Source organism: Paenibacillus sp. NPDC057967 (assembly GCF_042887015.1).
GTDB lineage: Bacteria > Bacillota > Bacilli > Paenibacillales > Paenibacillaceae > Pristimantibacillus.
Map to the genome: position 1 here is coordinate 331511 of NZ_JBHVQB010000002.1, position 115343 is coordinate 446853.

At 51.1% G+C, this 115343-nt stretch carries 100 protein-coding genes, 1 tRNA gene, 1 pseudogene and 2 riboswitches (2 of these 104 running past the window's edge); of the genes and pseudogenes, 83 read left to right on the forward strand and 19 right to left on the reverse strand.

What is annotated here, in order from left to right; translation table 11 throughout:
• Positions 1–111, reverse strand: partial view of a toxin Cry1Ac domain D-VI-related protein gene (locus ACFVSO_RS05980; protein ID WP_387471105.1) — the 5' end (the start) only. The gene continues 840 nt to the left of window position 1, outside the view; only the first 111 of its 951 coding nucleotides appear in the window; its start codon is at positions 109–111; the stop codon falls past the left edge of the window.
• A gap of 315 nt (positions 112–426) precedes the next feature.
• On the opposite strand from ACFVSO_RS05980, the gene ACFVSO_RS05985 reads away from it, so the two are divergent.
• The 11 genes from ACFVSO_RS05985 to ACFVSO_RS06035 all read left to right on the forward strand — a co-directional run bounded on the left by ACFVSO_RS05985 (position 427) and on the right by ACFVSO_RS06035 (position 13239).
• Positions 427–930, forward strand: a complete 504-nt coding sequence (locus ACFVSO_RS05985; RefSeq protein WP_387471107.1) for an RNA polymerase sigma factor — start codon at positions 427–429, stop codon at positions 928–930.
• On the forward strand, positions 927–2789 hold the full coding sequence (locus ACFVSO_RS05990) for a TolB family protein (protein ID WP_387471109.1): 1863 nt from the start codon (positions 927–929) through the stop codon (positions 2787–2789). The genes ACFVSO_RS05985 and ACFVSO_RS05990 overlap by 4 nt, the downstream gene beginning before the upstream one ends.
• Positions 2790–3210: 421 nt before the next feature.
• On the forward strand, positions 3211–3831 hold the full coding sequence (locus ACFVSO_RS05995) for a histidine phosphatase family protein (protein WP_387471111.1): 621 nt from the start codon (positions 3211–3213) through the stop codon (positions 3829–3831).
• A gap of 10 nt (positions 3832–3841) precedes the next feature.
• Positions 3842–4717 (forward strand): phosphotransferase family protein, encoded by an 876-nt coding sequence (locus ACFVSO_RS06000; RefSeq protein WP_387471113.1) that lies wholly within the window; start codon positions 3842–3844, stop codon positions 4715–4717.
• A 221-nt stretch (positions 4718–4938) separates the two neighbouring features.
• The gene (locus ACFVSO_RS06005; protein ID WP_387471115.1) at positions 4939–6543 is read left to right on the forward strand and encodes a glycosyl hydrolase family 18 protein; all 1605 of its coding nucleotides are present in this window, start codon (positions 4939–4941) and stop codon (positions 6541–6543) included.
• Between the two features lie 394 nt (positions 6544–6937).
• Complete coding sequence (locus ACFVSO_RS06010; RefSeq protein WP_387471117.1) at positions 6938–7753, forward strand: ribose-phosphate pyrophosphokinase; 816 nt, start codon at positions 6938–6940, stop codon at positions 7751–7753.
• On the forward strand, positions 7750–9237 hold the full coding sequence (locus tag ACFVSO_RS06015; RefSeq protein ID WP_387471119.1) for a nicotinate phosphoribosyltransferase: 1488 nt from the start codon (positions 7750–7752) through the stop codon (positions 9235–9237). The genes ACFVSO_RS06010 and ACFVSO_RS06015 overlap by 4 nt, the downstream gene beginning before the upstream one ends.
• Before the next feature lie 33 nt (positions 9238–9270).
• Positions 9271–10035, forward strand: a complete 765-nt coding sequence (locus ACFVSO_RS06020) for an NUDIX hydrolase (RefSeq protein WP_387471121.1) — start codon at positions 9271–9273, stop codon at positions 10033–10035.
• Positions 10036–10296: 261 nt separating this feature from the next.
• Positions 10297–10977, forward strand: a complete 681-nt coding sequence (locus ACFVSO_RS06025) for a response regulator transcription factor (protein ID WP_387471123.1) — start codon at positions 10297–10299, stop codon at positions 10975–10977.
• The gene (locus tag ACFVSO_RS06030) at positions 10974–12731 is read left to right on the forward strand and encodes a sensor histidine kinase (protein WP_387471125.1); all 1758 of its coding nucleotides are present in this window, start codon (positions 10974–10976) and stop codon (positions 12729–12731) included. Before ACFVSO_RS06025 ends, ACFVSO_RS06030 begins: the two co-directional genes overlap by 4 nt.
• Entirely contained in the window at positions 12724–13239 is a 516-nt protein-coding gene (locus ACFVSO_RS06035) for a hypothetical protein (RefSeq protein ID WP_387471127.1), read from the forward strand. Before ACFVSO_RS06030 ends, ACFVSO_RS06035 begins: the two co-directional genes overlap by 8 nt.
• 111 nt (positions 13240–13350) lie before the next feature.
• Here ACFVSO_RS06035 and ACFVSO_RS06040 read toward each other — a convergent pair whose 3' ends face one another.
• Both ACFVSO_RS06040 and ACFVSO_RS06045 read right to left on the reverse strand, forming a co-directional pair.
• Positions 13351–19368, reverse strand: a complete 6018-nt coding sequence (locus ACFVSO_RS06040; protein WP_387471129.1) for a SpaA isopeptide-forming pilin-related protein — start codon at positions 19366–19368, stop codon at positions 13351–13353.
• Between the two features lie 256 nt (positions 19369–19624).
• Complete coding sequence (locus ACFVSO_RS06045) at positions 19625–20767, reverse strand: response regulator (RefSeq protein ID WP_387471131.1); 1143 nt, start codon at positions 20765–20767, stop codon at positions 19625–19627.
• 200 nt (positions 20768–20967) lie between these two features.
• Here ACFVSO_RS06045 and ACFVSO_RS06050 point away from each other — a divergent pair, with 200 nt between their 5' ends.
• A complete protein-coding gene (locus ACFVSO_RS06050) occupies positions 20968–22101 on the forward strand; it encodes a response regulator (protein WP_387471133.1) in 1134 nt (377 codons plus the stop codon).
• Between the two features lie 13 nt (positions 22102–22114).
• Here the strand turns inward: ACFVSO_RS06050 and ACFVSO_RS06055 are convergent, their stop codons facing one another.
• Positions 22115–25183 (reverse strand): sensor histidine kinase, encoded by a 3069-nt coding sequence (locus tag ACFVSO_RS06055; RefSeq protein WP_387471135.1) that lies wholly within the window; start codon positions 25181–25183, stop codon positions 22115–22117.
• A gap of 230 nt (positions 25184–25413) precedes the next feature.
• Between ACFVSO_RS06055 and ACFVSO_RS06060 the strand changes: the two genes are divergently transcribed.
• The 8 genes from ACFVSO_RS06060 (at position 25414) to ACFVSO_RS06095 (ending at position 37843) form a co-directional block, all read left to right on the forward strand.
• Complete coding sequence (locus ACFVSO_RS06060; protein WP_387471137.1) at positions 25414–26748, forward strand: putative bifunctional diguanylate cyclase/phosphodiesterase; 1335 nt, start codon at positions 25414–25416, stop codon at positions 26746–26748.
• Positions 26749–26766: 18 nt separating this feature from the next.
• Complete coding sequence (locus tag ACFVSO_RS06065; RefSeq protein WP_387471139.1) at positions 26767–28095, forward strand: nucleotide sugar dehydrogenase; 1329 nt, start codon at positions 26767–26769, stop codon at positions 28093–28095.
• Between the two features lie 100 nt (positions 28096–28195).
• A riboswitch (cobalamin riboswitch) is annotated at positions 28196–28392 on the forward strand.
• A gap of 164 nt (positions 28393–28556) precedes the next feature.
• Positions 28557–33218: an S-layer homology domain-containing protein gene (locus ACFVSO_RS06070; protein ID WP_387471141.1), complete on the forward strand. Its 4662-nt coding sequence runs from the start codon at positions 28557–28559 to the stop codon at positions 33216–33218.
• An 8-nt stretch (positions 33219–33226) separates the two neighbouring features.
• Positions 33227–34192: a DUF4430 domain-containing protein gene (locus tag ACFVSO_RS06075; protein WP_387471143.1), complete on the forward strand. Its 966-nt coding sequence runs from the start codon at positions 33227–33229 to the stop codon at positions 34190–34192.
• Positions 34189–35079: an energy-coupling factor transporter transmembrane component T gene (locus ACFVSO_RS06080; RefSeq protein ID WP_387471145.1), complete on the forward strand. Its 891-nt coding sequence runs from the start codon at positions 34189–34191 to the stop codon at positions 35077–35079. The genes ACFVSO_RS06075 and ACFVSO_RS06080 overlap by 4 nt, the downstream gene beginning before the upstream one ends.
• Positions 35052–36728, forward strand: coding sequence for an ABC transporter ATP-binding protein (locus ACFVSO_RS06085; RefSeq protein WP_387471147.1), 1677 nt, complete (start codon positions 35052–35054; stop codon positions 36726–36728). Before ACFVSO_RS06080 ends, ACFVSO_RS06085 begins: the two co-directional genes overlap by 28 nt.
• A complete protein-coding gene (locus tag ACFVSO_RS06090) occupies positions 36710–37453 on the forward strand; it encodes an ECF transporter S component (RefSeq protein WP_387471149.1) in 744 nt (247 codons plus the stop codon). The genes ACFVSO_RS06085 and ACFVSO_RS06090 overlap by 19 nt, the downstream gene beginning before the upstream one ends.
• Before the next feature lie 135 nt (positions 37454–37588).
• On the forward strand, positions 37589–37843 hold the full coding sequence (locus ACFVSO_RS06095; RefSeq protein WP_387471663.1) for a DUF6953 family protein: 255 nt from the start codon (positions 37589–37591) through the stop codon (positions 37841–37843).
• On the opposite strand, the gene ACFVSO_RS06100 is transcribed toward ACFVSO_RS06095, so the two are convergent.
• Entirely contained in the window at positions 37830–38399 is a 570-nt protein-coding gene (locus ACFVSO_RS06100; protein ID WP_387471151.1) for a hypothetical protein, read from the reverse strand. The two genes, ACFVSO_RS06095 and ACFVSO_RS06100, sit on opposite strands and share 14 nt — an antisense overlap.
• A gap of 477 nt (positions 38400–38876) precedes the next feature.
• Here ACFVSO_RS06100 and ACFVSO_RS06105 point away from each other — a divergent pair, with 477 nt between their 5' ends.
• Together ACFVSO_RS06105 and mgtE are read left to right on the forward strand one after the other, a co-directional pair.
• On the forward strand, positions 38877–39725 hold the full coding sequence (locus tag ACFVSO_RS06105; protein WP_387471153.1) for a DMT family transporter: 849 nt from the start codon (positions 38877–38879) through the stop codon (positions 39723–39725).
• 93 nt (positions 39726–39818) lie between these two features.
• Positions 39819–41177 carry a magnesium transporter gene (gene mgtE / locus ACFVSO_RS06110; protein ID WP_387471155.1) on the forward strand — a complete coding sequence of 453 codons (1359 nt, stop codon included), beginning with the start codon at positions 39819–39821 and terminating at the stop codon, positions 41175–41177.
• Between the two features lie 103 nt (positions 41178–41280).
• Here mgtE and ACFVSO_RS06115 read toward each other — a convergent pair whose 3' ends face one another.
• Together ACFVSO_RS06115 and ACFVSO_RS06120 are read right to left on the reverse strand one after the other, a co-directional pair.
• Entirely contained in the window at positions 41281–41910 is a 630-nt protein-coding gene (locus ACFVSO_RS06115) for a cyclodeaminase/cyclohydrolase family protein (RefSeq protein ID WP_387471157.1), read from the reverse strand.
• Complete coding sequence (locus ACFVSO_RS06120) at positions 41907–42767, reverse strand: bifunctional 5,10-methylenetetrahydrofolate dehydrogenase/5,10-methenyltetrahydrofolate cyclohydrolase (RefSeq protein ID WP_387471159.1); 861 nt, start codon at positions 42765–42767, stop codon at positions 41907–41909. Before ACFVSO_RS06120 ends, ACFVSO_RS06115 begins: the two co-directional genes overlap by 4 nt.
• Before the next feature lie 80 nt (positions 42768–42847).
• A riboswitch (ZMP/ZTP riboswitch) is annotated at positions 42848–42933 on the reverse strand.
• Between the two features lie 165 nt (positions 42934–43098).
• Between ACFVSO_RS06120 and ACFVSO_RS06125 the strand changes: the two genes are divergently transcribed.
• The 16 genes from ACFVSO_RS06125 to ACFVSO_RS06200 all read left to right on the forward strand — a co-directional run bounded on the left by ACFVSO_RS06125 (position 43099) and on the right by ACFVSO_RS06200 (position 55578).
• Positions 43099–43239: a hypothetical protein gene (locus ACFVSO_RS06125; RefSeq protein ID WP_387471161.1), complete on the forward strand. Its 141-nt coding sequence runs from the start codon at positions 43099–43101 to the stop codon at positions 43237–43239.
• Between the two features lie 382 nt (positions 43240–43621).
• On the forward strand, positions 43622–44020 hold the full coding sequence (locus ACFVSO_RS06130; protein ID WP_387471163.1) for an OsmC family protein: 399 nt from the start codon (positions 43622–43624) through the stop codon (positions 44018–44020).
• Positions 44021–44280: 260 nt separating this feature from the next.
• A complete protein-coding gene (locus tag ACFVSO_RS06135; protein WP_387471165.1) occupies positions 44281–45570 on the forward strand; it encodes a histidine--tRNA ligase in 1290 nt (429 codons plus the stop codon).
• A gap of 88 nt (positions 45571–45658) precedes the next feature.
• Positions 45659–45916 carry a DUF2164 domain-containing protein gene (locus ACFVSO_RS06140; protein WP_387471167.1) on the forward strand — a complete coding sequence of 86 codons (258 nt, stop codon included), beginning with the start codon at positions 45659–45661 and terminating at the stop codon, positions 45914–45916.
• Positions 45917–46001: 85 nt separating this feature from the next.
• Complete coding sequence (locus ACFVSO_RS06145; protein WP_387471169.1) at positions 46002–46769, forward strand: class I SAM-dependent methyltransferase; 768 nt, start codon at positions 46002–46004, stop codon at positions 46767–46769.
• A gap of 131 nt (positions 46770–46900) precedes the next feature.
• Positions 46901–47599, forward strand: coding sequence for a YjjG family noncanonical pyrimidine nucleotidase (locus ACFVSO_RS06150; RefSeq protein WP_387471171.1), 699 nt, complete (start codon positions 46901–46903; stop codon positions 47597–47599).
• 93 nt (positions 47600–47692) lie between these two features.
• Positions 47693–48037: a YojF family protein gene (locus tag ACFVSO_RS06155; RefSeq protein WP_387471173.1), complete on the forward strand. Its 345-nt coding sequence runs from the start codon at positions 47693–47695 to the stop codon at positions 48035–48037.
• A gap of 22 nt (positions 48038–48059) precedes the next feature.
• On the forward strand, positions 48060–48719 hold the full coding sequence (gene bshB2, locus ACFVSO_RS06160) for a bacillithiol biosynthesis deacetylase BshB2 (RefSeq protein WP_387471175.1): 660 nt from the start codon (positions 48060–48062) through the stop codon (positions 48717–48719).
• Between the two features lie 18 nt (positions 48720–48737).
• Complete coding sequence (locus ACFVSO_RS06165; RefSeq protein ID WP_387471177.1) at positions 48738–49400, forward strand: phosphatase PAP2 family protein; 663 nt, start codon at positions 48738–48740, stop codon at positions 49398–49400.
• A gap of 135 nt (positions 49401–49535) precedes the next feature.
• A complete protein-coding gene (locus tag ACFVSO_RS06170) occupies positions 49536–50354 on the forward strand; it encodes an ABC transporter permease (protein ID WP_387471179.1) in 819 nt (272 codons plus the stop codon).
• Positions 50351–51133, forward strand: coding sequence for an ABC transporter permease (locus ACFVSO_RS06175; RefSeq protein WP_387471181.1), 783 nt, complete (start codon positions 50351–50353; stop codon positions 51131–51133). Before ACFVSO_RS06170 ends, ACFVSO_RS06175 begins: the two co-directional genes overlap by 4 nt.
• Before the next feature lie 16 nt (positions 51134–51149).
• Entirely contained in the window at positions 51150–52142 is a 993-nt protein-coding gene (locus tag ACFVSO_RS06180) for an ABC transporter ATP-binding protein (RefSeq protein ID WP_387471183.1), read from the forward strand.
• Positions 52143–52193: 51 nt separating this feature from the next.
• Positions 52194–53120: a sugar phosphate isomerase/epimerase gene (locus tag ACFVSO_RS06185; protein ID WP_387471185.1), complete on the forward strand. Its 927-nt coding sequence runs from the start codon at positions 52194–52196 to the stop codon at positions 53118–53120.
• Between the two features lie 453 nt (positions 53121–53573).
• Entirely contained in the window at positions 53574–54611 is a 1038-nt protein-coding gene (locus ACFVSO_RS06190; protein WP_387471187.1) for an ornithine carbamoyltransferase, read from the forward strand.
• Between the two features lie 157 nt (positions 54612–54768).
• Positions 54769–55209 carry a GNAT family N-acetyltransferase gene (locus ACFVSO_RS06195; RefSeq protein WP_387471189.1) on the forward strand — a complete coding sequence of 147 codons (441 nt, stop codon included), beginning with the start codon at positions 54769–54771 and terminating at the stop codon, positions 55207–55209.
• 3 nt (positions 55210–55212) lie between these two features.
• On the forward strand, positions 55213–55578 hold the full coding sequence (locus tag ACFVSO_RS06200) for a DUF4180 domain-containing protein (RefSeq protein WP_387471191.1): 366 nt from the start codon (positions 55213–55215) through the stop codon (positions 55576–55578).
• Positions 55579–55644: 66 nt separating this feature from the next.
• Here ACFVSO_RS06200 and isdG read toward each other — a convergent pair whose 3' ends face one another.
• From isdG to ACFVSO_RS06215, 3 genes are read right to left on the reverse strand one after another with little or no spacing between them, the layout of a single operon-like run.
• Complete coding sequence (gene isdG / locus ACFVSO_RS06205) at positions 55645–56775, reverse strand: heme oxygenase (protein WP_387471193.1); 1131 nt, start codon at positions 56773–56775, stop codon at positions 55645–55647.
• The gene (locus tag ACFVSO_RS06210; protein ID WP_387471195.1) at positions 56772–57770 is read right to left on the reverse strand and encodes a FecCD family ABC transporter permease; all 999 of its coding nucleotides are present in this window, start codon (positions 57768–57770) and stop codon (positions 56772–56774) included. Before ACFVSO_RS06210 ends, isdG begins: the two co-directional genes overlap by 4 nt.
• A gap of 19 nt (positions 57771–57789) precedes the next feature.
• Entirely contained in the window at positions 57790–58683 is an 894-nt protein-coding gene (locus ACFVSO_RS06215; RefSeq protein ID WP_387471197.1) for an ABC transporter substrate-binding protein, read from the reverse strand.
• Between the two features lie 455 nt (positions 58684–59138).
• Here ACFVSO_RS06215 and isdC point away from each other — a divergent pair, with 455 nt between their 5' ends.
• The 6 genes from isdC to ACFVSO_RS06245 all read left to right on the forward strand — a co-directional run bounded on the left by isdC (position 59139) and on the right by ACFVSO_RS06245 (position 67208).
• The gene (gene isdC, locus ACFVSO_RS06220) at positions 59139–60113 is read left to right on the forward strand and encodes a heme uptake protein IsdC (protein ID WP_387471199.1); all 975 of its coding nucleotides are present in this window, start codon (positions 59139–59141) and stop codon (positions 60111–60113) included.
• A gap of 15 nt (positions 60114–60128) precedes the next feature.
• A complete protein-coding gene (locus ACFVSO_RS06225; RefSeq protein ID WP_387471201.1) occupies positions 60129–60554 on the forward strand; it encodes a hypothetical protein in 426 nt (141 codons plus the stop codon).
• A gap of 114 nt (positions 60555–60668) precedes the next feature.
• A complete protein-coding gene (locus ACFVSO_RS06230; RefSeq protein ID WP_387471203.1) occupies positions 60669–64373 on the forward strand; it encodes an NEAT domain-containing protein in 3705 nt (1234 codons plus the stop codon).
• Positions 64374–64507: 134 nt separating this feature from the next.
• On the forward strand, positions 64508–65452 hold the full coding sequence (gene isdE / locus ACFVSO_RS06235) for a heme ABC transporter substrate-binding protein IsdE (protein WP_387471205.1): 945 nt from the start codon (positions 64508–64510) through the stop codon (positions 65450–65452).
• 12 nt (positions 65453–65464) lie between these two features.
• Positions 65465–66448, forward strand: a complete 984-nt coding sequence (locus tag ACFVSO_RS06240) for a FecCD family ABC transporter permease (protein WP_387471207.1) — start codon at positions 65465–65467, stop codon at positions 66446–66448.
• Positions 66438–67208, forward strand: coding sequence for an ABC transporter ATP-binding protein (locus ACFVSO_RS06245; protein ID WP_387471209.1), 771 nt, complete (start codon positions 66438–66440; stop codon positions 67206–67208). Before ACFVSO_RS06240 ends, ACFVSO_RS06245 begins: the two co-directional genes overlap by 11 nt.
• 130 nt (positions 67209–67338) lie before the next feature.
• On the opposite strand, the gene ACFVSO_RS06250 is transcribed toward ACFVSO_RS06245, so the two are convergent.
• Positions 67339–69054 carry a methyl-accepting chemotaxis protein gene (locus ACFVSO_RS06250; protein ID WP_387471211.1) on the reverse strand — a complete coding sequence of 572 codons (1716 nt, stop codon included), beginning with the start codon at positions 69052–69054 and terminating at the stop codon, positions 67339–67341.
• 288 nt (positions 69055–69342) lie between these two features.
• Between ACFVSO_RS06250 and ACFVSO_RS06255 the strand changes: the two genes are divergently transcribed.
• From ACFVSO_RS06255 to ACFVSO_RS06275, 5 genes and pseudogenes are all read left to right on the forward strand, one after another.
• The gene (locus ACFVSO_RS06255; protein ID WP_387471213.1) at positions 69343–69804 is read left to right on the forward strand and encodes a GNAT family N-acetyltransferase; all 462 of its coding nucleotides are present in this window, start codon (positions 69343–69345) and stop codon (positions 69802–69804) included.
• A gap of 237 nt (positions 69805–70041) precedes the next feature.
• Positions 70042–71283 (forward strand): annotated as a pseudogene (locus tag ACFVSO_RS06260) (family 8 glycosyl hydrolase); the annotation flags it as partial.
• A 21-nt stretch (positions 71284–71304) separates the two neighbouring features.
• Complete coding sequence (locus ACFVSO_RS06265; RefSeq protein ID WP_387471665.1) at positions 71305–72375, forward strand: discoidin domain-containing protein; 1071 nt, start codon at positions 71305–71307, stop codon at positions 72373–72375.
• A gap of 190 nt (positions 72376–72565) precedes the next feature.
• On the forward strand, positions 72566–72763 hold the full coding sequence (locus ACFVSO_RS06270) for a DUF3934 family protein (protein ID WP_387471215.1): 198 nt from the start codon (positions 72566–72568) through the stop codon (positions 72761–72763).
• 36 nt (positions 72764–72799) lie between these two features.
• On the forward strand, positions 72800–73105 hold the full coding sequence (locus ACFVSO_RS06275) for a hypothetical protein (protein WP_387471217.1): 306 nt from the start codon (positions 72800–72802) through the stop codon (positions 73103–73105).
• Between the two features lie 181 nt (positions 73106–73286).
• On the opposite strand, the gene ACFVSO_RS06280 is transcribed toward ACFVSO_RS06275, so the two are convergent.
• Entirely contained in the window at positions 73287–73817 is a 531-nt protein-coding gene (locus ACFVSO_RS06280) for a hypothetical protein (RefSeq protein WP_387471219.1), read from the reverse strand.
• Positions 73818–73972: 155 nt separating this feature from the next.
• Here ACFVSO_RS06280 and ACFVSO_RS06285 point away from each other — a divergent pair, with 155 nt between their 5' ends.
• Both ACFVSO_RS06285 and ACFVSO_RS06290 read left to right on the forward strand, forming a co-directional pair.
• Entirely contained in the window at positions 73973–74572 is a 600-nt protein-coding gene (locus ACFVSO_RS06285; RefSeq protein WP_387471221.1) for a DUF2087 domain-containing protein, read from the forward strand.
• Entirely contained in the window at positions 74569–74973 is a 405-nt protein-coding gene (locus tag ACFVSO_RS06290) for a secondary thiamine-phosphate synthase enzyme YjbQ (RefSeq protein WP_387471223.1), read from the forward strand. Before ACFVSO_RS06285 ends, ACFVSO_RS06290 begins: the two co-directional genes overlap by 4 nt.
• A gap of 66 nt (positions 74974–75039) precedes the next feature.
• On the opposite strand, the gene gluQRS is transcribed toward ACFVSO_RS06290, so the two are convergent.
• The 3 genes from gluQRS to ACFVSO_RS06305 all read right to left on the reverse strand — a co-directional run bounded on the left by gluQRS (position 75040) and on the right by ACFVSO_RS06305 (position 76607).
• Positions 75040–76002: a tRNA glutamyl-Q(34) synthetase GluQRS gene (gene gluQRS, locus ACFVSO_RS06295; RefSeq protein ID WP_387471224.1), complete on the reverse strand. Its 963-nt coding sequence runs from the start codon at positions 76000–76002 to the stop codon at positions 75040–75042.
• A gap of 98 nt (positions 76003–76100) precedes the next feature.
• A tRNA-Asp gene (locus tag ACFVSO_RS06300) sits at positions 76101–76177 on the reverse strand.
• A gap of 112 nt (positions 76178–76289) precedes the next feature.
• Complete coding sequence (locus ACFVSO_RS06305; protein ID WP_387471225.1) at positions 76290–76607, reverse strand: YnfA family protein; 318 nt, start codon at positions 76605–76607, stop codon at positions 76290–76292.
• A 164-nt stretch (positions 76608–76771) separates the two neighbouring features.
• On the opposite strand from ACFVSO_RS06305, the gene ACFVSO_RS06310 reads away from it, so the two are divergent.
• The gene (locus ACFVSO_RS06310; protein ID WP_387471227.1) at positions 76772–77356 is read left to right on the forward strand and encodes a hypothetical protein; all 585 of its coding nucleotides are present in this window, start codon (positions 76772–76774) and stop codon (positions 77354–77356) included.
• A gap of 161 nt (positions 77357–77517) precedes the next feature.
• On the opposite strand, the gene ACFVSO_RS06315 is transcribed toward ACFVSO_RS06310, so the two are convergent.
• The gene (locus ACFVSO_RS06315) at positions 77518–78237 is read right to left on the reverse strand and encodes a hypothetical protein (protein ID WP_387471229.1); all 720 of its coding nucleotides are present in this window, start codon (positions 78235–78237) and stop codon (positions 77518–77520) included.
• A gap of 132 nt (positions 78238–78369) precedes the next feature.
• Here ACFVSO_RS06315 and ACFVSO_RS06320 point away from each other — a divergent pair, with 132 nt between their 5' ends.
• A complete protein-coding gene (locus ACFVSO_RS06320; protein WP_387471231.1) occupies positions 78370–79242 on the forward strand; it encodes a gluconate 2-dehydrogenase subunit 3 family protein in 873 nt (290 codons plus the stop codon).
• Between the two features lie 26 nt (positions 79243–79268).
• Positions 79269–80984 (forward strand): GMC family oxidoreductase, encoded by a 1716-nt coding sequence (locus ACFVSO_RS06325; RefSeq protein ID WP_387471233.1) that lies wholly within the window; start codon positions 79269–79271, stop codon positions 80982–80984.
• Between the two features lie 119 nt (positions 80985–81103).
• On the opposite strand, the gene tatA is transcribed toward ACFVSO_RS06325, so the two are convergent.
• Positions 81104–81307, reverse strand: coding sequence for a twin-arginine translocase TatA/TatE family subunit (tatA, locus tag ACFVSO_RS06330; protein ID WP_387471235.1), 204 nt, complete (start codon positions 81305–81307; stop codon positions 81104–81106).
• 31 nt (positions 81308–81338) lie between these two features.
• A complete protein-coding gene (tatC, locus tag ACFVSO_RS06335) occupies positions 81339–82115 on the reverse strand; it encodes a twin-arginine translocase subunit TatC (RefSeq protein WP_387471237.1) in 777 nt (258 codons plus the stop codon).
• 159 nt (positions 82116–82274) lie between these two features.
• Between tatC and ACFVSO_RS06340 the strand changes: the two genes are divergently transcribed.
• From ACFVSO_RS06340 to ACFVSO_RS06460, 25 genes are all read left to right on the forward strand, one after another.
• A complete protein-coding gene (locus tag ACFVSO_RS06340; protein WP_387471239.1) occupies positions 82275–82673 on the forward strand; it encodes a c-type cytochrome in 399 nt (132 codons plus the stop codon).
• 172 nt (positions 82674–82845) lie between these two features.
• On the forward strand, positions 82846–84705 hold the full coding sequence (locus ACFVSO_RS06345; protein ID WP_387471241.1) for an IucA/IucC family protein: 1860 nt from the start codon (positions 82846–82848) through the stop codon (positions 84703–84705).
• Between the two features lie 18 nt (positions 84706–84723).
• The gene (locus ACFVSO_RS06350) at positions 84724–86577 is read left to right on the forward strand and encodes an IucA/IucC family protein (protein WP_387471243.1); all 1854 of its coding nucleotides are present in this window, start codon (positions 84724–84726) and stop codon (positions 86575–86577) included.
• On the forward strand, positions 86565–87815 hold the full coding sequence (locus ACFVSO_RS06355; protein ID WP_387471245.1) for an AMP-binding protein: 1251 nt from the start codon (positions 86565–86567) through the stop codon (positions 87813–87815). The genes ACFVSO_RS06350 and ACFVSO_RS06355 overlap by 13 nt, the downstream gene beginning before the upstream one ends.
• A gap of 5 nt (positions 87816–87820) precedes the next feature.
• Positions 87821–88135, forward strand: a complete 315-nt coding sequence (locus ACFVSO_RS06360; RefSeq protein WP_387471247.1) for a phosphopantetheine-binding protein — start codon at positions 87821–87823, stop codon at positions 88133–88135.
• A complete protein-coding gene (locus tag ACFVSO_RS06365) occupies positions 88129–89100 on the forward strand; it encodes a DUF6005 family protein (protein WP_387471249.1) in 972 nt (323 codons plus the stop codon). The genes ACFVSO_RS06360 and ACFVSO_RS06365 overlap by 7 nt, the downstream gene beginning before the upstream one ends.
• On the forward strand, positions 89097–89954 hold the full coding sequence (locus ACFVSO_RS06370) for a sugar phosphate isomerase/epimerase family protein (RefSeq protein ID WP_387471251.1): 858 nt from the start codon (positions 89097–89099) through the stop codon (positions 89952–89954). The genes ACFVSO_RS06365 and ACFVSO_RS06370 overlap by 4 nt, the downstream gene beginning before the upstream one ends.
• Positions 89955–90210: 256 nt before the next feature.
• Positions 90211–90459: a DUF6875 domain-containing protein gene (locus ACFVSO_RS06375; protein ID WP_387471668.1), complete on the forward strand. Its 249-nt coding sequence runs from the start codon at positions 90211–90213 to the stop codon at positions 90457–90459.
• 424 nt (positions 90460–90883) lie between these two features.
• Positions 90884–91891: a cysteine peptidase family C39 domain-containing protein gene (locus ACFVSO_RS06380; RefSeq protein WP_387471253.1), complete on the forward strand. Its 1008-nt coding sequence runs from the start codon at positions 90884–90886 to the stop codon at positions 91889–91891.
• The gene (locus ACFVSO_RS06385) at positions 91888–92133 is read left to right on the forward strand and encodes an acyl carrier protein (protein ID WP_387471255.1); all 246 of its coding nucleotides are present in this window, start codon (positions 91888–91890) and stop codon (positions 92131–92133) included. The genes ACFVSO_RS06380 and ACFVSO_RS06385 overlap by 4 nt, the downstream gene beginning before the upstream one ends.
• 37 nt (positions 92134–92170) lie before the next feature.
• Positions 92171–93067: a glycosyltransferase gene (locus ACFVSO_RS06390; RefSeq protein ID WP_387471257.1), complete on the forward strand. Its 897-nt coding sequence runs from the start codon at positions 92171–92173 to the stop codon at positions 93065–93067.
• 33 nt (positions 93068–93100) lie between these two features.
• Entirely contained in the window at positions 93101–94723 is a 1623-nt protein-coding gene (locus ACFVSO_RS06395; protein ID WP_387471259.1) for a discoidin domain-containing protein, read from the forward strand.
• 24 nt (positions 94724–94747) lie between these two features.
• Positions 94748–95443 (forward strand): polysaccharide deacetylase family protein, encoded by a 696-nt coding sequence (locus tag ACFVSO_RS06400; RefSeq protein WP_387471261.1) that lies wholly within the window; start codon positions 94748–94750, stop codon positions 95441–95443.
• A gap of 1023 nt (positions 95444–96466) precedes the next feature.
• Positions 96467–98338 (forward strand): assimilatory sulfite reductase (NADPH) flavoprotein subunit, encoded by a 1872-nt coding sequence (locus ACFVSO_RS06405; RefSeq protein WP_387471671.1) that lies wholly within the window; start codon positions 96467–96469, stop codon positions 98336–98338.
• A 59-nt stretch (positions 98339–98397) separates the two neighbouring features.
• A complete protein-coding gene (cysI, locus tag ACFVSO_RS06410; protein ID WP_387471263.1) occupies positions 98398–100137 on the forward strand; it encodes an assimilatory sulfite reductase (NADPH) hemoprotein subunit in 1740 nt (579 codons plus the stop codon).
• 138 nt (positions 100138–100275) lie between these two features.
• The gene (locus ACFVSO_RS06415; protein ID WP_387471265.1) at positions 100276–100833 is read left to right on the forward strand and encodes a GNAT family N-acetyltransferase; all 558 of its coding nucleotides are present in this window, start codon (positions 100276–100278) and stop codon (positions 100831–100833) included.
• Positions 100834–101008: 175 nt separating this feature from the next.
• Positions 101009–101695 (forward strand): DsbA family protein, encoded by a 687-nt coding sequence (locus tag ACFVSO_RS06420; protein ID WP_387471267.1) that lies wholly within the window; start codon positions 101009–101011, stop codon positions 101693–101695.
• 10 nt (positions 101696–101705) lie between these two features.
• Positions 101706–102116, forward strand: coding sequence for a disulfide oxidoreductase (locus ACFVSO_RS06425; protein WP_387471269.1), 411 nt, complete (start codon positions 101706–101708; stop codon positions 102114–102116).
• A gap of 16 nt (positions 102117–102132) precedes the next feature.
• On the forward strand, positions 102133–102849 hold the full coding sequence (locus tag ACFVSO_RS06430) for a response regulator transcription factor (protein ID WP_387471271.1): 717 nt from the start codon (positions 102133–102135) through the stop codon (positions 102847–102849).
• Complete coding sequence (locus tag ACFVSO_RS06435) at positions 102850–103821, forward strand: sensor histidine kinase (protein ID WP_387471273.1); 972 nt, start codon at positions 102850–102852, stop codon at positions 103819–103821. It begins immediately after the preceding gene.
• A 78-nt stretch (positions 103822–103899) separates the two neighbouring features.
• Positions 103900–104832, forward strand: a complete 933-nt coding sequence (locus ACFVSO_RS06440; RefSeq protein ID WP_387471275.1) for an ATP-binding cassette domain-containing protein — start codon at positions 103900–103902, stop codon at positions 104830–104832.
• On the forward strand, positions 104816–105511 hold the full coding sequence (locus ACFVSO_RS06445; protein ID WP_387471277.1) for an ABC transporter permease: 696 nt from the start codon (positions 104816–104818) through the stop codon (positions 105509–105511). Before ACFVSO_RS06440 ends, ACFVSO_RS06445 begins: the two co-directional genes overlap by 17 nt.
• Positions 105512–105800: 289 nt before the next feature.
• Positions 105801–106001 carry a twin-arginine translocase TatA/TatE family subunit gene (locus tag ACFVSO_RS06450; RefSeq protein WP_387471279.1) on the forward strand — a complete coding sequence of 67 codons (201 nt, stop codon included), beginning with the start codon at positions 105801–105803 and terminating at the stop codon, positions 105999–106001.
• A 44-nt stretch (positions 106002–106045) separates the two neighbouring features.
• Positions 106046–108400, forward strand: a complete 2355-nt coding sequence (locus ACFVSO_RS06455; RefSeq protein WP_387471281.1) for a hypothetical protein — start codon at positions 106046–106048, stop codon at positions 108398–108400.
• Between the two features lie 260 nt (positions 108401–108660).
• Positions 108661–109569, forward strand: a complete 909-nt coding sequence (locus ACFVSO_RS06460; protein WP_387471283.1) for a DNA-3-methyladenine glycosylase family protein — start codon at positions 108661–108663, stop codon at positions 109567–109569.
• A 251-nt stretch (positions 109570–109820) separates the two neighbouring features.
• Here ACFVSO_RS06460 and ACFVSO_RS06465 read toward each other — a convergent pair whose 3' ends face one another.
• Positions 109821–110702, reverse strand: coding sequence for a helix-turn-helix domain-containing protein (locus ACFVSO_RS06465; RefSeq protein ID WP_387471285.1), 882 nt, complete (start codon positions 110700–110702; stop codon positions 109821–109823).
• A 131-nt stretch (positions 110703–110833) separates the two neighbouring features.
• On the opposite strand from ACFVSO_RS06465, the gene ACFVSO_RS06470 reads away from it, so the two are divergent.
• The 4 genes from ACFVSO_RS06470 to ACFVSO_RS06485 form a co-directional block, all read left to right on the forward strand.
• Positions 110834–111910, forward strand: a complete 1077-nt coding sequence (locus ACFVSO_RS06470) for a Gfo/Idh/MocA family protein (RefSeq protein WP_387471287.1) — start codon at positions 110834–110836, stop codon at positions 111908–111910.
• A 60-nt stretch (positions 111911–111970) separates the two neighbouring features.
• Positions 111971–112711 carry a ThuA domain-containing protein gene (locus ACFVSO_RS06475; protein WP_387471673.1) on the forward strand — a complete coding sequence of 247 codons (741 nt, stop codon included), beginning with the start codon at positions 111971–111973 and terminating at the stop codon, positions 112709–112711.
• A gap of 475 nt (positions 112712–113186) precedes the next feature.
• Positions 113187–114869, forward strand: coding sequence for a glycoside hydrolase family 13 protein (locus ACFVSO_RS06480; RefSeq protein WP_387471676.1), 1683 nt, complete (start codon positions 113187–113189; stop codon positions 114867–114869).
• A 327-nt stretch (positions 114870–115196) separates the two neighbouring features.
• Positions 115197–115343, forward strand: partial view of an extracellular solute-binding protein gene (locus ACFVSO_RS06485; protein WP_387471289.1) — the 5' end (the start) only. 1176 nt of this gene lie beyond the right edge of the window; the window shows 147 of its 1323 coding nt (coding positions 1–147); its start codon is at positions 115197–115199; the stop codon falls past the right edge of the window.

The following is a 115343-nucleotide window of genomic DNA, read 5'->3' on the forward strand; positions in this document are numbered from 1 at the left end:
AACAGCAAGCTCTTTTTTCTTTTTGTCATCGTTGACTTTCCAAATCGTGAAGCCTGCTGCGCAGGCTATCAATACAATAGCCGCTAGCGAAATGATGGTTACCTTTTTCATGTCCAGTCTCCTTAATTATAGTAGATCTCACTGAAACCAGCAGTAGCTAGAAGGAGAGGTTCGACCCTGGACTATCGTGCAACGATAATGGAGAAAGACCTATCAATCTGAGGCGAAAGTCTTGTTTCTAATGATATCGATATCCTATTATATAATCATTTTTCCTGCTTTGGTAGATCTATCTAGTGAAATAGTTGTAGAGGCAGCTATGTCCCCGCAGACCCTTAGCGGGGTCTTTTTTTATTATGTTTGGATAGTCATTGATACTTTTTTGAGTCGGTGCCGTTAATACTTATGGAAGGGGAGTGCAGGCAAGTGAATGATCCATTCGTTGCTGTTTACGATGAGTATTTTGATGATGTTTATCGATTCGTGCTATATAAAACCGGAAACAGATGGGACACGGATGATCTCGTGAGCGAAATATTTCGAAAAGCGTTTCAGCATTATCGAAATCGACCGGTCGATGAGGGGCGAGTGAAGCCATGGCTGTTCACTATAGCCCGCAACACGGTAATCGATCATTACCGCAAGAAACAAGAATGGGTATACGGACATGATCCTGAAGTACTTGGGTACACCCACATAAGCGAGCTTATGGAGACCATCGATCTTCAGCATGATTGCTTGAAGCAATCCTTGCTCGCACTCGCACCGGATGAACGCGAAATGATCAACCTTAAATATATTGCCGGAATGAAATATTCCGAGATAAGCCAAGTGATCGGCAAAGCGGAGCTGTGGCTTAAAACAAAGGTTCAACGGATTAGACAAAAGATGGCATTGTCGATCAACAAGTGCATGGAGGTGTTGAAATGAACGACAAGGAGCTGGATGTGCTCATGGAGGACTTCAAGAGCAAGCTTCCCGTAAATGAGCAATTAAAAGCGGAACTCCGCCGTACATTTATTCAACGGCCTGTAAGGCGGCGACGTTCTCGCCGTATATGGGCGGGTGGCGCGGTCGCTTTAATTCTTGGTTTAGTTATTGCAGGGAACATGTGGTTTAACAACAGCTCTGTTCCACGGGCAGAAGCGGCAACGCTGCATTTTAGCCATTCCTTTTCACTATTAGAGCAATTAGGAGAGGAGAACAGCTCGGGAATGGCGGAATATGGCGGCATCGTCTACCTTCCACTTAAGGATAGAGGGCTATACGCTTATGATAAAAAGGGGCTTTATCCATTAATTCACGGCAATATTGAATTTGTTCGGGTATCCCCGAGCGGCAATGAACTGGTTTATGTAGAGGATGGAAGCTTAAGATTATATGAAATCGATAGCAAAAGCAGTCGCAATCTTCTTATGAGAGCTTCGTCTCAGGAGAGATTGGAGACTCCTGCATGGTCGCCGGACGGCTCCAGGATATTGTTCGTGCAGAAGGAATCGGGGGGGCATGAGGCGAAAAGCCGAATCATGGAGCTTGAGCTTAAAGATAACGCAGTGAAGGAAATTGCGGTTGGCGCATACCCGTCATATATGGCTGATCAGAAGTCGATTCTGTTCGAGAACGAAGACAAAATTATGAGCAAGAATTTGGACAATGGGCAAGAAGTGGTGCTGGATTCAGGGCGGTATCCGGCTATCTCCAATGATGGTGCCTACATAGCATACATTAAAACATCCCAAGGAGAACCTGCGCTTGAGGACATTTGGGTAGCGGACTCTGATTTCAGAACGAGCAAGCAAGTGAGCCATAATAGCTTAGCTGATGCATGGGATCCTAATACCGGACAGCTAATTGAAGGCAAGCAGCAGCCGCGCTATACCTTTGAAGAACCTGTGTGGAGCAACGACAGCCGGCAATTATTTGTCTACAAAGTGTTTCATACTAATGTCGTCTGGAAAAAGCTGATGCAATTCGAGGTTTCCGACAAGATGGCGAGGCCAGAAGAGGTGGTAGCCGGATCCATTCAAGCGCTAATCTACCGGGATGAAGATTTTGCCCATAGCTTTTTTAGCTACGATCCGGGTTATCTGAAAGGAACAAGCCCTCGCCAGGTTGGATACAGGATTATAAATAGTGGCCAAGAGAACGGTAAGACATATGTAGATGCGAACACGTATTTATCTTACTCCGATCCTTATTATGAGATCCAATCCACTCGCTATTGGCTGTCCAAAGGCGACAGGGGATATTTGATTGATGCTATGGAGGAATTAAACAATCAAGTCATCACTGTCTCCAATGGAGGGGTTACACGAACGGCCGATAATGACGCTTCTCAGCTCATATTTCCGCTGAAGGACCTGCCAGTTGAAGGGGGCTGGGCCAATCGAGATATTTACAGCTTGGTGTATGAGGAAACAACAGGGGATGTATACTTTACACTTAGCCGGCAAAAGCAGAACCAGAGTCGAATGGACCTATTAAAATATGAGTCAGGCACCAGGAAGTTTGTGAAGATTGCATCGCTCGGAGAGGCAGATACGACACATCTCTTGATCATGGACTCGGAGCAGAGATTTGTGGCCGTAGAGATGTTGATTAATGGGAATGAAGACATCGTTGTTTATGATCTGAAGCGTCAAAAGAAACAGGTGCTCTCCGAAGTTGTGCTAGGTGCACATATTGAATCGGTGCATACCCGATTCTGGAAGGACGGACAATTAATATACTTCTCGCATATGGAAGGCAGGGATGTATTCCTCCAATATAATCCGGAATCAACTGAATAAACATGATTAAGCACTTTTGTGCAGTCCTCTCTTATTGGAGAGGGCTTTTTAATGCAAAAGGAATGATGTGGGAGGTAATTTAGCTTTATGGTATGGTAGGTATAGTGTTGTTTATCTTATTCTTTTATATATCCTCGAGATAAGGAGGACCTCGCTTATCAGGCCGAGCATGATGCTCCAGTTAATGATCATGGGCATAAGCCTGTATATATTTCTATGTACTCAAAACATTCTATGGAATGGGACATGCAAGAAATTGAAAAAAGTATAACGATTCTTAATGAAGATTTTTTGAATTTGGAAATCGGCAAAATTGAGTTCATAGACATTCCAACCTACGAAGAGACAAAAAAGTCGTTCGAACAAGATTACGCTCCTTATATTTGAAAAAGTCACCCTATCTATAGAAAGAAGGCATCCCATGAAAACGACTCTATATTTGACCAGGCATGGCCAGACACAATGGAATATAGAACAGAGGCTGCAAGGCCATCAGGATTCGCCATTAACCGAGCTGGGCCTTCAGCATGCCGCTTGGCTGAGTGAATCAATGAGCAGCATAGAGCTTGATGCAATTTACGCAAGTTCCAGCCCAAGGACGCTTAAGACGGCTGAGATATTGCTCCGTGATCGAACAATTGATATTGTGCCGGAAGATGATTTGAAAGAAATACATATGGGCAGCTGGGAGGGGCAGCGGAATACTGATATTGAAAACCATTCCCCGGATGACCATTTCGACTTTTGGAACAATCCCCATCAGTATGTGCCAACCAATGGCGGGGAGTCCTACCATGATTTGCAACGGCGTGTGTTTCCCAAGATTCAAGAAATCATCGCCCGCAATGAAGGGAAGAGCATTCTGATTGTCACCCATGCCGCTACGCTGAAAGTCATAATGGCCTTCTTCGAAGGCCGGGAGCTGGCTAATTTGTGGCTGCCTCCCATTGTTCATTCCACGGCCTTGTGCAAGGTCGTATGCGAAGGTGATCAGATAGCAGTGGAGTTATACGGAGATACGTCCCACTACAGGGGGAACTAGGAGGTTTCAAATGGCAGATGTCTTAGCGGCTATGGACTGGGTAGAGAAGACAGAACAATTGGAGCACTTACTTAGACAAAACAACGCCTTTATAACATCTCCTATGAAACAAGGCTTCGAGGCTGAGGTTGTAAGGCTTCATTCCGATGCATGCGGCAGTTATATCCTGAAAATATGGAATAAGCATTCCAGGCCTGATGTGTCGTTTCAATATCGGCTGCTAAGCGTATTGTTTGGACGCGGCATATCTGTATCCCGGCCGCTCGGTTGGGGCATAGCCTCTGAAGGAGCGCGCGCGCTGCTCACCACTTATGATGGCATATCTGTTGACCCGCTGAATCCAGAGAAGATGACGGTGATTGCCGGAATTTTGGGAGAGCTGCATCTTCTTAATCCACATAACATAAAAGGGCTGAATCTGCCCCGCTATGATTTTGTCGGTTACCACTTCCAAGGCTTAGACGGTCATGACGATATTGCCATTGCACTACAATCTATTCTTCCGAAGGTTCAAATGAAACAGGACCGAATTATTCACGGGGATTTTCATCCGGAAAATATTGTGGAGGACGGTGAACGCTATACAGTAATAGATTGGACAAACGCTCAGCTGGGAGACCCCAGATATGATTTTGCCTGGTCGTATTTTTTGCTTCGGCTCTATCTGTCAGAGCAGCACGCCCTTCATTTTCGTTCAGCTTATACCACAGCAGCGCATGAATTGCAGCAGCAGGAGCTTGACCTTTATGAAGCGCTGGGCATTCTCCGGTGGATGTTATTGAATCGCAACGGTCACGTATTAGCCAAGCCCGAAGTGTTACAGCATCTAAGCAGGATCATAGCCAGCCATGCGGTCTTGAAGGATTTTGAGTTTCGTAAAAGCTAAGGCCATCTTCCAATTATGAGTCGTTTACCAATATTGCTATTTTCATTAATCCACAAAGATGAGGGCGTAACACTGCAGAGTGTTGCGCCCTTGCTCTATGATAAGTCTATTATTCTATTCATTTTTCCAATCCTGTAACTACTTAGGATAGACTTGCGTCTATTACATGACAGTGATTAGGGTTCAATAGATTTTAGAATGATAGGGAGGAACGGGATTATATGTTCAAGAAAACAGCGTTATGGACTATGGCGCTTGTGCTGTTGTGGGCTAACAGCGTATTCGCGTACAATGTTCAGCTGCTGCCATTTAAGGATGAAGAAAACGATTATTCCAGGGAGCCAATCTATACGTTGTCGGCGCTGGGCATTATTAATGGATATGAGGATCGTACCTATCGTCCGAATGTGGATCTATCCAGAGAGGCTTTTGTAAAGCTGTTGGTCATGGCTAGTCAGCTGGAGACGGCTGCTCCTGCGGGGGGACTGCCAACGGATGTTGCCAAAGATCGCTGGTCCGCAACCTACATCTCGGCAGCGCTTGAGCATGAATGGCTGGGTGGTCTGTTGGATCAGAAGGGGGCTTTCCTTCCGGCGCAGACGATTACGAGACAAGAAGTGGCGATGTTGGTTGGCCAGTCGCTGCTGGATGCCGAGAAGCCGGAGACGCGCGAGAAGTGGCTGTCCGCGGATTGGAAGAAGGAGCGGGATACCCGCGGCTTTAAGGATCGGGAGGCTATAAGCGAAGCCATGCAGCCTTATGTCTATTATGCGGCCCATCGTGGCATTATGGAGGGGGACGCTGCGGGCTTTAAGCCTGGGGAGCCTCTGATCCGCAAGCAAGCTGCTGCGGTGATTTACCGCTTAATCGACAAGCGTGTATCGGGGCAAAAGATTGATTTTACAGGCTATTATGCACTTCTATCTTATCCAGCCATTCAGCATATGGATAAGCTTGCAGATGTCATTCTTGGCTGGTCAAATCTGGAATATAACGGTTCGGGAGCTGCCAAGTTGAATACCGGAACAACAGAGTACCGCATACCGAAAGGGTATGAAGAAGTATTGAACAAGGCCGATCAGATTGGCAAGGAGCTGATGGTATTTTACAATCATGCGAATTTGAAAGAATTCTTGAAGGATAAGCCTGCGCAGACCGCTTTTATTGAGTCTCTGGTCGCGACGCTTAACAATCCAGCTTACTCGTTCACTGGAGTGAGCATTGATTTTGAAGGATTGAAGGAAGTGGACAGCGCTGCGGATTTCGTTGCCTTTCTGCAGGATGTGAAGAAGCAGATGGGATCGTCGTACACCTTGTCCGTTGCGGTTCCGCCGATTCATTACTACAAGGGTTATGATCTGGCCGCAATCGGCAAGGTTGCCGATTCCGTTATCCTGATGGCTTATGATTTCACGCATAGCGAGAGCAAGCTTCCTTCGGCGCCGTTACAGCTTGTGAATGATACGGTTCAGACTGCCCTGCAATCCATCCCGAAGGAGAAGCTGGTTATGGGGATTTCGAAGCAGGCCAATCAGTGGATGACAGCGGACGGCGTAACTTCCAAGGTATTCAGGCCGTCCATAGAGAACGTGGAGAAGCGTCTGGCGATGCCTGGTGTGAAGAGCCAATGGATGATGCCGCATTTATTGAACCAGATTACGTTTGCAGATGAGCGGGGAACTCATTTGATCTACTATGAGGACACGCAAAGCATTGCCAAAAAAGTATGGCTAGCCAAATTCTATGGTCTGAAGGGAGTCTCCTTATGGCATATGGGCCATTATACGGCTTCTGACTGGAAGCTGGTGGGCGAGCAGGCTCGCTGATAAGGCTGGAAAGTCTTGCTCATTTAGTCTTTAGTTGATCAAGGCATCCCTTCAACAAGACAGTGGAGACTAAGTCATAATTGTCCAAATAGGTTTATTGGTTTTTAATGTAATGTACGTGGCTGAGACAAACGGAGCAAGACCTATCTTGGAGAAGCGATAGCGTTCGCCTTTGTGCCCGGATTCCCCCTTATAACATTGTTCAAGGAATCTGGGCACAACAGCGATCGGAAGGATAGGTCTTGCGCAGTTTGTATTCCAGCCATGTAAGTTGAACGAATCTTGGGCATTGCCCTGAAAAAAACCTATTGACAACTTTTAATAATGTCATTATGATAATATCAAGATGAGGTTATTAAAAGAGGTCAAAACTAACCGCAGGAGCGTGATCAACATGATCGCATTAAATGGAGAGCAGCTGACGTTCATGACTTACCCGAACGGTGAAACCCGGGTGGATGGGGAGCAAATATTGAAGCTTGTGGAGTCTGAGAATCGAGTCAGCTTCAAATACGAGACCGACGGCGATTTGCTGAAGCTGTTGTTCATCAAGAGCTTTCTGGATGATCATCGTCATAAGGCATCACTCATAATCAGCTACATGCCATACAGCCGGATGGACCGGGTCGAAGGCAGCTCCGTTTTCACCTTGAAATATACAGCTCATATGATTAATGCCATGAACTTTGAGCGCGTCACCATTATAGAGCCGCATTCGGATGTGTCCACGGCGCTCATTCATCGCAGCGAGGCTATCTATCCTACAGGTGATTTGCTGCAGCAAGTGATGGAGGAGACGGGTTTTCAAACAAATAAGGATTATCTGTTCTTCCCGGATGCGGGAGCGCAGAAGCGGTACGGCAAGCTTGGCGGCTATAGGCAGCTCGTTGGTTTCAAGAAAAGAAATTTTCAGACGGGACTTATCGAGCAACTGGATGTTGTCGGAACAGTCGGAGAAACAGGATTCAAGGCTATTATTATAGATGATTTATGCTCTTATGGAGGCACGTTTGTATTAAGCGCAGAACGGCTGCGCGAGCTCGGCGCTTCGGAAGTGTATCTATTAGTCAGCCATTGCGAGGAATCGATCTACGAGGGCAAGCTTCTCGCATCCGGCTTAATCGACCGGGTGTATACGACAGATACGATATTAAGCCAGGCCAGCACGGATCTAATCAAAATGTTCCCAATCGGAGGTATGTACAAATGAACAACACTTACGTATACCCAGCCACACTGCTTTGCGATTTCTATAAAGTAAGTCATAAAAATCAATATCCGAGGGGCACGGAGCTCGTCTATTCGACCTGGACGGCGAGAACAAGCCGCTTAGCCGGTATTGATCATGTCGTCGCTTTCGGCTTCCAAGCCTTTATCAAAGATTATCTGATCAATTATTTTAATCTTCATTTCTTCAACCGGACCCAAGATGAGGTAGTGGGCGAATACAAGCGGATCATTCAGTTTACGCTAGGTGTTGCGGATCCGGATGCCGCTCATATCGCACAGCTTCATGAACTGGGATACTTGCCGATTCGCATCAAAGCGGTCAAGGAAGGCAGCCTGGTGCCGATCAAAGTGCCGATGCTGACCATTGAGAATACAAAGCCGGAATTCTTCTGGCTGACGAACTATCTGGAAACCTTAATGTCGTGCCAGCTCTGGCTGCCGACGAACAGCGCTACACTTGCATTCGAATACCGCCAAATTCTCCAGGACTATGCGCTGCGTACGAATGGAGATACTGCGGGAGTCCCGTTCCAGGGACATGACTTCTCGATGCGCGGCATGGGCTCGCTGGAAGCGGCGAAGGGCAGCGGCGCCGGACATCTCTTGTCGTTCACCGGTACGGATACGATCCCGGCCATTCTGTATCTTGAAGACCACTATCATGCTAATATGGAGACAGAGCTGGTCGGCACGTCGATCCCGGCTACAGAGCATAGCGTCATGTGTGCGCATGGGCGCGATGAGATGGCCTCGTACCGCTACTTGATCAAGGAAGTCTATCCAAGCGGGTTCGTATCGATCGTATCGGATACATGGGATTTGTGGAGCGTGCTGGATGTCGTCATTCGCGGGCTTAAGGAAGATATCCTGAGCCGGGATGGCAGAGTTGTCATCCGTCCTGACAGCGGTGATCCCGTCCTCATTCTGTGCGGCGATCCTGACTCGGAGCATCCGTTTGCGCGCAAAGGAGTCATTGAGATTCTGTGGGACATCTTTGGCGGAACGATTACCGAGCGCGGCTACAAGCAGTTGGATAGCCACATCGGAGCGATCTATGGCGATGCGATCACGCTGGATCGCTGCCGGGAGATTTGTGAGAAGCTGGCCGAGAAGGGCTTTGCTTCGACGAACATGGTGTACGGTATCGGTTCGTTTACGTACCAATACAATACGCGAGATACGTTCGGATTTGCGCTAAAGTCGACGTTTACGGTAGTGGACGGCGAAGAACGCAAAATATACAAGGACCCGGCAACCGACACAAACAAGATGAAGAAATCGCAAACCGGCTTGGTCCGAGTCATCGAGCAGGACGGGACAATGACCTTCGTCGATAACCTTAGCATGGAGCAATATAATCAATATGAAGGAACGGATTTGCTGGAGGATGTATTTGTAGACGGGAAGCTGGTTCGTGTGCATACGTTAGCCGATATACGCGCCCGATTGCTAGCGAATTTGTAATCCCAAACCTTATATATATCAGGAGACTGAATCATGAACGAACATTCTATTCCGTATTCGCCCAAAGAATACCGCACGCCGGATGGCGCGCCGACTGATATTGTCGTCTTTACTATTACGTCGACCGAGAAGGCAGGGGCCAAGAAGTCCCTGCCGATTCGCGCGCTGGAAGTGATGCTGATTAAGCGGAAGAAATGGCCGTTCGAGGGCCAATGGGCATTGCCGGGCGGCTTCACGAAGGAGACGGAGACGGTGCAGCAATGCGCTGAGCGGGAGCTCATGGAGGAGACGGGTGTATCCGGTGTTCATCTGGAATACTTCAATACATACAGCATGCCGGGACGCGATCCTCGCGGCTGGATGATCTCCCATGCGTTTTTTGCGCTGGTGCACGAGGCGTATGTCGCAAGCAGAAGAACTTCAGATGAGGCGGCGGATGTCCGGTTAATACCGGTAGAGGATGCTTTAGCGATGGAGCTTGCCTTTGATCACCGTACCATTCTTGCGGATGCGCTGGACAAGATTCGGCTGCACATGATGACGACCACCATTGCCAAGGAATTTCTTCCGGAGCGCTTCACAATGAGCGAGCTGTATCAGGTCATCCAGACCGTCGTGCCATCGTTTCAGGAACGCAACTTCATCCGCAAGATTACGTCGACTCAAAGCCGAAAGGGGATAATTGAGGAGGTTCGGGATGCAGAGGGACAATCGCTTATGTCCAACCAATATTCCCAGCGTCCGGCACAGCTGTACCGGTTCACGGACTACGCCCCTGAACTGTCGATATACGGTTAAGCGAGAATTGAATCATGCCCGTAATCGTTCCATCATTGGCGGCTGGCAGCCGCCCTTGCTTTAATACTCTCATTCGAGAGTATTTTTTATTTCCGGCCTAAGACACACGTTGTACACAGAACTTCATTATAGTACGTCTTAGGGAAACGGAGGTGCAGGTTCATGGCCTAGCACCGGAGCCGAAGCAAGGTTTATATCAAGGTTTCAATAGGGCAACAATGAGTATATACAAATAGAAAAGGTTAGATTTGGAGTCTTGGTATGAATCGAACAATATTGCTGGTGGAAGACGATGCGCTCATGCGTGAATTTATTACCGATTATTTCAAAAAGGAACAGTGGGATGTCCTGGAAGCAGAGAACGGCAAAGTGGCTATGGAGCTGTTCGAGACGAGCACGGTTGATCTGATCGTGCTTGATATTATGATGCCGGAGATGGACGGCTGGAGCGTATGCAGGCGAATACGCGAACAGTCCGATGTGCCGATTATGATCATGACGGCAAGAACGGATGATGACGATCAATTGCTTGGCTTCGAGCTGGGCGCTGATGAATACGTCATGAAGCCGCTAAGCCCGCGTGTCTTGGTAGCCCGTGCCACCGCATTGATGAAGCGGACGGAAGGGACAGTCGGCCGCGACGGCGACACGCTGGTCTTCGGAGGGATAGCCGTGAACAGAAAGTCACGAACGGTAACCATAGAGGGAGAGCTTGTGAACCTGGCTCCCAAGGAGTATGAGCTGCTTCTATTTCTGATGAAGCATGCGGGGAAGGTGCTGTCCCGTGATTATATTCTGAATGCGGTATGGGGCTACGACTACTTGGGAGACTTGCGTACGGTGGATACCCATGTGAAGAAGCTGAGGGCCAAGCTAGGCAAGGAAAGCCGTTATATCGGCACGGTTGTCCGGTCGGGTTATAAGTTTGGAGTCGAAGGATGAGGAACCGCAGCGTCGCGTTTAAACTATTTGTTGTGACTTCGATATTGGTTTTATTTGTTTTTTTGGTCGTTATGGTCGCGGAAGGTCTGTTTTTCGAACGTTTTTACCGGTCTACCAAAATTCACAAGCTAGAGCAAAGCATGGAGCAGTTCGCGGACCGGTACACCGCTGAGCAGCCTAAAGGCAGAGAGCTGGCCAAACTTCTTGGCATCTTTATGAATGATCAGGATGCGAGCTTCTCAATTCTGAACGGACGGCTGGAGCGATTAAATCTGAATCCGTATTTTCTGGAAATGCTGACGGATGGCGGGCAGACGGTCACCATTGTTATTCCAAGGGAGGGATTGACCCGCGAGAGCATTCCGCAGGGGCTGCAGGCTGGAGACCGCTTAACGATTGACGGCATCTTTATGGATGAGCAAGATTCAGTGATGCAGCCTTACACCATTCTTCCGGAGGGGAGCTCCCCCGAGACGGGGCTTGTGAGGGTCAGCGGGGCTATTACAGAATTTCTGCTGCCTGAACAGCGATCGTACAATCCCTATTACCAAGATGCCTTGACCGATGAAGTGCTGAGAGAGTGGAGCGGGATGCATGATTTATTCCTGTTAAGCCTGCGGACTAAAGGCAAGCTCCGAACGGAATGGGTGGACAGTTGGAGCGGAATTCCTTATGTCATTCTAGTGCATAGCTTGTCGGTAGAGCAGGGCGAACGCTATGTCATGGTCATGACCTCGCTTCAGCCAGTGGGGGAAGCGGTCGGCATTCTGAAGCAATATTCCGTCTTTGTAGCACCGATTATCATTTTGCTCGTGCTCATACTGTCGCTGGTTTATTCCCGGATGGTTTCCCGCCCGCTTATCCAGCTCAGCCGTTCGGCGAAGCGGCTGGCGAACTTGGATTTCTCCGAACAGCCGGATATTCGGTCAAAGGATGAATTTGGGGAGCTGTCGCGAGATATGATCGCGATGTCCACCAATCTGGATGCTGCCCTCAAGGAGCTGACCGCTGCCAATGCCATGTTGTATAGGGACATGCAGGAGAAGGAGAGGACCGAGCAGCTCCGCAAAGAGCTGATCGCGAATATATCCCATGAGCTGAAGACGCCGCTCAGCAATGTGAAAGGTTTCGCTGAAGGCCTGCAAGACGGAGTAGCAGAGGATAAGCAGGAGCGTTACCTTGCTCTAATCGCAAGCGAGGCCGATCGCATGAATACGCTTATTGCAGACATGCTGGAATTATCCAAATTCGAATTAAAGGCCGTTCGTTTGAACCTGAGAAGCTGCTCTCTTCGGGATATGATTCAGCATGCGCTTGATTCCTTCTCTCACCAGATGGAGAGCAAGGGGCTGACATATAAGCTGAGCCTTGAGGATCAGGGAGAGCAGCTGGTACAAGCTGATACGGCCAAGCTGGAGCAAGTCGTATTGAATTTATTAAGCAACGCGATTCGCCATGCCACGGCGCATAGCGTGATCGACATCACGGTGGAGCAGCGGCTTGACAGCCGACTTCGCGTAACGATCGAGAATGCCGGATTGCCTATCGTCGAAGAGCATCTGGACCGGATTTGGGAGCACTTCTACCGGGTGGAACGGTCACGGGACCGCAGGTCTGGCGGAACGGGCCTTGGACTGGCCATTGTGAAACACATTTTGGAGCTGCACGGAAGCGAGTATGGCGTAAGAAATACGTCCCGCGGTGTCGCGTTTTATTTCACATTATTAGAGAGCAGAGGGAACAATCATGAATAAAAAAATAGCTGTTTATGTAGTTGCTGCACTAGCTGCGATGACACTGGCGCTGAGCGCTTGCGGAGCCGCCACGAACAACGAAGGCGGAAGCCCTTCGAGCCCTGCGTCTGGAGGCGCCACGTCGCAGCCGGACCAGCCGGCCAACACGGATAATGGAGATGATAAGGCGGAGGAGAACTCGGATCAGGAAATTTTGATTGTCATTGACCAGACCGACAAGCCGATTGAAGGTAATATGTTTGATTTTGCGGTCAACAAAGTGCCTGAAGGCTTTCAATTGAAGACGATGGAGTGGAAATCGGATAAGAGCCATATTAAAAATACGGTAGCGGAAGCAGCCGAGCATGGCGGGAACGGTGAGGACGGCTTCTATATTAGCGGCAACGGACAGTTTTCCGGCTTCATCTATCCGGATTCCATAAAAGGTGAAACAGGACAAGTGATCTTCACCTTTGCTAATGAGAAGGGCCAGGAGCTGACATGGAAGAAGGAGATTACGCTGAAGTAATGTGCGGCTGCCAGTGATACAAACGGCAGCTGGATAAAGAAAGACCTTGCGCATAAATCTCCGGTTACCCGGAGACCTGCTGCAAGGTCTTTTTTTAAAGCCTTATTTCCATTACGACTGGCTTACGCTGCTGCGCTTCTTGCGGTAGAGCAGCATTGCAGCGCCAAGCAGAACAAGCGCCATGCCGGATAGCGTGTATGGAAGCGTACTGTCTTCGCCCGTTTTCGGGAGGACTTCAACGCCTTTTACGCCTTCGTTTCCGTCATTTTCGCCTGCAACTTGACCATTGCCGCTGCCTGCGGAATTGCCGTCGTCCTCATTGCCGACTTCTCCATTGCCATTGCCTGTCTCGCCGTTATGGCCTGGCTCTGTTTCGTCGGTCGGACCGCCATCAGGCTGGTCAGGATTACCCGTAGATCCCGGATCAGGTGTGGAGCCGTTACCGCCTTCGGAGTTGCCAGGCTCACCAGAGCTGCCCGGTTCACCGGACCCTGGCTCTTCTGTGCCTCCAGGCTCACCGCCGGATGGAGATTCTTCATCAGGAATGTCGACCGCACGATTATTGTAACAGGCTGTCGCTTCTGCTTCCTTGCCGCCAACGACCTCGAATGGAAGCATATCCTTGATCAAAGCATAGCCATTCGGAGCCTTAACTTGCTTTATATAGTAGTTGCCAGGAAGAAGCTCAGACACTCTGACGGTTCCATCCTTGCCGGTCGTCACTACGATTTCCTTGCCGTTGTTGTCCTTGACTGGTTGCTTATTCTCGTCTAGCACGACGAACTCCGCATCCTTCAGCGGACGATCCGTACTGCAACCTGCGATCGCAATGACTTTGACCGAACCATGTGTCTTTTTGTTAGTGAATTTGAATGCCAATTGCGGCTCATCTACCAGCTCGAATTCGAGCGGAGCGGTTGCCAGGTCATAGCCCTCTGGCGCTGCCGTCTCGATGAAGCGGTAGCTGCCTGCTGTCAAATTCTCCACTTTAATCTTGCCGTTGGCGTCGGTGATTAACCCTGTTTTCACCGGTGCGCCAGCTGCTGTCACCAGATTGAATGTCGCCCCGGCAAGCGGCGTGTTGTCATGCACGTCCAACTTGGTCAGCTCGACATCGCCGCGGTTGATTTCATTCGTTGCCGTTACTTTCACAGCGGCTGCTTGGTAAGCATCAATCGTGAATGGAATCGGCGTCTTGTCCAGCTTGTAGCCGCGCGGCGCTTTCGTCTCAATCAATTGGTAATCGCCATGCGGCAAGTCAGCCAGATAGATCTTGCCTTGGCTGTCCGTTGTCAGCTCGCCCATACCGCCTACATCCTCGAATGTTGCGCCATTCTTGAATTGAAGGGTGAAGGTGGCATTGCTCAGCGATTTGGATGGATTGTCCTGGTCCACCTTAAGGAATTCAAGATCCCAAATGCCTTTTTGGTTGGCGATCTTAATCTCCTTGACCGCAGCACCCAGCGTCACTGTCTGTCCGTTCATATAATCGCTTGGAATCAGGTAGCCCGATGGTGCAACAAGCTCTTTCAGCACGTAATCGCCATATTTGTAGTTCTCGAATACGGCTGTGCCATCGGTGCCCGTTACCAGCTCCTTCAGGAGAATGGTTCCGCTGGCATCGTATAATCCGAATTTTGCTCCCTCCAGCAGTTTGCTGGCATCGTCTACGTCAACCTTGATGACTTTCAGGTTGCCTCTGTACGCATTGTTCGTGAGTGTGAATTCAAGCAATTCCTCGTCCACAAGCTCGAATTCAAGCGGATCAGTCCGAAGATAATAGCCTGCTGGAGCAACTTTCTCGATGAATCGGTAGTTGTCTGCTGCCAAATCCTCTACTTTAATTTTGCCGTCGGCATCGGTGACGAGTCCTGATCTCACCGGCGCCCCGGATGCTGTCACCAGATCGAATATTGCGCCTGCAAGCGGCGTGTTATCATAACCGTCTACCTTAGTCAGCACGACATCGCCGCGGTTGATTTCATTCGTTGCCGTTACTTTCACAGCGGCTGCCTGGTAAGCAAGAATTGTGAATGGAATCGGCGTCTTGTCCAGCTTGTAGCCGCGCGGCGCTTTCGTTTCGATTAATTGGTAATCGCCATGAGGCAAATCAGCCAAGTAGATGATGCCTTGACTATTCGTCGTCAATTCGCCCTTGCCGGCCACATCCTCGAATGTAGCGCCATTCTTGAATTGAAGGGCGAATGTGGCGTTGCTCAGTACTTTGGAAGAATTGTCTTGGTCTACCTTAAGCAATTCCAGATCCCAGATGCCCTTCTGGTTGGCGATTTTAATTTCCTTCACCGCCGCACCGAGCGTCACGATTTGACCGTTCATATAATCGGTTGGAATCAAGTAGCCCGATGGTGCAACAAGTTCTTTCAGCATATAATCGCCATATTTGAAGTTCTCGAATACGGCTGTGCCATCGTTGCCGGTTACCAGCTCCTTCAGGAGAGTGGTTCCGCTGGCATCGTATAATCCGAATTTCGCTCCTTCCAGCACTTTGCTGGAATCGTCAGCGTCAACCTTTACTACTTTCAAGTTGCCTCTATACGCATTGTTGGCAATTGTGAATTCAAGCAAATCCTCGTCCACAAGCTCGAATTCAAGCGGATCAGTCCGAAGATAATAGCCTGCTGGCGCCGCCGTTTCAATGAAGCGGTAGTTGCCTGCTGCCAAATCCTCTACTTTAATCTTGCCGTCGGCATCGGTGACGAGTCCTGTGCTCAACGGCGTACCGGCTGCCGTCACCAGATCGAATACCGCGCCCGCAAGCGGCGTGTTATCATACGCGTCTATCTTGGTCAGCACGACATCGCCACGGTTGGTTTCATTCGTTGCCGTTACCTTCGCAGCGGCTGCCTGTTCCGCATAAATCGTGAATGGAATCGGCGTCTTGTCCAGCTTGTACCCGCGAGGCGCTTTCGTCTCGATCAATTGGTAGTCGCCAAGAGGCAAGTCAGTCAAGTAGATAATGCCTTGATTATTCGTCGTCAGTTCGCCCATGCCGGCCACATCCTCGAATGTTCCGCCATTCTTGAATTGAAGAGCGAATGTGGCATTTCTTAGCGTTTTGGAAGGATTGTCCCTGTCGACCTTAAGCAATTCCAGATCCCAGATGCCCTTCTGGTTGGAGATTTCGATCTCCTTCACTGCAGCATTCAGCGTCACTTTCTGTCCGTCTTTATACTCGCTTGAAAGCAGGTACCCCGTTGGGGCTGCCAGTTCTTTCAGCACATAATCTCTATATTTGTAGCTCTTAAATTCGGCAATACCATCGTTGTCCGTTACCAATTCCTTCAGGAGATTGGTTCCGCTGGCGTCATACAGTCCGAATTTTGCTCCGGCAAGCGGTTTGCTAGAATCGTCTGCATCAACTTTTACAACTTTCAGATTGCCCTTGGAAGCAGAAGCACCGCCGCCTGCTCCGGAGAAGCTGGCCTGGAACGAGCTGGATTCCTTTTCATTAATCGATCCGGAGGATTGTCCGGCGAAGGAAGCGTCATTGCCGATCGTTTCTCCATCGCCTGCGTTAATGAAGGATTTGTACTCCAGCACATATGCGGCATCGAACGATTGCTTGAAGGTTAAGCTGAACGTATTGCCAGCAGCTTGCAGCTCATAAGCCGCTTCCGGCAAGAGTGCTCCCTTTGTCAGGTTGCCTTGCTTGTCCGCTATTGTCGTATACAGCTTGAAGGAATCGGTGACCAGCACCTGATTCGCCGACAGCGTATCCGTCAACACAGCACCGGCTTCTACATGGGATTGGCTGCGGTCAATCCAGATCGTCCAGAAGGCGAAGTCCTGATCCGCGCCTGTGCCCTGGCTGCCGATCTTCAAGACGTATTCATCGCCATGCAGTGGACGGACCGTATCCGATTGGCTGAATAGCAGCACGGAAGGTGCCGCCGCGTCGAACAGTACCGCTTCATTGGCGTATTGGGACGTTACCGGATGGTTCATCAGGCTTGTCTTATACGTGATGCGGTAAGCGGAGTCGATCGGCTGCGCGAAGATCAGCTCGAAGCCGTCCTTATTGCCCGCCTTTTTAGGCGTAACCGTATAGTCCGTTCCAGCCGTTAAGGCGCCGCCCGGCGTTACGTTATCGCTTCCGCCATTCAAGGTAAGCCGCTGCACGGTAATGGAGTTAACATTCAGTGTCTGCTCTCCCGTATAGAAGTCGCGGACAACCGGCTGGTTGATCGTATGAAGGTTGTAGTTCACATCGATCGTCCAGGTGATCTCCTTGGTCCGGGCATCATATTCGCCCCACTTGCGGCCATTATTTTTGGTATAGTTGTCCGGATCAACGCTTGCGCCTTTCACAATGGCTGTCTGCTTGACGCCGGACTCTTCCCACTCAAGCGAAGCGTTATTGTGGTAATTGGCGCTTTTAATTTGCGCCGGCGTATAGTACGTTGGATCGAACGCCGTCTTGTACGTAATGACATGTTTGCCTGTTAGGCTGTTCGTAAAATCAATAACAATGCCTTCAGCATCCGATGGATCCGGGGATACCGTGTAATCCGTTCCTTTCGTCAATCCGCTGATTGCAATGCTGTTCGCCAGGAACGTCAATCCTTGGTTGGCGAATTTGTCCTTGATCACTACAGCATCCATGGTTTTCAAGTCTTCGTTCAGCGTCAGCTGCCATTCGATCGTTTTGTTTTTGTAGTCGACAGCTTTAACGCCTTTGGAGAAGATCACTTGTTTGAACGATACAGATTCCGAGTCTGTTTTGCCGCCGATCATCTCGACATCATTAGTCATCGATTTCGTATCGTCGTAGATCCGGTTGATCGACTTGGTCGTATAGCTGATCTCATAGGCCGAATCAATGCCATTGGCGAAGCTCAGCGTAAAGCCGCCGGCATCCGGTGTTACCGTATAATCAGTGCCTTCAGTAAGCGCAGCGCCTGTGCGCGATGCGCTGCCGTTATCGGCGATGGTCATTTTGTACACGGTGAACGATCCCGTATCGAGCGTATGATTGGCCGTATCGAACGTATCCTTAATCCAGGCATTTGCCTGAGCAATGGATTGTTCATTGTAGTTGTAGCGAACCGTCCACTTGACCGACTGTGTTAACCGGTCATAATTCGCCAGCTTCTCGATTGGCTTGCTGTAGCGAGCCTGTATGCTGGCATCATCGGATTGCGGAGTGGACAGGTTCGAGCCTCTCACTGTCGCCTCATTGCGATAGGTGGTATCGACCGTGCCTGTAATATGGGTTGCATATTCGACGCGATAAGCGTCGGTAATGTCGCCCATCTCCAGCTCGAAGCCGTCAGCAACGGGTTTAAGCTGGTAGTCGGTGCTTGCGGTCAGCTGGGCTCCCTTGCGGGTAGTTCCGTCAAGCTGAACCTCAAGCAGGTAGACATCCACTGTATCCAGTGCAAGCCCGGTTGGGAGCTTGTCCTTGAAGATGGCATCCTGAATCGACTTCTCGCCCTTATTGAACTCTACCGTCCATTCGATGCGATTCGGGTTCATGCCTTTGTTGGCATTGCCCGTCTTGTCGATCTCGCTGCCGCCTCTGCTCTTGAAGTGGACGGGGATCGTAATGCCTGCAAAGTCATAGACGATATCCTGCTTGGTTCCGCCCGAGAATTTGCCGGCCTCGAATTGTCTCCATACGAAGAAGTTGCCGTCCAACTGCAGGTTATCTTCAATCTCCTGATTGAAGGTGAATGTCACCTGACCGTCCGGTGTGACCTCGTATGTGCCGATGTCACCATCCAGATCTCCGGTCAGCACCCGATCGGTCCTGAATTTGTCCGGCAGCTGGAACGTATAGGTTGATTCGGCTCCGTAGCCGTGTCCGGCTGGCAGCGACCAGAGAAACTCGATCTCCACGCGCGAGCCTTGATCGGGCCGAATATCCTGAATGCGGTCGCCTTTCTCGTCCCTCATCTCAATCGCGGTAATCAGGTTGTCCGTGATGACGCTGGCTGCTGCCGCCGCGAGCATCACCGCATGATCCTCAGAAGCCGCTTCTTCAGAAGCTGCTTCCTCTGCCGGATCTACCGCCTCTACGATCTCCTCTGGCGGATCGACAACGATCGGATCGCTGTCGGCAAAGGAGGTAGGGAGTATGACCTGGAACAGCAGGATCGCTGCGGCCATACATTTTAATGCCTTGCTTCGTAACCTCATGCCTGTATGCTACACCTCCAAAAGATTCTATTGTTCGACACTCATATCTGGTTGGTCTGACGATGGCAGTCGAAGATTGTCAGAACATCAACCAATATACCGCATGCCACTAAATATTTTCTGAATGTAGCCAACAGCCCAAAAAAGCCCCCGAGCCTGTAAAAAGGCTGGAGGCAAAGAGCGGAAGGCTCTGTTGCGCGTTATAAAAGCTTGGGCGCAAGCGGCGTCAATCACCGGAAGTGGCATGCCTCTTCCAATCGGCATACCATTCCATCAGCTCCCTGCTTGGGGCAACGTTGAACGCCTCCTGTAGCCTGCTTGCGACGGTATGATACAGCTTCATCACTTCGCTGGAATAGTTGAGTGCAGCGTTTGTTTTCATTAAGCCGAAATAACCGTCTTCCATGTCGGGGGCCCGATCTAGTATATGCTGATAGATTGTGGCGGCATCGCTATATTGGCCGTTTTGGTAATACCAGTCCGCTATCGGCTTTGCTTGTCGCAGCCAGACAAGACGGATACGATCCCGTTCCCATTCGGCCCAGCCGTAGCGGTGATCGGCCAGATAGTCGCTGCTGTGTTCTCTGCATACGCCCAGATGCAGCTCAAGCGTATCGGCTGTCAGAGGAGGCAGACTGCGGACATGGGATTCCCAGAGCTCGGTATCTACGGCAAGGGAACCCATTGTCAGCCGGTAGCCTCCGTCTTTGTAGATAATCCCCACATCCAGATTGGCCGATTCAATCACCTTGCGTATCTGATAGATTGCGGTATGAAGCTGGGCGGTCGCTTTCTTGGCATCGTAATCCGGCCATAACAAGTCTAGCAGCTCCTGCTTGTTGACTGTGAGCCCGCGCCGGTGGATCAGGTAAGCGAACAGCTCCTCCGCCTTCAGCGTCTTCCAGGTGAAGGAGTGAGCTTGTCCGGGGCCGTCCCTGTAATAGAGCGAGGAAAAGCAACATAGTGTTGCCGGTTCCTTAACGGCAGCCTCCGATTCCGAGGGAACGATCGTTTCCCGGGCTCGCTGCATCGTAAGCGACAGGCGGTCGGCAGCTACGGGCTTCAGCAAATAATCGAGCGCGTTAATATCAAAAGCCTTTATGGCGTAATCCTGATAGGCTGTTACAAATACGATGCGGATTTTGGGACGGATGAGCAGCAGCTGTTCTGCCAATTCAAAACCGTTCATCTCGGGAAGCTCAATATCGAGGAATGCAATATCCGGATGCTCTGCTCGCGCCGCTTCCAGCGCGTCATAGGGATCAAGGAAGGCCCCCGACCACTCCAGTTCGCCGCCTGCATGCTGCTTGATGAGCCATTCCATGCGCTGGAGAGCCAGCCGCTCATCGTCTACTATTAGGGCTCTCATATCGTCACCGCCTTTTTTGTAATGATCCTGCGGAAGTTGTCGAACATTAAATTATCATGTCTGGAAGGATCATTCAAGAGAGATGTGGAATCAAGATGATAAAGCAGAAGTATAGATGGTATAATCTTCTTGTCAACTTACAAGGAAATGAATAGATAGTCCTAATAGATGGGAGCAAATACAGAGTAAGGCGGTAGCGTATGAGAGTAATCCTGATCGATGACGAGCGGCTTGCACTAGATTATATGGCTTATCAACTTGCCGATTTGCCGGAGATTGAGATCATTGGCCAACATATCGATCCTCTTGAGGGGAAGGAACAAATCATTCAAAACGATGTAGACATCGTTTTTTTGGATATTCATTTGCCCGAAATTAGCGGCTTGGAGCTGGCGGAGCAGTTGCTCGAGAAGAAGCCGTACCTGAGCATTGTGTTCGTCACGGCTTACGACGATTACGCTGTGAGGGCCTTCGAGCTTGACGCGCTGGACTACATCGTCAAGCCCGTATTGAAGGAGCGGCTGCTCAAGACCATTAAGCGGCTGAAGGAGCGTCGCGAGTCCGTCGGTGACGAGAAGCGGCAAGCATCTTCCATTCGCATCAAGCTGTTCCGCCAAGCGGAAATCGGGGCCGGCTCGCATCCGTATGAGCTCATGCATTGGCGAACAGCCAAAGCTCAGGAGCTTTTTCTGTATTTGCTCCTTCACCGGAAGGAGCTCGTACGCAAGTCGACTCTAATCGATTTGCTATGGCCGGACGCAGAGGAGTCCGAGAAGGTATATGCGCAATTATATACAACTGTGTATCATGTCCGGAAGGGATTGTCGGGCCTCGGGCGCCACTTTGAGCTGATGAATGCGACGGACGGCTACCGGCTGGACGTTGTGGATGTGCGGTTTGACGTGGAGGAATGGGAGAGCGCGGTGTCCCTTGATCAGCCGCTGACCGCGGATACGATTGACCGCTATGTGATGGCCATGGAATTGTACGCCGGCGATTATCTGCAAGAGTATGATTACTGGTGGGCGGAATCGGAGCGCGAGCGACTGCGGCAGCTCTGGCTGAGGGCGTCCCTGCGCATTGCTGAATGGCATGAGGCATGCGGCCAGACAGATCAAGCCATCCTGCGTTATCTGGAGATTGGGCTTCGACAGCCCATTGCGGAAGAGCCGCATTTCGGCTTGATGAGGTTGCACGCATCTCAGCGCAATCATGCAGCGGTTAATCGGCAATACCGCGTATTGGAGCATACCTTGCAAGTGCAGTTGAATGAGCAGCCCAGCCCCTATATTGCGGAATGGTATAACCAGTGGCTCGAACAGAACAGGGAATGAGCGGATGAACCGTTCATTCCCTTTTTGCCGGAATATGAAAACTGACCTCGGTTCCCTCGCCGGGCCTGCTCGTGATCGTTAATCCTCGGCCGTACACCTGCTTTAGTCGACGGTCGGTATTGCGAAATCCTATACCGTCAGCTGGTACGGATTCGTCCAGCAGCTGCTTGACTTTGCCAGGTCTTATGCCCGCGCCGTCGTCACGAACCGAAACCCGCATTCCGCCAGCTTGTTCCTCCGTCTGTATCGTGACGGTTCCTCCGCTGGCCTTCCTCAGAATGCCATGGTTGACGGCATTCTCCACAAGCGGCTGAATAGACAGAGGCGGCACCATCATGCCAGTGTCGGTCCCGATATCCCATTCAATATTCAATCTCTCCCCGAATCGTTCCTGCTCAATATACAGATAAGCCCGGACAAGCTCCAGCTCACGATCAAGCTGCACGAATCGGTCGGAGTTATGGAAGTCATAGCTGATGCGCAAGTAACGGCTGAATGCGTCCAGCAATTGCTGCATTTTGGCGGGGTCGAAGGTGCCAAGCGCGGCTAGCGAATTCAGCGTATTGAACAGAAAATGCGGCTTAATCTGTGCCTGCAGCCACGCCGCTTCCATGCGCAGCCGCTCGGCCATCGTCTGCTTCATATCCGTCAGCGCGCGCACCCGGCTTCTCAGCTCCAGGCTGTCTACCGGCTTTGTCACATAATCATTGGCTCCCGCGTGAAAGCCGGTATAGATATCCTCTGGGCTGCTTCGCGCGGTGAGCAGCAGGATAGGCAGCTCGACCATGGAGAAGCGACTGCGTATCATGCGAGTCAGCTCATAACCGGACATATAAGGCATCATAACGTCCGCGATAACCAAATCCGCAGGCTGTTTCTCTAACAGGAAAAGCGCTTCTGAGGCACTGGACGCTTTTACAATGCGATAATGCTCCTGGCCAAGCACATTTTCCACAATATGAAGATTTAGAGCATCATCATCGACGGCCAGCACGACGGGGCGATTAGCTTTCTCCGTATCGCGGGCTTCAGCGGCCTCAATGATGCGATAAGTGGCATCATGGTCTTCCGGCTGTTTTTCCGGTGGTAGAAGAGGCGGCTCCTGTTCAGATGCAGAGGCTGGCAGCGGCGGGACATCCGACTTCGGAAGGGTGAAGCTGAATGTTGATCCCTGCCCAGGAATAGAACTGGCCTCTATGCTGCCTCCATGCAGCTCGACAAGCTGCTTCGAGATGTTCAGTCCGAGGCCGAATCCGCCAGCTGCCCGATCCAGACTGGATTGCCCCTGTTCGTAGGGCTGGAAGATACGGAGCAAATCGTCTTCGGTGATGCCGACTCCCGTATCTGAGACGTGTACGCATACCATCTGATCCTGAACGGACGCACTCACTACAATTTCGCCACTGTCTGTGTATTTAATGGCATTGTGAAGCAGATTCAGCAGCACTTGGACCAGACGGTTCTCGTCCGCCATGACGCGCGGCAGCGAGTCCGGAAAGATTGTCCTGAAGCGGATGGGCTTGCCCTCTGTCATCAACCGCACCATCTCCAGCACACCCATTGTAACGGCCCGCACATCAAGAGGCGCAGTATGCAGCGTAATATGATTCTCCTTCAGCCTGGTGGCATCCAGCATATCGTTCAGCAAATGGGACATGCGTTTGCCTATGCTCACAAGCAGTTCCAGGTTTTTGGCGTTACGTTCACTTGGGGGTTCATCCCGGTCTTCCTGCATCGATTGAGCGATACTAATCATGCCGTGAAGCGGATTGCGAAGCTCATGGGAGGTGCTGGCCAGAAATTGATCCTTGCGCTTGTCATCTTGCTGAAGCTTGGCCGCCAGTTGTCTGCTTTGTTCGCTTGTGCGCATAAATCGCTTGAACCAGAAGGCAGCAAAGCATAGGAAAGCGACAATCAGGTCGATAGGATAATAGACCGGCTGCGAGATGAGTGTCTCGTTGGCTATTGATGCCCATGAGACGTTTAAGATGATAGCTGAGGTGGCAAGCACGAGAAACAACGTATCCGGATCGTATAGAATAGCCTTCTTGAGCGTCCAAAGTGATACGAGACAGGACAACAGCAACAGGCCGAACAACAGGTCAGAGAATTGCAGCAGCAACTGGGACGGAGCAAAAATAATGAATAGAAAAAGTACCGCGCATAATAACTGGAACCAAGCCAGCGAGCGTCTTTTGCCGTTTTGCGGAAAAAGCTGCTTGATTAGCGGAGGCACGACTGCTGCAATCCCCATGTAAGTCAGGAATACGCTTCTGATCCCAAGCTCGAACGGAATGGTCACCCAGTGGAACAATAGCCGGTCATCGTCGACAAGCACGCTGAGGGTTGCCGACAATACAAGCAGGAAGAAATAGAGCAGCATTTTATGGGATGGCCCTATGAAAAATAAAATGATGGCGTATAAACCGTGCAGCAGAATGACCACGCATAAGACAAGCTGCATGGCGATAGATAGATTGCTTTTGAGCAGGATGGCGTCCTGCGTCCCGAACCAGAGCGCCGTCGTGATGCCGCTTTTCGGCACATGGCTGGACATCTGGATAACCAGATCGATGACCTTGGTTCCTGCCGGTAAATCAAGAGTAGCCGGGAGGCTTTTGCCTACGAATTGTTCCGGCGACTCGGATGGATTGCCGAATTTCTCGATCAATGTCCCATTGGCGTATAGGGCAGAAGCGAATCTTAATTTGCCCGTTCGAATACTGTAGGCTTGTTGCTCATTCTCTGGCAGCCATATGCGCAGCCGGTAGGTGCCGTACCAATACGAAGTATCGCCGTCTGTTGAAAATGCGTCTGTCCAGTCTCCCGGAACCTGAATGTAGGAAGCGGAGTCCATTTTCGGAAAATCTTTTTCCCGCAGATTCATCGGGTAGAATTCCCATTCTCCATTCAAAGGGACCACACGTTTGGAGGAAGGCTGCCAATCACGCAAGTCCAGTTGGCCGCTCTCGGCTTTAGGTTGATGGTGGAACAGCTCAGGGCTGTACCATAGCAAGCGTATGGCTGTAAGTGCAATAACGAATAAGAAAGTTAGGAGCAGCCGTTTTTTTGTCGTCATCATAACACGTCTTTCGACATTTCTTATGAATCTCCTTTTCTGCTGTTGCTATTATATTCGTCCGTTCTCCATTATTTAGCATGTTTTGTTCGCATTAGACATCTTGTTGAGAAATTGTCTAGATATGTTTGATATGCTTGAATCAGCAATCTATCCAACTCATCATTTACATACAAGGACTGGTCACTATTGTTGTTCTTTATCTTTTATTACTAAGCGCATTGATCTACATCATGTTGCAAAAGAGAACAAACGCCTCGTTTCGGCAAGAATTGGAGAAGCTGGCTTACCGGGACAGCATTACCGATCTGCCTAATCGCCATGCGATGACTCGTTTCTTTGATCGTTATGAAGCAAATGGCATTGCGGGCGTATTGTTTTTGGATCTGGATCATTTCAAAGCCGTAAACGATACGCTAGGCCACCATATCGGCGATCAGCTCGTTAAGGAGGTCGGAAGCCGTCTCAGTGCCTTTATTGACGGCCCTCGCCAGCATGTATTCAGAATTGGGGGAGATGAATTTCTCGTGGTGATGCAGGCCGGGAACAAGGAAGGCGCGGAGCGGCTTGCCATAGATATCTTTCATCATATGAAGAAGCCTTTCCTCATTGAGCATAATGAACTCTATGTAACATGCAGTATAGGAATCAGTGTAGGTCCCGTTCAGGATCAAAATCGTCTTACGCTGCTGAAGGCAGCCGATACTGCCATGTACCGGGCGAAGGCGCTCGGGAAAAATCAATATTGCTTCTACAATGAGCAGATTGGCCATGCGCAGAGTCGAAGGCTGGAGCTGGAGAAGGATTTGCGCCGGGCCTTCGAGCAGAAGCAATTTTTTTTGGTGTATCAGCCGAAGTGGAACGTACAGACGAACAGCTTGTCCGGCTTTGAGTCATTTATTCGGTGGAATCATAGCAGGCTCGGCGTTGTACATCCGGATGAGTTCATTCCGGTTGCAGAGGAGAATGGGCTCATTATGCCGCTAACGGAATGGACGCTGGAGGCGGCGTGCTCCCAGTGCAAGGAATGGATGGACAAGGGCATTGACCAGTCGGTAGCTGTCAATGTATCACTCAGCCTGTTCCGCAATGACAGACTGCTGGAGACAATCAGGGCCGTGCTGAAGCAGACAGGGCTGCCGCCGGACCGGCTGGAGCTGGAGATTACGGAATCTGTCGTGCTGCACGATGTGAACGATATTATGAAGCAATTGACAGGAATCCGGGAGCTTGGGATTCGAATCGCAATGGATGACTTCGGAAGCGGCTATTCCGCGCTTGGCCTGCTGGACCGGATTCCGATCGACTCGCTGAAGCTGGACCGCCTGTTCACAAGCGATATGGACAAGCCCGTCAAGCAGACGATGATTCAAGCCATCGTGCTTATGGCGGAAAGCCTGAATGTCGAAGTGGTGGCCGAAGGCATCGAGGACCCGCAGCATATGGCGCTGCTCCGGGAATTAGGCTGTCATGTGATGCAAGGCTACTATTATAGCAAGCCGATGCAGGCATCCGCGATGGAGGAATGGCTGAATAACGCGCTACGGACGACGATCGGCAAGACATAGAGGCAGGATGAATGAGAAATGGGGATGAAGCGGATGATGTATACGCGATTAGTCAATCGGGAGACCGCTATTGCAATCATCGGTCTCGGCCATGCCGGCTTGCCGCTGGCGCTGGCCTTCTCGAAGCATGTGCCGGTCATCGGCTATGATGCCCATGCAGATCGAATTGAGCGTTATCGCCAGGGGGTTGATGCGACAGGCGATGTGGGTTTTCAGGTTATTCGGGACAGCCAAGTGGAATTCACATCGGACGAGTCCAGATTAGAGGACGCGGAATTCTATATTATTGCGGTTCCGGCATCTGCCGGGCGGGGCCTTGCCCCGGATTTGTCGCTTGTGCTTGAAGCGAGCCAGACCGTTGCCAGACGGATGAAGATTGGAGCAGTCGTCGTCTATGAATCGACCCTCTATCCGGGCATGATCGAAGAGGCTTGCATCCCCGTGCTGGAGGAAGTGTCCGGCTTGTTGTCCGGCGAGGATTTCAAGGTAGGATGCTCGCCGGGAAGCGGCAGAGGAGACGAATCCACAGAGCCATCCCGCAGGACAGTGAGGAAGATCGTCTCCGGCATGGATGACGATACGCTGGATATCGTAGCCAGCGTATACAGTATTATTGCAGATGGAGGCGTATTCCGCGCAGGAAGCATGAAAGCGGCCGAATCGGCGCAAGCCATCGGGAAAGCCCGAAGTGATCTTCACTTGGCTTTTATGAACGAGCTGTCCATGCTGTGCAATCGGCTGGGAGTGGATACGAAAGCGGCGCTGGAGGCGGCGGGCGTATATGAAGAGGAGCTTCCCATCCGTCCCGGATTGTCTGTCGCACAGAGCGAAGCCGCCGATGCCTGCGATCTGCTGCGACACGCCGAGGCGGCCGGTTATTCATTTCCTCTCCTGCGGGCTGGCCGGCATATTAATGATGGCATGGGCAGATACATTGCCCGGCAATTCATTAAGCAGCTGACGGGACTCCGAATGGATATTCGTTTTGCAAGAGTAGGCATTATCGGATTTTCTACGATAGAGAATGACCCGGATATCCGTCATACGCAAGTGTCTGATATTGTGGATGAGCTGCAGCAATACGGGATTTATCCCATTATTGTCGATCCGCTTGTCGACAGCCGGCTGGCGTATGAGCAATACGGCATAGAGCTGTCCGATTTATCCGCTCTTCATCATCTGAATGCTGTGCTTGTGGCAACGCCGCACCAGATGATCGCGGATATGGACGTTGCGGACTTCGACAAGCTGTTCGGGGACAGCCAGAAGAAGCTGCTATGCGATGTGAAGGGGATTTACAATAGAACGAAATTTGAGCTGCAAGGCTACCGATACTGGAGTCTATAAAGCTGGCACTGCGTGAAAGCGGGCTGAAAGTTGGCACGATTTCGTGTACGATCATAGATTTTTATTGCCATCAAAGGTTGCGTGTAGTAGCATGTAGCCAACTGAATAAGATTTTTATGGTGCTTTTGAGATGGAGTTGCATCCTATCAGAAGTTAAAAGGGAAGTTCGTTAGAATCGAACGCGGTCCCGCCACTGTAACGCAGAGCCTGCGATCATGATCCACTGTCACAAGACGGGAAGGAGATCGTCCGGCGATGAAGCGAAGCCAGGAAACCTGCCATAAGAATGCTCTATGGAATCCCACGCGGATGGGAAGGGAGGTATTGGCGTCATTTAATGGAAGAGGCTTAGTTCGGCCCTTCTGTCTATTAAATGTTATTTTGTTTCGTACAACATCTTTCTTCTGACTGAAGGAAGGTGTTTTTTGTTATGCCCAACTTTATGGAGGAGTGAATGCATCATGTTCTACAATCGAGTGAAAGTCAGATTTGCCGCACTAATTCTCAGCTTGATGATGCTGGTCTCCGTTCTCAGCCCTGCCTATGCATGGGCGGCGGACGAAGCCGGCATGCCGGTCCTGCAGCTTGAAGAAGCGGTTGCCAATGATACGGGGACTGACGATGAACCGGGCGCGCCTGTAGAAGAGGCAGAAGGGGAGTCGAATGAGTCAGCCGCCGAACCGGATGAGCCAGGAAATGAAGAAGAAGTAGCAGCCGCTGTGGCTGCAGAGGATGATGCCATAGCCTCCTATACGGATGCCATGGAGAAGGTTGCTGCTTATTATGCAGGGAAAATGCCAAGCTCTCCTGCTGGGGATTGGGAAGCTTTCGTGGCGTTAAGAGCAGCCTCGGAGCATGTTGATTTACCAGCATGGCCGAATTATGAGTGGCGTAAGAAGGACCCTGGCTTTAAGCCGAATACAGGCGATAACAGCCATATCTATTATATCTACGGTCTGTTAAGTGTCGGACAGAACCCGGCTGATGCATTCGATACGCACCGGAACCTGTTTGCCGAGCTGGCGAGCCAGCTAAATAAGGAGACGGGCAACTTCGGTAACCTCGGCAAGCAGATTTGGGCGATGGTTGCACTCGAAGTTGGGCGCGATCTAGGCGTGGATGTCGGTACGTGGAACGAAGAGAGTCGCAGACTTGCGCTGCAATTTCTGTTATCGCAACAAAAGGAAAACGGCAGTTTCGGCTCCTTCAGTCAGATCGACTACACGGGCTGGGCGCTAATCGTCTTGTCCCGATACGATGGCGAAGCGGTTAGCCAAAGCATTGAGAAAGCCAAGCAATATTTGAAGAGCATGCAAAAAGAGGGCGGCGGTTTTAACGGCGCCAGCAAATATGAATCCGAGAATTCGAACAGCATCGCCTGTGCTATACAGGGTCTGGTTGCGGTTGGCGAGGATCTGACCGATCGGACGGGCTTTTGGGCCTTTGACGGCAAGACGCCAATGGATGCGCTGCTGAGACATCAGCTAGATGACGGTTCTTTCACTTGGCAACTCATCAAACCGGGATCGATCGGCATGGCAACCAAGCAAGCCGCCGTTGCGGTACTGGACGTCGTGAATGGCCAGTCCTCCTGGTACAAGCTGGGCGAGCTAACCTTCGAGCCAGAGCCTGATCCGACACCGGAAGAAGCCTTGCTCAAGATTGCGGACTACTATAACAGCCATCTTCCGGCAGAGCCGAGCTGGGATTGGGAAGCATTCGTAGCCGTAGCGGAGGCACGCAATCATGCCGAGATTACGCCTTGGCCGAACTATGACTGGCGCACCAAGGACCCGGGCATCAAGCCGGATGCCGCGGACAACAGCCATATCTATTATATATACGGTTTGCTTGGCGTCGGGCAGAATCCGGCGGAAGCATTCGATACCAAGCGGAACCTGTTCGCCGAGCTGGCAAGCCAGCAGAACAAGGAGACAGGCGCCTTCTCCAATCTGGGCAAACAAGTATGGGCCATGGTTGCGCTGGAGATCGGAGCCGATCTCGGCGTTGATGTTGGCTCTTGGAATGAAGAGAATCGCAACAAGGCGCTTGAGTCGCTGCTTAAGCAACAGAAGGACAATGGCAGCTTTGGCTCCTTCAGCCAGATCGACTACACGGGCTGGGCGCTCCTTGTGTTATCCCGATTCGAAGGCGAAGCCATCGAACAAAGCATTGAGAAGGCCAAGCAATATTTGAAGAGCATGCAGAAGGAAGGCGGCGGCTTCGCCGGCACCAGCATGTGGGATACCGAGAACTCGAACAGCATTGCCTGTGCCATTCAAGGCTTGGTCGCAGTCGGGGAGGACTTGACTGACCGTGCAGGCTATTGGGCTATTGATGGCAAGACGCCAATTGACGCGCTGCTGAAGCATCAGCTTGATGACGGTTCATTCACTTGGCAGCTGGAACAAACCGGTTCCATCGGCATGGCAACGAAGCAATCGGCAGTTGCAGTTGCGGATGTGGTGAACGGAGAGTCCACCTGGTACAAGCTGGGCAAGCTTCGCTTTGAAGAGCCGGAGCTTAACCTGGTTACGCTGCCTGAGGGTGATGTGCAGCCAGAGATTGCGATTCCGAATGATACATCGGAATACAAGGTTGTCGTCAAGCCTTCGGATGCTGGCAAAGAGATTACGATCACGATTCCGGCAGAGAAGACATCCAAGGTATGGGCCGCGCTGCCAAACGGCAGGCTGCTGCCAAAGCTTACGGTCACAAAGGGCAAGATGACCGCACAATTCCCGGCCGGGATGAAGATGTCCACCGGCGATCCTTCGCAAGCGTTGGAGCTTATGACGTTCCAGAATACGGGCGGAGCCACCTTGAAGGAGCAGCTGAATACGCTTGTGCCGTCCGGCAAGAAGCTATCGGAGGTAGCTGCTCTGTTCACAATGGGCGGGACTTCCGGGGTAACGTTCGATCAATATGTTACGCTTACCTTTGCCGGAATGAAAGGCAAGGATGCCGCCTATATCGCTGACGGAGAGATTCACGCGATCGCCAAGTTTGAGAGCGAGGAATTGGGGGAGCAAAGCGGAAAAGCGGAGTATGCGTTCGATAAGGGCAATGACCTCATCGTAAGAACGAACCATTTTACCGATTTCGCAGCTTATAGCACATCGGTTGTTGCGTCTCCGGGCGACGGTGGCACCCCGCAGTTGAAGAAGGCAACGCTGTCGATTGACAAGCTGACCATTAATAAAGGATTTGTTATCTCGCCGGTGAAGGTTGAATTCGAGCAAGGCGAGACCGTATGGGATGTATTGAAGCGCGTTATGGACAAAGCAGGCATTACCTACAAATATTCTTGGTATGACCAATACGAGAGTGTGTATGTGGCCTCGATTGCCGGGGACGGCGAGTTCGATCATGGCGCCGAAAGCGGCTGGATGTATAGTGTTAATGGCGTATTCCCGAACTTTGGGGCAAGCCGCTATATTTTGAAAGACGGAGATATCGTCAAGTGGCGGTATACGACGGATCTGGGCAGAGATGTAGGCGCTGATACGGATTGGGAGACGCCGGAAAATCCGAATAATCCTGATCCGGGCACAACGCCGGAGAAACCAGAGCCGGGCACACCGTCCGAGAACAATGGGGGCGGTGCGAAGCTTGATCTCGACAAGCTGTTCAGCGACAGCAAGCTCATCTCGGAATGGGCATATTCATCTATTACCGAGGCTGTTCAGAAGGACTTTGTTAAGGGCTATGACGGCAAGATTAATCCGAAGTCTTCCGTGACGAGAGCGGAGTTCGCTTCCATGATTACGCAAGTATTGAAGCTGGCAAAAGCTCCGAAGCCTGCCGTATCCTTTGCCGATGTGAAGCTGGGCGACTGGTATTATGAAGCGGTGCATGCCGCGTATCAAGCTGGCATCGTGACGGGCTATGAGGGAAGCTTCCATCCGGACAAGCCGATTAGCCGTGAAGAGATGGCAGTCATGATCGTGCGTGCCTTGGAGCTGGGAGAGTCAAAAGGACAGGCTCAGCCAGCGGATGCGAGCGACATCTCGGAATGGGCGCGGACTGCGGTTCAAGCGGCCCAAGCTTCCGGCCTGATGACCGGAAGCAACGGCAAGTTCAGCCCGAGGGATAAAGTAACAAGAGAAATGGCCATTGTGGTGGCGATGAGAGCTTACCATTATCCGGAGCAGGAGCAGCCTGGCGAAGAATCGGAGGATACGATTCAGAAGCGGGTAAGCAAGCTGATTGGGGACACGGCCGCTCATATGCAGAAGACCATTACGAATCCGGTCGTGGCGTCGATCGGGGGAGAATGGACGGTCTTCGGACTTGCGCGCTCAGGCGTGCAAGTGCCGGATGCTTATTATGAGACGTATTATGCGAACTTGACCAATACGCTGAAAGCGAAGGATGGCGTGCTTCATACGGTGAAGTATACGGAGTACGATAGAGTCATTCTTGCTCTGGGCTCCATTGGAAAAGATGTGACGAAGGCTGCGGGCTATGACCTGCTGAAGCCACTGGCGGACTTCAACGCTTTGACCGTACAGGGCATTAACGGGCCTATCTTTGCTCTTATTGCGCTCGATAGCCGTGCTTACGAGATTCCGCAAGTGGACGGTGTTGAAGTACAGACAACGAGAGATAGACTGATCGAGTTTATTCTGGGCAGAGAAATCAAGGGAGGCGGCTGGGCGCTTGGCGAGAAGCCGGCACAAGCCGATCCGGATATTACGGCAATGGCGATTCAATCGCTGACTCCGTATTACAAGACGAAGCCGGAAGTGAAGGCGGCGGTGGACCGCGCCCTACAGTGGCTGTCGCAAGCGCAGCATGAGGATGGCGGATTCAAGAGCTGGGGAGCAGTTAATTCGGAAAGCACGGCACAAGTAATTGTGGCGCTGTCCGCTCTCGGCATCGATGCCCATCTTGATCCGAGATTTGTGAAGAATGGCCGATCTGCCATTGATGCGCTGATAGGCTATGCAGCTCCGGGCGGAGGCTTCTATCATATCAAAGCTGGCAATGAGGGCAATGGCGGGGCTGCGCCTGGCGACGTAGACCCGATGGCGACCGATCAGGCAATGTATGCGCTCGTGGCCTATGACCGGCTGCTTCAAGAGAAAAACCGCTTGTATGACCTGACTGATGTGAAATGAGAAAGTGGATGAGCAATAAAAAGCTTTTATTCGGGATCTGTATAGTACTGGCGCTCGTTATCGCCTTTTTCCTGGGGCCGAGGCATGAGGTTGTGCCGCTGACGCCTGAACAGGCTGCGGATGTCATCAATGAAGATGAGCCCGCTGGCACCCCTTCTGCTTCTGCGGAAGCGACCGCTCCCGGAGATCCAGACGGGGCAGGCGTGTTGGATGAGGATCCATCGCTACAACCGGATGATGCTGCTGAAGCTCCTGGTGAGGAGACAGACAGCGGAGGGCGGAAGGAGGAGGAGCTCCAATCGGACGCTCCTTCTTCCGCTGCTTCGTCGGAGCAGCCGGCATCAGGCAGCCCGGAGCGTACACCTAAGCCCGAAGCGACGTCCACACCATCGCTTCTGCCGAGCGCGAAGCCCAAGCCATCCGCGAAGCCGAAGCCGACCACTTCACCGAAGCCTGCTAATGAAGGCAAGGACCGCTATCTGACTGATCCGGTACCGTCTGGCAAGCCGAAGCCGGTGGAGTGGCAGGATGTCACGATTAACAAGGATAAGGAGATGTCGATTACCTTATCCGTTACGGCCAAGACGATTCTGAACAACATGAAGCTGTTCAATGAGAAGAAGCTGGAGGTATTGCCTGACGATGGCGTCATCTATCCGTCTCAGAAGGTGACGTTCTATGAAGGCGAATCGGTATTCGACGTACTCCTCAGAGAGATGAAGCGCAACAAAATTCATATGGAGTTCGTCATGACGCCGATCTATAACAGCAATTACGTGGAGGGCATCAACAATATTTATGAGTTCGATTGCGGTGAGCTTAGCGGGTGGATGTACAAGGTTAACGAGTGGTTTCCCAATTACGGAGCAAGCCGTTATGTGCTGAAGGACGGCGATGTCGTCGACTGGGTCTATACCTGTGATTTGGGCCGTGATATCGGGGGAGGCTTTGTCGCTTCGGGAGGAGAGGAATGAGAGACAGCTTTGCCGGTCTGCATCCTGCCCTAACCTTCAGTTACTTTGCGGGTATGATCGCATGCAGCATGCTAGTCATGCACCCCATTGCCCAAGCTATTGCGCTAATCGGGGCGTTCAGCTATTCGGTGCTTGTGAAGGGGGTCAAGGCGCTGAAGTTCAGCTTCGTCTACTTGCTCCCGATGCTGCTTATTATGGCGGCGATGAATCCGGCCTTTAATCATCAGGGCGTGACGATCTTGTTTTATCTGAAAAGCGGCAATCCCGTCACGCTGGAGTCGATTCTGTACGGCGTGGCGGCGGCCGTCATGTTCATTACTGTGATTCTATGGTTTTCTTGCTACAATGCGGTCATGACATCGGACAAATTCATTTATTTGTTCGGCAGAGTCATTCCTGCGCTTTCGCTGATATTATCGATGGTGCTGCGGTTTGTGCCGAGGTATATCGAGCAGATCAAAGCGATATCCCATGCGCAGCGCTGCATCGGCCGGGACATGACGCAAGGGAGCCTGTGGAGCAGGGCGAGGAACGGCATCAACATCTTGTCGATGATGACGACCTGGGCGCTGGAGAACGGGATGGAGACAGCCGATTCGATGAAATCGCGTGGCTACGGCTTGCCGGGCAGAACGAGCTTCTCGATCTTCCGCTTTGACGGCAGGGACGGCATCTTGCTTTCCATAATGGCGTTACTGGCCGCCATTATGGGCGCCGGGCTCATGCTTGGAACAGTCAGCATGCAGTTTTTTCCATCGATAAAGCTGGCCCCGGTTACGGTATGGAGCGTGGCGGTCTATACCGCTTACGCGCTTCTGTGCATGCTTCCGGTTATTATCAACTTGCAGGAGGCTTGGAAATGGAAGCGTATCGAGTCGAAAATGTAAGCTTCAGCTACCCGCAGCAAGAGCGGAAGGCGCTTGACGGACTGGATTTGACGATTAGAAGCGGCGAGTTTATCACGCTATGCGGTCAATCTGGCTCCGGCAAGAGCACGCTGCTGCGGCAATTTAAGACGATTCTCACGCCTCACGGCAAACGGGATGGCATGATTTATTTCCAGGGGGAGCCGTTATCTTCCGTCGGACAACGGCGGCAAGCGTTGGAGATCGGCTTTGTTCAACAGAACCCGGACAATCAGCTTGTAACGGATAAAGTGTGGCATGAGCTTGCATTCGGGCTGGAGAGCCTTGGCTATGATCAACGGACGATTCGGCTTCGCGTTGCGGAGATGGCCAGCTTCTTCGGCATTCAAGCCTGGTTCCATAAACGCGTAGCCGAGCTGTCCGGCGGCCAGAAGCAGCTGCTGAATCTGGCGGGCGTCATGGCGATGCAGCCGTCCGTCCTTATTCTGGACGAGCCGACATCGCAGCTCGATCCCATCGCTGCCCAGGAGTTTCTGGAGACGCTGCGCAGAATCAATCGGGATCTCGGGACGACGATCCTCTTGTCCGAGCATCGGCTGGAGGAGGTGCTGCCGCTGACGGAGCGGCTTATCGTGATGGACCAGGGACGGATCATTGCGGATGCCCCGCCGGCGCAAGCGGGAGCTGCGCTTGCCGAGCTGAACCATCCGATGTTCACGGCGATGCCTGCCGCCATGCAGATTGCGGCTAGCCTTCAGCCTCAGCCGGATACGGTATATCCGCTTACGATTAATGAAGGAAGAAGCTGGATCGGGCAATGGCTGAAGGACAAGACGTTGGGAGAATGGCCGGATCAGTCTGCTGTTGAGACTAGTGCGGGCCGGGTTGTCGTTGAACTGAAGGATGTATGGTTCCGGTATGAGAGGCTGGCTCCCGACACAATCAAAGATTTGTCGCTTTCCGTCAGGGAAGGCGAATGGTATTGCATTGTAGGGGGCAACGGGACGGGGAAGACGACGGCTTTGTCCCTAATCGGCGGAACCCAGATCCCGTATCGAGGCAAGGTGCTTGTGAACGGACAGGACATTCAGAAGCAGGGACTTAAGGAACGCTTCCATCGGAACTTGGGCATATTGCCGCAGAATCCCCAGCATTTGTTCCTGAAGAAGACGGTGGAGCTGGACCTGATGGAGATGCTGTCGGATTCGGGACTAACCAAGGAAGAACAGCAGTCCAGGATAGAGGAGATCATCGTCTTGACCGAGCTGCAGGATGTCAGGCTTATGCATCCATACGATCTGAGCGGCGGGGAGCAGCAGAGGGCTGGGCTGGCCAAAATTTTGCTGATGGAGCCCCGGATCATCCTGCTGGATGAGCCGACCAAAGGCCTTGACGCTTTCTTTAAAGATAAGCTGGCGCGTATCCTGTCCAATCTGACCTGGCAAAACGTGACGATTGTGATGGTTTCGCATGATATCGAGTTTTGCGCCCGGTATGCCGATGCCTGCGCCCTCTTCTTCGACGGCGGTGTTGTTACAACGAACCGGACGCGCGCTTTCTTTGCGGGCAACAGCTTCTACACGACGTCCGCCAATCGTATGGTACGGCACTTATGCCCGGGAGCTATTACAACGGAGGATGTTATAAGGCTATGCCAATCCAGTTATTGAACAAGGGGAGCAAGCGGAGACTGCTCGCCGCCTTTCTCATCCTGATCGTTATCCCGCTGACCATACTGGCGGGCGTCTTCTACTTCGATGACCGCAAATATTATTTCATCAGCATGCTGATTATCGTCTATACGATGCTGCCTTTTGCGATGGTTTTCGAGCAGAGAGGGCCGCGGGCAAGGGAACTGATTCTGATCGCCGTGCTGGCTGCGCTGGCGGTAGCGGGACGGTCCGCCTTTTATATGCTGCCGCAGTTCAAGCCCGTGGTTGCGATTGTTATCATCGCAGGGGTATGTCTGGGGGCGGAAGCTGGTTTCTTGGTCGGAGCGTTGGCGGGCTTTGTGTCGAACTTTTTCTTCGGGCAGGGACCGTGGACGCCCTGGCAAATGTTCTGCTTCGGCATTATCGGATTTATTGCCGGCTTATTGTTCCAGAAGGGAAAGCTGTCCAAGACGAGGCTGTCGCTGTGTTTATTCGGCGGATTAGCGACCTTCTTCATCTATGGCGGCATCATTAATCTAGGCAGCTTGTTTATGTTCACGGCGGAATTCTCGTGGGAAGCCCTGCTTGCGACGTACGTCTCCGGCTTCTGGTTCGATATGATCCATGCCTTGTCTACCATTGTCTTCCTCTATCTGATCGCTCGTCCGATGATCGAGAAGATAGACAGAGTCAAGATCAAATACGGATTGATCGAGCCTGAAGACGGGAAGCAGAGCCGCTGATGATCGTCATCCGGTTTATTTCATAGAAGGGCCAAGTCCGTTAGCTCTGGACTTGGCCTTTTCTATGGTACAATGAAAGGCAATAGGTCCCATTAAGCGGATGACAAGAAAATGATAGCAATCGGGGTGACGGATATGAGCGCAACACCGGATGAAATTGCAAGATGGATGTTCAGCGAGATGAAAAATGCGGGCGTGCTCTATCAGACTGCGGCAGTGGAGCATATTCGAGCGCATTATGGAGAGTCCTTTATTTATGTGAATGAGAACGGTCATGCGTCGATCGACAAAGAGGTCAAGAAATCATTTAAGAAGCTGCATGGCGGCAAAGCGGCATGGGATCGCGACGGATTTTTCTGGGGCTGGACTTCTGCGATTAAGGAAGGCTGACGCTGGCAGGCTGCAGCGCTTCTTCGGACATTTCAGACAAGGCGGGGGCGGTCGTTGGCTTGCCGCTTCTTTTGCTTTTCAGAAGTCGATGCAGGCTTAGCCTATGAGCCTTCTCCAAGTTCATCATAATTCCGAAAGCGCTTGTATAAAGCGTCAAGCTAATGATGTTCATATTGCCGGACAAAATGAAATTGATATGCATGAACATGCAGATGAGGATGGATGGCAGAATCCAGATGCCAAGGATGAGAAAGACGCCGAGAATGACTTGAACAGCAGGTATGATGTAGTTGAAGGGCAGTACTTCATTCAGACAGAATTGTTCGATGAAGGTTTTGTAGAACTCTGGAACATTGGGCTTTAATAGAGCAGCGTTGAAGTAGTCGGTCAAGAACTGCCCCGGATACTGGTACCAGGACGCTTCCCCGGCTTTCCCCGTAATCTTGGTCAGTCCCGCCATCAGCCATCCGAATCCAAACAGGACTCTCATCAGCGTCACGAGCAGTTGGTACGAGGACGACCACAGTTTTGTCATATTCTGTTTTTTGCTATTCACATAAATTCCCCCTTAATCAAATATTCGACAGCAGTTGCGGTCAGCATGCGGAATGGTGAAGCGAGTTGCGAGGTTTAGCGAAGGTCGTCGTAAGCGCTCTCTATTTACTACTACATTCTACAAAAATAACCAATCCTTGTATTTGGGCCGATTAGTATGTTTTTTGCACAATAAGTGGGACTTTAGATCGTTTTTTATGTAGAATTTGTAAGAGGATGAGGTCGAACCGGCTCGTTTGGATATGGCGGCGTCAAAACGAGCTTGAGCTTAAGCTCTTTACAGGGATGACCAGGAGGGAGTAATCGCTGCTTGGAAATTCCTTATGTGGTTGATTATGAAATCAAACTAGGTGAAGCATCTATCGGTGTTCATTTCGATATCAATGTGTCTATGAGCCTAAGCGGTTACCGCATGACGGGAAGCTTGGAGATAGACTCATATGGTTTGTGTCGCATCTAGCGAGAAGGTAGTGATAGAATGGCAGGATTAGCATTTGCTTTAGTGCTTGGATCTGGATTTGTTCATTCCATCTGGAACCTGTATACGAAAAAAAGCATGAATAAGATTGTGTTTCTTTGGCTTTGCCAAATCATTGCAACCATTGTGCTGATACCTTGGACGATTATCGAGTGGGATGCCTCCCATTTCACGGGCGCAGCTTTGCTACTGATGCTGGCTTCCGTAGCCTTGCATGGGATGTATATCACTTTGCTCGCCGCTACCTATACGGTAGGGGACTTGTCGCAAGTTTATCCTATTATGCGGGGAACGAGCCCGCTGCTGGTGCCGCTAATGGCGGTCGTATTTCTGGGGGAGTCGCTTAGTCCGATAGGATGGGTGGGAGTGGCCACAATTGTGGCCGGCATCTTATTCTTAAGTGAAATCAAGCTGAAGCGGGTACAGGGAACATCGGCGAAAGCTCCGCTGCTCGCCTTGGCTGTCGGGTTTTGCATTGCGGGTTATATTGTGGTGGATAAGCTGGCGCTGGACTACTTTCCCGCTGTCATCGTACTTCAGGCTACCAACGTAGGCAATGTGCTGGTGCTGACTTGGGCTGCGCTTCGTTCCCGTACGATCGGGCAGGAGCTGCGCGTCAATTGGAAGACCATCTTGCTTGGAGGCGTGCTTGCACCAGGCGGATATCTGTTGTTCCTATTTGCTGTATCGTTGGCGCCGGTGGCACAGCTTGCTCCCATGCGAGAGATCGGGACGGTATTCGGAACGCTGCTGGGCATATTTATATTAAGAGAGCAGCAAGGACCACGGCGCATCATTACCTCGGCTCTCATTACAGCAGGGATTATTATTCTTGGCCTTTGGGGATAAAGGTCTGCTTCACTGCAATATTTTTGGGCAAATAGGGTATAAGGGTAAAGAAGCGTGTTTGGATTGTAAGCAGGATTGGAGGTGGCTTGACCCATGATTATGAATCTTAGCGATACAGAGTTGGACCTGCTTGTCCAGAATGCGATCAAAGAAGGAGATCGGGCGAAAGTCCAGGCCGTTGCGGAGGAGCTGCAGCCGTATGATATGGCTGCCGTCTATGGCCGTCTGCCGGATAAGTTCCGCGCCGGATTTGTTATCTATATGACCATGGAGCAGTTGACTGCGATGGTCGGCGAGATGGAGCAGATGCAGCAGGTTGAGGTGTTCGCACTGCTTGGCGTGGAGCGGACGGCGGAGCTGATGGACCGGATGGACAATGATGACCTTGCTGTCCTGCTCGGAGGCTTGTCCGAGGAACGGAAGAAATCGTTCCTGGACTACATGAAGAAGGAAGAAGTCCTCGCGGTGCAGCACTTGATGGCGTATGCGCCGGAGACGGCGGGCCGGATCATGACGAACCGGTACGTCTGGATACCAAGCCATTATAATGTTCGTGATACAGTCGATAAGCTGAAAGATTTTGCCGAGATTGCGGAGTCGATCAACTATCTCTACGTCGTGGATGAGAAGAAGAAGCTGATCGGCGTCGTATCGTACCGCGATTTGATCCTGGCGGAGATCGGCGATCAGATTACAGATATTATGTATGAGCGGGTCATTGCCGTTCCGGTCGATATGGACCAGGAGGAAGTAGCCCGACGGATCGAGAGATACAACTTTCTTGCTATTCCCGTCGTGGAAGAGGACGGTGTGCTTGTCGGTATCGTCACCGTCGACGATATTATCGACGTCGTCATTCGGGAGGCATCCGAGGATATTGCGAAGATGTCCGCATCGGGCAAGTCGATTGACTTCGATACGAAGGCCCATGTGGCGGCATACCGAAGGCTGCCTTGGCTGATTCTGCTCTTGCTGATCGGCATCATATCAGGGACGATTATTAGCCGGTTCGAAGAGACGCTGGATAAGGTTGTGGCGCTGGCTTTCTTCATGCCGATGATAGCAGGAATGACTGGGAATACGGGAACACAGTCACTGGCGGTTGTCGTGCGTGGCTTGACGACGAAGGAAGTGACCAGTGGCGTCGTTCGAAGACTGGTGTGGCGAGAGCTGATGGTCGGGCTGATGATCGGCGGCATCTGCGGCGTGCTGATCTCCATCATAGCGTACATCTGGCAGGGCAGCCCCATTCTGGGCCTTGTCGTGGGCGGCTCGCTTGTCATGACGCTCATTATAGGCACGCTGGCAGGTACAGTGATTCCGCTGTTGCTGTATAAGCTGAAGGTCGACCCTGCTGTAGCGTCAGGTCCGCTCATTACAACGCTTAACGATATTTTATCGTTGCTGATCTACTTTGGCATCGCGACGGCGTTCCTGGAATATTTGATATAAACGAGCGGGTGTACTTGATCGATCATAAAGGGAAAAAGAGACTCCAAATCACGTTGCCGTGGTTTGGAGTCTCTTGCGCATTTCGACATGCCGTTACGATTCGTTACATTCTCTGACGGGCTGTATGCAGAACAGCCTTGCATCGCAACTCCATCTCGTCCATAAGCGCAGCAGCCTGCTCGGCATAACGGCTCTTCATAGCCGACTCCGGCATAGAACGGAGATTTATCTCCACGGTGAGCAGGGCGGAGCGAGCTGCCGCTTCGAACAAGATAACGCCGATGCCAAGGTCAGAGATGACATGCTTGTTGGCAGAGTCGGCAATAGCGGCAGTGCTGGTTATGCCATCCCGGCATAATCTCATAAGTCGAAGCGGAACCTCAATGGCATGCAGGGTGGCGGACTCCAGGGCAAGCTTGCGCGAAGCCTTCTCGTCCTCTGTTGCTTTTGGCAGCTTTAATGCCGCCATGTAGCCGTTGAACGACTCGATGTCCGCATGAAGCAGCTCTTCTGATGCAGCGGATAGGCGTCGCATCTCCGACAATGTCTCTTGAATCTGCGCCTCATAGGCTGCGAACTTCTCCCCTTGGGACAAGCTGCCGGCCATTGCCGTCATGGAAGCGCCGAGCGCCGCGACTAACGCGGCAACACTGCCGCCGCCGGGAGTAGGATCAGGGCTCCCTGCCTGGTGCAGGAAGCGGCGGATGGAATCATCCCATGATACATTGCTCATATTTGCTCCTCCTCGCCTTGTTGGATGCGAATGGCTTTCATCAAATTTTGGAACAGGACTGCTGTCGTCAGCGTGCCTACCCCGCCTGGCACCGGGGAGACGGCAGCGACATAAGCATCCAGGTCAGCGGCACCATCTCCAGCAATACGGCCGTCCTCTGTTTCGTTGATGCCAGCGTCCACAACGATCAGTCTGTCATGAACCATAGCGGAGGTCATTCTATTCGGCCTGCCAACGGCTAGAAAAGCAATATCTGCATGGCTGAGATGCGAAGCGATGTCTGGCGTGCGAGAATGACAGACGGTGACAGTAGCCTGCTCCCGCTGAAGCAGGTGGAATAGAGGAAGGCCGACGGTCTGGCCTCTTCCGACCAACGTTACGTTTTTGCCTTCCAATGAAAATCCATAGTGCTTCAGCAGATGGATGCAGGCCTGGGGAGTAGCGGGATATAGGCCGTCTTCTCCCGTCAGGGTTGCCAGTTTGTTTTGCGGCGTTACGCCGTCGATATCTTTGCTCGGCCGAATTTCCCGTTCCACTCTCCTCGCCGAGATATGCTGCGGCAGAGGAAGCTCCACCATAATGCCATGAATGGATGCGTCTTCGTTCAACCGACGGATGAGCGCGATAATTTCGGCTTCTTCTACGTCGGCTTTGAATGCATGTAGGTGGAAGGATACGCCAAGCCGTTCGGCGATCCTGCGCTTTGCTTCTGCATAATAGGCGGAAGCGGGGTCTCCTTCGACAATAATTGTCGCCAGATAGGGCTGAATACCTTGCATGCCAAGCTCACTCACTTCAGTCATAATCTCCATGTAAACTCGATCAGCAGCTTCTTTTGCCTTCATCAACAATGCCATCCTTGCATCCTCCTCAGCGGGTAATTTTCGAATAAAACGAAAAAAAGCATCCGCATCAGCTCATGACGAGCCGACTGCAGATACTTCTCCCAGGCGAACGGATCCATTCCGTTCGTATGCTTCCTCGTGGTTTATTCCACTCTTTTCGCCAGTCGCATACGACGTTATTTTTATATCACCTATTATGTCCGCAATCGAATTTGAGGTCAAGATGATTGACAAAAAAAGACTTCACTCTTATGAATTCATTTAATATCTAATTTGATAATCATTAAATTATTAAATAAATCCGCAAGCTCATTTGTTCAGATGGGTATGCAGGCATTTGAACATGGTGCAGCGTGTGAAGAACGCGGTGAAGCAGCATGTGGGGGAACGGATTCTGTGCATCGTCGGAGCGGATCATAACGATATGATGCATGAGCAACTTCGCATGGAGGGGACAATTGAGCTCATTTATCCCTTGCGTTAGGAGTAGTATGCAACTTTTCGAAAAATATTTATTACAATTTATTCCCTATGAAGAGGGTGTGAGCGTGAAATAAAGCACTTACATTCATGAAAAGTATAAAAAATTGACGTAATGCGCCTCTCTCCACGGGGCTATAAGGCCATTACTATTAAAAGCTATAGGTTGACACGCTTATTAAAGTGCATTACTATTTTGCCATTACATTAATACTATGCGGTTACTCTGAATTTATTTTGTCAAAAAACCTCGTCATTCATCGAAAAATAACGGAAAACATAGAAATTTGTTTTATAAAAGTTGAACTAAAGGTTCGTAAGGAGCGTTCTATTGATATCGCCAAATCTCTATGGCTTGCCGCTCGGTGTAATGAAAGGAGATTATCATGACTACCAGAATCCAACTGATGAACGGACAAAATGAAATCTATAACGAAGCGGGCTTGCAGTTAATCGGCAGCAACGGACATAACCAAAGCGGGCTGTCGCCCCAGGAGCTGCTGGAATCGGCGCTTGGTCTTTGTGTCTCGATCTCGCTTCAGCAGAAGCTGGAGACGGATGGGGTTGAATTCGGGCGGTTTCCGCTCAGCGTAGAAGTGACGGCGAGGAAGACGGACAGGGAGCTCAACGCCTTTACCAGCTTTACGGTACGGGTGAAGCTGCCATCTACCATCGAGCCGAATTACAAGGACAAGCTGATTGCCATCGTCGAGCAGGCATGCGCCATCAGTAATTCGCTGAAGAGTGAAGTAGCTATAGAGACGGTCGAATACCATCTATCTTAATGGGCAGGCTGCCGCTTGCATGATCTTATTCAATCCGCTATAATCGGCATTACTTTATGTTATGAAGGGGTTTATAGCTATGCGTATATCCAAGCTGAATCAACTTCATCATCACAAGCAGCGTTAGCACACCTGATTGAATCAGGGCGGGCTAACGCATTTCGCGTTGGCCTCCCTGCGAGATATGAAGCGCGCAGGACCAAGAGGTCCTGCGCGTTTTTTTATGTTCACACCTCAATTCAAAAAAGGAGCTGACAGTTATGCAAAATGTCAAAGGAACCTATGATTTTTTCGGACCGGATCAGGCGCTTAGAAAAAAAGTGCAGGATGTGCTCACGGAACTATTCGAGCTGTACACCTTCAAGGGAATGGAGACAGCGGTGCTCAATGAGCTGGATCTGCTTGCATCCAAATATGCGGGCGGGGACGAAATTTTGAAGGAAATGTACAGGCTGACCGATCAGGGCAACCGCAGTCTGGGCCTGCGCTACGATTTGACCATCCCGTTCGCCAAAACCATTGCGCTCAACCCGGGTCTGGAGATGCCGTACAAACGTTATGAGATCGGAAAAGTATTCCGCGACGGTCCCGTCAAAAAAGGACGCCTCAGGGAGTTTTTGCAATGCGATGTCGATATGGTCGGCATTGCCGGACCGGAAGCCGAGGCCGAGCTGATGCAGCTCGCGGTCGATGCGTTTGGACGCTTAGACATTCCCATTGTGCTGCGGTGGAATAACCGGCGTTTTCTTGGGGACGCGCTTGCAGCTATGGGGGTGCCGGAGGACGAACTGTCCTCTGTCATACTGACGCTCGATAAGCTCGCCAAAATCGGGCTGGAAGGCGTGGAGCAAGAGCTGGCGCAAAAGGGAATCAGCGATGGCGTCAAGCAAGCGATGCTGGCGTTCGCTTCGGGAGAGAAGCTTTCTTTGGAAGCTATTGCATCCCGGTACGGGATTTCGGATTCGCCAGGTGCGCGAGAAGCTGCGGCGCTGGAGAAACTGATAAGCGAGCTTGGTCTGGAGCAGACTTGTATCTTCGACCCGTTCCTGTCTCGCGGACTGTCCTTCTATACCGGTACGGTGTACGAAATATTTGATGCGAGCGGCGTATTCACCTCAAGTCTGGGCGCAGGGGGACGTTATGACGCCATTATAGGGAAGATGATCGGCAGGGAGGATGTGTCGTATCCTACGGTAGGTCTCTCTTTCGGAATGGAGTCCATCCTGGAGGTGCTCAGGGAGCGGCCGCTTGTACTGCCGTCAGTGCAAGCGATAGTTGTGCCGATCGGCGAGGAGGGCAAGACCGGAGCATTGAAAGCGGCGGAGGAGCTGCGGCGTGCTGGTATCCGAACCGCCCTGGAGACGGGCAGCCGCAAGCTGAAGAAATCACTGGCCGCAGCCTCGGACAAGGACATACGCTACGTGGTTCTGGTAGGGGGCGATGAAGCGGCGAAGGGGGAAGTGCGACTGAAGGATATGCGGGAGTCGAAGGAATCTCTTCTCGCCGTGCAAGAGGCGGCTGCAACGATTCTGGCGCAGTCTTCTGGCTAATCATGCGCTCGTTCAAACGGGATATCGTGGACCCGCGGCTCCTGTGATATGATCGAAGGAAGAAAAGGATGAATAGAAAGGGGATTTTATGATGGTGCCTTTGAAATTGCCGAGGGAACAGAAGCTGCAGCTCGTCTCCAATCTTCAGCAATACGCTTATGATGAGCTGTCGGTGGAGATGGGTCAGCTGGCCGGAGAGAACATGCTTGATTTTATGCTGAAGGAGCTGGCTCCTTATATTTATAATCAAGCGATGGTTGACGCCAGACGTGTTATTGAGGAGCGAATGGCTTCTATTGAGGAAGATTTATATGCGCTGGAGAGGCCGGTTCCGTCTGCCAAATAACAAGCAACCTTGAATGGCGCTTTGGCAAATTGCTGACGTAGAGAGAGACATTGTCTTGAAAATAATGCTGTAAGGGGAGATGACGATGACGCCTGAGGAAAGAAAACAATATTGGCTATCGGAAGAACGGCACGTTTTTCAAGGATGGGACTTCTCGTACATGGCGGATCGCGTGTGGGAACAGGAGCTTCCCTGGAATTATAAAGAAGCTGTGCAAGCCAGCATGACCGATGAGAGGGTTATGCTGGACATGGGAACCGGCGGAGGCGAGTTCCTCTTGTCGCTGTCTCCTCCCCCAGGCCGGACCTATGCGACGGAGGCGTATCCGCCGAATGTGGCGTTATGCCAGCAGAAGCTGCCTCCATACGGTATCGATATTAGGCAAGTGTATGCCGACGATGATCCGCTGCCGTTCGAAGACGAAATGTTCGATCTCGTGATGAACCGCCATGAGGTGTACAATTCGGAAGAGGTTTACCGGGTATTGAAGCCGGGCGGCTTGTTTATTACGCAGCAGGTCGGCGGGCAGAACAACCGTGAGCTGTCCCGTTTTTTGCTTGGTGAAGGCGCGATGATCGTAGATCCGCAGTTCAATCTGGAGAACAGTTCGAGAGAGCTTGCAGCGGCGGGATTCACCATCCATGAGAGCGCGGAGTTTTTCCCGGAGCAGCGGTTTTATGATGTAGGGGCCTTTGTTTATTTGGCGAAAATTGCGGAGTGGGAGTTTGCCGGGTTTTCCGTCGAAAAATGTTATAATGAGTTATGCTTGCTTCAGGAGAAGGTCGAGAAGGACGGACACTTCACGAGCAAGGAACACCGATTTTTTATTATAGCCAGCAAGCAAGCGGAGTAACGGGAGAGCTGATGCTGCGGCAGGATACCGTTCGTGCGGTTCCAGCTTGCTGATCCGTTCCTTGCGGACGTTCATTTGCGCCCGGAAATCTTATCGCTTATTCGGCTTACAGATTGCAGGAGGATTTTATCATGTCTTATGATGTCATTTTCTTTGATGCCGACGATACGCTGTATGATTACGCGCAATCGGAGGCTCACGCGCTGGCCGAATCGTTCAGGGAGGCAAAGCTGGAGGTATCCGAGCAGCTTACGGGCAGCTACAGGACGATTAATCAGCAGCTTTGGCGGGAATATGAGCAGGGCGCCATTGATTTGGCCTTGCTGCGCAGCGAGCGATTCGCAAGACTCATTGCCGATAACGGCTTGACGATTCCTTGGACAGCTGAGGAATTCAGCCAAGCGTATCTTCGATATTTGGGAGAAGGCTCGTTTTTGATGGATGGTGCCGTGGAGATATGCCGGGAGCTTCTGGCAGGCGGACACCGGCTTGCGATCATTACGAACGGGATCAGAGAGGTTCAGCTAAGCCGGATTGGCCGTTCGGAGCTGGCGGACGCCTTTGAGCATATTATTGTATCGGAGGATGCCGGCATTCAGAAGCCGAATCCGGCCATCTTCGACTTTGCTTTTGCCAAGCTGAATCTGACGGGCAGCCGGAATGCGCTTATTGTCGGCGATTCGCTAACCTCGGATATGCAGGGCGGCATTAATGCGGGCATTGATACGTGCTGGTACAATCCGCTCAGGAAGCCGAATATGACGGCGGTCAAGCCGAAGTACGAAATTCATCACTTAAGCGAGCTCATACCGATTATCGGTCTAGGCTAGACAGGGGCCGCCAGTCCAGGCTCGGTCTGGACCAATGTCCAGTTTAAATTGGAGTCTTTTACAGGCATGATTAAGAACGAGAGGAAGAGTTCGATGCAGCTTATCCAACCATTGAGAGTTCAGCAGCTTATAGACAAGCTTAAAGATCAAGACTTGTATGTTCATATCGAGCAGACAACGGGGGCCTATGCCGCCCACATCGACAGCTCGAAGCATCCTGCCGCCTCGTTCCTGACTAACGCGAGGATTCGCTACAACCATGGGTCAATCTCGGGCAACGGGCCTTATCGGGTTGGTCTTAAGATGGCACATGGCTGGGTATACTCGGAAGGGCTGACGCATTACGAGGACGCAGAGAACGAACGGCTTATTATGGCTGGCCACGACAGCCAAGGGAAGCTGATCGTAGCTCTGCAATTAAGCCCGGAGCCCTTTTAAGCGAGAGGAGATGAATCATACAATGGAACAACAAATTTTAGTTGTATTGCCGCATCCGGATGACGAAGCGTTCGGTTTGTCCGGCACGCTGGCGATGCATATTCATAACGGGGCGCGCGTTACGTACGCTTGCCTGACACTTGGTGAGATGGGCCGCAATATGGGCGTCCCGCCGTTTGCGACGCGGGTAACGCTGCCTGCGATTCGAAAGGCTGAGCTTGAATCCTCTTGCCAGGCGATTGGCATACAGGATCTCAGATTGCTTGGCTTTCATGACAAAACGATTGAATTCGAGGATCAGGAGTTGCTGGAAGCGCGGATCGGCGAGTTGATCGAAGAGCTGTCTCCATCGCTTGTGGTGACGTTCTATCCCGGCTACAGCGTGCATCCGGATCACGACGCATGCGGCGCGGCGGTTATTCGGGTCATTGGCCAGATGCCGGCTGAGAAGCGGCCGACGGTCCATTGCCTGGCGTTCTCGCGGAATCATGAGGAAGCCATCGGACGTCCGGATGTTCATTACGATGTGAGAGCTTTCTTGAAGCAGAAGCTTGCTTCGATTCAAGCGCACCGTTCCCAGTTCCAGGCGGCTGAGCTGCTTGGCAAGAATGAGCTGTCTCAGCAAGAGATTGAAGCCCGTTTTGGGACGGAGCATTTTTGGACCTATCGATTTACAACATAGAATACCGGGGGGAAATCCATGCTAACGAAGGAAGGAATGAAGAGGGTGCTTGCCCATCCGCTATGGATGCTGCTTGCTATTCCGACTTTAGGTTTGATCTACACTTTAATTAACCAGGAGCCGGTCCAGGTGTGGATGCTCTATACGGATTTGGATGATCTGATTCCGTTTATGAAGATCTTCATCATTCCTTACGCCATATGGATGCCTTTTCTGTATCTTACGTTTATCTTTTTCTTCTTCAAAGATCGTCCGACCTATTACCGGACGCTGCTCGCCTATGTCATTAGTGTCTTAATATGCTATGCCATCTATACCATATTTCAGACGACGGTGCCGAGAGCGGAGCTGGATGGCAACGACTTGCTGAGCTGGCTTGTGCAATTTGTGTATACGAATGATGCGCCGTTCAACTGCTTCCCAAGCATTCATTGCTTGTCCAGCTATCTGCTGTTCAGAGCCGCTACCCAGTCGAAGGAAATCGGGCGCGGTACGAAGATTGGGATTGGCATCATAACCTGGTCTATTATCTTGTCGACGGTATTTGTAAAGCAGCATGTGGTGATGGACGTATTCGCTGGAATTATGCTTGGTCATGTCATCTTCGCTTGGGCAGGACGGCTGCTGAAGTCCCGCAGCAAAGCTGTGTATGAAGAGCAGCGCTCTTATTTGTCCCAATGACATAGGTATGAACGCCTAGTTCTATATACTTCCCCATGATTTTTATCACTTTTCAATGGAATATGATGGTCCTTATAGACGAGGGTGGTCGATTCCCTTAGAATATGTCGAAAAAGGATCATGGGGTGGATAGGCGTGGGGTTAGGCAGAGCAGTCGGTTCCATGCAGGCGATCGGTCTTGCAACATACAAAGAATGGCTTGTATACCGATCGCACATGGCAGTATCGATTTTTGTAGGACCGGTTTATTTTTTGACGCAATACTTTATATGGAACGCTGTCTATGACGGCGGCACAGGTCAGATCAACGGCTTTACGCTGGAGCAGATTCTGGCCTATTTTGGCGTGGTAACAGTCGTTAATTATTTCATTTATGACTCCGCCGACTGGAATTTGCAAATGCTGGTGCGCTCGGGGCAATACGTCACCTTCGCTTTGCGACCGATGCCGCACTGGGTATATGCGCTTGCGCAGAAGCTGGGGCACCGGTCGCTTGGATTTCTGATTGAGTTTGTGCCTATTTTTTTTCTCTTCTTATTCGTATTCGGCATCAAGCTGGTGCCGGCCAACTGGCTATGGGCGATCGTGTCGATCGTGCTAAGCTTCCTCATGAATTTCATCGTCAATTACTGTGTTGGCTTGACGGCCTTCTGGATCGTTCGAGCGGAAGGCGTTCGGCGTGTCATTATGCTGATCAAGGATATTAGCGCCGGCGTGTTCATTCCGCTGACGTTTTTCCCCGAGTGGACGCAGAAGCTGCTTTTTTTCCTACCTTTTCAATTCATTACGTACGTCCCATCCCGGGTATTTATTGGCGAATATGAGCTGGCGGGTTATTCCATGACGATTCCAGCCATTGTAGCTTTGCAAGCCGTAGTGACGGCGATTATGTTCGGCATCATGCTGCTGCTTTGCCGGCAGGCGATGAGAAGGTTTACGGGGGTGGGCGTATGAGCGGTATCCTGTCGTGTATCGGCGCGGTTATGCGTACGAAGATTGCCGTGCAGACGGCTTATCGCAGCCATTTCTTTCTTAGTCTCTTCCTGATGATTGCGGGCGACCTGATGGTGCCGCTTATTACGCTTCTCGTCTATCGCTCCGGCGTATCGTTCCCGGGCTGGACGCTGCATGAAGCGCTCCTGATTCAAGGCATATTCGGTATGGCCAAAGGAATCGCATTCCCGCTTTTCTTCGGCATGGTTGGTACAACGCTGCGTTTGGTCCGCCAGGGCACCTTTGACCTGCTGCTGCTCAAGCCGCGCTCCACGCTGTTCATGACGATGCTGAACGGGCTGGACCCGGAGGATTTCGGCAGGCTGCTTAGCGGCGGCGTCTTGTTCGGCTTCGCTCTGTCGGGTATAGCTGCGCCTGCTCTGGCTGGATGGCTGCAATTCGCGGGGTTGTTCCTGGCTTCACTTGCTGTTTTGTGCGCTTTTTCTCTCTTTATGTCAGGCTTGCTATTCCGTTGGGTAGGGAGCAGCCGAGTTTACGATATTTTTGATTCCGTGACAAACTTCGGATTGTATCCCGGCACTATTTATGCCAAGTCATTCCAAAATATTTTAACCTTCGTCATTCCGGTCGGCCTGATCGCCTTTATGCCGGCTTCCGCTTTGCTTGGCCGCGCAGGCTGGGAGATGGCATGGTCGGCGGGAGCAGCAGTGATGTTTTTGGTATTAGGCATCGTCTATTGGAATTACATGCTGAAAAGCTATACAAGCGCAGGCGGATAAGGGGAGAGGATATCGCATGATCGAAGTAAAGCAGTTAACGAAAACCTATATGACGCATGAACGGGGACATACGCTGCGCGAGACGGTCAAAAATTTGTTCAGCCGTCCTATGAAGGAAGTCCATGCGGTGAAGGAAATATCATTCAGTGTCAAGCAAGGTGAGATGGTGGCTTTTCTAGGGCCGAACGGAGCGGGCAAGTCGACGACGCTGAAGATGCTCTCCGGCGTGCTTCATCCGACATCGGGTGAAGTGAACGCACTGGGTCTTACGCCGTGGAAGCAGCGGAACGAATATGTGCGCCGGATCGGCGCGGTATTCGGACAGAAATCGCAGCTGCTATGGGACATTCCTCCTGCGGATGCATTCTACATGAATAAAGCGATATACGGCGTGCCGGAGAAGGATTACAAAAGAAGATTGGACCAGCTCACGACCTTGCTGGACGTGGGCGAGATTATGCGCAAGCCGACCCGGCAGCTGTCGCTGGGTGAGCGGATGAAATGCGAGTTTATGATGGCGATGCTGCATGGTCCGGAGCTTGTGTTCCTGGATGAGCCGACGATCGGCCTTGATGTGTTCGCGAAGGATACGATTCGTGACTTCATTCGGGACATGAACCGCGAGGGCGTTACCTTTATTCTGACGACGCATGACCTGGACGATGTGGAGTCGCTTGCGGAGCGGGTGGTCGTCATCAATCACGGGCAGATCGCATTCGACAATACGCTGCATGAACTGAGGGGGCGGCTTGGTGAGAAAAAAGCGGCAAAGGTGACGACGGAGGTGCCGCTCCCCGACTACACGATTCCGGGTGTTGCTTTGCTCAAGCGAGTGAATGAGACGGAAGCGGAGCTGGAGATTGATACCAGTGTCTTGCCGCTAAAGCAATTCATTCGACAGTTCAACGAAAGCTATGGCATTCGGGATATGTCTATTGAAGCGCTGCCTATCGATTCGGTTATGAAAGAGCTGTATTCCAGCACCAAGAAGGAAGCGGTGTTGATCTAAGGGGGAGGGAAGTACAGCTTGGCTGGTCATCTTGAAGGGGAGAGGTGTGCAATGAGGGCTGCTGCAAGAAATCGGTTTTTAATTGGCCAATACGGTTCCTTCGATTTCAAAAAGTACGAGCGAGACTTCCGCACCGGCTTCTTCGGCATAGAGGCTTGCTTGTTCGAACGAGCGGAGGATGTAGAGCTGCTGCGAAGAGAAGCGGCAGCGTCTCGTTTTTCCGTGGGTGTACATTTCCCGCTGAGGCCTGGGGGATCGGCTGTCCGAGATGCGTTGTTTCTCTCCGAGAATGAAGAAATTCGCAGAGAAGCGTATGAGGCTATCGGGCAGGAGCTGGAATATTTGCGGGTACAGGAGCTTCGCCCAGCGTATGTGCTCTTTCATTATCCGAAGCCGGTCATATTGGATGACCGGGTCGATTGGACCGAATGGCGATTTGCGGATGAGAAGGAATATGTGTATGAGAGCAGGTATTCGTTGGACGAGCTCAAGGCTCGAAGCAGGTTGCTATTCGCATGGTTGACAGATAAAGCGGCGGCGTACGGGTTTACGCCTATACTGGAGTTCGACGGATTGAACCGATATGTGTATGAGGATGAGTTTCTGGTCGAATTACTGGAGCAGTATCCAAAGATCAGATTGTGTATAGATACAGCGAGGTTGTATTTGCAGGAGCGGATTGACCGTCATTTTGATGCGAGAGCGGTTTTGCGGAAGTATGCCAGCTATGCGGATTTGATTCACTTATCGAACCTGCAGCTGGACCCTGGAAATGCCGTAATCAAAAGCAGATATCCTGTGTTGCCCACCCAGCATCCCGGCGATGGCTGGGCGCCGATCGAGGATTATCTGGATATCGCGCTCGGCAGCAACCCGCAGGTACGGATCATGTTTGAGCATCGATCCGATCTCGTTAGCGACGAAGAACTGAATGCATGCTACGCATGGGTTGAGCGATTGATGCTGCGATATCTTTAAGCTAATACAGTGAGCAAGTATGAGGCCCCCGTTGTTGCGTGGGCTTTTTTGTTTGCCCGGCAGCAGTGGGGAGGGCTGCCTCGGTTGCAGCCGTGTGGATATCGCAGCTGTGAAAGCTGCAAACCGAAAAACTCGGCTTGCAACCGTGCCAATCGCCACAGCTAATAGGAATTAGTCGAAAGGATTGACAAGTTTATCCTTTTGGTTTTAATATGTATAAATATTAATGTTAATGTATATTTATTCACAAAAGTAGAACAAGTTCCCGGGAGCAGCAGGATCGTTCATTTAGCAAGAGGACGAAAGTTGAAGAAGTAATGAAGCAGCTAGTCAACAGAACAGCACCAGTTATCCGCAGCAGGCAGCAGTTGAGCAGTGGCAGATTAGTATGAGCCCGTTATGAGTTAGTTAATAACCTCGCAAGTTGAATAACATCAAAGGAGTGTATTCATTATGTCAAGACAGTCAAGACAAAGTGGAAGTCATGACATTCATCCAGCTTCGAGCAGCATATCGCTGCATCATTCTATCCAACGGTCCAACAAGCGACCCAACACGTATCCCGACCACGTTGTTTCATTGCAAGAATTCGATCGCGACACGTTAATACAGCTGATTCAGAAAGCGATTGAGTTGAAGAACAACCCCGAGAAGACGGACTATGCGCTGCATCGTAAAGGTCTGCTGATGCTGTTTCAAAAAACCTCGACGCGGACCAGTCTTTCTTTTCAATCGGGCATGCATCAAATGGGCGGGTATGCGGTCACGATGGACTGGGATGCCAGCAATTTCAGCTTGTCGCCCATTCAGTACGAGGCTAGGTATGTGTCGCGAAACTGTGATGCGATTGTGGCGAGGCTTAAGAGCCATGCCGATCTGCTGGAGCTTGCCCGTTATTCCAACGTTCCCGTTATTAACGGCTGCTGCGATAAGTACCATCCATGCCAGGCATTGGCGGATCTGATGACCATTTATGAAAAGTCTGGCACATTCGAAGGGATTACCTTAACGTATGTCGGTATTCATAACAATGTGGCAAATTCCTTGGTGGCAGGCTGCGTAACGCTTGGGATCAAGCTCCTTCTGGTGACCCCAATAGTGAACAAGCCATCATGGGACGAAGCGCTAATGCAATCGGCGCTAGCGAGCGGTTATGTCGAGCAGCTGGACAATCTGCAGGATGCAGTAGCCCGTTCGCAATATGTATACACCGACACATGGATCGATATGGAGTTTTATCACGACGAGCATTACCAAGAGGAGAAAAACGAGCGGATTAGCCGGTTGATGCCATTCCAGCTGAACAAGCAAAATTTGCAAGGTTCAACTCCTTACATTATGCATGATATGCCGGTGCATCCAGGCTTCGAGATCGAAGCTGCGCTGGTGGAATCGGAACACTCCATTATTTATGAGCAAGCGGAAAATCGGATGCATGCCCAGAAGGCGCTGCTGCTTTATTTGCTGAAGCGAGAGGAATATTTTGTTTAAACTATTTTTTCGGTAGGGTTGCAGCTTGAAATCCATTACAATCGATCTAATAAGCTTTCATTCGATAATAGAGTCGTTCGATAGAATTGATAAGCGGTCGCGGTCGCATAGCGGTAAACGTACAGCGGTACATCCACCAGACAAGGAGCACAGGAGAATGGAATTTACCATCAATGAACAAAACTCGGCAGAGTCCAAAGCATTGGTCCGGAATGGTCTTATTGCATTTAACAAGGACTATTTCCCGGCGGAATTAAGCAAAAGATACCGGGAGGTGAATTTGATTCTGATTGACGGGGATGGACGGACATGCGGCGGGCTTATCGGCGAGATTTGCTGGAACTGGCTGGAGATCCACATTCTTTATATCGAGGAGTATGCACGCAGACATGGCTGCGGGCGGAAGCTTATGCAGGAGGCGGAGCGGCTGGCGCGCATGGGACAATGCGATTTTATAAAGCTGGATACGCTGAGCTTTCAGGCGCTCGATTTTTACAAGAAGCTAGGGTTCGAGGTATATGGCCAAATTGACAACGCCGGAGGCTACACGCATTATTATATGAAAAAAGACCTTGAAGCCAAGGAAGGAGCGAAATAGAGCATGAACTTAACGATAGATGTGAAAGGTGATTCGAAGGTCGCGATTTTGTCGGGAGACGGTGTCGTCATCGAGAGTGTGCAGGATGCGCTGGATGCAATTATGAACGCTCATTATTTGGATTGCGCCAAGGTGTTGATCCGGAAGGAATTGATCCATGAGGACTTTTTCGAGCTGAAGACAAGGCTGGCGGGTGAAATATTGCAAAAATGCACGAACTACCGCACCAAGTTGGCGATTGTCGGCGACTTTAGCGGATACAACAGCAAAAGTCTGAAAGACTTTATCTATGAGTGCAATCACGGCCAAAACTTCTTCTTCAAGGCTACAGAGGAAGAAGGTCTAGAAGCGCTGCATGGTGCTGGATGAATAGAAGGGGATTCCGATTCTGGCGGAGTCCCCTTTGATTTGTATGACAGATTCAACAGCAGCAGCTTACTGAGCAATCGGCTCTGCTGTCTCCGAAGGTGGAAGCGGGTTGCGTCTGATTTTGACCTCTTGGAACGTGATTTTGTTGGAAATAATATAGTCGGGCGTCTTACGGCCCGAATGCGATTCGCGGAACGCCTCGCTGCGGGTCCAATTCTGGAAGTCTTCCTTCGAATTCCAGCGGGTCACAATGGATACCTCGTCGTATTCCTTCAGGTTTTGGGTAAACAGCACCTCTAGACCGAGGAAGCCCTCCATGCCTTCCACTTTGCCGATCCGATCGAATCGCTCAATTAGCTTCTCTCCATCGCCTTTTGTAATCTGGGACGTATTCGTCACAATAATCATTTTCTCATCCTCCTCTTGAATGATCGGTACAATAATCGGGTATTGATCCGCAAAGCTTACTTTTGCATGAATATGAAATACATCCCGCATAAATTTTGGCGTCAGCAATTCCTTCGGGTCGCCGGAAGCGAACTGCTCGCCTTCCCGCATCGCAATGAGATGATGGCAGAAGGCGGCTGATTGCTGCAGGTCATGGAGTACCATTACAATCGTGATGCCGTGATCCCGGTTCAGCTTGGCGAGCATGGTCAAGAGCTCGAGCTGATGGGCAATGTCCAAATAAGTAGTGGGTTCGTCCAGCAATAAGATGCCGGTTTTCTGCGCGAGCGCCATGGCGATTCGCGCCTTCTGCTGCTCGCCGCCAGAGAGCGAGTGGAAGGGACGATGCTCGTAGCTGCGAATCCGCATACAGCCTAGCGCCCAATCGATAATGGCGTTATCATCCGATGTCAAACGGTGTCGGAAGGCCCGCTGATGCGGCGACCTCCCGTAGGCGACCAGCTCTTTTACGGTCAGGTCGGGTGTCATATCTTTGGACTGGGGCAGCATCGCGAGCTTTTTGGCATAATCCGTTCGGGAATAAGCGGCTGCGGCTCGGCCATCGATAATAATATCGCCGCCGTCCGGCTTCAGCAGTCCCGCCATTAAGCGCAGCAATGTGGATTTGCCCGAGCCGTTAGGTCCGACAATTGCGGTAATGCGGCCATGCGGGATATGGACATCCAGCTCCGCAAGGCTGAAGTGGCCGTTATCATAGGCAAGCCATTCGGTTTGGATAGCTGAATTCATCGCCAGTTGTTCCTCCTTCGCAGCAGATATAGAAAGAACGGCGCGCCAATGCAGGCAAGCAGAATGCCTACTGGCAGTTCCGCAGGGTCGAACAACGTTCGCGCAAGCGTATCGGATACAGCTACTAGCACTGCTCCGTAGATGATGGATAACGGCAATAAATAGCGATAGTCATCGCCAATGAACAAGCGAAGCGCATGCGGTATGACTAATCCGACAAAGGCGATCAGACCGGCGGCGCTGACAGCTGCTCCGGCAAGCAAGGCTGCCAGAGCGACCAAGAGCATGCGCTGCCGCTCGACTCTCTGGCCAAGCAATTGCGCAGAGTCGTCGCCAAGCTGAAGCAGATTCGCCGAACGAATGGCGGGTATCGTCAGCAAGAGGCCGACGGCGGCATAGGGCAGCATGAACGATAGATGATACCAGCCGCGTCCGTTCAGTCCGCCAGCCAGCCAAGGCAATACGGACTGGACCCGATCGCTGTACATGACCATGACTCCATTCATCAGGGCGCCCATCAAGGCGTTGACGGCTATGCCGGCCAGGACGATTTTGACAGGCGAGGCGCCTTTATCCCAGGCCATTAGATAGACGACGAGACTGGCGATTAAGGCGCCGGTGAACGCCGCGGCGGGCAACAGGTAGCTCAGCTGCGGCAGTGCGACCATGACGAGAACGGCCGCGAAGCCACCGCCGGCAGAGACGCCAATAATGCCGGGATCGGCAAGCGGATTGCGCATCACGCTTTGCAGAATGGCGCCTGATGCCGCCAGACAAGCGCCGGTCAGCATCCCGACCAAGAGACGAGGCAGACGAATGTCGAGCAGGATGACGCGATAGGTGGATGCATCGCCGACAATAAGCACTTTCCATACGTCTTCAAGCGGAATCGGCACCGGACCGATGACCAGACCGGCAACGGCGCAGGTCAGCAGCAGCGGCAGCGACACCGCCAGCAGGATCAAGCGTCTCTTCGCGCGGGTTTCACGATTCATAGCAGGTCTGTAGTTCCTTTCAGTGTGCGTCTTTACTCAGCTCTTCGCTCATGATTGCCATAGCCTCGATGATGCGGGTGCCGGGATTGGTTCCGAACAGATCGGCCGGAAGCACGGTCACGCGATTCTCACGCACCGCTTCAAGGCTGCTCCACGATGAGTTGGTCTTCATCTCACGAAGGAAGCTGTCCTTCACTTCCTCCGGCTTGCCGTGCGTCATGATGAAGATAGCATGAGGATTAGCCTCCACAATGCGTTCGGCATTGATCTGGGCATATTGCGGATAGCTCTGGAGGCTTGGGTAATCGGACGCAATATTGACGCCCCCGACAGTCTCCAGAATATTTCCAGCAAGCGAGTTCGGCAGTGCTGCCATGAAGGTGCCCGGCGCTCCGTAGACGAGAAGGGCGCGTTTTTGCCCGCTATCCTTGGCATTCTGGTAAGCGGCTGCTGCTTCTTCAATGTTCGTGATCAGCTCGCCAGCCTTGGCTTCTTGCTGCAGCAGCCCGCCGATTCGCTCGATTTGCCGTTCGATATCGCGGATGGAGTTAGCGCTAGTCAGGAATACTTGTGTGCCGATGCCCTCCAGCATCGGAACGTCCTTCTCATTCATGGGGAAGTGGCCGAATAGGATATCGGGACGGAGCAGCGCGATTTTCTCCAGATTGACTTCATGCGTGTTGCCGATCGGTTCCGCAGCCTCAATGGTGGAGTTAGCCGGGGTGTAGGAGGTGGCGGGACGTCCAACCAGATGGCCGCCAAGCGCAGCCACAATATCGGATTCTCCGTTGCCGAGCGCGACAATACGCAGAGGAACGCTGCTTAGTGCGATGGTCCGGCCCGAATCGTCTACCGCCTTAATGCCGGGAGCTCCCGGTGCAGCAGGGGAGGCAGCCGCTCCGCAGCCAGCCAATAGAAGGATCATCCAAAGAAGCGCTAAAAATGAGAAATGGCGCATAGCTATTCGGGTTCACCTCGTTTATAATGATATTGATTCTCAATCTCATATACACGGCAACAGTATAAGGCTAGTCGGAAGGGACGTCAACCCTTATTTTTGAACATTTGAAAAAAGATAACTTTTTTTCGGTGGAGTATTGACAGATTGTGGCTGCACATGATAGTTTCAGTGCTAAGAAGGTGCCGAGATGAAGGCGCGACACTTTCCGGCAGCCATAGGGACTATTTTTTTTGAGCAGTTATTGATAATGATTATCATGCTCATTATTTTTTTAGCTATCATTGAGAATGATTATCGAAATCATTATCAGATAAAATAGGATTCCGCTGCATGACCGCAAGGTTGATCCTGTAGGAAGGGAGGAGAATCCGATTTTACGCAAGTTCCCAATATCTATATGTTTCATCATGGCTTGTATGCTGGTCCTTCTGATAGCCCCGGCAGTGCATGCGGCCGAGCTAGCTGACGGTACGTACACGATAGACTATGTCATCAAGAAGGCTGAGGACGAATCAGTTTCAATGGCGAACGACTATTGGGAAAAACCGGCCAAGCTGATAGTGGAGAACGGCAAGCTGCTTGTTCAGACCAAGATCAATCATAGTGCGTGGGTAACCCAGTTCAAGGTGCCCGGCGGAAGCGGATATGTTGATACGAAAGTGGTGGCAACGGATAAGGCGGAGGATACGAGGGTGGCGCAATTTGCAGTGGCGGGTCTGGAGGAGGCGGTATTGTCCAAGATTCACGTCACGGTAGAGAGCATCGACTACGATCATGATTACACGATTCGAATCGTATTCGACAAGAGCAGCTTGAAGCTTGTTCAGAAGGCTCCCGAGCCTAGCAAGAGCGCGCCGCAAGAGAGTGCAGCGGGAAGCAGTACGCCAGCCCCGGCAGCTACGGCCACTCCAAGGCCTGTGAAGGAACCGGAGAAGGCAGCGGCGAGCAGCCAGCCTGAGGCAACACCAACTCCGGCAGCATCGGATGCGGCATCAGCCACAAAGCAGCCTGCCGCTTCGGGGACGAAGAACGGGCAAGAGAGCGTTCAAGCTTCGCCGTCGGCAACTCCGTCCGCTCAAGCCTCGAAGGAACCGGAGGCGACACCGGAGGAAGTGTCCTTAGAGTCATCCGAGCCAGCCCTGGAGGAGCCGACCGTTCAAGCGGAGCAATCTCAGGAGAAGCAACCGGCTTTGGACTCAGCAGGGGCTGAAGGGATTACAGCCGGAGCCGATATCGTCAAAGCATCTATGGATCTTGCAGCTGAGCAAGAGGCAGACCGCACAACAAGCCGCTGGCTGCTGCCTTCGATTACAGGAATTGTTGTATTAATCGCGTTTTTATCCTGGGTAATTTGGCGCAAGTCCATCTTAAAAAATAAGTAGGGGAGTGTGTTCATAATGGTTCAATCTATGAAAAAATCGGCTTTTCTCGTTTTGCTGTTGACTTTGGCTCTGGCTCTCGCGGTTCCTGCCGCGTTCGCAAGCACGAATGTTGATTATGTGGTTCGCAATGCGACCGATACGGCGGATTCTTACGCCAATGCTTATAAAGTAGGCTCCGCGTCCGTAGATACCAATGGCACAACGACGACCATAACGTTCTCCGGCGCCAGCTACATTCAGTATCTGGAAGTCTATGACGCTGCAACGAATACATGGAGCTATGCAACAGCTACTCCATCCGGCAGCAATGTCTCCTTTACTTTCGAGGTGGACGATTTCAGCGTGAACAAGATAGCGAAAATTCACGTCATCGTACCGCCTTCCGAAACATTCCCTGGCTACAACACGGTTCATACGATTCAATTCAAGTGGTCGGTATAAGGTAGCGGCAGGTTAAATCCATGATTCAAGGGGAGCGGTACACCCCATGGCCGCTCCCCCTTCAATATGCACAATTCCCTTGCAATGACCCACTTACAAAGGAGTGTTATGGAAATGAACAGGAAGTTTCGCCGGATCACGGCAAGTCTCGTGACGCTGGCTTTGCTGCTATCGCTCTTGTCGGCCGCTGCATATGCGGCTGTAACTGCGCCTAAGGACGGAGCATACAGCATCCCTTTCCAATATTTGAAGGACAATACGAGCGACCGCTCCATTGTCAATGATTATGCTGTCGCAGGCACAGGCAAGCTCATCGTCAGCGGCGGATCTTACCAATTCCAGCATGAAATGAACAGCATTAACGCATTCAAGCATTATTCTACACGCAATGACGGCGCGCCGAAGGCGGACTTGTCCGGCGGCGAACCGAATTCGGCAAGCCTGGCAGGCTATACGCCAGTCGTCTCCGCTCCAGTCGAGGGCGGCACGAATGCCGATCAAGCAATTGTTACGCTCGACATTACAGATATCCATGCGAAGCAAGATGTACTCATACATATCGTCGTTCCAGCTGCGAACTATGATCATTGGTACAATGTACAGCTTGGGCTGGATGTATCCTCGTTAACCGATGAAGAAGAGAACGGACCAGGCGAAGGCGTAGGCACGGTGACGCCCCAGCAATTCAATGAGCAAGTGACCGTCTCGGAGCAGCTTCTGGCCAATACGGAGGAAGGCACGGGCAACGGATATTATAAATCAGGCTCCAAAGAAACATTCCAGCAAGCGATTAATCAAGCCAAAGTCCTGGCGGCTGGCGGTAACGCCGAGCTGTTAAAGGCGGCGTACATCATTCTGCTTGAGGGCAAAAAAACGTATGAAGCAGCAAAGATTACCGTTAATAAAGACAATCTTGTCCGTGCAATTGCGGATGGGGAGGTATTCTCCGCGACGGTCCGCAATCTGGGCAGCGCGGCAGGAACGACGGGAACGCATGCTGTTATAGCGGATGGAGAGTATCCGGCCGGCGCGGAGCTTCGCGTACAGCAATGGCTGGCAGCCGCACAGGCTGTAGCGGAAGGAGCGCAGACGTCGCAAGCGGATGTCAATGCGGCGATCGAGACGCTGGCTGCCAATCTGGAGGATCTGAAGAAGCAGCAATTTAAAGCGACGGAGCTGCCTCTGCTTGTGCTTGACCCGGATACGGGCGAAATCTCGGCGCTGGCTGATCAATTTGCGGATAGCGTAACGGTTATGTCCCGTTCGCAGGCGCCGTACTACCAGTCTTACATTCAAGTGGCATTCGCAGAGACGCAAACCAGCCCTGAGCTGAAAGTATACGGCAGCAGCTCAAACGGCAGTGTGAGCTCTAATTTTATCGGCGGTTATGTCACGGAGATTGCCCCGGGCAAATCCTATCAGCTGTCGGCTCGCCATAACTCGGCGAACGATGAAGTCTACCAAGGCTTTGTTAAGCTCCAATATACCGTAGGCGCGGAGACGCATACGGTGCTGTTTAGCTTGAATGCGAGTCTGCTGGATGCGCTTAAAGCGAATGCGGCAGCAGCTCGTGCCATCTACACAGGCTCCAAGGAAGGCAATGCGGAAGGCGAGCATTCGGCTGCTTCGAGAGCGGCTCTGCTGGCTGCGGTTGAGGCCGCGGAAGCGGCTTCCGCTAATTTGGCTACAACCAGACCGGCTATCAACACTGCATCGGCAGCGCTGGCCAAAGCAGTAGCTAAGTTTGAATCCGGCGCAGCGAGCCAAATCGAGTTCTCCGCGCTGCATGCGACAAACCCTGCGCTGTCCAGCATGAACAGCTACTTCCTGAAGCCGGCCACCGTTCAAAGCGAAGGCGAGGATACGTATGTTTCCTTCAAAGTGAAGGACAGCAGCAAAGTGGTAGCGTTCAAGGTAACAATCGACGGCACGCTCACAGATACAACGGTGGTAAGCACGGACGAAGCGACAGATACAAGAGTGGTGAAATTCAAAGTCGCGAATTTGACAGCTATTATCCCTGCACAGGTTCGTGTCTATATGCCCGATGTCATCGATCCTCGTACAGGCAAGCCTTATGATGCGACGCATGCCATCAGACTGACATTCAATACGGCGGATGCCACAACGCTGAAGGCGTCTATCGCTGCAGCGCAGAAGGCTCATGACGCAGCCGTAGTTGGCACTGGCGGCGGTCAATACGCGCAAGAAGCCAAGACTGCTCTGCAAACGGCTATCGCAGCAGCGAATACAGCCGCAGGCAACGTGCTGGCAACCCAGCAACAGCTGCAAGAGGCGGAGACGGCGATTCAAGATGCGCTGGTTGCATTCTACTCTGCTAAGGTATGGAGCGCGGGCAGCTATCCTATCCAGCTGGCGTCCGTTGCTCAGGCATTCGCCGATCAGGTTGCTTCCGGCTCCGTGAAGATCGACAGCAGTTCCAAGCTGCTTCGTATCGCGCCGAAATCGGGCATAACGGTGAAGAAGCTGGTGCTCGCTTCCACGAATGAGGAAGTTGCATCGTCCGCGAAGACGGCTGACCACACAGACTTTGCACTTGCGGATCTATCCGCACTGTATCAAATCGTACTGGCTTCCGGCAGCGGCACGGCGGCTGTAGAGCAAGCTTATTCCGTACGGCTGGCAGCTGTAACCGGCGAAGCCGAGGCGTCGACTGGAGGACCGGGAACGGGCAATCCGACCAATCCGGAAGGATTGAAGGACGGCAAATACACGCTGAACTTCACGATCCTGAAAAAAGGAACCTCGCAAGCTTCCGTTATGGATGAATACGTGGCGCATCCCGGCCGTCTGCTGGTCGAGAACGGCGTTAAGTACGTTCAAATTAATTTGAAGCAGAGCAATGAAATTACCGGCTTTACCGTTGTAGGCTCTACACCGACGACCATCGAATCGAACGCTTCGGCCAATACAAGAAGAGTTCAGTTCGCGGTAGATCAGCTTCCGGCGAAGCTGGAGGGCTGGGTGAAAATCGACTGGCCGGCAGTCAACTATCACCATGAGTATGATATCGAAATTCAATTGAAGTCGTATACGCCTGTATCGTCGTGGGGCTCGGAATCATTCGGTCCAGTCAAAGATCGTCCTAACCCAGGCGAAGAGGAAGAGGTCAAGGAAAATGAACCGGGCAAGGAAACAGGAGGAGAGCCGAAGCCTGGAACGGAGCCGGGGCAGCCGGCCCAATCCTTCAGCGACACGGCTTCCCACTGGGCGAAGCAAGCCATTGACCGCGCTGTGAAGCTCGGTATCGTATCCGGCTATCCGGATGGCAGCTTCAAGCCGGGCGCTACCGTCAAGCGCTCCGAATGGACGGCGATCATTGGCCGCGCATTGAAGCTGAACGGCAATAAGAAGGAGTTGTCCTTCACCGACCTGTCGAGCATTCAGCCTTGGGCAAGACCGTTCATTGAGCAGGCTCTTGCAGCCGGCATCATTAACGGCTACGCCGACGGAAGCTTCCAGCCGAATAAGGAGGTCACCCGAGCTGAAGCTGCGATTATGATCGTCAGAGCGCTGAAGCTGCCGTTGGAAGATGAGAGCACGCTGACGTTCGCGGATAAGGACGACATTCCTGCTTTCGCGAGAGCTTATGTGGCTACGGCCGTGAAGCATGGGCTGATTACAGGACTTCAAGACAACCGCTTCAGCGCTTCGAAGCCTGCATCCCGCGCCGATGCGGTAACGCTTGCGCTGCGTGCGGTGGACTACGTGGAAGCCAAAGAAAAAGAGAAGGCCAAAGAGAAGGAAGCGCAAAAGGAGCAATCGCAGCCGGAAAAACAGGCTTCATCTGAATCCTAAACCATTGCGGCTGTAATCATAACTGGCTGAGTCTGGAGGGGAAGCCCCTGCCCAATGCCAGTCTACGACGAATCATTCCGGAGGACCCTGCCAGCAGGCGTCCTCTGGATTGTTTGCAGAAAGGAGAGTGAAGCATGTATAGCCGAAACAGATTGTTGTTGCTGGCTGCTGCGCTGCTGCTTGCATTGGTCCTGTGCGCATGCGGCGCAGCGGAGGGGAGTCCGGCCAAAACAGCTCCCGCAGCCGCGAGCGCTCCGTCACCGCAGTCAGCGGAGACAGAGCCGACAAGTGAAGAGCAGCAGCGTATTGTTGCGACGACTGTAGCGATTACGCAAATTATGGACGCGCTGGAGCTTGATTTGGTCGGCATTCCGAAGAGCGTCAAGGAGCTGCCTGCGCGATATGACGGCATTACAAAGGTGGGCAATCCGATGAGTCCGGACATGGAGCTGGTTAAGTCGCTTAAGCCGACTGAGGTGCTGTCGGTGACGACGCTGAAATACGATTTGGAGCCGGTGTTTGAGAATGTGGGTGTGGATGCCAGCTTTCTGGACTTCACCAAGCTGTCCTTCATGCAGGAGGAGATCAGCACGCTGGGACAGCGTTTCGGAAGAGAACAGCAAGCTGAAGCGATCAATAAGGAATGGGACGAGCGGTTAAATGCCATCCGAGAGAGCATCGGGGAGGCGGAGCAGCCGACCGTGCTTATTCTGCTTGGCGTGCCGGGAAGTTATCTGGTTGCGACCGAGCATTCCTATATCGGCGATCTGGTCCGCCTACTGGGAGGGATCAATATTGTACAGGGAGAAAAGGTTGAGTTTCTGGCGTCGAACACGGAATATTTGCAGAAGGGCAATCCTGATGTGATTTTGCGGGCTGCCCATGGCATGCCGGAGGAAGTCGTGAAGATGTTCGACAAGGAGTTTAAGACCAACGATATATGGAAGCACTTCAAGGCTGTGCAGACGGGCAGAGTTTATGATCTGGAGGAGGCGCTGTTCGGCACGACGGGAAATCTCGCTGTGGGCGAAGCGCTTGAAGCGCTGGTCGGCATGCTCTATCCCGATGTCAAAAGATAAGGATGGTTGTGAATGGGGAAGAAGATCGTCAGCTTCGGCATTCTGATTGCCCTGCTGCTTGTCACTATTTTGTATTCGGCAGCTACCGGGAGCATTAAGGTCGGGCTGATCGAGTTGGCTCAGGGACTTATATGGGGCGGCAATGAAAGCGTAGAGGTCGTTCGGGATTTGCGCTTGCCCCGGCTCTTCGTAGCGATGCTGGCGGGCGCGGCGCTTGCCGTCTCCGGCGTATTGCTGCAAGCCGTTATGCGCAATCCGCTGGCGGATGCCGGGGTCATCGGCATTTCATCTGGCGCAGGACTTGTCTCGCTGCTGATGGTGACGATATTCCCGGCGCTGTACTTCTGGATGCCGCTATTTTCGTTTTTGGGCGGGGCGCTCGCTTGTTTCCTCGTCTATTCGCTCTCGTGGCGCTCCGGCCTAAGTCCGCTGAGGCTTATTCTGGTGGGGGTAGCCGTCAATGCGACGTTCACAGGGCTTGGTCAATCATTCAACTATCGGGGCAGCTATGCGGTGACGAGCGTAAATCAGGCCATCTCTTCTATTTTCACCTTAAAGACATGGTCGGATGTTGAGATTATGGCGCTCTACGGCGGTATCGGGCTGGTGCTTGCAATGCTGCTGGGATCGTGGTGCAATATGCTGGTTCTGCAGGACAAGACGGCGAAAAGTTTGGGCATTCCCGTCACCAAGGCTCGGCTGATCGTATCCGCCATAGCGGTGCTGCTCGCATCTGTAGCTACGGCTGTCGGCGGGCTGATCGCTTTTGTCGGCCTGCTTGTACCGCATATTGCGAGACTCTTTATCGGCTCGGATCACAAGTGGCTGCTGCCGTTCTCCGCGCTTGGCGGCGCATGGCTTATCCTTGCTGCCGATACGCTGGGACGAACTCTGCTGGCCCCTACGGAAATACCGGCTTCGATTGTCATGACAGTCATCGGCGGGCCGTTCTTGATCATCATGCTGCGAAGGAGCGAACGTGTGCATGGACATTAAAGCGATCACTTATTCGCATGACAACAGATCGACTCATCTGAGCGACGTGTCGGCCTATATTCAAGAGGGCGCCATTACGACGATTATCGGGCCGAACGGCTGCGGCAAGTCTACGCTGCTGGGCGTCATGTCCCAGCATTACCGGCCTCAGTCCGGGAGAGTGCTGCTGGATGGCAAGGAGCTGTCGCTTCTAAAGCCGCGCGAGCTGGCGCAGAAGCTCGCCGTCGTTCACCAGCAGCAGGAGGCGCCGGGCGATACGACAGTGGAGAAGCTGGTCCGCTTCGGGCGCATGCCTTATCGAAGGTTATGGCGTACGGACAGCGACGAGGATGAAGTAGCGGTGGAATGGGCGCTTCATGCTGCTGGAATCGATCATAAGCGCAGCAGCATTCTTGCTCACTTATCCGGCGGCGAGCGGCAGCGGGCCTGGATTGCCATGGCGCTTGCGCAGCGAACGCCGCTGTTGTTCCTGGATGAGCCTACCACCTATCTCGATCTCTATCATCAGCTCGAATTGCTGGAGCTGGTACGTACCCTTAATCGGGAGAACGGGCTGACCATCGTTATGGTATTGCATGATATGAACCAAGCCATTCGATACAGCGACCACATTATTATAATGAAGGAAGGGCGAATCGTAGGCGAGGGAACACCGGAATCCGTCATGACGGAAGAGATGATTCTGAATACCTATCAAGTGAAGGTTGCTGTGAAGTCGGATGCGCAGTCGGGATTATATATGGTTCCTGTCGGTCTATAGATGGCAGACAGCCAAGCTGGAAGGGTTAGAAGAAGTAGAGAAGATCGTGCTTTTATCAAAGATGACAGGAAAAGCAAAAGGGCAGCTCCGCCAATCCCATTGGAAAGCGGGCTGCCCTTTGTCATGGGCCTTATATTTTGAACTTCTCCAGCTGCCCCTGCAATTGCTCGGACATTCGAGAGAGCATGCGGGCGGAAGCGGCTACCTCTTCCATGGAAGCAAGCTGCTCCTCCGTAGCAGTTGACACCTCCTCGGCGCCTCTTACCGTTGATTCGGATGCAGTCATGACGGCCTTCATCGCACCGACGATTTGCTCTGCCCCCGCAGCCACCTGTTCAATGGAAGAGGAGACTTCCTGGATTTGGCCGTTCACGGCATGAACGGAATTCTGAATATGCTCGAAGGCGGTGCCGGCGGAGCGAACGGCTCCGAGACCGGAGGCGACCTCTTGCGAAGCGGTATCCATCTTCTGCACTGCTTGGCTCGTTTCCGCTTGAATGGACGCAATTAATTGTGAGATTTGGTCTGAAGACTGCGAGGATTGCTCGGCAAGCTTGCGAATCTCGTTTGCGATGACGAGGAAGCCTTTCCCGTTCTCGCCTGCACGCGTCGCTTCTATACCGGCGTTCAGAGAGAGGATATTCGTCTGCTTCGCGATCTCGGTAATGGTGTTCAAGATATGGCCGATTTGAGTAGAGCGCTCGCCTAACGTATGAATTTGGACGGACAATCCGGACACCGCATCATGGATAGAGCCCATTTGGCGGGTCGCGGTATGAATGGCTTGGCCTCCATCCTCGGCCCGTTCATAAGCCTCGGATGCGGAGTTTGATACGTGCCGGGCTCTGTCGGAGATATGAAGCACGCCAGCCGACATGTCACCTATCGTGCGGGATGCTTCCTCCAGATGGGTGAATCCGTCGTTCGCGTCCATTGCGACTTGCTGCATCGTGCCCGCAATTTGTCCAGAAGCGGCGGAAGCCTGCTCGCTTGTGGCCGTCAGCTGCTGGGCGGAAGCGGCTACCTGCTCAGCGCTGTTATGGACATGACGGATGAGCCCGCGAAGCTGCTCCGACATTGCATGGAAGGAACGGGCCAGGTCGCCTACTTCATCCCGGTTGCGAATGATCATTGGCTCGGAAGTGAGATCGCCTGCTGCGATCCGCTCGGCTGACGCAGCGATGGCCTTAATAGGCCTGGAGATGATACGGCCGACAACCCAAGAAACGATGAGACTGATCACGACTGCAGCGACTCCGAGCAGCAGTACCAGCTGTTTGATCTCTTCTACTTCGCTATGTATCTCTTCTTTGCTTTCTTCCAGCAGGTTTTGCTGATAGAGGGCAAGCTCTTCAGCCTTTTGATCGAATTCTTTCAAGATAGGCTGAGCCTGCGACGAGGCAATCTCCAGATACTGCAACGCATCGCCGGAAACTCTGAGCTTGATTGCTTTATTAGATGTGAAGTAATAATCGCTTTCCAGTTGATTCAGCTCTTCCAGCAGGGCTGTTGCCTCGGGATGCACAATAATCGCTTCCAGATTGCGGCTCAGCGCTCCATAGTCATTGTGAGCGTCGGTAAAGTCTTGCAGCGATTCAGCATCGCCGAGCAGCAGGTACCCGCGCATGGCGGCTTGCTCCTTCTTGACCTCGACGTTCAGCTCTTGAATGAGCATCAGCTTGTGCGCCTTGTCTTCAATAATGGACGTATAATGAGAGTCTACTTGCGAGATCTGGGAGTAACCGATGGCAACGGTAGCCATCAGAATGAGCAGGACGGCCGTAAATCCCGCAAACAGCTTGCGGTTGATCGTGAAACGAAATACATGTTTAGTCGGTTGATTCATAGGCGAAGCATACCCCTGTCTGATGGAATAAAATGATTTTTCAACTATAGTACATGTCGTAATCTAATTCAATAGTTTAACTATAGGCTTATACATAATTCCTATTAAAAGGAAGAAACCAGTTTTTCTAGCGTAAAAATATGGTTTTTAATGGTAATCCTTATATCTGCCAAAGACTTAAATGCTAGACCCGGTATGATCCGTTATGCTACATTGGTCGGGTAACTATTCTTGAATCAGGTATCCCGCCGGCCCGGCACATATCTGAACAGTAGGAGAGAGCGGCATATGATTGGAATCGAACAGCATCAGAATCGGGAAGTCGCCAAGCAATTGCTGGCGGTTCAGCTTCCCGCATACAGAATCGAGGCGGATTTAATCGGCTTCTGGGACATACCACCGCTTCGCGACACAGCGGAGACCATTATGGACAGCAGTGAGATCTTTATCGGATATCGAATTGATGGCGTACTGGCTGGATTTATTTCTTATGAGGATGAAGGAGATGCGCTGGATATTTGTCGTATGGTGGTCCATCCCGATTATTTCCGCAGAGGCATTGCCAAGTCGCTGCTGGCTTACGTACTGGAGGGTGAAGGCAAGCATAAGAGGGTTAAGGTGAGCACAGGAGCCAAGAATGAACCGGCTATCGCGCTTTATCGAAGCTTCGGCTTCTTCGATGCGGGAGCAATGGAGATTACACCTGAGGTCAAGCTTGCTCTGTTCGAGCTGCCCGCCATTCGACAATAGAGCGGGAAATGACGAAAAAATAGAGAGTTTGTAGGGTTTAGAAGAAAGTGTTTTCATGGGATTTGAAATGTGTTATTTTAAAGGCAGGTTTCGAAACCCTATTTTTTTGGCCAGAAAGTTTAAGCGCTTAAACTTACAGGTCGAGGTTAGCCAACATCCTATTCAAGGAGGCGTTGCAATTTGTTTACTTCATCATCATTCGGTTCACCGAGATTGAAGTCCCCGTTTCTTCTGCTACTGTGCTTGGCTATGATTGTATCGATTGGTTTCGTTCCAAAAGGAAATGAGGGTACGGTTCACGCCGCCGGCGAATTAATGCCGTTCCCGCAGCAAGTCAGTTATGCCGGTATTATAAAGCCTAACCATGTGACACAGGCGGCCATGAATACAGCCGTCGCATCCTACTACGATTACTGGAAGGGCAAGTATTTGAAAAACAATCTCTCCACGCTTCCGGGCGGGTATTATGTAAAGGGCGAGATTACAGGCAGCGCCGATGGCTTCGTGCCGCTGGGCACATCCGAGGGGCAAGGCTACGGTATGGTCATAACGGCACTAATGGCCGGTCATGATCCCAATGCCCAAACGATCTTCAACGGACTGTTCAAAACTGCACGCGCTTACAAGAGCTCGGGCAATCCCAATCTGATGGGCTGGGTCGTAGCGGACCATATTAATGCCCAAGGGCATTTCGGTTCTGCGACGGATGGGGATCTCGACATTGCGTATTCCCTCCTGCTTGCCCATAAGCAATGGGGCTCAAGCGGAACGGTCAATTATTTGGCCGAAGCTCAGAATATGATTACAAACGGCATTAAAGCCAGCTATGTGACGACGAACAACCGTCTGAACCTGGGCGACTGGGATTCCAAGAGCTCGCTGGCTACGCGTCCTTCCGACTGGATGCTCTCCCATCTTCGCGCTTTCTATGAGTTCACAGGCGACCAGACGTGGAATAACGTCATCAACAATCTGTATACGGTCTATTCGCAAGTGAGCAACAACTACGCTTCATCGACAGGATTGATCTCTGATTTTGTTGTTAACAACCCTCCACAACCTGCACCTGAGTGGTACTTGAATGAATTCCAGCAAACCAATGCTTACTATTACAATGCAGCGCGCGTGCCGCTGCGCATCGTGATGGATTATGCGATGTACGGCGATACGCGGGGCAAGACGATTGCGGATAAAATCGCGGTCTGGATTAAAGGAAAAGCAAGCAACAGCCCAGCGAATATCCGGGACGGCTATCAGTTGAACGGTACAACGATCGGCGGCTACGCGACAGCTGTATTCGTATCTCCTTTTATCGCGGCGAGCACAACCAGCACAAGCCATCAGGCCTGGGTCAATGCGGGCTGGGATTGGATGAAGAACAAGCAGGAGAACTACTTCAGCGATTCCTATAACCTGATGACCATGCTGTTCATTACGGGCAACTGGTGGAAGCCGACAGCAACTTCGACCGACACGCAGGCGCCTACAGCTCCTGGCAGCTTGTCGGCTACAGCGACTTCCAGCAGCAGCATTAATCTGACTTGGAGCGCTTCGACCGATAATGTCGGAGTAACGGGCTACCGAATTTATCGCGGCGGCAGCCAGGTTGGCACGGCAACAGGATTGTCCTATGCCGATTCCGGATTGTCTGCCAATACGAGCTACAGCTATACGGTGAGGGCGGTCGACGCGGCGGGCAACCAGTCTGGCAACAGCAATACCGCTTCAGCGACAACCTTGTCGGGCACGACTCCGCCTACAGGGACCAATCTGGCCCTGAACAAAACGGCGACGGCAAGCTCGGTTGAAGGAACCGGCTTCGAGGCGTCCAGAGCGTTCGACGGCAGCAGCACGACGAGATGGGCAAGCGCGGAGGGTACAGACCCGCAATGGATCTATGTGAATTTGGGTTCCTCGCAGTCTGTTAATCGCGTGAAGCTGAATTGGGAAGCGGCGTACGCCTCCTCCTATACGATCCAGGTGTCCAATGATAGCGGCACGCCGACGAATTGGACGACAGTCTATACGACAACCACGGGTGACGGAGGCATCGATGACATCACGTTCACGGCTCGCACAGCCAAATATGTGCGGGTACACGGGACGGTCAGAGGCACGCCTTACGGGTATTCACTCTGGGAATTCGAGGTGTACGGGGGCAGCACTGCCCCCTCTAACCTTGCGCTGAACAAAACAACAACGACGAGCACGGTAGAGACAGCTGGCCATGAAGGCGATAAAGCGGTAGACGGCAATGCAGCAACAAGATGGGCCAGCGCTTACGGTGCCTCTCCTCAATGGATCTATGTCAATTTGGGATCGACTCAAAGCATTAACCGGGTGAAGCTTAGCTGGGAAGATGCGTACGCTACTGCGTATTCCATCCAAGTATCGAACGACAGCGGCACGCCGACGAACTGGACGACAGTCTACAGCACGACGACCGGCAATGGCGCCATTGATGATGTTACTTTTAGTGCGACGAACGCCAAATACGTTCGCGTGTATGCGACAACAAGAGCGACAGCATACGGTTATTCGCTTTGGGAATTCGAGGTATACGGGGCTTGATGGATTAGGCTTGCATGCTTCTCGACATATAGACTAGGACATGGCTCTGTATGAGGCTTCGGCTTCATACGGAGCTTTTTTTGCGAATAATGAATGCCAAAGTTAGGATATTCATAGTAAGTAAGCGAATTTTCACGTATAATGAAATGTACGACTTGAAAAAGACATGTATTTGTTATGGAGTGATCATTTGAGCAAAGGAAAAGGTAAAGGCGGGACGGGCAGAGGAACGGACAAAAAAGGCTGGAACCGTTGGCAAGCTGGTGCCAGACGTGCTGAGAACGCGCCCAAGCCTTACAAAAGCAAAGGAACGAAGAGGAAGGATGGCACTGCTGCACCTGGAACAACCGGGAAGAAGAATAGCAGCGGCAGTAATTCCGAATCTTAATACAATAATGACGTACACAATCCAAGGAGTGGTAATTTGAGAAAAAACAAACCTATGTCGTTCGATGATCTGTTGGTTGAGTTGAAGGAACAAAAGGCGAATCAGGCGGAACTGGAGCAGTCGTCGCTGGCTTATCTGTTCAACGATACGTTCATGAGCAAAAATTCCAATTGCAAGAGCATGCAGCAATTTCTCGAGAAGGGGAACTTTCAGGCTTACACGAAGGAAGACATGAACCTGATTCCTGAAGAGCTTCTTAATCGGCATGTTGCCAGAGAAACACGGTTTTCGGATTGGAAATCGATGCTGAGTGCGGCTTTGTCGGAGCAACCGGTCACTTAACTTGTGGCCTAACAAAGATATGCCGCTGTCGCAGGTACGTATCCTGAAGCAAGCGTTCGAGGAACGACCCCGTGCGGCTTTGATTGAAGACTAAACACCCGGCTCCTAGAGGCCGGGTGTTTTCTTCATAAGAAAGACCGATCAAGCAAGGTGATTGCCTGATCGGTCTATTCGTATGGAGTTATGGACGGATGTGCAGGAAATCGTCTGGATGCTCTTTAATATAGTTGGCGATGCTGCCCAGCGTTGCAGGCAAGGCTGAGAGCAGTTGATCATAATGATGGGATACAATAGCGGACAGCTGCTTGTCGTTCTCCAGATCATTGAACGAAACATCGAAATTCGCTAAGCTTCGGGGGTGCCCTCTTTCCGATAAAACGGATTCCATGGCCTTCACGATCTTCAGTGTGCCGCTATCGCCAAATTGACTCAAGCTGGCTTGCAGTGCCTTCCATCGCAACGGGTTGGCCATGAAGTAGGCGCTCCACCAATACAGATCCGCTTCCGACTCCCGTATGTGGTTGTAATACGTCCAGAAAGCGAATAACGCTTGCTGTCCTTTGCTTAATTGCTTGTAGACCGTCCCGGCGAAATCTCCGCCAGTCCCCTCCACTTCCTTGTAGGTCCTGATGAGCGGCGCAAAACAAGCGGCTCCAAGAGACTGGTCATCCATCGTCTCCAATTGTTCCCTTACCAGATTGGCAATGATCAATATATCCCCTCCAGAGCCTATTATATACAAAATATGGTGAAGGCTTCAACGCCTTATGGAACTTGCAGATTTGACAGACGTAGGAATTTCGCATACTATAAATTTAATAAACATCTAATTAGATGATTGTTAAAATTGAAAGAGGGCGATGATCCATGCAATTGGAGAAAGTGGTCAATTACCACAAGGCATTGGCTGATCCCACGAGAATCAAAATGCTTATTTTGCTAGCGGAAGGAGAATTGAACGGGGGAGAGCTTGCCGAGAAGCTGTTCGTTACCCCTGCGACGATTACCCATCATGCGACGAAGCTGAGAGAAGCCAGTCTCATTAATGAGAGGCGCGATAAGAATACGATCTATTTCAGCTTAAATCATTATTTTATTAAAAACAGCGCTGCCGCAACGGAGGAGCTGATCTACCGCAGGTCGGAGGAAGGAGTGGGGACAATGGAGGAGAAGAATGAGGCGCTGCGTGCTTCCGTTATTCGCAATTTTTTCACGTTGGAAGGCAGATTGAAGAACATCCCGAGCCAGCTGAAGAAGAAGCTGATCGTGCTGGAGCATATCGTATCCTCTCTAGCGAGAGGGCGCACGTATAGCGAGAAGGAAATAAACGAGTTTATTAAAGGTTATCACGATGATTTCGCGACGATTCGGCGTGAGTTCATTATGCATCAGTACATGTACCGGGATAAAGAAGTGTACGAGTTGAATCCACAGGAGCTGTGGGCAAGATGGGAGGCTTTGACGTGAAGCTAAGAACATATTCAATCTCTACCCGCGAGCGTGATCAAATGGTGGAAGTGACCGATCAGGTGCGCGAAGCAGTCAGAGATAGCGGGGTGCAGGATGGTTATGCCATTGTCTATTGTCCGCATACGACCGCTGGTATTGCGATTAATGAGAATGCAGACCCGGACGTTGTGCGTGACGTGCTGCGGCGGCTCGATGAAATCTATCCCTGGAAGCATCCGAAGGATCGCCATGCCGAAGGGAACACCGCCGCGCATATGAAGGCGATTCAGACGGGAACCAACCAGATTGTGCTTATTCAAGATGGCAGGCCGGTGCTTGGCACTTGGCAGGGCGTGTACTTCTGCGAATTCGATGGGCCTCGGACGAGAAGGTTTCATGTGAAAACGATAGAAGGATAGGCTTTGGAAGCAGTCCTTTGAAGCAGATGGAATAGACAAACCCGCCTTCGTAGGAAGGCGGGTTTGTTAATGTCGAAGCCAATCGAGCATGTGCCCAGTAATCGCAATAGGTTTGTCATTACCGCGCGGCGGCTGATAGACGGAAATAAGCTCATGTGCAGCAATCGGTTCCAGTCGATTCGACCAGCCAGCCGCATAGGCGATCGCTCCGACCAATCGCTCGGGGGAGACTCCGTCTTCCCTGAGCGAGGCCAATGTAAGCGATTTGTCCCGCTTGGACAATCGCTCGCCATGTTCGTCAGCGATTAACGGGACATGCGAGAAGGCTGGCGGTGCAAGGCCCAGTGCTTCATACAGCGCGAGCTGACGCGGAGTGGAGTCGAGCAGATCGGCTCCGCGGAGCACATCCGTAATGCCCATCGCCGCATCGTCGACCGTTACCGCAAGCTGATAGCTGAATATGCCGTCGGCCCGTTTGACGATGAAGTCGCCTAAAGCTTCTCCGTCATAGCGCATCGTGCCGCTCACTCCATCCTCGAAGACGACCGGTTCCTCCGGCATGAAGAAGCGGAGAGAAGGGGTCTTCTTCTCCGCTTTGCTCGCGCGCTCCTCGGTGGTGAGATGGCGGCAGAGCCCCGGATAAGCGGGGCCTTCGGATGAGAGCCCATGCGGTGCGCTGGCGATGGAAGCGAGCTCGCTGCGGCTGCAGTAGCAGGGGTAGATTCTGCCCTTTTCTCTTAAAATGCCGAGCACGGCTTCGTACAGATGCTCGCGCTTGCTTTGTTCATAGGGCGCGAAGGGGCCGCCCATACGCGGCCCTTCATCCCAGTCGATGCCAAGCCACAGCAGGTCGTCCTGCTGCTGCTCCGCAAAGGCCGGACGAGAACGCGGCTTGTCAATGTCCTCGATGCGGAGCAGGAATTCGCCGCCGCACTGTCGCATCTGAAGCCAAGCAGCCAGAGCGCTGAACGCGTTGCCGATATGGAGCATGCCCGAAGGCGTCGGAGCGAATCGCCCGCGTCGCTTCATCCCAATCACTCTCCTTGTTACATGCAAAAAAAGAGCAGGCTAGGCCGCTCTTCATTCATTCATATGTAAGCTCTTCTGTCGAGCATTTAATTCGAAAATGGCGGAGCTGACGGGATTCGAACCCGCGGTCTCCTGCGTGACAGGCAGGCATGTTAGGCCTCTACACCACAGCTCCACACTTTCAAGGTGTCTCACAGACACAAACAGTATCTTATCATGAAGATATATGATTTGACAAGTTATTTTTTGATTTAGATGAAAATTTTTGTTCGCATACCTTAACTTGCTTAAGATCGAGGATATAGCATCACGAATACCCCTACGATACAGATGGCTGCGCCGACCCAGTCATACAGGTCCGGTGTCTTGCGGTCGATGAGCCAGCCCCATAATACGGCGAGTACAATAAACACGCCGCCATAAGCGGCATAGACCCGTCCGAATGTCGGGAACGACTGAAAGGTTGCGATGATGCCATACATAATAAGCGCTCCGCCGCCAAGCAGTCCCAAGTAAGGCGACTTGCCTTCTCTAAGCCACAGCCATATCAGATAGCCACCGCCAATCTCGGCGATACCGGCCAGAATAAACAATAGAATACCCATCCAATGAATCCCTGCTTTCTGTCAGCTATATCGCTACTTATGATAGCGGAAGTATGCCGGGGTGTAAATCAATGCGGGGCTCAATGGAAGCTTGTAAGGGGAAGAAACATTTTTTGGGAATGGTGCGTCAGAAGTATATATAAGCGCGGTTGGGAGTGAATGGAATGGAGGGCATGCATGCTCTGATGAGAAGAAGATCCAAGGGACTGGTAATGGCCGTATTCTTATTGATGATGGCCATGCTGCTTGCAAGTTGTGGAGGAGAGCTTCAAGCGATGAACAAGAAGACAAGCGCAGAGCCGGTGCAGGCATCTGATTTTGTTCATAGGCTCTATCTGGAGCGGGACGATTACCGGGAAGGCGATCAAGTGACGTTCATTTCCGAATTGGAGTATGTGGGCGATCGCGAATCGGTGACGATTAATCATGCGATGACGCCATTCTACTATGCCATACGTGATTCATCTGGTACGTATTCATTCCCTTACATGATGGATCAGCCATTAATCTATACGACGTTATATCCGGGCAAGCCGCATGTGGAGAAGTATTCGAACGGGTGGGCTTATTTAATAAATGATTCGAATGAGATTCTGATAGAGAATCCTGCTGACGTCCCTTTTCCTGCTGGTAACTACACAGTCGTCGGTTCTGCAGAGTTCAACGTAGGTCGATTTGGAGAAAATAATGAGAATGAAGAGCCGGTTGAAGTGGTTGGGAAGGAAGTAGGGTTTACTGTTGCTCCATAAATACTTGATTGTAAGGTGCTTACTAGAACTATTTGAAGAAGCATAAGAGTAAAATTAAGAGCAAGTGCTATATTTCAAAAATATATTTACGGGCCAAATCCTGTTGCTTCCAAGCAATAGAATCGGGCCCGTTTTTCAATCTACACTTCAATTCTGGAAATTTACTGCCCCGACTGCTTCGTCAAGCTCAGCAGCACGCGAATGTCTTGCGCGATTTGATCCGGCGAGATATTGTCCGCCAGTGCGTCGTTTCGGATCTTATCGATGGCCTGAACCGCTTTTTCGCCTTCTGCAAGCAGGACCTTCACCTCAGCGCCCATCAATTGCTTGATATGGCCGGCAGCGCTGCTTAAATTATCATGCTGCCCGCCTGATCCTTCAACTCCGCCAAGACCCTCGCCAGGCGCTGTGCCGGTGGCGGACATGCCTTCATTCTGATTCAGCAGCTTGCGCTGAAGCTCGTCGTAGCTGGATGCGCTCGCTTCACGTTTGGCTGTAGCCAAGACAACCGTATCGTCGAAGACGAATACACGCACATCGGGAATGCCTGCGCTGCTAAGCCGCGATTCCAGATGAGCGGAGAAGCCGTTCGCATGCAGACCGGAGCTGCCGATCATGCTGTAGACGGATGTGCCGAGGCCATACGTCGTTTGTCCCAGATTGTTGGTCGTATAGTTCTTCTGCCCATTCTCGCTTGGAATTAGCGAGGAGTCATTGATTGAATGAGCTTTATGCGGTCCCTTGGGCATCGGCGATGCATGTTGGGTAACCGTATTGTCCCGGGTTGTCCTATTGCCGTCGGTTGCAGGAGTCATGGAGCAGCCTGCCAAGGCTACTGCGGATAGGGATACGCAAGCGAGCAACTTCACTGTTTTCATCATCAGATATCATCCTCCACTAGGGTTCACTCGTTCGACGTTAGGATAGCCCTTCCTCTGAAATGAATATTCATGATGGGTTGGAAAATAATAAGCAGGAAGACAGCAAGAAGATCCATACAGGAGGTGCATGATGTGGTAGGGAACAATGGCAATGGGCTTGTAGCGGATAAAGAAACGGAACGCGAAGGGCAATTGGCTCAAGCGAATGATGACGCAGTTAACGAGCATTCCGGAGCGAATCATGACAATGAGCAGGTTAACAACAACTCCCGCCGCAAGTTTTTGGTCAATTCCGGTTATGTGCTCGGTACGCTCGCGGTTGGCGGAGCGCTAAGCACGATATTCGGATGTACCGACAATAATGGCGGCAATGCGCAAGAACCGACGGCTACACCGGATGGCGGTAAAGAGACGGAGATTCCGAATTACAACCGCGCGCTCATGTATTTTACACCGGCGCAATTCCGCATCGTCGACAGCGCGACAGAGCGTATTTTTCCAGAAGATGATAATGGACCGGGTGCAAAAAAACTCGGTGTAGCGTTCTTCATCGACCATCAACTCGCTGGAGACTGGGGCTTTAACGGCCGGGATTACATGAGTCCTCCATTCTTTACAGGCGAGAAAGTGCAAGGGTATCAGGGCAGGCTGAAGCGGAAAGAAATTTTCGATATCGGCATTCAGGAACTGGAGAATTACAGCTTGACGAAGTACAGCAAAGGATTTGCCGAGCTGGAGGGTGCACAGCAGGATGAGGTGCTGAAGGTGTTCGAGAACGAGGAAGCCAATCTGCCGACTATCTCCGAGAGCTTCTTCTTCAGAACGTTGCGTTCAGCCACACTCGAAGGCGTATACAGTGATCCTCTTTACGGCGGCAATGCCAATATGGAGGGCTGGCGCATGCGGAGCTATCCGGGGTCCCAGATGAGCTATTTGAACATCATTGACAAAGACTTTACGCAGATTGAGCCAAGCAGCTTGCAGGCTCACTTGGCCTCGCACTAGCGAAGCCCAGGAAAGGGAGGATCGATATGGCCAAGACATTGCCCAAAACAGATGTTGTCATCGTAGGCGTCGGCTGGGCCGGCGGCATTATCGCGGCGGAGCTGACCAAAGCCGGCTTGAACGTCGTCGGATTGGAGAGAGGCAAGGAGCGGAAGACCGAGGATTACTTCATGGTGCATGACGAGCTCCGTTATTCCATGCGCTACGAGATGATGCAGGATTTGTCCAAAGAAACGATCACATTCCGCAGTAACGAAAAGGTACGCGCGCTGCCGATGCGCCAGTACGGCTCCTTCCTGCTTGGAGACGGACTTGGCGGCTCTGGCATTCACTGGAACGGCCAGACGTACCGCTTCCTGCCGTATGATTTTCAAATCAGAAGCAAAACCATTGAGCGCTACGGTAAAAACAAAATTCCGGCAGATATGAGCATTCAGGATTACGGCATTACGTATGATGAGTTGGAGCCGTATTATGACAAGTTCGAGAAGATGGCAGGCATCTCCGGGGAAACCAATCCGCTAGGCGGCAAGCGCAGCGGCGAATACCCGACCCCTCCAATGAAGAAGACGGCGGGGATTGAGATGTTCACCGAAGCGGCGAAGAAGCTTAATCTGCATCCCTATATGATGCCTGCGGCCAATCTGTCGGAGAACTACACGAACCCGGACGGCGTTGCGCGGGCAGCCTGCCAATATTGCGGCTACTGCGAGCGCTATGGCTGCGAGTACGGCGCCAAGGCCGATCCCGTCGTGACCGTCATCCCGGTAGCGAACAAGACAGGCAAATTCCAGATTCGGACCCATTCCAATGTACGCCGCATTATCCATAAAGGCGGCAAAGCAACTGGCGTTATGTACATAGATGTCACCACAGGTGAAGAAATCATTCAGCCTGCCGACATCGTGGTCGTGACGAGCTACGTATTCAACAATGTTCGCCTGCTTCTGATGTCCGAGCTGGGCAAGCCTTATGATCCAGCGAGCGGAAAAGGCGTTGTCGGGAAGAATTATGCGTATCAGGTTATCAAGGGAAGCGCTGTGGGCTTTTTTGAAAATAAACAATTCAATACATTCGCGGGCGCGGGCTCACTCGGTGTCTCGATCGATGATTACAACGGCGATAACTTCGACCATTCCGATGTCGACTTTATTCATGGCGGCGTGATTGCGTTTAGCCAGACGGGCGCTAGGCCGATTCAGAACAATCCGGTGCCTTCCGGCACGGCTAGCTGGGGCGCAGAATTCAAGAAGCAGTCGCTCCATTATGCGAATCGCACGCTTGCGGTCGGTGCGCAAGGCTCATCCATGTCGTTCAAGCAGCATTTCATAGATCTTGATCCAACGTATAAGGATACGTTCGGCGATCCGCTCATGCGCATTACGTTCGATTTCCGAGATCAGGATAAGAATATGGCGAAGTTTCTGGCGGAGCGCTGTAATGAGATCGTGAAGGAGATGGGCGCCGACAAGGTGGATTTCCTAAAGGAGCTGGGGCCGTACGAGATTATGTCGTACCAATCTACGCATAATACAGGCGGCGTCATTATGGGGGCTGAGCCGGGTACATCGGCTATCAACAACTTCAGCCAGATGTGGGATGCGGACAATGTGTTTGTCGTAGGCGCGAGCAGCTTCCCGCAAAATGCGGGCTACAACCCGACGGCAACGGTAGGCGCGATGGCTTACCGCACGGCGGAAGGCATCCTGAAGTACAGACAGTCTGGAGGACTGCTGGTGTAGAGGGGGCTAGCCTGGAGCTGCAATGATGTGGCTCCAGGTCAATGCCTAAGCTTGCAAGCAAAAGAAGAAGGCCGATCCCGCATCATGCGAGATCGGCCTTCTTTATACGCTTTAAGCTGTTACAGAAGCTTCTCCAGATCATCAGTCTTGTCCAGCTTCTGTGGACCTGTGTCTTCCTCCACGATGCCGCGTGTCGAGCTGCGGAATTCGCGAAGGGTATCGCCGAACGCCCGGCCGAGCAGGGGAAGCTTGGCTGGCCCGAAGACGATAAGCGCAATCAGCAGAATAATGATCAACCCGGAAACGCCAATATTGTTGAACATGGGTCAAAACTCCTTTTTTAGTTGAAATAACTTAAGTAGGGGACGGAGCGGTGGCCATCCTTCTGGCAAAGCGGCGCGATAGAAACGCGCTGATCTCGAATAGCATGAGCAACGGGACGGTCACGGACAAATGCGACACAAAATCCGGCGGCGAGATGCAGGCGCCTACGACCGCCAGTCCCACGTAAGCATACTTGCGTGTCGCGGTCAGCCTCTCTGGCGTCAACAGCCCGAGTCTGGTCAGAAACAGCATGACCAGCGGCATCTCGAACGCAACGCCAAGCGGGAACACAATGCTGAACATGAACGAGAAGTACCGGTCGATACCATACGTCTCAACAGCACCTATGTTATGGTTCATCTCCATCATGAACTGCATCATCATGGGGAAGACGAGGAAGTAGCTGAAGGACACGCCGGCCAGGAACAGCATAAAGGAGACGGGCACATAGGCCAGCGTTCCCTTGGCCTCAACGGATGTTAATCCAGGCCTGACGAAAGCCCATAGCTGATAAAGCAAGACGGGCAGAACGAACAGAATCGCGAACAAAAACGCACAACGCAAGTAGATGAACAGGCCGTCCGTGAAGGAGAAGACATTCCATTCCACCGACTCTGCCGTCGGACCTGCTTTAATGTAGCGCAAAATATGTGGGGAAGCGTACAAGCCTCCGCACATCGCCACAAGGAAGCTCACAGCAACGACGATAAGCCGTTTTCTCAGCTCCGCCAGATGACCGATGAGATCCTGCTGTGTATTCAATGGCATCACCTCAGCAATTTGAAGGATTTTGCTAAATACTGTCATGACCTTACCTTATGGTGTCCACCGTACAAAACGTTATGCGTTCGCGTGAAGGAAACCTACGTGGCTCGCATTTGTCTGGGAGCGGGCGGTATGCATGTGAATAGGAAGCAAGTTATAGGGAAATGTAATAACAGATTTACCAATCAAGGAGGCTATTTCATGATGCGCAATATGAAGTGGTTATTGCTGGTTACGGCTGTTATTCTTGTTATTGCTCTGTCCGCCTGCGGCGGCGGGAACAAAAATAACGGCGGTACAAATGGCGGAACGAACAACGGAACCAACAATGGGGCAACGAATGGCGGCAATAATGCAGGCGGGGGAACCGTCGATGCGGCTGCGGCTGAAGCCATCTACAAGCAGAATTGCATTGGCTGCCACGCGGTTGATCTGTCAGGCGGCGTAGGACCGAACCTGACAAAGGTAGGCGCTAAGCTGTCTGTCGACGAGATTAAGGCTACGATTACGAACGGCCGGGGCGGCATGCCGGCATACAAGGATCAGCTTAGCAGCGCTGATATTGATACGCTGTCGAATTGGCTCGCATCCATGAAATAAGATGGCTTGGCAAATGAAAGCTTCCGCACTACAGAGTGCGGAGGCTTTTTTTGCTGTGTGCATATGAATAAAATATCCATAACTTTTGGAATTTTTGTCTATGTATCCCTCGTGATAGAACCTTTATAATATTGATACTGATAATCATTATTAATTAGGAAGAAGGAGAGCTATGGTTAATCCGAAGCAAGTTGCCGAGAGAGCCGCCGTCACCAGCTTCCTGAATTGTTATTTAAGAGAAACGGGAGACGGCGAATGGCTTGTATGCAAGGGCAGCGAAGGCGAGCGCAGCGTCTTGCGGCTTCCGCTTGCCTCCGGGCAGCTTGCCATCCTTGCAACAGCGCATTATAAATCTCCGACTGGAAGGCATCAATTCCAGCTGCCCATATGCTTGCAGAGCGGTGCTGCCGAACCTGCGCCGGTTGGCATCGCAACGGCCTTCTCGCTGCTTGCCGATGAGTTGGGCTCAAAGCATGAAGGCTCCGAGACGAAGGAGCTGCTGCTTCGCGCGCTCCAGAGCTGCAGTCTGCTGGAGACATTCCTGTCAGCCCGAATGGACGACGCCCCCGAGTTATACAGTTCTTCGCTTACGTTCCTGCAGTCCGAACAATCTCTTCTATTCGGTCATGTATTCCATCCGACACCCAAGAGCAGGCAAGGCTTCCCGGAATGGAGGCAGCATCTTTATTCACCAGAGTCGAAAGGCAGCTTCCAGCTGCATTATTTTGCCGCCCATCGAAGTCTGGTCCAGGAAGACACGGTATGGCGGGAGAGCGCTGCGGAAATTATTGAACGCGAGCTTCTGGCATCGTGGACCCCGGGAGAGATGCATTCGGGTGCTGCGGCAGAAGTCATCCATGATCCGTCCTATGTCTGGATTCCCATCCATCCGGTGCAGGGGGAAGAACTGCTCCATGATGATCATGTCCAGAGCTGGATGAAGACTGGGAAGCTTGTATACATAGGAGCTCTCGGGGGGACCTATTATCCGACCTCCTCTATCCGCACCGTCTGCGATCCGAATTCCGATTACATGTATAAGCTGTCTCTGCGAGCCAAAATTACGAATTCGATGAGAGTGAACAAAAGACATGAGTTATTGGGAGCGATAGAGGCTGCTCGGGTGGCTAACGAGCTTGAGCCTTGGCTTCAAGAAAATTGTCCCGGGTTTCATATCGTGAAGGACGGGGCGTATGTTACGCTCAGCGATTCGGAGACCGGGGAGAGCGGATTTGAGCTTATCATCCGGGAGAATCCCTTTGCCCGGGAAGAGGGCGAGAGGGTATTTCTGGCTGCCGCCTTCACTCAGGAAGCCTTCTCTTCCGGCAGCTCGCGCTCATTGCTGGAGAATGTAGTCGGGGAGCTTGCTAACAAGGAAGGCTGCTCGGCAGCCCAAGCCGGGCTGGCCTGGTTCCGGGCTTACTTGGCAATCTCGCTAAGGCCTATGGTCATGATGTATGCAAGGTATGGCATCGCGCTTGAGGCGCATTTGCAGAATAGTGTGGTGAAGCTTGGAGAGAGCGGATATCCGGAGCAATTCTATTATCGGGACAGCCAGGGCTATTATTATGCCAGATCGAGAGTTGGCCTCCTTGAGGAGCTGGTTCCGGGGATCGGTGCTGGACCGAACGTATACGATGACGAGCTGGCGGAGGAGCGTTTCGGCTATTATTTGATCGTCAATCATGTGCTGGGACTGATTCAATCGTTCGGCGTCTTTGGCGTTTTGGATGAAAGAGTACTGCTTATGGAGCTTCGCGCTGAACTGGAGTCTCTAGCCGCAGTACCCGGGGCGCATAACAGGCTTATGCGTGACTGGCTGACGAGTCGCACATTCCGATTCAAGGCGAATTTGCTCACGCGATTGTATGACGTAGATGAATTGGAGACGGAATTGGAGCAGGCTGTTTATGCCGAGATGGATAATCCGTTATGCACCGCGCTTCCTTATCAAGAGGCGATTCGCAAGGCAAGGCTCGTGACCGCGATATGGAGAAGGGAGAGGAAGGCTCAGCAACCCATGCAAGCGTAACAGGAATGGAGAGGTGAAATGAAGCTGCAGGTCCCAATCGGGAAGATTGAAATGAATGTCGTTGCTCGCAGGCAAGTTTTTCGCAAGCTGGTGGAGGCTTTAATCTTTGAAGGCGTGTTGGAAGCCCGCAGTACCGTGTCCTATTCGGCTGGGCAGGGAGGGAGCGCGTATAAGGTTGATGTGTATGTGATCAATGGGAGGGATTGGGCAGGGAACCGAGTGATGTATTCCTTTGAAGGCTGGCGGACTTATTCGTTCAGTATGATTCGGATGAGTCAGAACCCGATGTTCCGGAATTGCTTCAAGACGCACGGTCTGGAAAGCGGGGAAGCCGACAGTATAGCGCTGTTTCTGGAGGAGATTGTTGCGGCGAATCATCCGGACCTCTCCGTACTGCCTTCCTTTATTGTTGAGCTGGAAGAGACGATACGCAAGCAGGCGCAGTGGATGCAGGAACGGGAATTGCATCAGGAGAGCGAGCTCAAGCTGTTAGGCCGATCGCTTGCAGAGCTGGAGTCCATCTCGACGGAGGGCCATCCCTATCACCCTTGCTATAAATCAAGAATAGGCTTTACCCCTGAGAACAATCGGTTCTATGGGCCTGAATTTCAACCGGATGTCCGTTTGTATTGGCTTGCGGCTGCTTATGATGAAGTTATTTGGAATGCCGGGAACGGGAGCGACTGGCGGAATGTAGTTGAAAGAGAGCTGGAGGAAGAGGACCGCAGTCGTTTTTGTGAACAGCTGGCTGGCCTTGGTCTGTCTCCAGAAGGCTATGCTTTTCTTCCGGTGCATCCTTGGCAGTGGGGCTTTCTGCAAGAGAAGCATGCGGACCTGCTTACGAATCAGAGGATTGTGCCGCTAGGGCATGGCTCGGAGTCCTATCGCCCTCAGCAATCAATTCGAACGCTGTCTTGCATAAGCGGGGCAGCGCGAGGAGATGTGAAACTGTCGCTTGGCATCGTTAATACGTCTTCGATGCGACACTTGACGGTACACTCTACGGTAGCAGCACCTGCCGTATCGGATTGGCTTCAGAAGGTCGCGGATTCTGATCCGTTTTTACAGAAGTCGGGACTGATTCTGCTGCATGAATATGCGGGCATTACCTTGCCTGCGGCGAATGGGGCGATCGGGGCGATCTGGCGGGAGAATGTGCAGAACTATTTGCAGCCGGGAGAAGAAGCGGTGCCGTTCTTCACGCTGGCCGCTACAGAAGTGGACGGCAGGGCCTTTATTGACCCGTGGATTGCGAAGTACGGCATGGAGAATTGGTTTCGCCTGCTGTTGCGCCGAAGTGTGATTCCGGTTGTTCATCTGCTTGTCGCTCATGGCATTGTGCTGGAATCGCATGGGCAGAACATGGTGCTGGTGCATCGCAATGGCATGCCGGAGCGTGTGGCGCTGCGAGACTTCCATGAGGGGGTCGAATATTACAGGCCATTCCTGGCATCGCCGGAGCTGGTGCCGGACTTTAGCCGTTTGCATTCCGCGTATGCCGGAGGGAAGCCGGGAGATTATTTTGAGATGGGCAGTTTGCAAGATTTGAGTGAGATGCTGATGGATGCGTTATGGTTCATGAATATAGGTACGATCATTACGTTTATGGCAAGCCGGTTCCCAGTTGGGGAGCGGGAGTTATGGGAGATGGTCGCAGCGGAGCTGGAGATGTATCAGGCGTCTTTCCCCGCATTGCGGGAGCGATTCGATTCGCTGGGGCTCTTTGCACCAGAGTATGTGATCGAGCCGCTTGTCCAGCGCAGGCTGTTCGGGGGGACCAAGATTGCGCCACGCCCTGCGCCTAATCCTTTATCACAAGTCCGCCAGTCGGGCGATCCTAACCAAAGGGAGAATTCAACATGTTCGCAGTAAATCAGGAGCGGATCAGCCGTTCTGCCTATAAGCAATTACTAGACCGTTATGAACAATTGGATAGTTTCCGCCACGGGATAAGCGAAACACGCCGTTATGCGGTATGTTCTTCCGATCCGTTATTTGCATTGACGATGATTTTATTCTTGCGAGAGAGGGGCTTGTCTGTCCTGCCCCTGCACGGGGATACGCCGATTGAGACGGCATCAAGGCTGGCGGAGCGGGCTGGGTGTACCGGGTTATTCTATGGGGCGGCGGAGCAGTATTACCCGCTGGATGCATCGGCTATCCATACGGATGGACCTCCTTCGATCTATCAATTCAGCTCCGGCACGACGGGTGAACCGAAGCTGATCCGGCGTTCATGGGAAGAGATTAACGTGGAAATTGCTGCTTACAATGATCGGATTGCGGCTCATGCGCTCGCGGAGGATACGCCAGTTGTGCTAGCTTCGATTACGCATGCATATGGCTTGATTTCAGGAGTCTTGTCAGCACTGGAGCGGGGAGTGGAGCCGGTTGTCATGAGCGGCATGGGCCCGAAAGCGATCGCGCAATGTCTGAAGGCGACTCCGAATCATTTGCTTTACTCCGTGCCCGCGCTCCTGCAAGGACTTAACCCCCTGTTCGAGTATGGAGGCGTCAAGCTGCGCAGCGTTATGAGCTCAGGTGCGCCTATGTCGCCTATTCTGTATGAGCATTACAGTCAGGCGTCGGCCGTGCTGCTTCAGCAATATGGCTGTACGGAGGCAGGCTGCGCGAGTCTTGCTGTGGGGATGAAATCCTATGACGATCTGGGCACTCCGCTGGGGCATCTGGTCATTCAAGCCTCGGCTGAACCGTCGGAGCTGATCATCTCTATAGGCGAAAGAATGATTTCGACAGGAGATTTGGGTTGCTCGTTCGGCGGGAGCAACATCCGGTTTCTGGGAAGAATTGATGATTTGATCAATGTATCGGGGCTGAAGGTGACGCCCGCTGAGGTCGAAGAGGTGATTTGCAGACTGGAAGGCGTTATCGAAGCCGTCGTCTATCGGGGCATTCACCCTATTAACGGAGAGATGGTCCGAGCGCAAGTCGTCGCAGCGGATAACGTGACGGCAGGGGATGTGCGGGAGTGGTGTCTGAGGCATCTGCCGCCTTACAAAGCGCCTTCAGAAGTGCGAATGACTGCAAGCATTCCAAGAATGCCGTCAGGAAAGATAAGCCGCAAGCTGCTGGAGCAGGAAGGAGTTTGACCAAAATGACGAAACGTACACGGGAAGCTTTGAAGAGCGAGCTGCAAGGGCTCATACGCCATAAGTTTAAAATAAACGTCGATGAGCTGCATGACGGACTAAGATTGAATGAAGATTTGGCTGTTGATTCCATTATGATTGTGCAATTAATTGTATTTCTTGAGGTGGAGCTTAAGCTGCAAGTGCCGGATGATCAGGTCGATCCCAGAACATTCGCTACAGTCGGTTCGTTGCTGGATTTCATGCAAAGTCTGGAGCCTTATCCGGAGGAAGCGCCTGATGAGGAGCAGCCTGTAGAGATGGTGAACCGCGCATGGTGATCAAAGAAGAAGTCAGCATTAAGGTTCATTGTATCGTCAGCTGTTTGTGCGAGGTGATTCGCGAGCGAAGCGATTATGATTACCGCCCGTTTTATATAGGCTTATGGGATGCTCCATTCGATGTCACAGATGACGGGCAAATCACGTATTATCAGCATGATCTTGATCACAGCCATTACTTCCAATGGTATGAAAAGCTGTTCGGAGCCCCTGTCCATGAATGGTACGATGCGGCTTTGCCCAGAGAAGTTAATTTGGAGCGCATGCTGGAACTGATCGAAAACTGTCCGCCCGATCACTATGTGATCGCGCAGATTGATCTATCTCTCATGCCGGAGCGCGAGAACAAATTTCATCAAAAGCCGTTCCCGCATTTCCTCATTCTGGCCAAAACGGAGCGCGAGGACGAGTGGCAAATGATCGATGCCGACTTCAGATGGCAGGGCATTGTTCAGAAGGAGAGAGTCATCCAAGCTTTCTTGGAGAATCCGTTCGGAGGCGGCTTCTACGTTGATTCGGAGCGCATTATGGAGCCGACGCGCGAGGCAGTCGCAGCTTATTTCCAGAATGTATTCCGCTGGGAGAACGAGCTGACGGATACGCTGCGGAATCGGCTAGCGGCTATCGGCAGGGGTGAAACTGGATTTACAGTGGATATGGTAGAGAAGGCGGTCAAGCAATTGCCCGTGCTGGCGATACGCAAGTACAGCTACGAGCATGCGCTCATGTACTTTATTGAAGAAACAGGTTCGAGCGACGAGAGTTTCGAAGCCTATACGGATAAGGTGGAGTTGCTAGTACGCGGCTTCCATAACGTTCAGTATCAAGGCATGAAGTTTGCGATGATCGGCAACGGCAGTCAACTGCCTTCCATTCTGAGAAAGCTTGAGGAGATGGATAAGTTAGAGAAGGAAATCAAACACGAGCTGTACCGGTTGTACAGCCTGTGGGAGGCGATGCCATGAAGTATTCCTTCTGTACGATCTCGTTCCGGCATCAGCTGATTTCCTTCGCCGAGCTGCTCCGGTTTATGAGAAAGAAGCAATTCGAAGGCATCGAGATATGGGGCGTACATGCGATGGGTCTGTATGAGCATGAGCGCAAGGAGACGCAGGAGCTGCTGCATGGCATGGCGGGAGACGATCTGGCTGTGTCGATGCTCAGCGATTATTTGGATATCGATTCGGAGGAGAGCTTCGCCCGGTCGGAGCGAAAGTGCGAACAGCTGATCCGGCTGGCGCACTGGCTTGGCACACCGCGAATACGGACCTTTGCCGGGAACAAATCGAGCCGCAGCGTGACGATTGCGGAGCGGGATGCCTATACGGAGCGGCTAAGAAAGCTGTGCCGCATGTGCGGGGAAGAGGGCGTGCAGTTGGTTGTCGAGACGCATCCTGGCACACTGGCCGATGATCTGGATTCTACACTGACGCTGCTGTCGGATATCGGCCAGGACTCGCTACGGCTCAACTTTGACGTGCTTCATGTATGGGAATACGGCGGCGACCTGCTGCATATGCTGCATGTGCTGGAGCCGTGGATCGATCACTTCCACTTCAAGAACATCGCATCGCCTAGCCAAGTCGGCTTGTTCAACCCTGGCAACATCTACTCGGCCTCCGGCGACCGGGAGGGCATGGTGCTGCTGCACCAGGGTTTCCTCGACTACCGGAAGCTGCTGGAGGAAGCCTCCCATCTCGACTGCTACGCTTCGCTGGAATGGTTCGGCCCCTCGCCGCTAAGCGCGCTGGCCGAGGATATCGATTGGCTGCATAAGCAGCGGTATAGCTTGGCGGGGAATTTGCGCAATTCAATATAAAAGGCTGAATGAAAAATGCCTGGTTGCTGGAATGCAATTAGGCATTTTTCGTTCAGCCTTTACTTATCATCAACCTTTAATCTGACGGCGCTACAAGCTGCTGGTAAGGGGGGCGCTTTTTTTAGCCTTGAACTAGAGATGCATTGAAAATCAACATAGGATTTTCGTGAAATTGAGCTTTAGAAAATTTAATCTTCTCAGAGCTACTAATCAACAAAACTCTGAAAACTATAACTATACTCCGTTATACGCATGCATGGAATGGACGACTCAAGTAATTGCAAAAACTCATCCTGAGATTGGTCGTTCAGGAGCAATTTGTCCAATGGGCAATCTAGCAATTAGAGAAAGTGAATCAGATTCACTATTCATTATTTTGAGAATATGTTTTTATCCTTCTCTCCGAAGGAAACGGAATCCTTTATATCATGCCTTGTTACTTGTCCTTCCGAGCAATACTGAGGAAACATGTACCAACGTTGAAATTAGTTTAGAGACAATATAAAGAAAAGTGTAACCTAATACTGATCCATGAATAGATACTCTCCTCTGGAATGGTCTAAGCAACTTTTCTAGATAAGTATTTCCTTCATGGCTAATTTTTTATGAAGTTCATCATTTTACACAAATATATGAAATCAATTCATTCCATTATATATTAACTAATTGAATTTATTTCAAATGGATATACAAGTAACGTATAGTTTTAAATTATGTCTTCATTTAATAAACTCAGGGTTTGGGTTTTCGTGGTAAATCCATAGTTGATAAATTTCCAATCAATGATGTATAATGTTTAATATAAAAAAAGTCTTTTTTTCATTAAATTATTTTTTTAATCCTAATTATCTATTACATACATAATTTAGGTTGTTTACATTTTCTAGGGTTTATTTTGCTGTGAACATTATTCGAAAGGTGGTTCTAATTTGAGTTTCATAAATAAAATAGTACCTTTCAATGAGTTTTGGATGAATTGCATATTAAATTCCGCCTATTCAATCGCTACTACCAGGCATAATAGTTACGCTGATGCGGCGTACATCAATAATTATTCATACAGTAGTTGGGGGGCTGCTATTGATTTAGAGTTTATTAGCCCGACGATTGAAGTATTGAATTACGCCGATAAGTGGGAAGACTTTGTGCTGAGTGAAATTATTGAAACGGAATTACCCGTTTTTTTTGAAGATACTCAAAACTTTACAGCAGAACTGCAAAAGATAATTTCAGAACAAAAAATAGTTAAGCTACATATAGATCTTTTTTATTGGTTACCCAAAAATATCGCTTGGAACCGTTTCCATATGAGTCATTATTCGATAATAAACGGTTATGATACAGAAAAAAAAGAGTATTTTATTTTGGATGATGATATTGATGGATATGGAGTGCATGTAATTCCCGAGGAAAGGTTGATTAAGGCTTTTAATCATTCAAATGCAATGATCGATCCTGACCCGGCAACTCCGCATGCATATGTTTATTGTATTCGCGACAACATCGCTCCTTACAAAATAAATATAACTGAAGTAATGAGTCACGCAGAAAGAATAGTGGAGGAATTATCTGTATATTCTTTCAATGCTTTGTGGAATTTTAATGAAGACAAGAAGGACGACATCAATGAATATATTAGTATTTCTTTAATAGGGATTAACATCATAGAAAATAGACATATTGGAAACGGTTTTTTATTAAAAAGGCTTGTTGAATTGGAGTTAATCAATAACACAACATTTGAAAATATGAAAACACAATTAACAAAACTGCAAAGAGGATGGAAAACGATTAAACAAGTATTTATAAATAGTATGGTATCTGACACGAAAGAAATCAATATAGATTTAATCAGAAGCAAAGCTAATGAAATGTTAAGCATAGAAAGAGAAATATGGTTAACTTTATTGAAAGAAAATAAGGAAGTGAGAATATGAGCGAAGAAATATGCGAGCGAGTCAAAAGTATATTTTTGAATTATGGAGTGAACATCACGGAGTCCGATGAAGAAGCACTGATTGATGATGTTATGGGTATTGATTCGATTTCCTATATTCAAATATTAAATCATATAGCAAGAGACTTTGGCTTTAAAATTGATGATACGGATATTTTATTTGCCGATTTAACTACATTTAATAAAATAGTAGAATTCTCGAAAAGCAAATATTCTAATTAGTAATATTCCGTATACTCATATTCATGGAGGGTTAAAGATGAAGCCTGCTATTTCAGTGATCATTCCTACTTATAATAGACTTGTGGGATTGAAATATACGCTAGAGTCTTTAGTAAAGCAAGAATTGGATAAAGCCTGTTATGAAGTTCTGGTATGTGATGATGGTTCGGCTGAGGATACATATTCAATAGTAAAAGAATATGAGAATGATTTAAATATTTATTATGAATATCAAGAAGACAAAGGATTTAGAGCTGCCGCTGCAAGGAATATGGGGATTAAGAAAGCAACTGGCGATGTATGCCTTTTTATTGATAATGGAATCATTTTGCATAAAGATGTTTTGAACGAACATATGAGAATTCATAATGAATCCAGTCGCCCTTGTGCGATTGTAGGCTATGTTTATGGGTTTGATGTTTTTGAAAGCAATGAAGATGCAATCAAAAAAATTGTAGAAAACAATACGGTTGAGAATGCGATCCAAATATTAGGTGAAATAGGAGTTGGAGATGTAAGAGAAAAGTTTTATAAGGAATTTTCGGATGACATTGATCACTTGCCTGCCCCATTTGTACTATTTTGGACATGCCATGTGTCAATGAGCAGGAAATCATTGATTGATATTGGAATGTTTGATGAAAGCTTCACGACCTGGGGGGGAGAAGACATAGATATAGGACTGGCATTGCAAAAATATGGAGCAAAATTTGTTTTGGCTAGAAATGCAATGAGCATTCACTACCCTCATAAAAAAGAATTTGACTTTGCGAATGAAAGTGATAAAGCGGATCGTCATGTTGATGAGAAAAAAGAATATTTGTATCGAAAGTATCCGACGAGAGCAGTATATTTATGGACACAAACAAACGATGATGTTGAGCTGAATAAAATATTGATGGATGAAGCAGCAACCATAAACCACCCGCAATGAGTTTTAGCTGCTAAAGAGAAAGGAGTGGTGGATATGGAAATGGTTTTTAAGAACTCTTCTTTAAATTACTTAAACTGCAGAATAATTCAAATAGCGAACTATTTCCATAGTATCAGCCTCCCTCTCGAGTTTTACTATTATGAAGTGTTAGAAAGCACCGATAAGGTGCTTTCTGAAATCATTGAATTGAAAAAACGCAAATGGAAATATAAATCTAATGTGCTAATAGAATCAGAAATGAATGATTTGGGTATTAATCCGATTAGAATTCCATTTAAGAAACTTATAGATATTAAAAATATTGTTCAGGAGCTGCTGGAGAGGAACGTGCCCGTTTTTTTATGGGTTAAAGCCTCTGAGGTCACACATAATCCAAATCTTGATCAGGAATCTAAGCATTCGATTATGGTGGAGAGTTATTCGGAAAAGGACGGATTATACCAAATTCGAGACATTCCTTTTTTCTCTGAGGTTTTCTATAAATTTAATGATCTTGCAAGAATGTGTGATGATATTCCCGAAGAAGTAAGAGGTTTATTATATTTTGAGTTTTCCATTGGACATTTGGATACGGGGATATTAGAGCGTAAACTTAAAGCTTATATCTGCAATTATCATGACAAGTTAGTGTTTTTTGAATATTTAAAGGATGTTTTTTTATTGTGCGAAAAAACGCACAACAATCTTAAAGAAGACTTTCAATACATTGATGACGCATTAAGTATCATCGCAGGTTCAAGGTATCTATTTGCTAATGCCTTGAAAAAATTCGAATGGAACGAAGTTTATTATAAACTGTTTATGACTATTTCTGAAAATGTTGAGAAACTAAAGATAATGATCTCAATAGGTTTAATGAGACAGAAATATGATCAGAAAAAAATCGTTCAAACTATAAATAAAATTAAAAAAATGGAACATGAAGCGATATTCCTATTGAAAAGCAACCTGAAAAAAAACGATGAAGAACTATACCGAATAACTTCGGACTTAAAGATTGATCCTCCGAGTAAACCATTATTGGATAAGTTTAATAGTACTAATATGAAAATCAAATGGGACGAATCCCCTGGACACATATGGGTTACTTCTTATGAGATCTATAAAGACGGTGAAGCAATAGGAACGAGCCGTCAATTACAGTTTAATATAACCGACATTGAACCAAATCATTCTTATGCTATCTCTCTTAAAGCGGTAGATATATTTGGAAACCGCAGTGAAATGAGCCTGGTAAATCACATTGTTATTGATACTTCAATTGATAACAGCGATTTTGCCTTATATAAAGGTGTAGTCACTTCTTCGGAGGAATCTATGTTGCGTTCCGGCGATAACGTAGTAGATGGAAAAAATAATACAAGATGGGGAAGTCTTCACTCTGAAGAAGTTTCCTGGGTTTATATTGATCTTGGAAAAGAAATGAATTTTTCTGCGGTTACTATTAATTGGGAACATGCGTATGCTACAAGATACAAAATTCAAGTGTCTGGCAACACTACTATGTGGACAAATCTATATGAAAATGAACTCGGGAAAGGCGGAATAGAAGAGATTACTGGTTTAGCAGGCTGTGGCAGATACATCAGAATAACATGCGAAGAAAAAGCTACAGCATTCGGTTATTCGATTTGGAATCTATCCGTTTATGCATAATATAAATATATTAGGGGGGCATAGATGTATACTTTAATATATGATTATATTGAGTTATGTGAAAAAGAGGAATTTACAGGTTTTCAAGACGAAAAAATTATCCAGGATGTACCTCTTTTTAATACAGAAGATAAGTACATTTGCCTTACTTTTGATGATGGTCCTCATCCAGAATATACCCCGCAAATACTCGACATACTAAAGGAAAATCAGGCGCAAGCTACATTTTTTCTTTTCGGAAAATTCGCAGAGCAGTATCCTTCCATCGTTCAAAGGATTTTAAGTGAGAATCATGAAATCGGAAATCATACCTACTCACATCCTACATTAACTACACTTGATTTAACAGAAATCGAACAGGAAATCCTTGCAGGAGAAGAAGCGATTCAAAAAAGCGTGAATTATCGTTGCAACTTGTTTAGACCTCCTTATGGCATCTTTGCTAATGAAATTGTAGAAAAAGTAATGGCTCTAGATTATAAGTTTGTTTTATGGTCCAGAGAAATACAGGTTGATGATTGGAAGTTGCCTGGCACTGAAAAAATGGTTGAAGAGGTTTTGAACAAGGCCAAAAATGGTTCGATTGTGCTCATGCATGATGCCGGCGGCAATAGGGATCAAACGGTTGAGGCTACAAAAAAAGTCATACCCTTATTAAAGGGGATGGGTTATAAGCTTATTACAATTAGTGACTTGATAAAGGTACATGAAAACCCATAAAAATTACATGTAAGGGAAAAGTCATTAAAGTTACAAAGGATGTATGAGCGGCCACTTTTCATTAACCCAACGATGATTTATTAAGAGAGTTGCTTGCGAAAAAAGCACTCAGTTTTATTCCTCTTAAAAATAGATAGTAAAACGATGAAAAAGCAGATTTAAAAATGCGATTATTGGACAACGATATTCTTTCCTATATTTGAAATATTTTATTCAGAAATCCTGGAGCGTCAGAATATGATGTGATCGCTGCTGTCAAATCTGCGTATGCGCATGAATTTATTTTACAGTTTTCGGATGGAGAGCGGGGCATAATGTTATTGGGAGGATAAAAATAAACAATTGCTATTGCACGAATGTTTATTGAAAGTGGCGCTTCGGTTATCTATCGTCAAAGATTTCGATAGAATTGTGTTTATTCATGAAGGTTCTAATGTTGAGAAAGGAAGTTACGAGGAGTTGCTAGCAAATTGTAAAGCGTTTTATCGACTGGTTCAGAAGAGCGGGATAGGGGCAGCTAATGTGTTTCTTTAAATGCTGGTTGGTGATGGTTTCCTGGGTACGGTGAGCGATTTTTATGAAGGAACTGTCGTCGAATTTGGCAAGCATCATGAAATTCTTTCAAAGTGCGATTTGTATGCGTCTCTATTTGAGAAAGAAAGAAGTGCCGTGGAAGTATTTCCTAAATGCTAGTCCCATCTACTGTATAGTGTACGTCTTCATGAAAGTAATAAATTAGGTTCGCCAGAGCATCTGTCTGACGAACTTTTTTTGTCTTCTAAATTTATAATTATTCGTAATGCCTAAAACACAACCATTTTTAACCTATAAGCAAACCCCCACTTTAAATTCAAAACTTCTTATAGAGGGAATGCGACGGATTTCGTTGACCATATATGTAAGTCTGTGGTAGGTTTAGAGCAGAAAATAAAATCATAGTGATATACTTGGGATTAGCCTGAAAATGAACGAACGTGAACCATGAATTGATGATGAATGAGATTTGATGCGAGGTGGATGTTGTTGCAACTGAAGGTGACGAACAGTCCGTTTACGGAGGAGCAGGCCGAACTGCTTAACAAGCTCCTGCCGACGTTGACGGAGGCGCAAACACAATGGCTCGGCGGGTTTTTGACATTTTATCGGGCGGGTGCGGCATCGGCCGAAACCGCGGCTAGCGCGCAACTCATTGCGCCAGCATTGGAGCAAGCGGCGCAAGCAGTGCAAGCTGTTGCAAACGTACTGGCAGCTCCGCGCGAAGCGACGATTTTGTTTGGTTCGCAGACGGGCAACTCACAGCGTCTGGCCGGCAAGCTGGCAGATAAGCTGAAGGGGCAAGGTTTTGAAGTGACTCTGTCTGCCATGAGTACCTACAAAACGAACGGTCTGAAGAAGACGGCGCATTTGTTTATCGTGGCAAGCACGCATGGGGAAGGCGATCCGCCGGATAATGCTCTGACATTCCACGAATTCCTATATTCCAAGCGCGCGCCGAAGCTGGACGGACTGAAGTTCTCCGTGCTGGCACTAGGCGATACATCGTATGAATTCTTCTGCAAAACGGGCATTGATTTTGACGAACGCCTGGCCGAGCTTGGCGCAGAGCGTCTGGCTGACCGCGTAGACTGCGATCTCGACTTTGAAGCGCCTGCCAACGAGTGGATGGCAAGCGTTATCGGCGCGCTTGACGCCGCAACCGGAACGGGAGCTGCGGCAGCAACAACTGGCGCTCTGGCTGTAGCCTCTGCAACAGCATCAGCAGAATCCGATTATTCGCGATCCAATCCGTTCAAGTCTGAGGTGCTGACGACCATTAATCTGAATGGCCGCGGCTCGGACCGGGAGACACGCCATCTGGAGTTGTCGCTGGAAGGCTCCGGCCTCTCCTATGAGCCGGGCGATTGCGTAGGCATCTACCCGGAGAACGATCCGGTTCTTGTCGATGCGATTATTGCTGCAATGAACTGGTCACCTTCCGAGGTTGTCGTGCCAGGGAAATACGGCGACGAAGGCACTCTTCGTTCCGCGCTTCTTCGCCAGTTCGAGATTACGGTGCTGACGAAGCCGCTGCTGGAGAAGGCTGCAGCTTTTACGGATAACCCGCAATTGGCTGAACTGATCTTGCCTGAGAAAAAAGCGGAGCTGAAAGCTTATACGAACGGACGCGACTTGCTCGATCTGCTCCAGGATTTCGGTCCTTGGAGGCTGACAGCCGCGAATTTAGTTTCCATCCTTCGCAAAATGCCGCCGCGTCTCTATTCCATCGCGAGCAGCAACAAAGCGAATGAAGACGAAGTGCATCTGACGATTCGCAAGGTGGAATACGAAGCGCATGGGCGCGCTCGTGGAGGCGTATGCTCCGTGCAGGTGTCGGAGCGTCTGACAGAAGGCGACTCGCTGCCGATATTTATTCAGCACAACCCGAACTTTAAGCTTCCTGCCAATCCGGAGACGCCGATTATTATGGTCGGTCCGGGTACAGGCGTCGCTCCTTTCCGCGCATTCATGGAAGAGAGAGAAGAGCTTGGCTCGGAAGGCAAGACATGGCTGTTCTATGGAGACCGCCATTTCGTGACGGACTTCCTGTATCAGACTGACTGGCAGCGCATGCTGAATGACGGCGTGCTGACGAAGCTGGATGTGGCGTTCTCCCGCGACTCCAAGGAGAAAGTGTACGTACAGCACCGGATGTTGCAGCAGGCGGCAGAGCTGTACGCTTGGCTGCAAGAAGGCGCGCATGTGTATGTGTGCGGCGATGAGAAGCATATGGCGCATGATGTGCATAACGCGCTACTGACCATTCTTGAGCAGCAAGGCGGACTGGACGCCGAGGCGGCGAAAGCCTATCTGGCCGAATTGCAGGCGCAGCAGCGCTACCAACGTGACGTATATTAATCGATTCGATAGAGCTAGCGCGTGCGCTTGAAGCGCAACGGTGAAAGGAGCCTGCAGCAATGACAAAGGGACATAAAGTAGAACCGGTCGGCGGACCGCCGAGCGACGTTGAGCATTTGAAGAAGGAAAGCAACTATTTGCGCGGTTCACTTGTGGAATCGCTGCAAAACCGGATTACAGGCGGGCTCTCCGAGCTGGATAACCGCCTGTTGAAATTCCACGGCAGCTACATGCAGGATGACCGCGATGTGCGTAATGAGCGCCAGAAGCAGAAGCTGGAGCCTTCGTTCCAATTCATGCTTCGCGTCGTAACACCGGGCGGCGTCTCGACGCCGGAGCAATGGCTCGTCATTGACGAGCTAGCCGAGAAGTACGGCAGCGGCAGCATCAAATTGACGACCAGACAAGCATTCCAGCTTCATGGCGTATTGAAGTGGAACCTGAAGGATACGATCAAAAGCATTAACGATACGCTGCTGACGACACTTGCCGCATGCGGCGACGTCAACCGTAACGTCATGTGCAACCCGAACCCGGAGCAATCCCAGGTGCATTCCGACGTCTTCTACTGGGCGCAGCAGATTACGACGCATCTGGCGCCTCGCACACCGGCTTACCATGAGATTTGGCTGGAAGGCGAGAAGCTGATTGACAGCACGGAGCTGCTGAAGGTCGAAGGAGCAGACCCGGTAGAGCCAATCTACGGGCCGGTCTATCTGCCGCGCAAGTTTAAGATCGGCATTGCAGTGCCGCCTTCCAACGACGTAGACGTCTATTCGCAGGATTTGGGCTATATCGCTATCGTAGAGAAGGGCAAGCTGGTTGGATTCAACGTTACGGTCGGCGGCGGCATGGGCATGACGCATGGCGATACCAATACGTATCCGCAGCTTGGTCGTGTGATCGGCTTTATCAGGCCGGAGCAAGTCAATGATATCGCGGAGAAGACGGTGACGATCCAGCGCGATTATGGCAACCGTTCCGTTCGGAAATACGCTCGTTTCAAATATACAATCGACCGCCACGGTCTGGATTGGTTTGTAGCTGAGCTGCAAGAGCGTCTCGGCTGGGAGCTGGAGCCGGCACGTCCGTTCCACTTCGAGAACAGTGGCGACCGCTATGGCTGGCAGAAGGATAAGAATGGCCGCTGGAATCTGACGCTATATGTCCAGAGTGGACGTATCGCCGATCAAGAGGGCTATCAGCTCAAGACGGGACTTCGCGAGATAGCAAAGATCCATACGGGCGACTTCCGTCTGACGGCGAACCAGAACCTGATGATTGCAGGCATCACTACAGCGAAGAAAGCCAAAATTATGGAGCTGCTTGGCCAACATGGGATTACAGATGGCGGCCAGCATTCCGCGATTCGCCGCAGCTCCCTGTCCTGCGTAGCTTTCCCTACGTGTGGACTGGCGATGGCGGAGGCCGAGCGCTACCTGCCGACTCTGGTTGATAAGCTGGAGCCGATTCTGGAAGAGGTCGGCCTGCGTGACAACGAGATCAACATCCGTATGACCGGCTGCCCCAACGGCTGCGCGCGTCCAGCGCTTGGCGAGATTGCTTTCATCGGCAAGTCGCCGGGCAAATACAATATGTACATGGGCGCCGGCTTCTCAGGTGACCGCCTTAGCAAGCTGTACCGCGAGAATGTGGACGAGAACGAAATTCTTGATACGCTGAAGCCGATTCTTCATCGCTATGCGGCGGAGCGTGATCATAACGAGCACTTCGGCGATTTCGTCATTCGCACGGGTTATGTGAAGCCTGTTCTCTCCGGTACGGATTTTCATAGCTAATGAAACGAATGCACAGCATAAGCACAGGACGAGGCAAGCTTCTCTCTTGTGCTTTTTTGTTCGTTCTTATAGTCGGATGCGGGGAGCCATGATATAACTGAGAGTAGACATACATGATGCTGTAGAGGAGCTAACAGGTTGAACGGATTTCATTCCCGTTCGGAGACAGAATGGCTAGTGATACGGCCACTGGCCAAACAGGATTACAGCAATTGGCTTCACGCATTTGAAGCGCGACATCCTTCCCAATCCAAACATGACCAGGGGAGGAGGGATATGAGCGAATGTACGGAGGAATGGTTTGAGCGGCTCGTGGACAGGCACCAGGAACTGGCGCTGGATGACAAAGCGTACATCTTCGGGCTATTTCGTAAAGCGGACGGTGCGCACCTGGGCATGATCGATTTTTCGACATTGGCGCGGGACGAATTTCAATGGGGGAGAATCGGATATTCTATTCACAATCAATATTGGCGGAAAGGGTATGGAAGAGAAGCTGTAATCGAAGCAATACATCTCGCATTTAGCGACTTGAACTTTCATCGCATTGAGGCTCATATTAACCTGGACAATGAGTTGTCCGTCAAGCTGGCGGAGAGTGCCGGCATGCAATTGGAATGCACGAGGAATGCGTTCCTGTACGAACACGGCGAGTGGACAGATCATCTGATCTACTACCGGAATGCGCTATTCTAATAAAGCCATCGCAGAAGCGTTCAGACCGCATACACGCACTTGCCTGAAGCCATCAGCGTTTTCAAAATTGTGCGTTTTCGCCTGCTCTGCTCTATAGTGGAAGAGTCCTTGATATGATATTGTTTGGTGAGATAGCATGCCAATCTAATATGTTGAAAAAGGTGGTTTTAAAAATATGGCTTCCAAAAAAGGAACCAAGCCGGGCGGATCGCGTTATTTTGTGGTATATACGGCTGTCATTATTGTTGTTGTCGTTGCGTTGTTTGTCATCAACCAGCAGACCAAGAGCGGGGACGTCAATGAATCGATCGGGAGTGCACCTTCGATTGTAGCACAGCCTGTGATGGGCGATGCCGCAGCCAAAGTATCCATCGTGGAGTTCGGCGATTACAAATGTCCGACATGCAAAGCTTGGGGAGAGATCATCTGGCCGCAGCTGAAGGCGGACTATATCGACACAGGCAAAGCGACATTCTCTTACATCAACGTATTGTTCCATGGCGAAGAGTCCAAGCTGGGCGCACTTGCAAGTGAGTCGATGCTGAAGCTGCACCCGGATCAATTCTGGGATTTCCACAAGAAGCTATTTGACGCACAGCCGGGCGCAGACCATGACAGCCTGTGGCTGACAGAGGAGAAGGTGATGGAGACAGCCAAAGCGGCTGTACCGGATCTGGATGAAGAAGCGTTGAAAGCAACGATGGCAACGGAGGAAGCGGCGCAGCTTGTTGCGCTTGACGAAATTCTTGTGAAGCAGTTCGGAGTAAGAGCGACACCGACCATTATGGTCAATGATGTGAAACTTTCAAATCCTCTCGATTACGAGGCGATTAAGGCCGTTATCGAGCAACAGCTGAAATAGGAGGTCAATCATGGAGCTGATGAGACGCAACGTCTTATATTTCGCTTGGCTGGTTGCCGTTGTGGCGACGCTGGGCAGCCTGTACTTCAGTGAGATTAGAGGATTTATCCCTTGCGAGCTTTGCTGGTATCAGCGTATCTTGATGTATCCGTTAAGCTTGCTGCTGGGCATCGCCGCTTTTTATGACGAGCATTCCATTAAGAAGTATGTGCTGCCGCTATCCATCCTGGGCATGCTGGTCTCTTCCTTCCACTACATGGAGCAGAAGATTCCGGGCTTTGCGGCTATCAAGCCGTGCACGCAAGGGGTTCCTTGCAGCGCGCAATATATTAACTGGTTTGGATTCGTTACAATTCCGTTCCTCGCACTGATCGCATTCACGCTTATTACAGTGCTGCTGCTCGTATTCAGGAAGAAATAAGAAAGGGGCGCTCTGCATGACCGGCAGCTTGCTGCTCATCGAAGACGATCCGTCTATTAGCGAGATGGTCGTCGACTATCTATCCAAAGAAGGCTACCATGTGACGACCGTCAATGATGGCGGCAACGCTCTGCGGGCGTTCGACGGAGGTCGCTACGATCTGGTGCTGCTGGATTTGATGCTGCCGAATGTGAACGGGCTTGATCTGCTGCAGCGCATACGTGAGCGAAGCAAGGTGCCGATTCTGATCATCTCCGCGAAGGATGGTGAAGTGGATAAGGCACTTGGTCTGCGGTTCGGCGCAGATGATTATATTGCGAAGCCTTTCTCTCTGCTGGAGCTGGCAGCTAGAGTAAGCGCGTCGATTCGAAGAGCGACACAATATGTGTCGGCGCCCGATTCCGTCCCGACTGCTGAAGAGGCAGGCCAGGCGCTGCTGGTGTGCGGCGATCTATGTATCGACCCGGATAACTTCACAGTGACGAAGCGGGGCGAGGATGTGAAGCTGACAGCCAAGGAATTTCAGATTTTAAAGCTGTTCGTCCAGCATCCGACACGGGTTTATACGAAGGCGCTGCTATATCAGTTGGTCTGGAATGATGACTATTACGGCGACGAGAACGTGATTAATGTCCATATGAGACGGCTGCGGGAGAAGATTGAAGACGATCCCTCAACCCCTCGTTACATCCGTACGCTGTGGGGAATCGGATACCGATTGGGGGAAGTCTAGATGCTGTGGCTGGCGCTTGGCCTTACGCTCTTATTCGCCATCTTGTATATCCGTGAGCGCTCTAAAAACCGGGAAACCCGGAATCATCTTCGTTATATCCAGTCGAAGCTGGACGAGATTGCCGCTCGTCCGGCTTCTTCTGTAGAACGAGTGCAGGTCATGACGGAGCTGAGCGAGCTGCGGGAGCTGCTGCGCGCCATCAATGATTTGCTGGATCGCGCCCGCCAATCAGCCTACGATTATGCGATGACGGAGCAAGCGATGCGCCGCATGCTGTCTAATGTATCGCATGATTTGAAGACACCGCTTACGGTCGTTCTTGGATATGCCGAGATGCTGGATCGAAGTCCGAATCTGGAGCCGGAGGAGCGGCGGCGCCTGCTCGGCCAGATTTACAAGAAGACGCAGGAGGTGCTTGCGCTTATGAATGCGTTTTTTGATCTGGCCAAGCTTGAGGCGAACGATTCGGAGATGGAAATGGCGGTGCTCGATATTGGGGAGCTGGCCCGTCACCGTATCTTGGCTTATTACGATCTGCTCGCTTCCGAGGGCTATGAGGTCGATATTGATATTAGGGAAGAGCCGCTTCAGGTATACGCGAATGAAGAGGCTCTGAGGCGTATTCTGGACAATCTGCTCTCGAATGCTGTCCGCTATGGAGCGATCGGCAAATATTTGGGGCTGTCCATCAAGCGGCGGGACGAGCAGATCGTCATTGAGGTCGCGGATCGGGGACCCGGTATACCTTCGCGCGAGCAAAAACGAATCTTCGAGCGGCTCTATACGCTGGAGGATTCACGGAATAAGAACGTACAGGGGAGCGGTCTTGGCCTTACGATTACGAAGCGCTTGATTGAGCGCATCGGCGGCAGCATAGCGGTTCAGAGCGTACCGGATATCCGCACAAGCTTTACCGTAACGCTGAAGGCGGCAGAACACCAAGCGGTAGCAAGAGCGGGAAGTAAGAAATAAGTAAGATTTCAGACAGAAAAAAGTGAGAGTCCCGCGATAAGATTAGCTCATAACGAAAACAAGCGGGAGAGTGAACACATGGCGGAATTAATCCGAACGAGGCTGCTAAGCAAAACATACGGCATGGCAGACGTCGTTACAAATGTCAGTATGAAAGTTCGCAGAGGGGAAATTTACGGTTTCCTTGGGCCGAATGGAGCGGGCAAGTCCACGCTAATGAAGATGCTGCTGAATCTGGTCAAGCCGACGGGAGGGGAAATTGAGCTGTTCGGCGAGCGGCTACTGCCGGGTACGATTGAGCCGCTTAAGCGGATCGGCCATATGATTGAGGCTCCGGTCTTTTATGAGAAGCTGACCGCGGAGCAGAATCTTGAGCTGCACTGTGAATATATGGGCTATCACCGCCCAGGAGCCATCAAGGAAGCCTTGGAGCTGGTTCAACTGCGCGGCATCGAGGGCAAGCCGGTCAAGCAATTTTCGCTTGGCATGAGACAGAGGCTCGGCATTGCCAGAGCGATCTGTACCCGCCCGGAGCTGTTGCTGCTGGACGAACCGATCAACGGCTTGGACCCCGAAGGTATTCAGGAGACGCGTTCGCTGTTCAGAAGACTATGCGATGAATACGGCATGACGCTCCTGATCTCGAGCCATATGCTTGCGGAGATTGAACAAATTGCGGATACAATCGGCGTATTGGATCGCGGACGCCTGCTGGAGGAAGTGTCCATGGAGAGTATCCGTAAATCCAAGACCGATTACGTGGAAATTTCAACGACAGATGTGAAGCTGTGCGCCTTTGTGCTGGATGACCGTTTGGGCATTCGCAATTACAAGATTGTAGGCAATACGGCGGTACGCATCTACGAGATGTCGACTACGCAGGAGGAGCTGTTCAAGGGATTAATCTTGAACGATGTTCCGGTGACCGCCATCAATCGGCGCCATCACTCGCTGGAAGAGTATTTCCTGAAATTGACACGAGGAGGTGGCGGACATGATGCAATTAATTAAGCTGGAGTTTAAGAAAGGCAGGATGACGGGATATCTATGGGGATCGCTCATTACGTATGGTGTGATTCTCGGGTTCCTGCTCCTCATCTATATGGTAGAGGGTCCTACACAAAATGAGCCTATCTTCCAAAGCAATGCAGAGATGCTTGGCCTGATTGACACGCTTATACGAGCTACGTTTCTTATTTATGCATCGGTTCTGTTGTCCAAGCTCGTGATCGGAGAATTCCAAAACAAGACGATGGCCCTTCTATTCGCTTATCCGGTGAGCCGCAAGAAGCTGCTGACAGCCAAGCTTTCAATGGTATTCGTATGGACCTTGGCTAACGTTATCATTGCGAATTTTCTTATCGGCACGATATTTCTGACGGTCAATGCCAACTTGGGCTATGTGCCGGATACAATTACATCTGAGTTGCTGATCAATCATGGGATTTCTATCCTAACCAATGCGATAGCAGCAGCGGGCATGAGCTTGCTTCCTTTGACGATCGGGATGAGGAAGAAGTCCGTTCCGTCTACGATCGTGACAGCCGTGCTGCTTGTTATGGTCGTATGCTCCAATAATATGGGCTTCAGCCTCGGCTCGATCATTGCAATACCGCTGTCGCTGGGTGCGATAGGTATCCTGCTAACGCTTCTGAGCATCCGAAATATCGACCGGGTCGATGTCGCTTAGACGGAGTGGTATTCATTCGTCAAGGCCGATGGGTGCGGCGTGAAATAGAAAGACGATCTCTTATGAGGTCGTCTTTTGTTATGCCTTCTGACTGTCGCCGTACTCAGCGCAATTGCGATACTACGGATAATTATCTTTCAATTCACACCATTCAAAATATTAGATTGACATCCAAAAATAACGGCTTGTATAATCTGTATATCAGATGTACATTAACTAATTTAATATTTTGATTATCACAAATGATGTACATTAGATGGAAATCAAATGCGGAATGAGGAGGTTGTATATGCCTAATATCGGGATTACCGGAATTATTCTCGTTGGGATTTTGGCGTTGCTGCTATTTGGACCGAAGAAGCTTCCTGAACTGGGGCGAGCTGTGGGGACAACAATTCGCGAATTTCGAAGTGGCACGAGAGCGCTCGTGGCGGAGGATGAGACAGGGAAGCCAGTAGAGCAAGCTGGAGAAAAGAAAAAAGAATTCTAATCTGTGAAATTCTGCAATCTAACTGATTGAATGGAGGAATCTTCGTGAATCAGAAAGACATCAATAATCTCGCTGGGGATATGCCATTAGCTGAGATGGAAGCGGGCAATTCGGTTGAACGCAAGGAAGAAGGAGCAATCAGCCGGAGAAAGATGCTTCAAGCGATAGGCATCGGCAGTGTTATGCTTGCAGGCAGCGCTTTATTTCCCAAGCTGGCCTTCGCCGATAGCGAAGTGCAGAGCAAGGATGATCAGAAGCTCGACAAGGGCGCTCCGTCCAGCATGCTCCAAGTGGCCAATGTACAAGCTCTCTCATCCATACCCAAAGGCCAATTGAAAGAAGGCACGCTTGTTTATGTAAGCGGATACTATTCGGCTGGCGACGGAGGCAGTCAAGTTGTTCGTTGGTCGCAAAGCAGCACCGTGCAGGCTAACGGGGGAACCGTGCATCACTCTTCGGGCATGAGCGGCGGCCGCTGGCTGACGATTCATAACGGAGTGGCGGACTTCCGCTGGTTTGGCATATTCGGGCCGAGCCAGAATGCCGATGACGCGCTGGATGCGATGGTGAACGATCCTTCCATTCATCGGATTGAAGCGCATACCGACTTGAACTTCACCAGGAGGCATGTCTTCCATCGCAGCCATATTGAGCTGGACTTTGGGGGTCATACGGTCACCACCGAGGGAATAGAGCTTAATACGAGAGACAATCCGTTTGGCGCGGTGCTGTTTTTCCAGGGCACGCAGGCGGGCGGCAGCCAGTCGGTTACGATTAGTGCCTCAATTCCGGAGGGCAGCGATGTGCTGGAGGTATCGAATGCTTCCGCGTTCCAGGTCGACGATTGGTGGATTGCGAGAATTAGCAACAATTCCGGCGGCGGTGCACAGCGCGAGCTGGATTATTTGGTCAAAGTGACGGAGATTCTCTCTTCCAAAAGCATTCGTGTCAATTATAAGCTGGGCTGGCCGCTCGCGGCAGGCAGAACGATTACCTATACGAAGATGAATCCGGTCTTTCATTGCCATGTACGCAACATGCAGTTTGTCGGAGTGCCTGTGCCTCACAATCCATCGGCTAGCGTACGTCCATTCGAGACATGGGATCAGATTGGCTCCAATCCCGTCGCTTACGAATTTGCAGTGGAGTGCAATGTGTCGGGCATTCGTGCGACCAAAGTGTTCTGGCCGGTCATCCAGCGCCGTTATTGCTCCCACTACATAACTGAGCAATGCGAGCTGATCAACCCGGAGGAGCGGGACTGGGGCGGTACGGGGTATTTGACCCAGCAGCTTAATGTACTCTACGGGCATGTCCGGGATTGCAATACGAGCAACGCCCGCCACTTGAATGACTTCACATGCGCGGCTTACAGCATGGTGGAGAATTGCCATGGAGACGGCGACGACTACGGTCCGTTCGTGACGCACGGCCAGTATGAGCATGATTTGGTCTACATCGGGAATTCGGGCCTGCTCTCGTTCGCGAACAGCGGCACGACCTGGGGAGACAGCGCCAAGCGGATTACGGTGAAAAAGCATATTGCCACGCGCATCGTCGCCAACAAACGGCTGACAGATCTGACCTTGGAGGATTGTTACGCGATCGTGAAGGAGGGACTCGCCAACTCGGGCTCGATCTGGGCCAACGTCGATGGGCTGCATATGCGCGGCTGTACGGCGGAAAATATGATTACGCTTTCAAAAGGCTCATCCCTCTCCAAGCGAAAAAACATCATCGACAGCAGCTCCTTCGGCATGCTGAACGGCTACGAGATTGCCCGGCCGATTCGCGCGAATACCGTCGGCTACACGCCAATTAACGGCGACCTGCATATATCGAACTGCGAATTTTTCAATGTAGAGGACGTCAATATCGGCAGTCTGAACAAGCTGACGCTGATCAACACCTGGTTCAAGGGCGCTTCGCCGACGACCGGCAAGGTCCGGGTAGGCACCAAGGAAATCGTCATTCAAGGCGGCGGCTTCATCAATTGCGGCTTCATACTGACCGGAGCTTGGGACAAGACGACAAGCGGCAACGCGGCGCAAAGTGTCACCTTGGGCGGCGGGGCTCATTTTAGCGGCACCAACGGGGAAAAAGCTTTTTTCAAAAGTACCGAATCGGGCAACGCCGTTACCTTTAATATCGGTCAGATCGTCAGCGCAGCTGCCGATGCGGATACCGCCCACTTTCATATCGAGGGCACGGGCAACCGGCTTCATTCGATCGGCGCGCACTTCAAGGGCGGCAAATATGCAGCGGACGACGGCGGCTTCGGAGCGGGCAATTTCTTCTGCCTCATCTCCTGCGTGGAGGAGGGCGTAGACCGCACGTCTCTGCCGGCGGAGGAAGGCGACACCATCAAGCATGGGGCTGCTTATAATATGATTTTTTAGCGGTCTAATAAATTCATATTCGTGACGGGTTATGGCGCAGTTCCTTTACAGGGGCTGCGCTTTTTGTATGACGGTTGGATTCCTCGCAATGAGCCTCTTCGATGTGCGAAGCTTCGCTGCTTGACGCAGTCGGACTTCCCTTCCGTTAAAGAATAACCGTCATCCGCAGATTAAAAGAGCAAGATTCCGTAGTTTATTTCTCTCTGTTCTATGCTACAACTAGATATAAGAGAAGGCGTGAGGGAAGCGGAGGAGTACTTTTGAACCCTATAGTTATGGAACTGCAGGTGCCGAAGGCGTTTAGTTTTGAGAAAAACATTGCTTATTTGCAGAGATCGGCGAATGAATGCATGTATCGGATCGAGGATGGGTTTGTCTATAAAGCGATAGCGCATGGTGAAGATAAGGCCGTGATGAAGGTTGGCCCGTCTCCTGGCGGTGGACTAAGGTTGGAGTTAATAGGAGTTCCTGCAAGTGTGGAGGCTCGTGATAGGCTTATAGCTGCTGCACAGATATATGTGAAGGAATGGTTCGACCTGGACCAGGATTTGTCTCCGTTTTATGAGCTTGCGTCAGGCGATAGGCTCTTGCAGGAGCCAGTTGAGCAATTCCATGGACTAAGACTGATGGGTATACCGGATTTGTTCGAGGCATTGTGCTGGGGGATTATCGGACAGCAGATTAACTTGGCATTTGCATATACGTTGAAAAGAAGACTGGTCGAGTCCTATGGCACGCCTGTAGAAGCCGAAGGCGTTACGCACTGGCTGTTCCCGGCGCCGGAGCGGATCGCCTCGCTGTCGGTCACCGATCTGGAGCCGCTGCGCATGACGGTGAAGAAATGCGAGTATTTGATTGGAGCTGCTGAAGCTGTCGCTTCAGGCGCGCTGAGCAAGGAGCGGCTTATTGCCGTCGGCAGCCTGAGGGAAGCGGAGAAGCTGTTGACCGGCATGCGGGGAATTGGACCGTGGACAGCCCATTATGCGATCATGCGTTGCCTGAGGCTGCCGGATGCGTTCCCCATCGACGATGTTGGCTTGCATAATGCGATCAAGCTGCAGCTTGGCATGGACCGGAAGCCGACCAAGCCGGAGCTGGTTGCTTTGTCCGAAGGCTGGCGCGGCTGGGAAGCGTATGCCACGTTTTATTTGTGGCGATTGTTGTACTAATGGGAATGTGCGCGGGCTTGTTTTAACTGCTAACTCAGCGCTTAAGCATCCATTGTGTTGTAACTATGATGGAGCATCGAAGGACGCGCAGCATGCAGGTCTGCCAACATGTCAGGTGATAGAAGGCGAAGAAACATTGACTACCGTACACCTAAACCTCAATCATCCGTCGGCTGAAACGATAATCTTCACACCATACTGACGATTTGACGGCCATCCCCATTGGATGGCCGTTTGTTATTGGGCGTGGGCTATAGCTCCCTCACCTGCTTATAATATTGCCCCGGCGCTACGCCCGTGAACTGCTTGAACACTTTGCTGAAGTAGTAGGGGTCCTCAAGACCTGTCAAATATCCGATTTCCCCAAAGCTCATATGTGTCGCCTGAATAAGCTCCTGCGCATGCTGGATGCGCACCTTGTTAACGTACCGCGTGATGGTGTAGCCCGTCGTCTCCTTGAAAATCCGGTTCAAATAATCGTAATTGGATTCGAACTCCCTTTCAATCATGGCGCTGCCGATTTTCTCCGTGTAGTGCTGGTGGATATAGTCAAGGAGGGCATGGACTTTGGCTACGGCTTTGGAGCCTTTGCCGCCCTCATGCCGCAGCTTGTGCAGGAAGTAGTCCCTCGACAGCTCGATAAGCAGCTCAGAGAAGCGCAGCGCGGTTAATCCGCGGTTGTAATGCTTGCGTCTATAGAGAATAAGCAGCTCATTAAGAGCATGCATCATTTGGCTGAAGCTGTTTTTGTCCGAGAGCGAATGCAGCTTGGGAAAGTAGTAAGTTGTTTCCTCCTCCGTATCGACTTGTTCCTCCAAAAAAATGCTTTTAGCAAGCTCAACAGGATTCAGGTCCTCAGCGGATGACAAGCCCGGGTGCTTGAAGTGAAAGTAATAATAGTCGCATGTAGCCTTTTTGGTGCCTTCGTGATCAAGCCCAGGCTCTAGCAGCAGCGAATCCCCGCGCTTCAACACGTAGTCGCGGCCATTCTCCCTCATATGAAGTTCGCCGTTTTTAACGATATACAGAATATGCTCGTCGGTATTGCGGTCGAAATGAATCCATGGCGCAGTATAGGAAACGAAGCCCATCAGCATGATTTTGGGGACTTTGTCGACGTTCATTTTTAACATGCAGGTTCACACCCTCTATTTGGAAAAGTCGGTATTGTACAAAAAGCGTCACCATTGCTCATTTTCGATTATTCTAGCACACTCTATACTGTTGGTGAACGGCCAACTCGAATGTGAAATGGATGGTGGATATGGGGAAGCTGAAAATCGGGGTCATTGGGCTTGGCGGAATTGCGAATTATCACATCTGGGGCATTGAGCAAAGTCCGGATGCCGAGTTGTGGGCCATTTGTGACGTCAATGAGATTGCGCTTGCGGAGCGGGGCGAGTCGCTGGGCATTCCGGCGGAGAGACGTTATGCGCGCCATGAGGATATGCTTCAGAACGGAGAGATTGACGCGGTCATGATCGGCACGCCGAACTTCAATCATTTTGCCGTGGCACGGGACGCGATTCGATTCGGAAAACCGTTTGCGCTGGAGAAGCCGATTGCGATGAACACAGGGGAAGCGCTTGTACTGCGCGAAGAGCTGCGGAAGTCTCCGATTCCTCATATGGTGTGCTTCACATACCGCTACAAGTCCGCTGCACGTTATGCAAAGCAGCTGATTGCCGAGGGCAAGCTTGGACGCATCCATCATATATATAGCCAATATTTGCAAGGGTGGGCCATTGACGAGAAGCTTCCGCTCGTATGGCGTTTTAGCAAGACGCTATCCGGCTCTGGCGCGCTTGGTGATCTGGGGTCGCATATTTTGGACCTGCATCGGTTCCTGGTGGGTGAGACGGAGAAGGTCATCGCGCATGCTGACACGATTATTCGGGAGCGTGAGCTGATCGGCGGCAATGGTACTGGCGAGGTAGATGTTGACGACTTCTGCCATGTGCTGGGCCGGATGGAGGGCGGAGTTTCGTCTTCTATGCAGATTTCTCGGTTTGCGTTTGGCCGCGGAAACTACCAGCGCATCGAGGTTTACGGCTCCAAAGGGTCGCTAGTGTACAACCTGGAGGAATCGGACTCGCTGCAGGTGAACGTTGCGGATGAAGAGGGCGGCTTCAGGGACGCGGCCGTGCCGGAGAGCTGCGCAGCGGAGCAAATGCAGTCCTTCTTCAACTTGCTGCAGGGCAAAGGAGACGGGCTGGATGCAACGATCGAGGATGGCTATATCAATCAGCTGACGCTGGACGCTATTATTGAATCGTTTGCGGAGGAGCGCTGGGTGTCGACAGTTGAGGGCGACGGTGTGGCCAAGCTGGAAGCGATGTAGCTAAGGCTGGGGTATTGCGGGAAGTGAAAACAAATTGCAGCAGGAATAGGAGATGGAGATATCATGACAATCCGTGTAACGGTATGGAACGAATATCGGCATGAGAAAGAAAATGAGCATGTAGCTAGCATCTATCCAGAGGGTATCCACAATGCCATCGGCAACTATTTGAAGACCAATGAGCCGGTTGAGGTTCGTACAGCGACGCTGGATGAGCCGGAGCACGGCTTGACCGATGAAGTGCTGGCGAATACAGATGTGCTGATTTGGTGGGGACATCTGGCGCATGGCGAAGTGCGCGACGACATTGTGGAGAAGGTGCGCGACCGCGTTGTGACGGATGGCATGGGGCTCATCGTACTTCACTCCGGCCATGGTTCGAAGCTGTTCGAGCGTCTGCTTGGCACGAAGACGGGTACGCTGAAATGGCGTGATGACGGCGAGCGCGAGAGAGTATGGGTTATTGAGCACGGTCATCCGATTGCGGAGGGCTTGGGCGATTACTTTGAAATTCCGAAGGAAGAAATGTATGGCGAGCGCTTTGAGATTCCGGCGCCGGACGAGCTTGTCTTCATCTCGTGGTTCGAGGGCGGCGAAGTGTTCCGCAGCGGCTGCTGCTACCGTCGCGGCAAGGGCAAGCTGTTCTACTTCCGTCCGGGCCATGAGACATTCCCGATCTACCATCAGCCGGAAGTGCTGAAGGTCATCGGCAACGCCGTTCGCTGGGCCGCGCCTATCGCAGGTGCCGCAACCCGTTCCGGACGGATGGAGCCGATCGAGCCGATTGGCAAGGACAAGTAAGCAAGGTTTGATTTTGGGTTTTGGTTTGTACGGTTGGGGTATAAAGCGGGCCGGCTAAAGTTGAAACAGCTGGCATACGCTGAACAATAGGTCCTGTTCTCTTTTGGTCCAGCATAAGAGACAGGGCCTATTTGCTTTGCAACGCAGCACGAGGGGCAGCGCCCCGGCGGTGAGCTGGAACGGGTGCGCGTCATGCGCTCCAAGCCGCGAAACTCGGCTTGCAGCCTGCGAAAGTCCCGCGCCATGCGCTCCAAGCCGAGAAACTCGGCTTGCAGCCCGCGAAAGTCCCGCGCCACGCGCTCTAAGCCGCGAAACTCGGCTTGCAGCCCGCAGCAGTAGCTGCGCCACGCACCCGAGGGTGCATTATATTCCGCAACGTGTGAAGGATGTACGTTTTCGCGCGCGGGCGGCATCTTCATACTAGGAAGCAGATACGACGAAGAGAGCGAACAGGAGTGATTGAGGAATGAGCGAGCTGAAGCGAGCATTTTGGAAGGAAGCGGTTGTGTACCAGATTTACCCAAGGAGCTTTATGGACTCCAATGGTGATGGAATCGGGGACTTGCAGGGTATCATCTCCAAGCTGGATTACTTGAAGGAACTGGGCGTCGATGTCATCTGGCTCAGCCCCGTGTTCAAGTCGCCAAACGATGATAATGGCTATGACATTAGCGACTACCGCGATATTATGGATGAATTCGGCACGATGGCGGATTGGGAGGAGCTGCTGGAGGGTATTCACGGGCGCGGAATGAAGCTGATGATGGACCTCGTCGTGAATCACTCCTCGGACGAGCATGCCTGGTTCATGGAGTCGCGTTCCTCCAAGGATAGTCCTTACCGCGACTACTATATGTGGCGGCCTGCAAGTCCGCAGGGCCAGGAGCCGAACAATTGGGTTTCGTTATTCGGCGGCTCGGCATGGCAGTATGACGAGGCGACGGGCGAATATTTCCTGCATCTGTTCTCGAAAAAGCAGCCGGACCTGAACTGGGAGAACCCCGTTCTCCGGCAGGAAGTGTACGACATGATGACGTTCTGGCTCGACAAAGGAATCGACGGCTTCCGGATGGATGTCATCAACTGCATTTCGAAGACGCCGGACTTGCCAAGTGTAGGCGAGGATCGGTATGCATGGGGCGGCGAGCACTTTATGAACGGGCCGAACATCCATCCATACTTGCAGGAAATGAACCGCGAGGTGCTGTCGAGGTACAATATTATGACGGTTGGCGAGATGCCGGGCGCAACGGTTGAGCAGGCCAAGCTCTATACAGGCGAGGATCGCGGGGAGCTGAACATGGTGTTCCAATTCGAGCATATGGACGTAGATTCCGGGCCGCATGGCAAATGGGACCTGAAGCCTTGGACGCTGAAAGGTCTGAGAGATATTTTGCACAAGTGGCAGGTGGGATTGGCCGAGGATGGCTGGAACAGCCTCTATCTGAACAATCATGATCAGCCGCGCATGGTCTCCCGGTTCGGAGACACAGGCGCGTATCATAAGCAATCCGCCAAGATGCTGGCCACGCTGCTGCATACGCTCAAAGGCACGCCGTACATTTATCAGGGCGAGGAGCTCGGCATGACCAACGTTCGCTTCCCGTCTATCGATGATTACCGTGACATCGAGACGCTCAACATGTACCGGGAGCATCGGCATGAGCATGGCAGGACGGAAGAGGAGGTCATGGCCTCGATCTATGCGAAAGGAAGGGACAACGCGCGCACGCCGATGCAGTGGGACGATTCGCCGAATGGCGGCTTCACGACTGGCATTCCGTGGCTGGCGTCCAATCCTAATTATGGCCGGATCAATGCGAAGCAGGCGCTCATTGACCCGGACGCCATCTTCCACTATTACAAAAGGCTGATCCAGCTTCGCAAGCGACATGACATTATGGTATACGGCAGTTACGAGCTGATTCTGCCGGAGGATGAACGCATCTACGCTTATTCGCGTGAGCTGAACGGAGAGCGGTGGCTAGTCATCCTTAATTTCTTCAGAGAGCAGACTGAATTTATCCTCCCGGGCGAACTGGCTCATAGCACCAGAGAGCTGATGATCGCCAATTATGACGATATTGACCCGGCCGCTGACATCAACCGATTCACGCTTCGTCCTTATGAAGCTCGTGTCTACTCGTTAACGAAATAAGCTCGTTTCTTACGATGGGGTGTTAAATCAACACCCCATCGTATTTTAATCCCCCTTGTGCAAGCCCTTGCGCTTTGCCCCAACAGCCCTTCCCGCAAGTCCCCCACTCAACCATTCGCTTAACCCCGCGCTCAAGAGTACATCGAACACTTCCGCATAATATCGAACACCAAACCCTTCAACTTAACGTCAGATGGTCATTTTTCCGTAAGAGAACTAGAGAATATACGACACGATAATGATAACGTAAGCGGTTACTTCCGCGCGGCCCCGTGGGTGATAATCGACCTATGGATCACACACCAATCGTGAGGGGAGCAATAGAGAATGAAAAAGACAAGAAAAGCGGCAATCGCCGTTATGGCGCTTGTTCTCGTATTTGTAATGGCCGCGTGCTCAGGTGGCAACGGAGGCAATAACGGGTCTTCGGGCAATGGCGGTACAGGAACGGGGAACGGCGGAACTGACAAGCCC

Excerpts from the sequence above, each read along its gene's own strand:
- ACFVSO_RS06075 (WP_387471143.1), top strand. The coding sequence starts at position 33,227 with ATGAGCAATAAAAAGCTTTTATTCGGGATCTGTATAGTACTGGCGCTC.
- ACFVSO_RS06400 (WP_387471261.1), top strand. The coding sequence starts at position 94,748 with ATGTATACTTTAATATATGATTATATTGAGTTATGTGAAAAAGAGGAA.
- ACFVSO_RS06045 (WP_387471131.1), bottom strand. The coding sequence starts at position 20,767 with ATGAGAGCCCTAATAGTAGACGATGAGCGGCTGGCTCTCCAGCGCATG.
- ACFVSO_RS06360 (WP_387471247.1), top strand. The coding sequence starts at position 87,821 with ATGACGAAACGTACACGGGAAGCTTTGAAGAGCGAGCTGCAAGGGCTC.
- bshB2 (WP_387471175.1), top strand. The coding sequence starts at position 48,060 with ATGGAACAACAAATTTTAGTTGTATTGCCGCATCCGGATGACGAAGCG.
- ACFVSO_RS06115 (WP_387471157.1), bottom strand. The coding sequence starts at position 41,910 with ATGAGCAATGTATCATGGGATGATTCCATCCGCCGCTTCCTGCACCAG.
- ACFVSO_RS06310 (WP_387471227.1), top strand. The coding sequence starts at position 76,772 with ATGGAGGGCATGCATGCTCTGATGAGAAGAAGATCCAAGGGACTGGTA.
- ACFVSO_RS06465 (WP_387471285.1), bottom strand. The coding sequence starts at position 110,702 with ATGTTAAAAATGAACGTCGACAAAGTCCCCAAAATCATGCTGATGGGC.
- ACFVSO_RS06175 (WP_387471181.1), top strand. The coding sequence starts at position 50,351 with ATGAGCGGTATCCTGTCGTGTATCGGCGCGGTTATGCGTACGAAGATT.
- ACFVSO_RS06440 (WP_387471275.1), top strand. The coding sequence starts at position 103,900 with ATGGCGGAATTAATCCGAACGAGGCTGCTAAGCAAAACATACGGCATG.
- ACFVSO_RS06385 (WP_387471255.1), top strand. The coding sequence starts at position 91,888 with ATGAGCGAAGAAATATGCGAGCGAGTCAAAAGTATATTTTTGAATTAT.
- ACFVSO_RS06000 (WP_387471113.1), top strand. The coding sequence starts at position 3,842 with ATGGCAGATGTCTTAGCGGCTATGGACTGGGTAGAGAAGACAGAACAA.
- ACFVSO_RS06395 (WP_387471259.1), top strand. The coding sequence starts at position 93,101 with ATGGAAATGGTTTTTAAGAACTCTTCTTTAAATTACTTAAACTGCAGA.
- mgtE (WP_387471155.1), top strand. The coding sequence starts at position 39,819 with ATGATTATGAATCTTAGCGATACAGAGTTGGACCTGCTTGTCCAGAAT.
- ACFVSO_RS06145 (WP_387471169.1), top strand. The coding sequence starts at position 46,002 with ATGACGCCTGAGGAAAGAAAACAATATTGGCTATCGGAAGAACGGCAC.
- ACFVSO_RS06420 (WP_387471267.1), top strand. The coding sequence starts at position 101,009 with ATGGCTTCCAAAAAAGGAACCAAGCCGGGCGGATCGCGTTATTTTGTG.
- ACFVSO_RS06065 (WP_387471139.1), top strand. The coding sequence starts at position 26,767 with ATGGGGATGAAGCGGATGATGTATACGCGATTAGTCAATCGGGAGACC.
- ACFVSO_RS06230 (WP_387471203.1), top strand. The coding sequence starts at position 60,669 with ATGAACAGGAAGTTTCGCCGGATCACGGCAAGTCTCGTGACGCTGGCT.
- ACFVSO_RS06325 (WP_387471233.1), top strand. The coding sequence starts at position 79,269 with ATGGCCAAGACATTGCCCAAAACAGATGTTGTCATCGTAGGCGTCGGC.
- cysI (WP_387471263.1), top strand. The coding sequence starts at position 98,398 with ATGACAAAGGGACATAAAGTAGAACCGGTCGGCGGACCGCCGAGCGAC.
- ACFVSO_RS06030 (WP_387471125.1), top strand. The coding sequence starts at position 10,974 with ATGAGGAACCGCAGCGTCGCGTTTAAACTATTTGTTGTGACTTCGATA.
- ACFVSO_RS06245 (WP_387471209.1), top strand. The coding sequence starts at position 66,438 with ATGGACATTAAAGCGATCACTTATTCGCATGACAACAGATCGACTCAT.
- tatA (WP_387471235.1), bottom strand. The coding sequence starts at position 81,307 with ATGTTCAACAATATTGGCGTTTCCGGGTTGATCATTATTCTGCTGATT.
- ACFVSO_RS06135 (WP_387471165.1), top strand. The coding sequence starts at position 44,281 with ATGCAAAATGTCAAAGGAACCTATGATTTTTTCGGACCGGATCAGGCG.
- ACFVSO_RS06010 (WP_387471117.1), top strand. The coding sequence starts at position 6,938 with ATGATCGCATTAAATGGAGAGCAGCTGACGTTCATGACTTACCCGAAC.
- ACFVSO_RS06470 (WP_387471287.1), top strand. The coding sequence starts at position 110,834 with ATGGGGAAGCTGAAAATCGGGGTCATTGGGCTTGGCGGAATTGCGAAT.
- ACFVSO_RS06040 (WP_387471129.1), bottom strand. The coding sequence starts at position 19,368 with ATGGCCGCAGCGATCCTGCTGTTCCAGGTCATACTCCCTACCTCCTTT.
- ACFVSO_RS06355 (WP_387471245.1), top strand. The coding sequence starts at position 86,565 with ATGTTCGCAGTAAATCAGGAGCGGATCAGCCGTTCTGCCTATAAGCAA.
- ACFVSO_RS06130 (WP_387471163.1), top strand. The coding sequence starts at position 43,622 with ATGACTACCAGAATCCAACTGATGAACGGACAAAATGAAATCTATAAC.
- ACFVSO_RS06060 (WP_387471137.1), top strand. The coding sequence starts at position 25,414 with ATGTTGCAAAAGAGAACAAACGCCTCGTTTCGGCAAGAATTGGAGAAG.
- ACFVSO_RS06255 (WP_387471213.1), top strand. The coding sequence starts at position 69,343 with ATGATTGGAATCGAACAGCATCAGAATCGGGAAGTCGCCAAGCAATTG.
- ACFVSO_RS06095 (WP_387471663.1), top strand. The coding sequence starts at position 37,589 with ATGAGCGCAACACCGGATGAAATTGCAAGATGGATGTTCAGCGAGATG.
- ACFVSO_RS06105 (WP_387471153.1), top strand. The coding sequence starts at position 38,877 with ATGGCAGGATTAGCATTTGCTTTAGTGCTTGGATCTGGATTTGTTCAT.
- ACFVSO_RS06125 (WP_387471161.1), top strand. The coding sequence starts at position 43,099 with ATGGTGCAGCGTGTGAAGAACGCGGTGAAGCAGCATGTGGGGGAACGG.
- ACFVSO_RS05995 (WP_387471111.1), top strand. The coding sequence starts at position 3,211 with ATGAAAACGACTCTATATTTGACCAGGCATGGCCAGACACAATGGAAT.
- ACFVSO_RS06285 (WP_387471221.1), top strand. The coding sequence starts at position 73,973 with ATGCAATTGGAGAAAGTGGTCAATTACCACAAGGCATTGGCTGATCCC.
- ACFVSO_RS06015 (WP_387471119.1), top strand. The coding sequence starts at position 7,750 with ATGAACAACACTTACGTATACCCAGCCACACTGCTTTGCGATTTCTAT.
- isdE (WP_387471205.1), top strand. The coding sequence starts at position 64,508 with ATGTATAGCCGAAACAGATTGTTGTTGCTGGCTGCTGCGCTGCTGCTT.
- ACFVSO_RS06370 (WP_387471251.1), top strand. The coding sequence starts at position 89,097 with ATGAAGTATTCCTTCTGTACGATCTCGTTCCGGCATCAGCTGATTTCC.
- ACFVSO_RS06140 (WP_387471167.1), top strand. The coding sequence starts at position 45,659 with ATGATGGTGCCTTTGAAATTGCCGAGGGAACAGAAGCTGCAGCTCGTC.
- ACFVSO_RS06020 (WP_387471121.1), top strand. The coding sequence starts at position 9,271 with ATGAACGAACATTCTATTCCGTATTCGCCCAAAGAATACCGCACGCCG.
- ACFVSO_RS06430 (WP_387471271.1), top strand. The coding sequence starts at position 102,133 with ATGACCGGCAGCTTGCTGCTCATCGAAGACGATCCGTCTATTAGCGAG.
- ACFVSO_RS06120 (WP_387471159.1), bottom strand. The coding sequence starts at position 42,767 with ATGGCATTGTTGATGAAGGCAAAAGAAGCTGCTGATCGAGTTTACATG.
- ACFVSO_RS06365 (WP_387471249.1), top strand. The coding sequence starts at position 88,129 with ATGGTGATCAAAGAAGAAGTCAGCATTAAGGTTCATTGTATCGTCAGC.
- ACFVSO_RS06080 (WP_387471145.1), top strand. The coding sequence starts at position 34,189 with ATGAGAGACAGCTTTGCCGGTCTGCATCCTGCCCTAACCTTCAGTTAC.
- ACFVSO_RS05990 (WP_387471109.1), top strand. The coding sequence starts at position 927 with ATGAACGACAAGGAGCTGGATGTGCTCATGGAGGACTTCAAGAGCAAG.
- ACFVSO_RS06050 (WP_387471133.1), top strand. The coding sequence starts at position 20,968 with ATGAGAGTAATCCTGATCGATGACGAGCGGCTTGCACTAGATTATATG.
- ACFVSO_RS06025 (WP_387471123.1), top strand. The coding sequence starts at position 10,297 with ATGAATCGAACAATATTGCTGGTGGAAGACGATGCGCTCATGCGTGAA.
- ACFVSO_RS06180 (WP_387471183.1), top strand. The coding sequence starts at position 51,150 with ATGATCGAAGTAAAGCAGTTAACGAAAACCTATATGACGCATGAACGG.
- ACFVSO_RS06315 (WP_387471229.1), bottom strand. The coding sequence starts at position 78,237 with ATGATGAAAACAGTGAAGTTGCTCGCTTGCGTATCCCTATCCGCAGTA.
- ACFVSO_RS06345 (WP_387471241.1), top strand. The coding sequence starts at position 82,846 with ATGGTTAATCCGAAGCAAGTTGCCGAGAGAGCCGCCGTCACCAGCTTC.
- ACFVSO_RS06445 (WP_387471277.1), top strand. The coding sequence starts at position 104,816 with ATGATGCAATTAATTAAGCTGGAGTTTAAGAAAGGCAGGATGACGGGA.
- ACFVSO_RS06250 (WP_387471211.1), bottom strand. The coding sequence starts at position 69,054 with ATGAATCAACCGACTAAACATGTATTTCGTTTCACGATCAACCGCAAG.
- ACFVSO_RS06090 (WP_387471149.1), top strand. The coding sequence starts at position 36,710 with ATGCCAATCCAGTTATTGAACAAGGGGAGCAAGCGGAGACTGCTCGCC.
- ACFVSO_RS06340 (WP_387471239.1), top strand. The coding sequence starts at position 82,275 with ATGATGCGCAATATGAAGTGGTTATTGCTGGTTACGGCTGTTATTCTT.
- ACFVSO_RS06240 (WP_387471207.1), top strand. The coding sequence starts at position 65,465 with ATGGGGAAGAAGATCGTCAGCTTCGGCATTCTGATTGCCCTGCTGCTT.
- ACFVSO_RS06185 (WP_387471185.1), top strand. The coding sequence starts at position 52,194 with ATGAGGGCTGCTGCAAGAAATCGGTTTTTAATTGGCCAATACGGTTCC.
- ACFVSO_RS06055 (WP_387471135.1), bottom strand. The coding sequence starts at position 25,183 with ATGATGACGACAAAAAAACGGCTGCTCCTAACTTTCTTATTCGTTATT.
- ACFVSO_RS06390 (WP_387471257.1), top strand. The coding sequence starts at position 92,171 with ATGAAGCCTGCTATTTCAGTGATCATTCCTACTTATAATAGACTTGTG.
- ACFVSO_RS06035 (WP_387471127.1), top strand. The coding sequence starts at position 12,724 with ATGAATAAAAAAATAGCTGTTTATGTAGTTGCTGCACTAGCTGCGATG.
- ACFVSO_RS06210 (WP_387471195.1), bottom strand. The coding sequence starts at position 57,770 with ATGAATCGTGAAACCCGCGCGAAGAGACGCTTGATCCTGCTGGCGGTG.
- ACFVSO_RS06195 (WP_387471189.1), top strand. The coding sequence starts at position 54,769 with ATGGAATTTACCATCAATGAACAAAACTCGGCAGAGTCCAAAGCATTG.
- ACFVSO_RS06005 (WP_387471115.1), top strand. The coding sequence starts at position 4,939 with ATGTTCAAGAAAACAGCGTTATGGACTATGGCGCTTGTGCTGTTGTGG.
- ACFVSO_RS06190 (WP_387471187.1), top strand. The coding sequence starts at position 53,574 with ATGTCAAGACAGTCAAGACAAAGTGGAAGTCATGACATTCATCCAGCT.
- ACFVSO_RS06085 (WP_387471147.1), top strand. The coding sequence starts at position 35,052 with ATGGAAGCGTATCGAGTCGAAAATGTAAGCTTCAGCTACCCGCAGCAA.
- ACFVSO_RS06165 (WP_387471177.1), top strand. The coding sequence starts at position 48,738 with ATGCTAACGAAGGAAGGAATGAAGAGGGTGCTTGCCCATCCGCTATGG.
- isdC (WP_387471199.1), top strand. The coding sequence starts at position 59,139 with ATGGCTTGTATGCTGGTCCTTCTGATAGCCCCGGCAGTGCATGCGGCC.
- ACFVSO_RS06150 (WP_387471171.1), top strand. The coding sequence starts at position 46,901 with ATGTCTTATGATGTCATTTTCTTTGATGCCGACGATACGCTGTATGAT.
- ACFVSO_RS06155 (WP_387471173.1), top strand. The coding sequence starts at position 47,693 with ATGCAGCTTATCCAACCATTGAGAGTTCAGCAGCTTATAGACAAGCTT.
- ACFVSO_RS06350 (WP_387471243.1), top strand. The coding sequence starts at position 84,724 with ATGAAGCTGCAGGTCCCAATCGGGAAGATTGAAATGAATGTCGTTGCT.
- ACFVSO_RS06435 (WP_387471273.1), top strand. The coding sequence starts at position 102,850 with ATGCTGTGGCTGGCGCTTGGCCTTACGCTCTTATTCGCCATCTTGTAT.
- ACFVSO_RS06225 (WP_387471201.1), top strand. The coding sequence starts at position 60,129 with ATGGTTCAATCTATGAAAAAATCGGCTTTTCTCGTTTTGCTGTTGACT.
- ACFVSO_RS06425 (WP_387471269.1), top strand. The coding sequence starts at position 101,706 with ATGGAGCTGATGAGACGCAACGTCTTATATTTCGCTTGGCTGGTTGCC.
- isdG (WP_387471193.1), bottom strand. The coding sequence starts at position 56,775 with ATGAATTCAGCTATCCAAACCGAATGGCTTGCCTATGATAACGGCCAC.
- ACFVSO_RS06450 (WP_387471279.1), top strand. The coding sequence starts at position 105,801 with ATGCCTAATATCGGGATTACCGGAATTATTCTCGTTGGGATTTTGGCG.
- ACFVSO_RS06070 (WP_387471141.1), top strand. The coding sequence starts at position 28,557 with ATGTTCTACAATCGAGTGAAAGTCAGATTTGCCGCACTAATTCTCAGC.
- gluQRS (WP_387471224.1), bottom strand. The coding sequence starts at position 76,002 with ATGAAGCGACGCGGGCGATTCGCTCCGACGCCTTCGGGCATGCTCCAT.
- ACFVSO_RS06375 (WP_387471668.1), top strand. The coding sequence starts at position 90,211 with ATGGAATGGACGACTCAAGTAATTGCAAAAACTCATCCTGAGATTGGT.
- tatC (WP_387471237.1), bottom strand. The coding sequence starts at position 82,115 with ATGACAGTATTTAGCAAAATCCTTCAAATTGCTGAGGTGATGCCATTG.
- ACFVSO_RS06200 (WP_387471191.1), top strand. The coding sequence starts at position 55,213 with ATGAACTTAACGATAGATGTGAAAGGTGATTCGAAGGTCGCGATTTTG.
- ACFVSO_RS06305 (WP_387471225.1), bottom strand. The coding sequence starts at position 76,607 with ATGGGTATTCTATTGTTTATTCTGGCCGGTATCGCCGAGATTGGCGGT.